The organism is Paenibacillus sp. UMB4589-SE434, assembly GCF_030226685.1.
GTDB lineage: Bacteria > Bacillota > Bacilli > Paenibacillales > Paenibacillaceae > Paenibacillus_B.
The window spans coordinates 1-115343 of the sequence record NZ_JASOYK010000008.1 but is presented as its reverse complement, the minus strand read 5'-3'; the positions used below and the strand labels follow the sequence as shown (position 1 = coordinate 115343).

106 protein-coding genes and 3 pseudogenes (1 of these 109 running past the window's edge) are annotated in these 115343 nt (G+C 45.2%); 54 read left to right on the top strand and 55 right to left on the bottom strand.

The genetic code is table 11. From position 1 onward, the window contains the following. The 3 genes from QP775_RS21895 to QP775_RS21885 all read left to right on the top strand — a co-directional run. A protein-coding gene (locus tag QP775_RS21895) for a macrolide family glycosyltransferase (protein WP_239329637.1) crosses the window boundary here: on the top strand, window positions 1-165 show its end. Its footprint begins 1077 nt before the window's first position; 165 of the gene's 1242 nt are visible here — the last part of the coding sequence; the start codon falls outside the window, past its left edge; the stop codon is at window positions 163-165. Between the two features lie 115 nt (window positions 166-280). Next, window positions 281-706, top strand: coding sequence for a MarR family winged helix-turn-helix transcriptional regulator (locus QP775_RS21890; protein ID WP_239329634.1), 426 nt, complete (start codon window positions 281-283; stop codon window positions 704-706). Between the two features lie 352 nt (window positions 707-1058). Next, on the top strand, window positions 1059-1916 hold the full coding sequence (locus tag QP775_RS21885; RefSeq protein ID WP_285108970.1) for an alpha/beta hydrolase: 858 nt from the start codon (window positions 1059-1061) through the stop codon (window positions 1914-1916). A 180-nt stretch (window positions 1917-2096) separates the two neighbouring features. Here the strand turns inward: QP775_RS21885 and QP775_RS21880 are convergent, their stop codons facing one another. The 3 genes from QP775_RS21880 to QP775_RS21870 form a co-directional block, all read right to left on the bottom strand. Next, window positions 2097-3161, bottom strand: coding sequence for a hypothetical protein (locus QP775_RS21880; RefSeq protein ID WP_285108969.1), 1065 nt, complete (start codon window positions 3159-3161; stop codon window positions 2097-2099). Window positions 3162-4152: 991 nt separating this feature from the next. Continuing rightward, complete coding sequence (locus QP775_RS21875; protein WP_239329628.1) at window positions 4153-4311, bottom strand: hypothetical protein; 159 nt, start codon at window positions 4309-4311, stop codon at window positions 4153-4155. A gap of 36 nt (window positions 4312-4347) precedes the next feature. Further along, window positions 4348-4524, bottom strand: a complete 177-nt coding sequence (locus QP775_RS21870) for a hypothetical protein (RefSeq protein ID WP_285108968.1) — start codon at window positions 4522-4524, stop codon at window positions 4348-4350. A gap of 254 nt (window positions 4525-4778) precedes the next feature. On the opposite strand from QP775_RS21870, the gene QP775_RS21865 reads away from it, so the two are divergent. The 4 genes from QP775_RS21865 (at window position 4779) to QP775_RS21850 (ending at window position 7641) form a co-directional block, all read left to right on the top strand. Next, entirely contained in the window at window positions 4779-5261 is a 483-nt protein-coding gene (locus QP775_RS21865; RefSeq protein WP_239329624.1) for a hypothetical protein, read from the top strand. Between the two features lie 103 nt (window positions 5262-5364). Beyond that, on the top strand, window positions 5365-6387 hold the full coding sequence (locus QP775_RS21860; protein WP_285108967.1) for a peptidoglycan DD-metalloendopeptidase family protein: 1023 nt from the start codon (window positions 5365-5367) through the stop codon (window positions 6385-6387). Window positions 6388-6658: 271 nt separating this feature from the next. Next, window positions 6659-7225, top strand: coding sequence for a TetR/AcrR family transcriptional regulator (locus tag QP775_RS21855; protein ID WP_285108966.1), 567 nt, complete (start codon window positions 6659-6661; stop codon window positions 7223-7225). Then, a complete protein-coding gene (locus QP775_RS21850; protein ID WP_285108965.1) occupies window positions 7222-7641 on the top strand; it encodes a DUF3995 domain-containing protein in 420 nt (139 codons plus the stop codon). The genes QP775_RS21855 and QP775_RS21850 overlap by 4 nt, the downstream gene beginning before the upstream one ends. 131 nt (window positions 7642-7772) lie before the next feature. On the opposite strand, the gene QP775_RS21845 is transcribed toward QP775_RS21850, so the two are convergent. Next, a complete protein-coding gene (locus QP775_RS21845) occupies window positions 7773-8189 on the bottom strand; it encodes an Lrp/AsnC family transcriptional regulator (RefSeq protein ID WP_239329616.1) in 417 nt (138 codons plus the stop codon). Window positions 8190-8310: 121 nt separating this feature from the next. Between QP775_RS21845 and QP775_RS21840 the strand changes: the two genes are divergently transcribed. From QP775_RS21840 to QP775_RS21815, 6 genes are all read left to right on the top strand, one after another. After that, a complete protein-coding gene (locus QP775_RS21840; protein ID WP_285108964.1) occupies window positions 8311-9069 on the top strand; it encodes an MBL fold metallo-hydrolase in 759 nt (252 codons plus the stop codon). Between the two features lie 172 nt (window positions 9070-9241). Then, the gene (locus QP775_RS21835; protein WP_285108963.1) at window positions 9242-9478 is read left to right on the top strand and encodes a DUF6953 family protein; all 237 of its coding nucleotides are present in this window, start codon (window positions 9242-9244) and stop codon (window positions 9476-9478) included. Window positions 9479-9532: 54 nt separating this feature from the next. After that, entirely contained in the window at window positions 9533-10174 is a 642-nt protein-coding gene (rnhA, locus tag QP775_RS21830) for a ribonuclease H (RefSeq protein ID WP_239329610.1), read from the top strand. 230 nt (window positions 10175-10404) lie between these two features. Next, window positions 10405-11403 (top strand): RNA polymerase sigma factor RpoD, encoded by a 999-nt coding sequence (rpoD, locus tag QP775_RS21825; protein WP_481857272.1) that lies wholly within the window; start codon window positions 10405-10407, stop codon window positions 11401-11403. A gap of 27 nt (window positions 11404-11430) precedes the next feature. Further along, window positions 11431-11640: a hypothetical protein gene (locus QP775_RS21820; protein ID WP_239329608.1), complete on the top strand. Its 210-nt coding sequence runs from the start codon at window positions 11431-11433 to the stop codon at window positions 11638-11640. A 291-nt stretch (window positions 11641-11931) separates the two neighbouring features. Continuing rightward, a complete protein-coding gene (locus tag QP775_RS21815) occupies window positions 11932-15414 on the top strand; it encodes a copper amine oxidase N-terminal domain-containing protein (RefSeq protein WP_285108961.1) in 3483 nt (1160 codons plus the stop codon). A 173-nt stretch (window positions 15415-15587) separates the two neighbouring features. Here QP775_RS21815 and QP775_RS21810 read toward each other — a convergent pair whose 3' ends face one another. Further along, the gene (locus QP775_RS21810; RefSeq protein ID WP_285108960.1) at window positions 15588-16547 is read right to left on the bottom strand and encodes a carbohydrate deacetylase; all 960 of its coding nucleotides are present in this window, start codon (window positions 16545-16547) and stop codon (window positions 15588-15590) included. Window positions 16548-16826: 279 nt separating this feature from the next. Between QP775_RS21810 and QP775_RS21805 the strand changes: the two genes are divergently transcribed. Further along, window positions 16827-17039: a cold-shock protein gene (locus QP775_RS21805; protein WP_028547162.1), complete on the top strand. Its 213-nt coding sequence runs from the start codon at window positions 16827-16829 to the stop codon at window positions 17037-17039. A 174-nt stretch (window positions 17040-17213) separates the two neighbouring features. On the opposite strand, the pseudogene QP775_RS25910 reads toward QP775_RS21805, so the two are convergent. The 3 genes and pseudogenes from QP775_RS25910 to dhaS all read right to left on the bottom strand — a co-directional run. After that, a pseudogene (locus QP775_RS25910) lies at window positions 17214-17308 on the bottom strand (oleate hydratase); the annotation flags it as partial. Then, window positions 17299-17424 (bottom strand): hypothetical protein, encoded by a 126-nt coding sequence (locus tag QP775_RS21800; protein WP_275444651.1) that lies wholly within the window; start codon window positions 17422-17424, stop codon window positions 17299-17301. The pseudogene QP775_RS25910 and the gene QP775_RS21800, both read right to left, overlap by 10 nt. Before the next feature lie 262 nt (window positions 17425-17686). Continuing rightward, window positions 17687-18262 (bottom strand): dihydroxyacetone kinase transcriptional activator DhaS, encoded by a 576-nt coding sequence (gene dhaS / locus QP775_RS21795; RefSeq protein WP_285108959.1) that lies wholly within the window; start codon window positions 18260-18262, stop codon window positions 17687-17689. Here dhaS and QP775_RS21790 point away from each other — a divergent pair. After that, complete coding sequence (locus tag QP775_RS21790; RefSeq protein ID WP_285108958.1) at window positions 18244-18387, top strand: hypothetical protein; 144 nt, start codon at window positions 18244-18246, stop codon at window positions 18385-18387. The genes dhaS and QP775_RS21790 overlap by 19 nt on opposite strands. 38 nt (window positions 18388-18425) lie before the next feature. Here QP775_RS21790 and QP775_RS21785 read toward each other — a convergent pair whose 3' ends face one another. Then, the gene (locus QP775_RS21785) at window positions 18426-18689 is read right to left on the bottom strand and encodes a hypothetical protein (RefSeq protein WP_239329600.1); all 264 of its coding nucleotides are present in this window, start codon (window positions 18687-18689) and stop codon (window positions 18426-18428) included. A 271-nt stretch (window positions 18690-18960) separates the two neighbouring features. On the opposite strand from QP775_RS21785, the gene QP775_RS21780 reads away from it, so the two are divergent. Then, on the top strand, window positions 18961-20202 hold the full coding sequence (locus QP775_RS21780) for a DUF445 domain-containing protein (protein WP_285108957.1): 1242 nt from the start codon (window positions 18961-18963) through the stop codon (window positions 20200-20202). A gap of 177 nt (window positions 20203-20379) precedes the next feature. Here the strand turns inward: QP775_RS21780 and QP775_RS21775 are convergent, their stop codons facing one another. Next, complete coding sequence (locus QP775_RS21775; RefSeq protein WP_239329597.1) at window positions 20380-20925, bottom strand: cupin domain-containing protein; 546 nt, start codon at window positions 20923-20925, stop codon at window positions 20380-20382. Between the two features lie 241 nt (window positions 20926-21166). On the opposite strand from QP775_RS21775, the gene QP775_RS21770 reads away from it, so the two are divergent. Beyond that, on the top strand, window positions 21167-21571 hold the full coding sequence (locus tag QP775_RS21770) for a DoxX family protein (RefSeq protein WP_285108956.1): 405 nt from the start codon (window positions 21167-21169) through the stop codon (window positions 21569-21571). An 87-nt stretch (window positions 21572-21658) separates the two neighbouring features. Next, window positions 21659-22429, top strand: a complete 771-nt coding sequence (locus tag QP775_RS21765) for a DODA-type extradiol aromatic ring-opening family dioxygenase (protein ID WP_239329593.1) — start codon at window positions 21659-21661, stop codon at window positions 22427-22429. A 206-nt stretch (window positions 22430-22635) separates the two neighbouring features. Here the strand turns inward: QP775_RS21765 and QP775_RS21760 are convergent, their stop codons facing one another. Together QP775_RS21760 and QP775_RS21755 are read right to left on the bottom strand one after the other, a co-directional pair. Next, window positions 22636-23415 carry an alpha/beta fold hydrolase gene (locus QP775_RS21760; RefSeq protein WP_239329591.1) on the bottom strand — a complete coding sequence of 260 codons (780 nt, stop codon included), beginning with the start codon at window positions 23413-23415 and terminating at the stop codon, window positions 22636-22638. 160 nt (window positions 23416-23575) lie between these two features. After that, complete coding sequence (locus QP775_RS21755; RefSeq protein WP_285108955.1) at window positions 23576-24397, bottom strand: hypothetical protein; 822 nt, start codon at window positions 24395-24397, stop codon at window positions 23576-23578. 375 nt (window positions 24398-24772) lie between these two features. Here QP775_RS21755 and QP775_RS21750 point away from each other — a divergent pair, with 375 nt between their 5' ends. The 3 genes from QP775_RS21750 to QP775_RS21740 all read left to right on the top strand — a co-directional run bounded on the left by QP775_RS21750 (window position 24773) and on the right by QP775_RS21740 (window position 26297). Next, window positions 24773-24949, top strand: coding sequence for a hypothetical protein (locus QP775_RS21750; protein WP_239329587.1), 177 nt, complete (start codon window positions 24773-24775; stop codon window positions 24947-24949). Further along, window positions 24949-25815: a metallophosphoesterase gene (locus QP775_RS21745; RefSeq protein WP_285108954.1), complete on the top strand. Its 867-nt coding sequence runs from the start codon at window positions 24949-24951 to the stop codon at window positions 25813-25815. The genes QP775_RS21750 and QP775_RS21745 overlap by 1 nt, the downstream gene beginning before the upstream one ends. A gap of 80 nt (window positions 25816-25895) precedes the next feature. Continuing rightward, window positions 25896-26297: a YflT domain-containing protein gene (locus QP775_RS21740; RefSeq protein ID WP_285108953.1), complete on the top strand. Its 402-nt coding sequence runs from the start codon at window positions 25896-25898 to the stop codon at window positions 26295-26297. A 91-nt stretch (window positions 26298-26388) separates the two neighbouring features. Here the strand turns inward: QP775_RS21740 and QP775_RS21735 are convergent, their stop codons facing one another. After that, complete coding sequence (locus QP775_RS21735) at window positions 26389-27468, bottom strand: S8/S53 family peptidase (protein ID WP_285108952.1); 1080 nt, start codon at window positions 27466-27468, stop codon at window positions 26389-26391. Between the two features lie 461 nt (window positions 27469-27929). After that, a pseudogene (locus QP775_RS25805) lies at window positions 27930-28289 on the bottom strand (radical SAM protein); the annotation flags it as partial. 26 nt (window positions 28290-28315) lie between these two features. Here QP775_RS25805 and QP775_RS21730 point away from each other — a divergent pair. Beyond that, window positions 28316-28594, top strand: coding sequence for a hypothetical protein (locus QP775_RS21730; protein ID WP_285108951.1), 279 nt, complete (start codon window positions 28316-28318; stop codon window positions 28592-28594). A 348-nt stretch (window positions 28595-28942) separates the two neighbouring features. On the opposite strand, the gene QP775_RS21725 is transcribed toward QP775_RS21730, so the two are convergent. From QP775_RS21725 to QP775_RS21715, 3 genes are all read right to left on the bottom strand, one after another. Then, window positions 28943-29380 (bottom strand): carboxymuconolactone decarboxylase family protein, encoded by a 438-nt coding sequence (locus tag QP775_RS21725; RefSeq protein WP_285108950.1) that lies wholly within the window; start codon window positions 29378-29380, stop codon window positions 28943-28945. Window positions 29381-29507: 127 nt separating this feature from the next. Continuing rightward, window positions 29508-30398 (bottom strand): RNA polymerase sigma-70 factor, encoded by an 891-nt coding sequence (locus tag QP775_RS21720; RefSeq protein ID WP_285108949.1) that lies wholly within the window; start codon window positions 30396-30398, stop codon window positions 29508-29510. Window positions 30399-30629: 231 nt separating this feature from the next. After that, window positions 30630-33887: a DEAD/DEAH box helicase gene (locus QP775_RS21715; RefSeq protein WP_239329573.1), complete on the bottom strand. Its 3258-nt coding sequence runs from the start codon at window positions 33885-33887 to the stop codon at window positions 30630-30632. A gap of 320 nt (window positions 33888-34207) precedes the next feature. Here QP775_RS21715 and QP775_RS21710 point away from each other — a divergent pair, with 320 nt between their 5' ends. Continuing rightward, on the top strand, window positions 34208-34648 hold the full coding sequence (locus QP775_RS21710; protein WP_285108948.1) for a MarR family winged helix-turn-helix transcriptional regulator: 441 nt from the start codon (window positions 34208-34210) through the stop codon (window positions 34646-34648). A 6-nt stretch (window positions 34649-34654) separates the two neighbouring features. Beyond that, entirely contained in the window at window positions 34655-36292 is a 1638-nt protein-coding gene (locus QP775_RS21705) for an MDR family MFS transporter (RefSeq protein WP_285108947.1), read from the top strand. A gap of 208 nt (window positions 36293-36500) precedes the next feature. On the opposite strand, the pseudogene QP775_RS25800 reads toward QP775_RS21705, so the two are convergent. Then, window positions 36501-36633: pseudogene (locus QP775_RS25800) on the bottom strand (IS256 family transposase); the annotation flags it as partial. A gap of 45 nt (window positions 36634-36678) precedes the next feature. Between QP775_RS25800 and QP775_RS21700 the strand changes: the two are divergent. After that, window positions 36679-37182, top strand: coding sequence for a DUF4830 domain-containing protein (locus tag QP775_RS21700; protein ID WP_285108946.1), 504 nt, complete (start codon window positions 36679-36681; stop codon window positions 37180-37182). Window positions 37183-37599: 417 nt separating this feature from the next. Beyond that, a complete protein-coding gene (locus tag QP775_RS21695) occupies window positions 37600-38424 on the top strand; it encodes a GNAT family N-acetyltransferase (protein WP_239329566.1) in 825 nt (274 codons plus the stop codon). Between the two features lie 123 nt (window positions 38425-38547). Here QP775_RS21695 and QP775_RS21690 read toward each other — a convergent pair whose 3' ends face one another. The 6 genes from QP775_RS21690 to QP775_RS21665 all read right to left on the bottom strand — a co-directional run bounded on the left by QP775_RS21690 (window position 38548) and on the right by QP775_RS21665 (window position 45737). Beyond that, on the bottom strand, window positions 38548-38991 hold the full coding sequence (locus QP775_RS21690; RefSeq protein WP_239329564.1) for a DUF6376 family protein: 444 nt from the start codon (window positions 38989-38991) through the stop codon (window positions 38548-38550). Between the two features lie 67 nt (window positions 38992-39058). Then, window positions 39059-39946, bottom strand: a complete 888-nt coding sequence (locus QP775_RS21685; protein WP_285108945.1) for an accessory gene regulator B family protein — start codon at window positions 39944-39946, stop codon at window positions 39059-39061. Between the two features lie 144 nt (window positions 39947-40090). Then, on the bottom strand, window positions 40091-40951 hold the full coding sequence (locus QP775_RS21680) for an amidohydrolase family protein (protein ID WP_285108944.1): 861 nt from the start codon (window positions 40949-40951) through the stop codon (window positions 40091-40093). Continuing rightward, window positions 40951-44073, bottom strand: a complete 3123-nt coding sequence (locus QP775_RS21675; protein ID WP_285108943.1) for a GNAT family N-acetyltransferase — start codon at window positions 44071-44073, stop codon at window positions 40951-40953. The genes QP775_RS21680 and QP775_RS21675 overlap by 1 nt, the downstream gene beginning before the upstream one ends. A 194-nt stretch (window positions 44074-44267) precedes the next feature. Then, the gene (locus QP775_RS21670) at window positions 44268-44864 is read right to left on the bottom strand and encodes a hypothetical protein (RefSeq protein ID WP_285108942.1); all 597 of its coding nucleotides are present in this window, start codon (window positions 44862-44864) and stop codon (window positions 44268-44270) included. An 18-nt stretch (window positions 44865-44882) separates the two neighbouring features. Further along, window positions 44883-45737, bottom strand: a complete 855-nt coding sequence (locus tag QP775_RS21665) for a C39 family peptidase (protein ID WP_285108941.1) — start codon at window positions 45735-45737, stop codon at window positions 44883-44885. Between the two features lie 280 nt (window positions 45738-46017). Between QP775_RS21665 and QP775_RS21660 the strand changes: the two genes are divergently transcribed. From QP775_RS21660 to QP775_RS21640, 5 genes are all read left to right on the top strand, one after another. Next, window positions 46018-46731 (top strand): response regulator transcription factor, encoded by a 714-nt coding sequence (locus QP775_RS21660; protein ID WP_285108940.1) that lies wholly within the window; start codon window positions 46018-46020, stop codon window positions 46729-46731. A gap of 4 nt (window positions 46732-46735) precedes the next feature. Further along, window positions 46736-47671, top strand: a complete 936-nt coding sequence (locus tag QP775_RS21655; RefSeq protein WP_285108939.1) for a sensor histidine kinase — start codon at window positions 46736-46738, stop codon at window positions 47669-47671. A 105-nt stretch (window positions 47672-47776) separates the two neighbouring features. Next, window positions 47777-48700 (top strand): ABC transporter ATP-binding protein, encoded by a 924-nt coding sequence (locus tag QP775_RS21650; RefSeq protein WP_285108938.1) that lies wholly within the window; start codon window positions 47777-47779, stop codon window positions 48698-48700. Then, window positions 48693-49385 (top strand): ABC transporter permease, encoded by a 693-nt coding sequence (locus QP775_RS21645; RefSeq protein ID WP_285108937.1) that lies wholly within the window; start codon window positions 48693-48695, stop codon window positions 49383-49385. The genes QP775_RS21650 and QP775_RS21645 overlap by 8 nt, the downstream gene beginning before the upstream one ends. A gap of 244 nt (window positions 49386-49629) precedes the next feature. Next, window positions 49630-50412 (top strand): ABC transporter ATP-binding protein, encoded by a 783-nt coding sequence (locus QP775_RS21640; RefSeq protein ID WP_239329544.1) that lies wholly within the window; start codon window positions 49630-49632, stop codon window positions 50410-50412. A gap of 91 nt (window positions 50413-50503) precedes the next feature. Here QP775_RS21640 and QP775_RS21635 read toward each other — a convergent pair whose 3' ends face one another. Beyond that, the gene (locus tag QP775_RS21635; RefSeq protein WP_285108936.1) at window positions 50504-51226 is read right to left on the bottom strand and encodes a GntR family transcriptional regulator; all 723 of its coding nucleotides are present in this window, start codon (window positions 51224-51226) and stop codon (window positions 50504-50506) included. 217 nt (window positions 51227-51443) lie between these two features. Continuing rightward, complete coding sequence (locus QP775_RS21630) at window positions 51444-52898, bottom strand: catalase (protein WP_285108935.1); 1455 nt, start codon at window positions 52896-52898, stop codon at window positions 51444-51446. 217 nt (window positions 52899-53115) lie between these two features. Here QP775_RS21630 and QP775_RS21625 point away from each other — a divergent pair, with 217 nt between their 5' ends. After that, window positions 53116-53691 carry a double zinc ribbon domain-containing protein gene (locus QP775_RS21625; RefSeq protein ID WP_285108934.1) on the top strand — a complete coding sequence of 192 codons (576 nt, stop codon included), beginning with the start codon at window positions 53116-53118 and terminating at the stop codon, window positions 53689-53691. 202 nt (window positions 53692-53893) lie between these two features. Here QP775_RS21625 and QP775_RS21620 read toward each other — a convergent pair whose 3' ends face one another. Next, window positions 53894-54484 carry a TetR/AcrR family transcriptional regulator gene (locus QP775_RS21620; RefSeq protein WP_239329537.1) on the bottom strand — a complete coding sequence of 197 codons (591 nt, stop codon included), beginning with the start codon at window positions 54482-54484 and terminating at the stop codon, window positions 53894-53896. A gap of 235 nt (window positions 54485-54719) precedes the next feature. On the opposite strand from QP775_RS21620, the gene QP775_RS21615 reads away from it, so the two are divergent. The 3 genes from QP775_RS21615 to QP775_RS21605 all read left to right on the top strand — a co-directional run bounded on the left by QP775_RS21615 (window position 54720) and on the right by QP775_RS21605 (window position 57805). Next, window positions 54720-55025 carry an MTH1187 family thiamine-binding protein gene (locus QP775_RS21615; protein WP_239329535.1) on the top strand — a complete coding sequence of 102 codons (306 nt, stop codon included), beginning with the start codon at window positions 54720-54722 and terminating at the stop codon, window positions 55023-55025. A 128-nt stretch (window positions 55026-55153) separates the two neighbouring features. After that, complete coding sequence (locus tag QP775_RS21610) at window positions 55154-56791, top strand: formate--tetrahydrofolate ligase (RefSeq protein ID WP_285108933.1); 1638 nt, start codon at window positions 55154-55156, stop codon at window positions 56789-56791. 399 nt (window positions 56792-57190) lie between these two features. After that, window positions 57191-57805, top strand: a complete 615-nt coding sequence (locus QP775_RS21605) for an acetate uptake transporter (RefSeq protein ID WP_028547189.1) — start codon at window positions 57191-57193, stop codon at window positions 57803-57805. A gap of 183 nt (window positions 57806-57988) precedes the next feature. Here QP775_RS21605 and QP775_RS21600 read toward each other — a convergent pair whose 3' ends face one another. The 6 genes from QP775_RS21600 to QP775_RS21575 form a co-directional block, all read right to left on the bottom strand. Then, window positions 57989-58654, bottom strand: a complete 666-nt coding sequence (locus tag QP775_RS21600; RefSeq protein WP_285108932.1) for an ABC transporter ATP-binding protein — start codon at window positions 58652-58654, stop codon at window positions 57989-57991. A 7-nt stretch (window positions 58655-58661) separates the two neighbouring features. After that, complete coding sequence (locus tag QP775_RS21595; protein ID WP_285108931.1) at window positions 58662-59855, bottom strand: ABC transporter permease family protein; 1194 nt, start codon at window positions 59853-59855, stop codon at window positions 58662-58664. An 83-nt stretch (window positions 59856-59938) separates the two neighbouring features. Continuing rightward, on the bottom strand, window positions 59939-60778 hold the full coding sequence (locus tag QP775_RS21590; protein WP_285108930.1) for an FtsX-like permease family protein: 840 nt from the start codon (window positions 60776-60778) through the stop codon (window positions 59939-59941). Between the two features lie 204 nt (window positions 60779-60982). Next, window positions 60983-61414 (bottom strand): hypothetical protein, encoded by a 432-nt coding sequence (locus QP775_RS21585; protein WP_285108929.1) that lies wholly within the window; start codon window positions 61412-61414, stop codon window positions 60983-60985. 720 nt (window positions 61415-62134) lie between these two features. After that, window positions 62135-63124, bottom strand: a complete 990-nt coding sequence (locus QP775_RS21580) for a glycoside hydrolase family 130 protein (protein WP_239329532.1) — start codon at window positions 63122-63124, stop codon at window positions 62135-62137. A gap of 344 nt (window positions 63125-63468) precedes the next feature. Continuing rightward, window positions 63469-64530 carry a LacI family DNA-binding transcriptional regulator gene (locus QP775_RS21575; protein ID WP_285108928.1) on the bottom strand — a complete coding sequence of 354 codons (1062 nt, stop codon included), beginning with the start codon at window positions 64528-64530 and terminating at the stop codon, window positions 63469-63471. 333 nt (window positions 64531-64863) lie between these two features. Here QP775_RS21575 and QP775_RS21570 point away from each other — a divergent pair, with 333 nt between their 5' ends. The 5 genes from QP775_RS21570 (at window position 64864) to QP775_RS21550 (ending at window position 70060) form a co-directional block, all read left to right on the top strand. Next, a complete protein-coding gene (locus tag QP775_RS21570; protein WP_285108927.1) occupies window positions 64864-65568 on the top strand; it encodes a response regulator transcription factor in 705 nt (234 codons plus the stop codon). Next, the gene (locus QP775_RS21565; RefSeq protein ID WP_285108926.1) at window positions 65565-66641 is read left to right on the top strand and encodes a sensor histidine kinase; all 1077 of its coding nucleotides are present in this window, start codon (window positions 65565-65567) and stop codon (window positions 66639-66641) included. Before QP775_RS21570 ends, QP775_RS21565 begins: the two co-directional genes overlap by 4 nt. Before the next feature lie 81 nt (window positions 66642-66722). Then, window positions 66723-67691: a D-alanyl-D-alanine carboxypeptidase family protein gene (locus QP775_RS21560; protein ID WP_285108925.1), complete on the top strand. Its 969-nt coding sequence runs from the start codon at window positions 66723-66725 to the stop codon at window positions 67689-67691. Between the two features lie 279 nt (window positions 67692-67970). Beyond that, window positions 67971-68534 carry a hypothetical protein gene (locus tag QP775_RS21555; protein ID WP_239329527.1) on the top strand — a complete coding sequence of 188 codons (564 nt, stop codon included), beginning with the start codon at window positions 67971-67973 and terminating at the stop codon, window positions 68532-68534. A gap of 38 nt (window positions 68535-68572) precedes the next feature. Beyond that, window positions 68573-70060, top strand: coding sequence for a methyl-accepting chemotaxis protein (locus tag QP775_RS21550; RefSeq protein ID WP_285108924.1), 1488 nt, complete (start codon window positions 68573-68575; stop codon window positions 70058-70060). 127 nt (window positions 70061-70187) lie between these two features. Here QP775_RS21550 and QP775_RS21545 read toward each other — a convergent pair whose 3' ends face one another. The 3 genes from QP775_RS21545 to QP775_RS21535 form a co-directional block, all read right to left on the bottom strand. After that, window positions 70188-72065, bottom strand: coding sequence for a bifunctional metallophosphatase/5'-nucleotidase (locus QP775_RS21545; protein ID WP_285108923.1), 1878 nt, complete (start codon window positions 72063-72065; stop codon window positions 70188-70190). Window positions 72066-72221: 156 nt separating this feature from the next. Further along, complete coding sequence (locus tag QP775_RS21540; RefSeq protein ID WP_285108922.1) at window positions 72222-73274, bottom strand: ribonucleotide-diphosphate reductase subunit beta; 1053 nt, start codon at window positions 73272-73274, stop codon at window positions 72222-72224. A gap of 126 nt (window positions 73275-73400) precedes the next feature. Further along, window positions 73401-75755 (bottom strand): ribonucleoside-diphosphate reductase subunit alpha, encoded by a 2355-nt coding sequence (locus tag QP775_RS21535; RefSeq protein ID WP_285108921.1) that lies wholly within the window; start codon window positions 75753-75755, stop codon window positions 73401-73403. Window positions 75756-75886: 131 nt separating this feature from the next. On the opposite strand from QP775_RS21535, the gene QP775_RS21530 reads away from it, so the two are divergent. The 3 genes from QP775_RS21530 to QP775_RS21520 all read left to right on the top strand — a co-directional run bounded on the left by QP775_RS21530 (window position 75887) and on the right by QP775_RS21520 (window position 78696). Further along, on the top strand, window positions 75887-76048 hold the full coding sequence (locus QP775_RS21530; RefSeq protein WP_285108920.1) for a hypothetical protein: 162 nt from the start codon (window positions 75887-75889) through the stop codon (window positions 76046-76048). 970 nt (window positions 76049-77018) lie between these two features. After that, window positions 77019-77348 carry a hypothetical protein gene (locus tag QP775_RS21525; RefSeq protein WP_285108919.1) on the top strand — a complete coding sequence of 110 codons (330 nt, stop codon included), beginning with the start codon at window positions 77019-77021 and terminating at the stop codon, window positions 77346-77348. Window positions 77349-77493: 145 nt separating this feature from the next. Continuing rightward, on the top strand, window positions 77494-78696 hold the full coding sequence (locus QP775_RS21520) for a hypothetical protein (protein ID WP_285108918.1): 1203 nt from the start codon (window positions 77494-77496) through the stop codon (window positions 78694-78696). A gap of 227 nt (window positions 78697-78923) precedes the next feature. Here QP775_RS21520 and QP775_RS21515 read toward each other — a convergent pair whose 3' ends face one another. Both QP775_RS21515 and QP775_RS21510 read right to left on the bottom strand, forming a co-directional pair. Continuing rightward, entirely contained in the window at window positions 78924-79421 is a 498-nt protein-coding gene (locus QP775_RS21515) for a VanZ family protein (protein ID WP_285108917.1), read from the bottom strand. A gap of 70 nt (window positions 79422-79491) precedes the next feature. Next, window positions 79492-79677 (bottom strand): hypothetical protein, encoded by a 186-nt coding sequence (locus tag QP775_RS21510; protein ID WP_239329518.1) that lies wholly within the window; start codon window positions 79675-79677, stop codon window positions 79492-79494. A 183-nt stretch (window positions 79678-79860) separates the two neighbouring features. Here QP775_RS21510 and QP775_RS21505 point away from each other — a divergent pair, with 183 nt between their 5' ends. Beyond that, entirely contained in the window at window positions 79861-80445 is a 585-nt protein-coding gene (locus QP775_RS21505; RefSeq protein ID WP_285108916.1) for a putative ABC transporter permease, read from the top strand. Window positions 80446-80634: 189 nt separating this feature from the next. Here QP775_RS21505 and QP775_RS21500 read toward each other — a convergent pair whose 3' ends face one another. After that, window positions 80635-81534 (bottom strand): manganese catalase family protein, encoded by a 900-nt coding sequence (locus QP775_RS21500; protein WP_239329516.1) that lies wholly within the window; start codon window positions 81532-81534, stop codon window positions 80635-80637. Between the two features lie 383 nt (window positions 81535-81917). Between QP775_RS21500 and QP775_RS21495 the strand changes: the two genes are divergently transcribed. After that, a complete protein-coding gene (locus tag QP775_RS21495) occupies window positions 81918-85925 on the top strand; it encodes an S-layer homology domain-containing protein (RefSeq protein ID WP_285108915.1) in 4008 nt (1335 codons plus the stop codon). Window positions 85926-86187: 262 nt separating this feature from the next. Here the strand turns inward: QP775_RS21495 and namA are convergent, their stop codons facing one another. After that, on the bottom strand, window positions 86188-87198 hold the full coding sequence (gene namA, locus QP775_RS21490) for an NADPH dehydrogenase NamA (protein ID WP_285108914.1): 1011 nt from the start codon (window positions 87196-87198) through the stop codon (window positions 86188-86190). Between the two features lie 115 nt (window positions 87199-87313). Next, window positions 87314-88252: an alpha/beta hydrolase gene (locus tag QP775_RS21485; RefSeq protein ID WP_285108913.1), complete on the bottom strand. Its 939-nt coding sequence runs from the start codon at window positions 88250-88252 to the stop codon at window positions 87314-87316. Between the two features lie 243 nt (window positions 88253-88495). Between QP775_RS21485 and QP775_RS21480 the strand changes: the two genes are divergently transcribed. Further along, the gene (locus tag QP775_RS21480) at window positions 88496-88981 is read left to right on the top strand and encodes a GAF domain-containing protein (protein ID WP_285108912.1); all 486 of its coding nucleotides are present in this window, start codon (window positions 88496-88498) and stop codon (window positions 88979-88981) included. Window positions 88982-89090: 109 nt separating this feature from the next. Here the strand turns inward: QP775_RS21480 and QP775_RS21475 are convergent, their stop codons facing one another. Continuing rightward, window positions 89091-89702, bottom strand: a complete 612-nt coding sequence (locus QP775_RS21475) for a hypothetical protein (protein ID WP_285108911.1) — start codon at window positions 89700-89702, stop codon at window positions 89091-89093. Window positions 89703-90026: 324 nt separating this feature from the next. Continuing rightward, window positions 90027-90323 carry a phosphatidylinositol kinase gene (locus QP775_RS21470; protein WP_285108910.1) on the bottom strand — a complete coding sequence of 99 codons (297 nt, stop codon included), beginning with the start codon at window positions 90321-90323 and terminating at the stop codon, window positions 90027-90029. Between the two features lie 256 nt (window positions 90324-90579). On the opposite strand from QP775_RS21470, the gene QP775_RS21465 reads away from it, so the two are divergent. From QP775_RS21465 to QP775_RS21445, 5 genes are all read left to right on the top strand, one after another. Next, window positions 90580-91311 carry an N-acetylmuramoyl-L-alanine amidase gene (locus QP775_RS21465; protein ID WP_285108909.1) on the top strand — a complete coding sequence of 244 codons (732 nt, stop codon included), beginning with the start codon at window positions 90580-90582 and terminating at the stop codon, window positions 91309-91311. 252 nt (window positions 91312-91563) lie between these two features. Further along, a complete protein-coding gene (locus QP775_RS21460) occupies window positions 91564-92550 on the top strand; it encodes a LacI family DNA-binding transcriptional regulator (protein WP_285108908.1) in 987 nt (328 codons plus the stop codon). Window positions 92551-92625: 75 nt separating this feature from the next. After that, window positions 92626-93921, top strand: coding sequence for a hydroxylamine reductase (hcp, locus tag QP775_RS21455; RefSeq protein WP_285108907.1), 1296 nt, complete (start codon window positions 92626-92628; stop codon window positions 93919-93921). A gap of 235 nt (window positions 93922-94156) precedes the next feature. Next, window positions 94157-94408, top strand: coding sequence for a sensor histidine kinase family protein (locus QP775_RS21450; protein ID WP_285108906.1), 252 nt, complete (start codon window positions 94157-94159; stop codon window positions 94406-94408). A gap of 206 nt (window positions 94409-94614) precedes the next feature. Beyond that, window positions 94615-95592: a diaminopimelate dehydrogenase gene (locus QP775_RS21445; RefSeq protein WP_285108905.1), complete on the top strand. Its 978-nt coding sequence runs from the start codon at window positions 94615-94617 to the stop codon at window positions 95590-95592. Window positions 95593-95853: 261 nt separating this feature from the next. On the opposite strand, the gene QP775_RS21440 is transcribed toward QP775_RS21445, so the two are convergent. The 3 genes from QP775_RS21440 to msrA all read right to left on the bottom strand — a co-directional run bounded on the left by QP775_RS21440 (window position 95854) and on the right by msrA (window position 98395). Next, window positions 95854-96288 carry a MarR family winged helix-turn-helix transcriptional regulator gene (locus QP775_RS21440; protein WP_285108904.1) on the bottom strand — a complete coding sequence of 145 codons (435 nt, stop codon included), beginning with the start codon at window positions 96286-96288 and terminating at the stop codon, window positions 95854-95856. 188 nt (window positions 96289-96476) lie between these two features. Continuing rightward, window positions 96477-97532 (bottom strand): NADH:flavin oxidoreductase/NADH oxidase, encoded by a 1056-nt coding sequence (locus tag QP775_RS21435; protein ID WP_285108903.1) that lies wholly within the window; start codon window positions 97530-97532, stop codon window positions 96477-96479. A 305-nt stretch (window positions 97533-97837) separates the two neighbouring features. After that, window positions 97838-98395, bottom strand: coding sequence for a peptide-methionine (S)-S-oxide reductase MsrA (msrA, locus tag QP775_RS21430; protein WP_285108902.1), 558 nt, complete (start codon window positions 98393-98395; stop codon window positions 97838-97840). A gap of 158 nt (window positions 98396-98553) precedes the next feature. Between msrA and QP775_RS21425 the strand changes: the two genes are divergently transcribed. The 3 genes from QP775_RS21425 (at window position 98554) to QP775_RS21415 (ending at window position 102448) form a co-directional block, all read left to right on the top strand. Continuing rightward, window positions 98554-99339: an AAA family ATPase gene (locus tag QP775_RS21425; protein ID WP_285108901.1), complete on the top strand. Its 786-nt coding sequence runs from the start codon at window positions 98554-98556 to the stop codon at window positions 99337-99339. A gap of 450 nt (window positions 99340-99789) precedes the next feature. Further along, entirely contained in the window at window positions 99790-100431 is a 642-nt protein-coding gene (locus QP775_RS21420; protein WP_285108900.1) for an NAD(P)-dependent oxidoreductase, read from the top strand. Between the two features lie 826 nt (window positions 100432-101257). Then, window positions 101258-102448 carry an MFS transporter gene (locus QP775_RS21415; RefSeq protein WP_285108899.1) on the top strand — a complete coding sequence of 397 codons (1191 nt, stop codon included), beginning with the start codon at window positions 101258-101260 and terminating at the stop codon, window positions 102446-102448. A 246-nt stretch (window positions 102449-102694) separates the two neighbouring features. Here the strand turns inward: QP775_RS21415 and QP775_RS21410 are convergent, their stop codons facing one another. The 9 genes from QP775_RS21410 to QP775_RS21370 all read right to left on the bottom strand — a co-directional run. Next, complete coding sequence (locus QP775_RS21410; protein WP_285108898.1) at window positions 102695-103774, bottom strand: M42 family metallopeptidase; 1080 nt, start codon at window positions 103772-103774, stop codon at window positions 102695-102697. 425 nt (window positions 103775-104199) lie between these two features. Next, the gene (locus QP775_RS21405) at window positions 104200-105894 is read right to left on the bottom strand and encodes a phospho-sugar mutase (RefSeq protein ID WP_285109032.1); all 1695 of its coding nucleotides are present in this window, start codon (window positions 105892-105894) and stop codon (window positions 104200-104202) included. Window positions 105895-106272: 378 nt separating this feature from the next. Continuing rightward, on the bottom strand, window positions 106273-106989 hold the full coding sequence (locus tag QP775_RS21400) for a pirin family protein (RefSeq protein ID WP_285108897.1): 717 nt from the start codon (window positions 106987-106989) through the stop codon (window positions 106273-106275). Window positions 106990-107119: 130 nt separating this feature from the next. Beyond that, window positions 107120-107518: a DoxX family protein gene (locus QP775_RS21395; protein WP_239329495.1), complete on the bottom strand. Its 399-nt coding sequence runs from the start codon at window positions 107516-107518 to the stop codon at window positions 107120-107122. 123 nt (window positions 107519-107641) lie between these two features. Continuing rightward, window positions 107642-108109: a MarR family winged helix-turn-helix transcriptional regulator gene (locus tag QP775_RS21390; protein WP_239329494.1), complete on the bottom strand. Its 468-nt coding sequence runs from the start codon at window positions 108107-108109 to the stop codon at window positions 107642-107644. Window positions 108110-108379: 270 nt separating this feature from the next. Then, window positions 108380-109951 (bottom strand): glycosyltransferase, encoded by a 1572-nt coding sequence (locus tag QP775_RS21385; protein ID WP_285108896.1) that lies wholly within the window; start codon window positions 109949-109951, stop codon window positions 108380-108382. After that, on the bottom strand, window positions 109944-111458 hold the full coding sequence (locus tag QP775_RS21380) for a glycosyltransferase family 2 protein (protein ID WP_285108895.1): 1515 nt from the start codon (window positions 111456-111458) through the stop codon (window positions 109944-109946). Before QP775_RS21380 ends, QP775_RS21385 begins: the two co-directional genes overlap by 8 nt. Beyond that, complete coding sequence (locus QP775_RS21375; protein ID WP_285108894.1) at window positions 111412-113622, bottom strand: glycosyltransferase; 2211 nt, start codon at window positions 113620-113622, stop codon at window positions 111412-111414. The genes QP775_RS21380 and QP775_RS21375 overlap by 47 nt, the downstream gene beginning before the upstream one ends. A gap of 101 nt (window positions 113623-113723) precedes the next feature. Next, window positions 113724-115343, bottom strand: a 1620-nt coding sequence (locus tag QP775_RS21370) for a DUF6385 domain-containing protein (protein ID WP_285108893.1), incomplete at its 5' end; no start/stop codon positions are given.

Sequence of the window (115343 nt, the reverse complement as noted above, 5' to 3'; positions counted from 1 at the left end):
AAAGCCGCATTGTTAGAGGTTCTGCACGATCCATCTTACAGGCAGCAGGCTCACGTGATAGGTGAGACATTACGTCAAGCTGGCGGGTATAAGCAGGCTGCGATCGAAGTCATGAATCGTATGGGCGGATCACGACTTCGCACGGTCTCTTCCACTCAAGAATAGCTGTAGTACCACTGCCATAAGCAATTTGGGCCATCTCCCTTCATTGACACGATACAGGTTGATACCTATAATGGTCGTAGCAACTATTATTAGTTTATGAATTCGGGGGCTCACATTGGAATTAGAAAAGTATATCGGTGTTATTGTCCATCGGGCAGATTTAAAGCTTAACAATTATTATCAGAAGGTAGTTAATCCCTTTGACATTACCGTTGATCAATGGGAAATACTAGTTGTGTTATGGGAAAATGAAGGGATTACCCAGAAGGAACTTGCGGAACGATTGTGCAAAGATCAGACTAATATTGCACGTATGCTGTTTAAACTAGAGAAAAAGAGTTTTATTTATCGGGTCACGCATGAGACGGATCGTAGATCTTTACGCGTGTATTTGACCGATAAAGGAAGAGACGTCAAAGAAGAGATTCTTGCTCCTTCTATAGAAGCATATCAGAAAACGATTGAAGGACTGTCGGAAGAAGAGGTGGAGACTTTTAGACGAATCCTTTCCGTCATGTATAACAATGTCAAAGATTTATAAGCTGAACAAGAATGTAGACGAGAATGACGGGTGACCATGCCGCTCATAAGGTTATTTCGCTCGTTACTATCATGTGCTCCCCTTGTGGCAGGCCATGTAAAGTCATCGCTTGTGGATGGACTTTCAGGTATTGCCCAAGGGGATTATTTGTTGTGATAGAAATTGTGGATACAATGAAATGTCGGGTCCATAACAGGAGAACTCGTATAGAAAGAGAGGATGTGCTAAAGGAAACTGATCACGGAAATTTGTCCATGCGTAGAACAGAATAACGTCCATGGTGACCGCACTGCACATTATCATATAATCATTTAATAGTGAGAACTATTTTCAATGGGGAGGAAATGAAGATATGCCTTACGAGACAAGCATAGAAGGCGCACAGGCTGTTGAAGGCAATAAGCGAGTCCCTGTGCAGATTCCAGGCTCTGAGCAGTGGTTTGTTCGCTCGCGAGCGGAGAATCGTAAGTATCATATTCAAGTGGCAGTGCCCGCCGAGGGGCCTCCTGCTGCCGGTTATCCTGTCATTTATATGCTTGACGGCAATTCTGTATTTTGCACGATGGTGGAGACGGCAAGATTACAAGGCCGTAATCCGGATAAGAGCGGCGTGATCCCTGCAATTGTAGTCGGCATCGGATATGAAACGGAAGGACCTTTCTCTCCAGAACGCTACTGTGATTATACGATTGCCGGTACGAGTCCTTACAACCTTAAAGCGGATGGAACGAAGCCGTATAAAGAGGGAGGGGCCGCAGCCTTTCTGCAGTTTATTGCAGAGGAGCTTATGCCCGATATTCAAGAGCGATACCAAGTAGATGCCTCGAGACAATCGATATTTGGGCATTCTCTAGGTGGATTGTTTGTTCTTTATGCGATGTTTGCGAAGCCAGGATTGTTCGAAAATTATTTGTCGGTCAGTCCGTCCGTTCACTGGAATGAGGCAGAGTTTCTCGCGCATGAGCAGCAATTTACGGCTGATCTGGCACAAAGCGAACATCACATTAGGTTATTGATTGGAGCAGGTGAGAATGAGAAAGGGCATTTTACGGGTCATATTGAAAAGGTAAATGCTTTTGCCCAACGTTTATCTGGTCTGTCGTATCCACACTTTCAAGTGGAGTTCAAAGAGTTTGAGGGAGAGGGGCATATTTCGGTGCTGCCTGTATTTATTAATCGCTCCTTACGGTTTGCCCTTAGACCTGAATAAAAAAGGGATAGTTAGTTGTGGTTAGAAGGACGTCTACAATGGACGTCCTCTAACTATTCTTCGGCTGCATCAAGGATGTTGCAGATTGCAACATCCACTCCATCGGTATGCTCGAACCAGCCAACCCATGAGAAACTTTAAATGATAGCGCTTATCATTTGTCATATGGGAAACAAGTTGTTAATGATGAGGAGTGCTCGCTGGACTTGTATTAGCTGCATGTGGAATGGAGTGATTTGTAATTACCGAATGATTTTGTACGACAAATCCATTGGCAGGCTGCCCCATCCAGACGTATACGAGCATCATGCCGAACAACATCACGCAGAAGTTTACGGCAACGAAGGTGTAACGCAGCTTTGATGCTTGCTTAAACTCGAACAGAATCTTCCTATCCTCTCGTCCAACGATCAAGAAAATAATCAACAATGTATGGACGACAGTGTGTCCAACGATCTCCGTGAAGCCAAACACGGTGGTTGTGGCCAGAAAGACTCCCGTTAACAGCAATGCTGTAAATCGATTCATAAGTCCGACGATAAACGCCCACGCAAGACCCATCTCGATAAAAGCACTAATTAGCACGAAGTCTTCCACGGTAAAACCGAGCGTTGGCAAACCATACTCATGCATTAAAGAACAAGCAAGCTTAGCTAGTGTCATCTTCTCCATAGCCAGCCAAGCGAGAGAGAGTCCTGTACAAATATAGAGTACAGGAATTGCCGTTCGATACCATCTGGTTTCAGCTACAAACAAATAATACATAATGCCGAGATAGAACATATAATCCAGTGCATGGAACAGACCATAAGTAGTAAGCGCTTTAATATATAGGGTAGTCAGTGCTGCTCCACTAACGAAGAGGCTCTTCCGATGCAGGAGTCCAAGGATCGCCACTACAAGTACCGCATATACCCACCAATCGTTGGATACGAGCGTAGGAGCAAGATAAGTCCCGGTAAATAGTTGCAAGATAAGTCCAAGTCCCAGACCGACACGAAGGACAAGTTGTTGAAAGCGCTTTAAACTATTGAGTGAAGAATGTACCTTGCGAACGATACCAATACGATCAATAGACTCATTAAAGATTGCAGTCAGGAGAAGCACTGCTACAGTAAAGCAAAGCCAGAACAAAAATGTAGGGGTTATCACTTTGTTGATTGCTTGAGGCGTCCACTCTTGGTCAGTAGTAAACCATTTGACATGCATGTACAGCTTTTGCCACATTGGCAATCCTTGATACATTATCCTTACCTCCTTTGCATGCGCGATAAGTCGATATGCCCTCAATACCTCTGTTCAGGTTGCAAGAAATGGCTGCGTTTGCGTAATCTTGGGAGATGCAGGACTGTTCTCAACATGGTGGATGTGCAAAAATTTCAGGTAGGCAGTTCTGATGAGGATACACATTAGACTTGAGAGTAAATGAGATGTTCCTTAACTTAGGTAAGTAGTCCGCAGAAAGAAGCAAGTTCTTGTATGTACGGAGAAGTTGGTGGTCATTCGAAAATTTACGCAGGTTGTTCGTTCATAATCTTTAGCAATTTTTTAGTTTTCATTTATATTACCACAATTTTGCCAACATGCCAGTGAAAAATGTGTCGAATAATGTCGAATGTTAAATATTTTTAACTATTTTTAAAAAACAGGTAAAAAAGACTACTCGCCGTTCTTATCGGTGCAGTGATGCATAAAAACGAAAAATGGACGGAATACCGATCGTTTAAAGAGGCACAGTTTCATGATTTTATATGTATGAGATAGGAAGCCCATTCGAAGAAGCTGGCGTAGAAGATGGAAGATGAGGCAAAGGGAGCGGACAGCAGGTACCTTCTTGTGGGCGTTAACAATCGGCGCATGCTTTATGGGGGAATAAGCTTCTACCGTTGAAATCTTTACCGGGTCTATAGCCTAATACCTAGATGAGTTATGGTTATCGATCACCAAGCTGCTGATTGGATTGATATTAGTAGTACTTATTACACTGCTGCTGTCCTATTTACCTTGATGTTAAGGGGGTTAGTTCCATAGTGTTCTGCCATGCAATAACTGGAGGCTTTACCTCTGTTTTCGGCAGTGCCGATCACCTTATTGTTATGCCTAATTGGCAATATCGTTTAGTGACTTTGAGCTCGCAGTGTAGGAAGAGGCAAATAAGCACATTAGTAAGCTAAAAATATCGATGAAGACATCCGGATGAAGGATGTCTTCTTTTCAATTTAATACCTTACGACATTTACTTTTTAGGTCTAATATCGGTTCTTACTACACCTACATCTGATGCATTTATCGCAAATGCATTTCCACCTTGACCTGTGCTTGCGCTAGCCGACTGTTTGACATTTACACGGTTAGAACCTTCCCTGGTACGCGTTTTTCTTTGGACTTTGGACATCTTTCTTCACTCCTTACTACAATATTAACCTTGCAATTACCGCTTCTTTCTCCTTTTCTGAATAGCTTTAAAAATTTTTAAATTAATGGCATTACTAGCCAATGCATTCCCGTGAACGGCTTTTGCAGTTGCTGACTGGTATATTTTAATGACAAGGTACTTGTTTTTGCCAACACGGTATTTAAATGTTTTTACTTTTGATTGCTGGAGCATCACGTATTGTCTCCTTTTGTACTGACTGTACAGTTATGATATTCATAAAAAAGGGACAGGGGGCGGCGAATGCTCGAGGGTTTTAGCTGAAATTCAAGGACAGCAATGTATATATGTGGGGCGAGTCCTTGTGGAAGAGCGATGCCTCATCAATCAGGTTACTGACAGCCAAGAAGCAGTTCTACAGAATGTAGGTGAGCTTTGAGGCTATGGTATAATACACGGTATTAATCTAGTTACATGGAGGAACGTACATGCTCAGCTTTGAACAAAAATCGGCGATAGCGGATTCATTCCCTGAATTGCAGCGGAAGTCAGTATCACTTGGACGTATGAATTATCATTATGAGCAAAGTGTTTACGATAAGAAGACAGTGGTGTACCATCTGCATCCAAATGGCAATGGATTTGTTTATGCCGGCCATATCAAAGGCTATGCTACAGACGACAAAGGCATGGTAAATATTCGTGACTTAAGCGCAGATGAATTGAGGACGCTGATCACAAATTCGATCCGCTCGCTGGCTGGCACGCCATCAACACCAGCAGAACCGGTTGTACAAACTACAGAAGAACGGTGGCTGGATGCTGATAAGCATATGCTTACCCTATGTTTTGAAGATGAAGACCAGATGTGGTATGTCTATGCAGGTTTAAATCTAGACACGGTATTTGAAACATATGAGGAAGCGGTTGACTATTTGCAGGAGGAAGGCTTTACACGAGTGAACAGTTAAGTTGTTTCAGATCGAATTAAGGTTCCGTTAAACTTCCGTTTCATACCCGATAAACTACGTCGTCTACACTCCTTATATAGACATAAAAGGAGTGATGGATTGTATGAATAATCGAACAATGAAACGGAATATCGTTCTCTTAAGTTTGATTTGTGCCTTATCTGCCGGCTCAATGACAGTTTTTGCAGGAGCGTCCAACACTACGAATTCCGGCTCACCAGCAAAAGCGTCTACACAACAAAATAAAGCCGTACCAAGCAAACCAGCTTTATTTACACCCGACCAACTGCCAAAGCTGCTGCTGCAAGAGAAATACGAGCGTATTTATAAACAACTTAGCGCGGCATTAAAAAAACAGATTCCGTTAAATGAGTTTAAGAAAGTTGGTATCCCGTTCCATAAAGGCGCTGGATCTTACAAACTGTCTTCTAAGTTGCCAGTGAACGGTCTCCAAAGATATGCGTGGGTGAGCAGCAAAGGTGATAAAGGTGTAGAGGCTATCTTTGACAGCAAGCACACCATTCACAGTATTTTGTTTAAGCCGTTACAAAAATATCCGCAGACTGATGCTAAGCGTACAAAAACGAAGTTCCAACTGCCCTTCCATGGCAATTGGTTCACCTTTTGGGGCGGAACGAATGCTTTGGTTAACTATCATTACGAACATGAAACGCAGCGCTATGCCTATGACATTGTGATGGAGAAGAATGGGTACAGCTATAAGGGCGATGTTTCGAAAAATGAAAGTTATTATGCTTTTGGCCAACCGATTTTAGCTGCTGCTGGAGGTAAAGTTGTGGCGGTTGTAAATGATATAGCGGACAATGTGCCTGTAGGTGTAATGAACAGTGCACAGCCTGCTGGCAATCATGTGATCATTGATCATGGCAACGGAGAATTCAGCTTCTACGCACATCTACAAAAAGGTTCAGCGCTTGTGCAGGTGGGGGACGTCGTGAAGGCCGGTGATGATCTTGGAAAATGCGGGAACTCAGGCAATTCCAGCGAAGCGCACCTTCATTTCCAAGTGTCGGACGGAGCTGATCTGTTTACCTCCAAATCAATCCGTGTCCAGTGGAAAGACGCAGATGATTACGTGCAAGGAACAACGATAAAAGCACCTTAAGCGACATGTAATTCGCAGGGATTTTCTATAATTTAATACATCTGATGAGATTCAGAGCGCTCTATAGAAGAGCAGAAGAACCTTCTGACCCACAAATTTTGTGGAATAGGAGGTTCTTTTTTATGAGCATAAAGTGTTTGCACAGCTTAATCGTGATTGCCATCCATCATCAAGTCGTATTCGTACACATGTCTTGAAAATGACATCCCGCAGAGATATAATGGAAATAAATGATATGTACGGTGACGTACAGAAAAGGAATGGCTCAGATATGCCTAAGATAGTTGTGACAAAAGAGGAATGGATTGAGAAAGGAATTGGTAATTTCGCGGTAGGGGGAGCCGATGCTTTGTTGATTGAGAAGATGGCCAGAGAGTTGGGATGCAGCAAAAGCAGCTTCTACTGGTACTTTGGTGATCGAGAGCAGTTTATCAGGTGTCTCGTTGATGAGTGGGTACGTCGAGCCACCTATGAGGTCATGCAGTGTAGTCTAATGGAGCAGAGTGTGGATGCTCGAATTAAAGTACTGTTGACGTCGATGTTTTCAACCCATACAGGGAAGGATTTTGTCTACTATTTGCGGAGAATGGGACAAGAGAATTTTCAATATCGTGACTTGTTGGAAAAGGTTGAGAACGATCGAATAGACTTTATGACTTCTCTGTTAGTGGAACATGGCTTTCCACAGGAAAAGGCATTTTCGCTGGCGACGGTGATCTACCATTTTTACTTGGGGTGGTATGAGCGTAATAAGTATCTTGGGCCTACTGCGAATGCGGATCAGCTAACTGCATTATTGTGGGAGTACGTGATTCAGGCAGAAGGAGGGATTGAATGATTGCGGTACTATCATTAACTGTTAGTTGTGTGCTGCTGGGATTGAGTGTCCTGCACGTATATTGGATGTTGGGCGGGCGATGGGGGATCGAGGCAGTGATCCCGGTTCGAGGAAATAAACGATTATTTACGCCAGGTAAGATAGGTACGTTAGGGGTAGCAGCCATGCTTGCTTTTGCTGCTGCTATTATAATGGGTATCGGTGGATTAACGGAGCCTCTGCTGCCTGGCTGGGTGTATCAGTGGGGCGGTTGGGTAATATTTGGGGTGTTCCTGCTGCGAGCGATCGGAGAGTTCCGTTGGGTAGGATTTTTCAAGACAGAGAAAGGAACGCTGTTTGCCAGGTGGGATACCAGGGTCTTCTCGCCGTTATGCTTCCTGCTGGCTGCTGCGGTGCTTACTGTGTTAATTATCTGATAAGGTGCTCTATGAAATGTGCGCTAGTGCTATCATCTCACCATAGAAATAGGTATCAAAGCAGCAGAGCCCGCAGATCCTTTCTAACGGGCTTCCGTCATCAAGATGTATCAAGAGGGGGGACCCTGCTCCTATATACTTTGATTGATCACGATCGACAGCTTATAATTGACGAATCGATTTAACGCAACTAAGAAATGATCCAAATCTTCGTTGGAGGCGAACCTGCACTCCAGCATGTAGCAGCCTTCGCCGCTAATTTTATAGTTGGCAATCACATGGGGTGACTGCGCGGCAATAAAGGATAAGTAGGGACGATGATCAAACTCTTTTGTATAGATATTAATAAAGGTGTGGACCGGATAACCGGTTTTAATTTCATCAAGCTGCACGGTATATTGTTTAATAATGCCTTCTTCCTCTAGCTTTGATACTCGATTTGCGGTCGCCTGCCCAGTCATATGAATCTTCTGCCCCAGCTCTTTCATGGAAATGCGGCTATTCAGTTTAAGCTCCTTCAAGATTTGTTTGTCTGTATGATCCAGCATTCATCACAACCTCTTTCATTAATCAAGTGCTGCATATCGTATTCTTGATCCTATCTATGTCCAAATAGGCTGCTTACATTTTATCCTATAGAAGGAGACAGATAAAGGAGGAGATCAGATTATGAACATTACCCAAATTCGCAATGCGACGCTGCGGGTCCAATTTGGAGGCGTTGAATTTCTTATAGATCCTTTTCTAGCGGAAAAAGGAGCCTATCCTTCATTTCCGAACACGCCAAATGCAGATAAACACAATCCTCTCGTTGAACTGCCAGTGGCAGCGGAGGAGATCGTGAAAGCTGACGTGACGATAGTTACGTACCTACATCTAGATCATTTTGACGATGCTGCTAAAAGACTTTTGCCAAAGCAAATGCGTATTCTTGCGCAATCTGAGCAGGATGCAGCATCAATCAGAGCCGATGGCTTCCAGCAAGTAGAGGCAGTAGGTGAGAGTACTTATGTGGGTGACGTCCGGATTCAACTTACGAATGGACAGCATGGTACCGGTGAGATTGGACAGCTTATGGGGAAAGTATCAGGCTTGGTGCTGACACATCCTAATGAGCATACGTTATATATAGCGGGGGATACGATCTGGTGCAATGACGTAGAGACGGCGATACAGGAGCATCAGCCGGGAGTTATCGTGGTAAACGGCGGAGCCGCGCAGTTTCTGCAAGGTGATCCAATACTGATGACCAAGGAAGATATTCATCGCACGCATCAGGCGGCTCCTGAAGCTCTGATGGTCGTATCTCATATGGAATCGGTCAATCATTGTCTGCTAGCTAGAACAGAATTAAGAAGCTTTCTCCAAGAGAAAGGGCTGACATCATACATTCGCGTACCGGAAGATGGAGAGAGCTTATCATTTTAAGACGTAATTTGTTGGCCATAATGCCTACTCGTATATGGAAGCTGTCGAGAATTTCTCGACAGCTATTTGTATGTTAAAGAGTTATCCTCAATTCAAGAATATGAATTATGGCGCTGCTCCATTATAATGGATGGATACATGCTAGCAAGTGAAGGACAAGGAGTGGAGCCTGATGGAGATTACAGCGCAGCAGGTAGCAGAGTGGATGGTAGCCGAAATTGAATTCAAAGGTATTGCTCATCAAGCTGATGTCATAGATTACGTGAGAACCCACTTCGGTGAATCATTTGTATTTGTAAATGAAAATGGAAATGCTTCGCTTGAAAAGGAAGTTAAGAAGGCATTCCGCAAATTGCATCGCGGACGAGTCGCCTGGGATAGGGATGGCTTCTTCTGGGCATGGACGTGACAACAGCCATTGAAGTGCCAGCATCGTCTGAATAAGCAAGGAGGTGGCAATGAGATGACAGCTCAAAAGTACTATGTCGTCTGGGCTGGCAATCAACCGGGGATCTACACGAGTTGGCCAGAATGCAAATCGCAGGTAGACAATTACAAAGATGCGAAGTACAAGTCTTACCCGTCGAAAGCGGAGGCAGAGAAGGCATATCGTGAAGGCTGGACCAAGCATTGGGGAAAGAAAGCGGCTGGCGGATCGAAGCAGGTACAGACAAAGACTGCAGCAGCAGTTCAGACGGAAATTGATTATGACAGTATTTCGGTTGATGTGGGAACCAAGGGCAACCCGGGACCGATAGAATACAGAGGTGTCCATACGCAGACAGGTGAAGTCTTGTTTGCTCGAGGTCCGATTCCGAATGGCACTAACAATTTGGGCGAATTTCTGGCTATTGTACATTCTCTAGCTTATCTGAAGCAGAAGGGAAGCACTCAGACTGTATATAGCGACTCTCGAACAGCACTAAAGTGGGTCAGGGAAAAGAAGGTCGCTACCACGCTTGAACGGAACGAATCGACGAGGGAAGTGTGGGATCTAGTAGACCGGGCGGTGCAGTGGCTGCAGAAGAATACTTATGACAATAAGCTGCTTAAATGGGAGACGCAGGTTTGGGGTGAAATTAAGGCCGACTACGGGCGGAAATAACCTAAATCTTGCAAGCACGCAATAAACCCCCGGCAAGAGTTGTCGGGGGTTATAATCTGTAAAATCGGGCCATGCTATTAAGTGAAAATGGAAATCATTTATGGTGTTCAAGTGTTGAATTGATATAAGGTTTATGTTATTATAATGTGTACTCAAATTTTATTTATTTTAATTAACTTTTAATATAACATGAATTATTGACTATGTCAATAATCAAAGCCTAGTCGTGAATAAGCAGCAACTTAAGAATACATGTAAATGCAGATGCAGATGTGGATGTTCAGGGGGGCGAAGGATTGGCTAACGATGAGCGTAATGAATTAGAGAGAAGTCTGGCCAGTGCAAAGGAAGAGGTGCATACTCAATCCGATGTAGAAATGGACCTGCTGCCGCCAGGCATGAAGATTGATGACTCCGTACGTATGTATCTGAAGGAGATCGGTCGAGTCGGCCTGTTGAGTGCGGAAGAGGAAGTGAACTTGGCCAAGCGAATTGCAGATGGGGATGAAGAAGCCAAGCGTATATTGGCGGAAGCGAACTTGCGATTGGTTGTTAGTATTGCCAGACGCTATGCAGGACGTGGCATGCAGCTCCTGGATCTCATTCAGGAGGGAAACATGGGTCTGATCAAGGCAGTAGATAAGTTTGACTACACGAAGGGGTTTAAGTTTAGTACCTATGCTACTTGGTGGATCAGACAAGCTATTACGCGTGCTATTGCAGACCAGGCTAGAACGATCCGTATTCCTGTTCATATGATTGAGACCATCAATAAGTTGGCGCGTGTCTCAAGACAGATGGTACAGGAGCTGGGACGTGAGCCAGAGGTGGAGGAAATTGCCAAGGAAATGGAGTTGAGTGTAGAGAAGGTTCGGGAAATTATGAAGATTTCCCAAGATCCAATCTCGCTTGAGACCCCGATCGGGGAAGAAAATGACTCCAAGCTTGGTGACTTTATTGAGGATCAAGATGCGCTTGCTCCTGTAGATTCCGCGGCATATGAGTTCCTGAAGGAGCAGTTAGGCGACGTGTTGGATACACTTACAGAGCGGGAAGAGAATGTACTGCGTCTCCGCTTTGGGCTGGAAGATGGCCGTACACGCACACTAGAAGAGGTGGGCAAAGTATTTGGGGTAACTCGTGAGCGTATTCGTCAGATAGAAGCGAAGGCACTGCGGAAGCTAAGGCACCCAAGCCGCAGTAAACGTCTAAAGGACTATATGGAATAAGGAGTCGATCATACGGAAGGTGGATTCATGATTCGCTGTTTGAAGTGTGGAGCAGAGCTTGAGGTGGTCCCTGGTCGACGCAACTATCGTAGTGAGGGTATCGTTTTTGGAACCGATAATTATGGTTCGGATCAAATGTCGTGTGAATGCGGGAACGCTATGGAAGAGCACAGTCGATTCGAGCATGATAGCGGTGAAGGGGAATTTATCGTCGAATGGCGAGACATTACCAAATAGGTTACAAAATATAAGAAGAGCTGCCGCAAGGTCATTTTGGCTTTGCAGGCAGTTTTTTTGCGTTAGAGAAGCAAGGTTTTAATTGTGATAATGGTTAAATATATATTTAAAGTAATTATATAGTTATAAATTAAGCATAAAAGATGGTCTTATTTCATTAATTATCCATATTGTCACGAAAAGTTCAAAAAAATTTGTAAAAAGATAAAACTATTTCCTCTAAACAGGAGTCAATATTATACAGGTATTTTTCATGCCGCCCTGCAGAGGGTATTTTGAGGAGGTAGAATAGTGAAGAAGATCGTTACGATGCTTGTTGCATTTGGGATGTTATTCTCTGTGGTAAATCTGCCAGCAGTGCAAGCCGCGCCCACGATAAAGATTTATTTAAACGGTTCTAGACTTGCGACTGATGTTGCCCCCATTATGGTGAAGAATCGAACGCTTCTGCCGTTAAAAACCGTATTTGAGGCCTTAAATGCTTCGATTTCCTGGAATCAGTCTACGAAGACCGTCACAGCTTCCAGAAACGGAAATGAAATGGTTCTCAAGATAGGCTCCAAAACAGCGAAGTTGAACAATCGTAATATTACGTTGGATGTTCCGGCACAAGTCGTTAAAGGGAGAACGTTAGTTCCTGTACGCTTTGCCAGTGAAGCGATGGGAGAGAAGATTGACTGGAATGAGAGAACGTCCAGCGTTTACATTACCACTTCATCCTCCAACGAAGGCAACAACGGTAACGAACCAACGGATAATGGCAATTATAACGAATTCACACCTGTAACGAATGTGACTGCTGAGTTAACTGGCAATAGGGGTGACGCCAGTGATATTACGGTCAGCTTTAAGAAAGCTTCGAATGAATCGAGTGTCAGCCAATATCGTGTTATGGCTGTAAAGTCAGATCGAGCAAATAGCTTTGATCTGTCTAAAGCAAGAACGGTCTCGTCGAGTAATTATATGACCATTTATAAAGATGGGAAGGATCAGCGTGTATCCATTACTACCGGTAAACGGGACGTTGATGGGGATGTAATCAAGGATAACCAAGCGTACGTAATGTATATCCTTACGGTCGGCAAAAATAATGAGTATGGGTTGTCCTATCAGATCCCAGCCATAACGATTGGTTCTAATTCTTCCGTGCTGCCAGTTAGCAGCTTGCAAGTGGCAGATGTGAACGAGTATGGGGATGGAAGAGACTTATCGGTTACATTCACCAGACCGCAGTATGATGACAATATTAACAGTTACCGCATTATGGTAGTGAAGTCATCTGAGGTATATCGCTTCGATCTTAATACGGCGAATGCCGTAAGCAGTCAGAATTATACGACCGTATATAAGAATAGCGGTACGTTAACTACAACGTTAAATAGTTCATCTAGAGACACTTCGGGTGAGCTGATCCGTAATGGCGTATCGTATACGATCTATGCGCTATCCATAAGCAATAACACAAGCACTTGGGCGAATAAGCTAAGTACGGGATCATCCATTACGTTGGGTAGCTCGATTGGTGCACCAGTTATTACTAAGGTTGAGGATATAAATAATTATGGTGACGGTCGCGACGTACAAGTTAGTTTCAACCGTTCAGCTGATGAGTCCAAAATTAGTGGATATCGGGTATTCGCGGTGAAGTATAGAGACGCAGCTAGCTTTAACCTTGCAGAAGCAAATAAAGTATCATATGGCAGATACCATGATGTGTCGAAGACGGGATATTCCAGCATTACCGCAGCATTGTCTTCATCCGCACGTGATATATATGGTTCTTCCATTCAAAATAATGAAAGCTACCAACTGTTTGTCATGAGTTTGTCTAAAGATAATAGTTCATATAACATGTTGTCTGCGCCTTCACAAGTACTGACCTTAACGAACAATTCGAATACGAACGCGCCAAGTTACGTAACAGCTCGTGATGTGAGTGATTATAATGATGGTCGCGACATGCAAGTGAGCTTTAACCGTTCTGCAGATGAATCCAACATCAGCCATTACCGTGTGATGGTTGCGAAGTCTGGATATGCAGATCGATTCAACTTAGCCGAAGCAAATAGTGTAAAAAGCGCCAATTATACGACTGTTAACAAGACTGGAAGTGGGCTAAGTATAAACCTGTCTGCAAGTGCGCGAGACGTGGACGGCTCCCTCATCCAGAATGGTGTAAGCTACCGTGTATTTGTGCTCGCTATAGGCAATAACAGCAACAATGCTGCATTGTCTACATCTTCTGAAGTAATTACATTATCAGGAAACTCAACATTATATGCGCCAACAAACGTCACAGCATTGGATATTGCTGATTACAATGATGGCCGGGATATGATGGTGTTGTTTAATCGGGCGTCTGATGAATCAAATGTGAATCATTACCGCATCATGGTGGTGAAGTCGGGAAATGCAAGCCGATTTAATTTAAGTGATGCTAATGATGTAAGAAGCTCTAACTATACTGTCGTAAATAAAACGGGCAGTAACCTGAGCGTTAACCTGACTGCCAGTACTCGAGATGTAGACGGTACAACCATTAAAAACGGTGTGAGCTATCGAATATTTGCGCTTGCTGTAGGCAACAGCAGCTACTCTAATGCATTATCTTACGGCTCGGATATGATTACGCTTGGCGGAGGTTCGGCTGGATATGGTTCTGCTGCGACCAATGTATCTGCCATTGATGTAGCCGATTATAATGATGGCCGCGATATGACGGTGTTGTTTAACCGTGCGACGGATGAGTCCCTGATTAGCCATTATCGTATTATGGTTGTGAAATCATCAAATGCCAGCTGGTTTAATGTGGCTGAAGCAGCCAAGGTCAACGGTTCCAACTATGTTCCAGTGGGCAAGACGGGCAGCAATCTTAATATGAACTTGCCAGCCAGTGCCAGAGATGTAGACGGTGCGCCAATTAAGAGTGGTGTTTCCTATCGCATATTTGTATTCTCGGCTGGATTTGACAATTACTCTGGTAATGCGCTGTCTGCAGCTTCGCCGGATATGATGTTGTCCAATCATTCAAGTGTGACTGCAGTTACAAATGTGGTTGCAAGACCGATCAGTGCCAACGGTACAGCTAGAGATATTGAGGTTAATTTCTTGACCCCTGCTAGTGAAGCTAACGTGGCTGAGTATCGAATTTTTATCGTTCGTTCGGATCAAGCGAATTCCTTTACTTTAAACACAGCAAATCAAATTTACGAGTGGGGATACACTCGTGTAGCTAAACAAGGCAATTATGCGTTTGCCAGACAGCAGTTGTCGGATAATACGCGAGATATTACAGGAAACGTGATTACAGCAGGTGTGGCGTACAAAGCATTTGTACTTACGATATCGGACAATCGATCGAATCCAGTCAACGCGCTTTCTGCGGCTTCGGCTGAGATTGCCTTGTTGAATCAGAATGGGCCTGCTGCTGTGTCGAATGTGTTAGCTGTGAATGATTGGAACGGCGCAAGCTTTAAGGCTTACTTTGACAGAACGTCCAGCAACAACAATGTTTCCTATTACAAGGTTATGGTCGTGCCTACTTACATGACAGCGAGCTTTAACCTGGATGCTGCCAACAGAGCCCCTTACGGCTTTAAAATTGTAGGTACTACTGGCGATACGTTTGTAACGTTCTCCACATCGGATCTGGATGTAACAGGTAACGCCATCCGAAACGGCATCGCATACAAAGTATATGTATTATCGGTTGGCGATGGCCGCGGTTCTAACGTTAGTGGTTTGTCCGCCCCATCCAACGAAATTGTACTCTAATGCCAGCAGTGTGTCCTGTGTAAGGTGAGATCCTATATAAGTGCGGGGCACAAATCAATGAAAGACCGGTATCTCATCTGGGGGAGATACCGGTCTTTTGGTTTTCAGGCAGAGCTGAGTTGACCCGAAACCCTAAGTTGTTGTGTGAAGTAAGTTTTGCTGCTTTTGCAGTGCTATTTTTGTTTCCTAGGGTATATATATTTATAGAACGGATAAAGGAACGATCTCGGCCTGCGCTTCTTTTGGGTTGATTGGGTAGAGCGGACTGTTCGCCCATATTTGCGGGTATGTTTTTTCTTCTTTTTTTTGAAAACAAGCTTCTTTGAAATAGGTTTTCGTCTTTTATTTGTTAGAAACTTTTGTTCAAAGAGCACAGGGGGGGATAATTGGTGAGGTTGCGGAAGTTGGTTAAAATGAATGCGGTGGACAGGATGTTGTTTGAGCGCAATAAGCAACTGCGGATCCGTGAATACTCTTAGCTCTGCTTCTCGCGTATCAAGACGATCAGCTTCTGAGATTGCTGGTCTGTAGGCATATCCCGGATGACACATAATCTCTGTCGTGCCATCTGGCAGTGCTTCTATGTGAGCAAGCAAACGCTGGAGACCCCCTGGGTCATCATACGTATCCATAATGAGATAATCAGTACCCTTTGGGCGCGGGACAAGATGGAGTGCTAATGGATTCAAACGTATTGGGATATCGCTACGCTGTGAACAGGTGGACAGAACGCTGTAGACTGCGGGAGCTTCCAGATGTGTATGATGGTGGGTGTCGATGTGAGAAGGGTGAATACCGCTTGAAACCAGCTTGTCGAGTTGATATTGCAATTCCGTCTCTAGTTCAGACTGTATCCATGAATGCAGCTGGCCGTTAAACAGACCATCAGAACCTATCAGAGATGGGATAAGGTGAGGCGGTGACAATGGCTTTCCTGATACAATGTTAAAATGTAAACCAACACCTAACCTTGGACACTGGCGGGCAAGCCGAACAGCATGCTGAAAAGCAGGCATATTGACCATAATAGAGGTGCTTGATACAGTTCCGAAGCGATGACAGTGTATGATGCCTTCATTGATTCGTTCTGACATTCCGAAGTCATCTGCGTTCAGAATAACATATTTAGCCAATGAAATCTCTCCTCTGCATGTCTTGGATATTGTATGCAGGATAGGAGATCAGGATAGGTACATCTGACTAAGAACGGTTATCAATTATTGTGCAATTCCACCGATTACAAAACAAAAGCAAAACAAGAAAATTTTTCATTCAGATTTAGATAAAATAGTGCTATAATGGTTATATTGAGATTAGCAGAAGGCCAACGCATAGTCACAGTGCCCCGAACGAGCGTTTGGGGTATTTATTTTTTACCGTTTACAATTCTATGAGAGAAAGAGGGACGGTTCATGTACAATTCACGGAAGAAGCCACAGGACGATATTCCTGAAGAAATAACACCTATTTGGTCTTGCACAAGCGAGAGCTGTAATGGCTGGATGAGGGATAACTTTTCTTTTTCAACTGAACCAAGCTGCCCGCAGTGTCAGTCTCCGATGGTTAAGGGCGAGAAGAAGCTAGCCGTGCTTGTTAACACAAGTCCCCGTCAGACCAAAAAATAATTTGTAACGTATGAAGGAACAGGGAGCACCTAACAGTCTGAGAAGACTTATAGGTTGCTCCCTGCTTTTATATGTTCTGGTTTACATTATCGGAAAGAGGCTAGAAAGCCGCTTAATAAGGTTCTGATATCCTATTGATATTAATTAATTGGTGTGATGGCCATTGTTAAAGCCAAGAAGTGTATACACCGCTATGCGTGCAGCTCTCACTGAATATTCCTCGGCAAATACAACGTCGTCGGTATTTCACAAAATTGTTCTACAAACGCGAGATACCAGCAATTGACGCAATTCCGCCACCTACAAAATATACCTGTTTGTTACCGTATTTATCGCTCATAACAGTCGCTGCCAATGGTGTGTTCTCACTGTGTTGCTTAGACATCTCAAATATAATCCAATTGGCTGGTTTGAGATATCATCAATGAACGGGGATTGTATGATTTCTAGTCAACTTGTGGATATTGTATAGAAGATATACATAATGATTGCCTATGTAGGATGTGGTTTTAACCGGTACAGCGGAGAGATCAACATTGTCCTACTGGGAGACTAGCAAGGTATTTATACCAGCATTAATACAAATGATAAACAATAAAGAGTGCCTGAATAGGCCGGTAAAAGAGTCGGAGGAGGCCTAGCAGCTGCTAATGGCGTCTATTCTCATATCGATGGAGGGCGGTAACGAAATTGCCTTCCACTAGCTCACTTAATTTGGCGATGATGACTGCCGGATCTTCCTTCATGCCCTGCTCTAACCATTGAATGACTAGGCCAGTAAAGGCGAGTGTATAAAAGTTGGATATAAAATGTTTGTCGTCGTCCTTGACGGACATATTGGAGGATACTTCATTGATAACGTCCATCATTAATTCTGAAGTCACGCTGTATAGATAAGTATCGAGATGGGGACGGGCTAAGGAGTCGAGCGTACTGGAGCAGAAGGCTTTGTTGCGTGTAATGTAGTCAAATATTTTCTGGAGTCCACTGGTCCATGTTGTATAACTACGGTACTGGGCGATACTTTCTACGGCTTCCGTCTTGTAGATCCAACCTAGCAGCTCGTAAACGTCCTGAAAATGATAATAAAAAGTTTGCCGATTTAAGCCGCAATTATTCGTGATATGCTGAACGGTAATTTTGCTGAGAGGGGCATGGATCATCATATCTTTTAATGAAGAAGCAAGCGCTTTCTTGGTTAGCAATGAGCTTGAACTTGACATGGAATCACCCGCTTATGGAAGATGTACAGCCAGATCTTGTCTTTTATTATAACCGAGAAGCCGTAAGCTTCTCAAATCACAGCTATGGTGTAATGGGGGCTGTTCACCATCTGGACATCCGGTGATGAACAGCCTTAAATTAGTCTGCATTTACAGCTCGCTGTTATAGGTCGATAGCGATATGAGGCTTGCTGTAATGACTGGTTCCCCCGCCTCCAACGAGTACTTTCCCCCCTTTGTTAAAGAGGAGCAGCTTTTGTAAACCACCCTGAAGAGTAACCGTGATGCTGGCATCGTCATCGATTGCGGTGTAGATCACATATCCACTATCCGCTATAGTCGTTCTCCATTTATGATCAAATTCCGACCTGAGGACTCGATTGGAATAGACTTGATTCTCCAACTTTCCTTTCTGTTTGTTGTTCATTGCTCATTCCCCCTATCTTGTCCACTTTTGTGGTTTCTACATTTTATGAGGGAGAGAGTAATTTGGCGTAGATGATTATCGAATGGGGAGTCTATTTTTGACACTATCTTGCTTTTCGACTGGACAGATGTACAGCTCAAGCAGGAAGTTGTTCACTCATATGTCTGTTCTTTGATGTCTCCTTTGCTTTTGTATGCGGATAGGGTTAAACTTCATAGTGAAATAAATGAAGGCATATGTGGATATATGTACATAAGCAAAAGGAGGAGCTATGAACTCCAAATATTTAGCCGTTATATCGCTAGTTGTGATGGCTGCTGGCTTCGTAATAACGCTGTTGCTGCCACAGCATGTAGCAGTAGTGCTCCTGCAAGGTGGATTTGAAGCGGGGCTCGTTGGCGGCATTGCCGATTGGTTTGCTGTGACGGCGTTATTTCGGCACCCGATGGGTATTCCGATTCCCCATACGTCTTTGTTGCTTAAGAACAAAGCACGCATCGTACAGTCGCTCGTTGCGGCGATGGAGACAGAGCTGTTAAACAAGGAAAGCATTGAAAAGAAACTGCGAGGCATGAATCTAATTCAACGAGGCGCTTCCGCGTTGACTAAAGTGCTGGGCAAGAGAAGAGTGCGCAGAAAGGTGTTGGAGTGGCTTATCCAGCTGGTTCACCGAATACCGTTGGAGAAGCTTGTCCCAAGTATTCAATCTGGTCTGATCGCATACGTTAAGAAGATAGACCTGAAGGATTCTGCCGAGAAGTTAGCCGCTAAAATTATGGAGGCAGGATACGACGAGAAGGCGCTCGATTATGTGCTGCTTGAAGCAACGACATGGGTCAATCGTCGTGAGACCAAGCTCATGTTAAGCAAGCTGGCTGGTGAAAAGCTGTCCGAGGTAAAGATGGGGGGCTTTATGGGGTTTGCCTTTCAGGCAGTTGCCGGCTTTATGGATGACGACAAGCTTGGGGGGATGCTGCAAAATATGATCGTATCCAGCCTGCAAGATTTGCAGCGTCCTGATAATGCGTATCGGGAGACGATTGTACGGGAAATCAGAGTACAGATGTTCCAGTTAGCGAGTAATGAGGCTTACATGGAGCAGGCGAAGACATGGCTTGTAACCCAATTGCAGCAGGAACAGTTCGAGGAAGCTCTGTTAGCACGGCTGCAGGAGGTTCGTGATATGCTTGTGAATCGCTTGGAGCAGGAACAGGAAGCTGCGGGGCGTCTTGTATTGGTAACATACCGCAAGGTAGTTCGCAATCTGGAGCGTGATCCAGATTGGATTGCTGCATTAGAGGCTAAAGTTACGTCGGCTATTGTGAGTGCGGTCGGAGCTAATCATTATCGGCTCGGTCAACTCGTTAAAGAAAATATTGATCAAATGGATGACGCATCATTAGTTGCGATGCTGGAAGAGAAAATCGGCAAAGACCTGCAATGGATTCGAGTAAACGGGGCTTTATGCGGATTTATAATTGGTATTGTGCTTGCGCTTATTCATTTATTGTAATATCCATAGTAAAAGACAGAGAAACCAATGAAGCCGTCTAAGCTTTAAAGCCGCAAAAGTCGCTATAAGAGCGGCCTTTGCGGCATCCATTTTTCCTAGATTATGCAAACTTGATTATCATTACTGATGTTTAGATACGCTGTCTCATGTGCGCACACGGTTCCTGGTACGGGACAATTATTTAACATCATCCAGATGGATCTCTTTATATACCGAGATAAGTACAACCGCAGGAACATCACCGATATTTGTTACCGTATGCGGTACGCTTGCATTCCAACTGAAGGAGTCTCCCTGCTCAAGTATTTCGCGGTCCTCTGCCTGCTCGATCAATATTTTGCCGCTGACAACGACGTGGCATTCTTCCCCTATATGTGTATTGGCTCCTGTAGTTCCGCCAGGGGGCATTTCACAAATCATCATCCGCATGTCTCGTCTATCGCAAAGCAGTTCTACTTTAAGGTTATCTATGCCTGGCATTGTTGTTTGCACGCGATCTGCTTTACGTACCACCTGCATCCGCTGTGTTTGATGGAGCAGAAGGTAAGGAAGCGGTACCTTCAAGCTATTAGCAATGCTCTCCAGTGTTGCAATTGAAGGGGAGGTGCGGTTATTTTCAACATTGCTGATGAATCCTTTAGATAATCCCGTACACTCGCAGAGTTGGGGTATTGTCATTTTTCTTTGCTTGCGTATAGCTCGAATTGTAGCTCCGATGTTCATTGTATGGCCCCCATAGAAGTATAGTTCCAAGAATATTAGTTTCATAATAACAAAAAAATAAGCTTGACGGAATATGAATCTTCATGATAACTTATAGTTCATAAATAACAAAAAGTTATTTCTATTAGAATACTTTTGAATAGGAGGAGGGTTGAGAGTGATGTTGTAGCTTGTTAGTATCCAAGAGTATTTTAATATGAATAAAGTATTACAATATAACAACTAATGAGGAGAAGTGAACATGAAAATAAATGAGATTATGGTTACATTGATGCGTGTGGTGTTGGGGATTATTATGATGGCTCATGGTATTACAAAGTTCCAGATGGGGCTGGACAATGTATCTGGCTGGTTCGCAAGTATTGGCATCCCTGGGTTCCTCGGCTATTTTGTAGCAGCGTTAGAACTCGTAGGCGGTATATTGTTAATTGTCGGCCTGTTTACCCGTTATGTGTCGGTGTTGTTTGCCTTTATGTTAATCGGTGCCACAATTTCGGTTAAGCTGCCAGGTGGATTGTTGGGAGATGGTCAGGGAGCCGGTTACGAATTAGATTTGGCACTGTTGGTCATTTCGTTGTATTTTGCAGGAGCGACTGTACGTGGGTTCGGCCTTGATCAATTGTTGTTCCGCAAGAAAGAACAATAAGGAAATAGCGGATTCGATGTACTAACAACAAGTGGGCCCCGTAGGGCCTCTTGTTGTATAAAGGCAGTTTCGATAGGAGGGTTAAATATGATTCCATCTTTGTTTATCGCACACGGCGCTCCTTCGTTAGCTTTGGAGAAGCACGATTACACTACTTTCTTGAACGACCTTGGTTTAAGTATGCCTAAGCCACGGGCCGTCGTCTTATTTACAGCTCACTGGGAAAGTTCGGAGCAGTTGGTGTCCGGTGCTTCGACTTATGAAACTATTTATGATTTTGGTGGTTTCCAGCGAGAATTGTACGAGGTCAAGTACCCAGCTCCTGGTCATCCATCATTAGCTGATGAGATTAGAGGAGTATTCGAAGCTGCGGGTATCCCTGCAAGTATTGATTCTACACGTGGTCTTGATCATGGTGCCTGGGTAGTGCTGCATCTGATGTATCCGGCGGCTGATATTCCTGTTATTGCTCTATCCGTTAACAGACACCTTGCTAATGAGGAGCAGTACCGGATAGGGAAGACACTGGCAGCACTGCGCGAACAGCAGATATTGGTTATTGGCAGCGGCGGCACAGTGCATAATCTGAGACGTGTAAACTGGGAAGCTGCAGCACACGATGAGTGGGCGCTTGAATTCGATCAATGGCTTGAAGATAAGCTGACAAGCTGGGATACTGAAGCATTATTTCAATATGAGAAGTTAGCACCATATGCTGAGGCAGCAGTGCCGACCCCCGAACACTTTATTCCACTGCTGTTAGCCATGGGCGCTGGAGATACCAAGAGACAAGCAACAAAATTGTTCCGCAATTATCAATATGGTAATTTGAGCTTGTCTTGTTGGAAGTTTGATTGAGGCGGTAATCGATTATATGTACTATAAGGTAGTTACAATAAGTGTCGGGATATATATCCCGACACTTATTGTATGAATTGAACCGCTTACTAATAGGTATTGTCCTTCTATACATCTATTGGCCGTCATACTTCGCCAATTAGGCGTGTATGACGGTTTTCGGTTGTTACTAGTATGGCAAGGACCTATACGATATTACTAGTTAACTATTGATGAATAACTTGGTCAATCCATCTACGTATGGTCTTATTTACTTCACCAGCAGCTTTGGTTGGCAGTTGATGCTGTTCCTCCTGAAAGATCACGAGCTTGGTATCAGGTAAGCCTTGTTGAAGTTTGCTGCGATATTTATTAAAATTCGTATCCTTTGCTCCATAGAGCAGCAATACAGGGGCCGTGATATGACGGAGTTGCTCTGTACAATTGTAGTTCAAGCTGCATTGATAATATTGATGAATGTTGTCTCGGTGTCCCTGCTTGGCATCTTGAAGCAATTGTCTGAATGTTAGCTTGTTGTCCGCGTTGCCCCATGAAATGGCCCACCGTAATAAATGCAGCAACGGCCGCCAACGAGAAAGGCTGATGGCCAGTCGAATTCGACTACGCAGCTTCATATCAGTAGCCTCAGACATGGCGCTGATCAGAATGCCGCCATAGAATCGGCTCGGATGTGTAAGCATTGCTTCTAATGCAATAGATCCTCCAGTAGAGTATCCGCATACAAATGCTCTTTCAATGCCCAACTTGTCCATAAGTTGATGAATATCTTCTACGATCAATGGATAGGTAATCGATGCATCAGAATGAGCGCTTTTGCCATGACCACGGATGTCAAACGTAATGATCCAGTAATCGTCAGACAGATCGATCTGCTGATATCGGAAATTAGCATTGGTCAGCAGCGGAGGGTGAATAAAAATAATCGGTATGCCTTCGCCAAATGTCTGGACATGAAGCATCGTTCCGTTAATAGATTGAATAGGCAACAGATATCCCTCCGGTAGTCCATGTTATGTGGCTATGATGACCTGAAAGCTGCATCCCCATGCATAACAATCACTCAACTTAAACGGAAAGACGACTAATAAGCATTGTATCCAGTAGAATGGATTCAGAAAAGCTTGCTTTAATCATGCTGCTATGATGTTAGGCACTTGGCTTTAATTGTGAATGAGCTTTTAAAATGACGTTTGCAATATCTTTCTGCAACGACATGATGTGCTGCTTCTGTTCCACGATCTGACGAGAGTGCGAGACGATTGGTGTTAAGGCATCGATGCAGGCTTTGGCATCGGCTGCTTTGACCGCTTGCCTGAACGGCTTGAGAACTGAAGGAGCCAACTTGTTAAGGGAGACGACAGTCTGTCGTGAGGATGTAATCTTGGCTCGCAGAGCAACTGCATCGGATAATGTGGTGCGTACTCGCTTCATCGCTTGAGCTGCACTTTGCTTGGCCTTCGTATAAGCTAGCTCACACATGCGAATATCCTCTCTAGCAAGTTGAACAGTTACCTTAACGATATCCGCCTGAACCCGCAATGCAGCTGCGAACTCCGTCTGCTTTAGCTTGCGAGCCACAGTAATCTGCTGCTGGAGAGAAGTGTAGTAGGCTTGCAGCGGCTTGTGACGGCTGCGAGCATCTTGAACACGCTTCTCTAGCTGATGTAATTGATTCGTGTCTATGCTCTTAATTTGCTTACGCACAGCTGCTTCGTTCTGGCTGTTGCGAGCATGTTGGGCCGCAATGTCTGTGTCCAGCTGACGTTCTTGTCCCTGTTGGGTGACAAGTGAATTGTGAGCTGATTGCAGCCGCGAAGCATACGCAGGAGGTGCTGCCGAAAGGATCTTATTAAATGCAGCTTGTGTGGTGTCTGACCATACGACGGAAATCGCCGCAGCTGACAAAGGGAAGCTCATACTAATAAGCAAAAGCAACAACATAAATATCAATCTTTTCATAATCTTCATAGTCTCCCTCCTAAGATACATACGTTAATCTCATCCAAGCCTCAACAAAGGAAACCCGGTTGCAGTAATGCAAAAAAGCACCTGCAAGAAAGGTCTGCATAGACCTGTCTTACGGGTGCTTCCATCGTAAGGGTTATAAGTGTTTGGATTTATACCACCAATATACTTGATGCTTAATTCCCAGTCAAGTACTGTTCCAGCCATATTTTTTCGTCCTAGGATAAGTAATGGGATAACAAAAGAACATCCATTGTCTATAAGACAATTTGCAAGCAAGAACTGCCGCTTGTCATATTGGCGTAACATGAATCTCTTATAATCAGGGATGAGACGGTGCAGTTGGCCGTTAACTAGATCAGACAGGATGAGATTTTCATGAACGCCAAAATGCCAAAACTGCTGTTTATTGTTCTGCTGGCCCTTGTCGCAAGTTTGCTTGTGGCTGGCTACCATCAAAAACGCAGTGTATCTTTCCCTTCCGCTAAAATCAGCCACGCTTTTTTATCTATAGACAAATTAACTGTTATAAATGCACAGGGACGAAGTAAATGATGAAGCAGTTAAAACAGGCAGTGAGATGGGGAACAACTGCAATCGGAGTCTTAGTGATGTTAGGAATAAGTGCTTATATATACAGTTCGATGGTAGAACCGAATATGCTGATCGTAACCGAGCATGTTGTTGAGTCTGAGCAGCTGCCGACCAGCTTTGACGGGACGACTATTGTGCAATTCAGTGATACACATGTGGGAGTAGATTATTCATTAGATCAGCTGCAGGATCTGGTAAGCACTATAAATCAACACCGCCCTGATATTGTCGTGTTTAATGGTGATTTGTTTGATAATTACAACCTTTATGGAGCTGGCGCAAACAGAGTATTTGAAGTATTGGCCGGAATCCAATCAACTATTGGCAAGTATGCTGTATATGGCAATCATGATCGAGGTGGTGGAGCCAACAAGATGTATAAAGAAGGGATGGAGAACGCAGGATTTACCGTTTTGGTTAATGAGGTTCGGCAGCTCGCGCTTCCTAATGGGCAATCGATTGCGATTGCAGGACTCGATGATTTTATGCTGGGTGATCCTGACGTAACGGGTACGCTGTCTCAAATCAAAGCTGATCAGTTTAACTTAGTAATTGTACACGAGCCTGATGTGGCAGACCGCTTTACTGCTTATCCCATCAATATGCAGTTGTCTGGACATAGTCATGGTGGTCAAGTGCGTTTCCCATTGTTAGGGTCATTTATTACGACACCGCTCGGAGAAAAGTATGTTCAAGGCATGTATCGGATTCAGGGGCATCTCCGCGAATCTGCTCTATATGTCAATAGGGGCATTGGCACAACAAGGGCTAAGTTTCGTTTGTGGTGTGCACCTGAGCTGTCTGTATTTACTCTTAAGAAATCTTAATGTTTATATGATGAGAGGTGCGGTTAAATAAAAATAACCAATTGGATAGCAATTGGAAAATGCCGAAGGAGGAATTAGAGATGGTTAATCACACAATGACAAATACAAAAGTATTTACGGTTGAAAATGCTATTCAGGCAGAACGTCGGATACAAGAACTGGTCAGAGAAGGATATAACAAAGATAATCTCTATGTTCTGGCACACGACAACGATCGAACAGAGCGAGTAGCTGAGCAGACGAATGCGTCTAAGATCGGCGTTGCTGAGGAAGGCATACTAACTACCATCGGAAATCTGTTTCGCTCTCATGGAGATACGCTGCGTGCGAAAATGCGATCCATGGGTGTATCGAAACAGTACGCTGATATATTGGAAAGTGAGTTGGACAAGGGCAAAATCGTGATTTTGGCTTGGAATGGAGTTAGCTATGAAGGAGACCGCTACGACTCAGAGGTCACTTATTTCCCGCCCTATTTATAAGAAATAGAGCCCTTATCTGAATAGAATAAAAGGACGTCGCAGCGTTTAAGCAGCGGCGTCCTTTTACTGCGAATTGCCAGGGAGTGAAATATTATTCTTCATGCGAATAGCATGGACTAGCTCCGTCAATCAGATCAAGCAATGTGTATATGGAATAAAAGTGATGTAGTGAGATAGCGTTAAAATTAAGTTTAATGCTGAATTTCTGTTCAATAGCCTTTAAAATACGGACACACATGTCCGGTTTAAGTCCAATTTGAGGATGCAGTAAGGAATGATCGCATAGGTTCGGCAGCAATTCTCGAGATAGTTGTAAATGATCGGAGAGTAATTGAATCATTTCACTAAGCAAATAATCGTTATAACAACAACCGCATGGAGGAGCTATGTTTTCATTATGAGGGATGCACGTGACATGCTGGCTCTCGACCCATTCTGTACGTGCTGCTAGATCCTGAAGTAGTTTCATCAGTGTCCGGTTTGATACATGCGGATCTGTTTTAACAATCTTAGTGACGATACCGCAAAATAAAGCTGCAGCTTTGCGGTGTCCGCCGAACATAACATAATGTCCTTCTGCATTTGGAACAAGTGTTGGAGTTGCGTCAGCTACAACTTTAAAGGGAGAACACGGGTTATACCAATATTCATAAGTCCTTTTCATAGAGCTGCCACAGACGCCGATCACCGAGCTGGAAATTGCGGGAGAAAAGCTGACTGTACAGTCATCGAAAGGATAGATCAATATTTTTCCTTGCCTTGCAAGCGTTTCGCACACCTCTTTTAAGTCCCGTTCATAGCATCGATCGGTTGTCATGCAGTTTGTATATATAATACGGACATCAGTATGACTCATTTCTTCTAAAGCTTTCAGCAGCAAGCTTGAGCTGCTATCCGTTGGCATATGTGCTAGCTTAGCGATATGCATATTCAGATTGGGTACGACTTGGCGAATAATTTGCGCGGAGTGTATTCCAGATTCGCGGTTTTCTGGATTGCCACTGCTCAACGGATGTTCTGGTTCATTTTTGTTAGCACAGACATCGTATGTGGTGCATGTCGACAATTTGGCATTTATGGGACTGGCCTCGTTGTCAATTAAAGTGATTAACGAATCATCGCGCTTCCATCTGACGTTCAAGCTATCACCCAATTCCTGATATGGATTCACACAGATATGGAAATGCCGTTATGAATGAAGTCAGTTACAGTCGATACACTCTATTTATATTTGTGTTTAAAAGCAGCTGGAAGATGAAGGCCTCACTGTCAATGCAGATCGCTGAGAGGGGTTGGGTCACAGTCGGGATTGATCGGTAGACAGCAAGAGGATGTGGTCCCATCGTGGTTAATGACAATCATGTTGCGGGCGCAGTGGCACTTGTAGGGCTCGGTTATGTCAGCAAAGTGTTCGGATTCTGTAATTTGCATTTGAGTGCAAGGTTGTAGAGGGTACGGAGAGTATGATCTGAGAAAGGCCCTACCCCTGCCTGTTGGAATAAAATATTTAACTATGGGACATGTTCCTAGACGGTGGTTCAGGTCATAAAACGCGTCTTCCAGATGACGGTTATGTTCCATAAGTACCATTGAAAGGGAGATGTGACAGCTGCCGCAGCTTTGGAGAAGTGTTACACTTTCCATCACTTTCTCGAATACGCCAGGTCCGCGAATTTGTTGGCAGGATTCATTATCTACTCCATCTAGACTGATGTGAACGCTTTCAATATAGGAGCATAGACGATTCACATTTTCTTTCGTAATCAGTGTAGCATTTGTGGATAAATGGATACCCCCTTCAAAATGGCTGTGCATGTAATGCAAAATAGTAAAAAAATCGGGTCTCAACATGGGCTCTCCGCCCGTAAAGGTGACGGTATCGGGTGCTAAAGCTATGATCTTGTCCAATAGTTGAAGTACTTCTAGGGTGGATAGCGTATGGGATGTTGGGTGGGTGGATGGAGTAAATTTGGCATTGCAGCAGCAATGGATACAATGCAGATTACACTTGTTAGTGAGTGCGAAGTGGACATGCTGTAGTGGATGGGGCAGTTCAGGCAGGGGGCGTAGGCACGTTATGCATGGTATATGCGGAATTCCGTCATGCAGCCGTGTGCAGAGCTTACGGTTTGCTTCATTATGCAGATGATGGGGAGGCTGACGCGGGCTCTTCATATGCACTGTACCTGTCCCCAACATATACAAGGATGGAGGCGTTAGCTTCATTCCTTCTCCAGCCAGCAGCTTGCAGGGGACATCTGGTACTTCTTGATTCGGGATGCTGCAATTCGATATAAACATATAGGACTCGTCATAGGACATGTCGACACCTCCATGTTTCATAGTTAGTTACAATGGCATTATATACCTTTTAAATTTGAAGCAATGTGATATTTGTTACATTTTTTTCTTGCCGGCGTGCCCTTTATGTATTAATTGTAAATCTACATCTGGAAGCAGCCTATAGAACCCACTCTAATGGATGGAGACAGGAAAGTGTAACTATACCATTAATACGGAACAGAACCTCCAACACCGGGGTAGCGGAGTTGAAGGTTCTGTTGTTGTGTGGAGACTCGAGTTAATAAAGAAATGGTTTGGAAAAGTCCATCATATATTTTCCGTTCCTGCATGTAGAAGTTCGGTTATTCCGGCATCATCCCTGTTGTAATAGCGATGCGGTTCCACCCGTTAATGGTGATTGCTGCCATAATTAGAGCGGCTAGCTGATCGGTTGTGAAGTATTTGGCGGCTTCGTTGTACACATCATCTTGTACATGGTGTTCACTGATCCGTGTAATCGACTCAACCAATGCTAATAGGCTCTGTTCTTGCGGAGTGAAGTAGGGTGTATCGCGCCAAGCAGACAGCGTGTACAACCGCTGCTCTGTTTCGCCAAGACGACGCGCATCTTTTGTATGCATATCAAGGCAGAAGGCGCAGCCATTAATTTGGGAGCTGCGTATCTTCACCAGCTCTAACAATTTCTTGTCGATACCGGATGCTTGGACCGCCTGCTCTAAACCTAACATGGCTTGATATCCCGCAGGGAATACTTCATTTAGCTTCATTCTTCTTGTCATTGTGATGACCTCCATTAGTGAGTGTGATCCAGCCTAAAAATAGGCGCTCACTAATGAAGACAAAATGGAACTTAAAAATGTGACATCCGGGAGCAAATAAAAAGTTTCGAAACCTCATTCAGCAGTTCTATCCATTATTCCATTTCACGTGACAGAGCTTTTCTGGATTCTTCACGACATAGATGCGCTCTGCTTTCCGAAGCTCAAGGTCGAATTGGAACGTCACAACTGCCGCCAGTCCTTGATTTTTTATAATAACCGTTCCTGTTCGGCCGTTAATGCTTGCACTCAAATGGGCCGAACCGAAGAAACCCTTAGGCCATACCCCTTCCATGAAAGCCAAAATACGCTGTCTGCCGAGAATGGGGAAGATCGCAGAGCGTACGATGCCGCCTCCGTCTGTATAAAGCACTGCATCATCTGTTAGCAGCTCGATAAACTCGTGGAAATCGCCACTTGCGGATGCTGCGATAAAGCTAGCCGATAATTGGGCTGCCAGCTCAGAACCAACAGGTGTAACCCCTATGTCAGCATGCAGCTTTTGCTGCACACGGCTGTATATTTTACGGCAGTTAACGGGTGTCTTGTGAACTAGGTTTGCCACCTCTTGATAGTCGTAGCCGAGGGTATCGCGTAATATAAAGACGGCTCTCTCCAGCGGAGTGAGCTGCTCCATCAGTACAAGCAGCGCATAAGATACTTCTTCGTGCAATACGGCTGATTCCTCAGGCTGCTGGTCAATATTTGTCACTTCTGGCTCAGGCAGCCAAGGACCAACGTACTGTTCCCGCCGCTTGCGGGCAGAAGTGAGCAGATTGATGCAGCGGTTTGTAACCGATTGAATAAGGTAAGCTTTCTCGTTTCGAATGTACTCTTGATCTGCTTGTGACTGCTGTCGGTAGTAGTCCAGGAAAGTATCCTGAACGATATCTTCCGCCTCCGTAATGGAACCAAGCATCCGGTAGGCAACGGATAATAACAAGGCTCGATATTGTAAGTAAAGGGCATCTAAATTCATAGGTCACCTGCAGTCGTTAGAAAATTTGGCTGTTATTTTACAAGATAAGGAAACAGTGATCTGCCTTAGATTCAGGGACAAGCTATATTTCTTCCCATTAGCGTAAATAGACCGCCAATCTTACCTTATAGGTTGGAGTGGCGGTCTTGCTGGAACGCACATGTAGGATCAAAGTGCAAAATATAAAGACTTACAGCGGCTATGCTTTGCGGCTCATATGGGCAAGGCCCATTAGTCCATCATAAGTAGCTCCATAATCTCATCTTCAGTCAATGAGGATACGGATGTCTCCCCAGGTTGGATAACCTCGTCAATTAGGTTTTTCTTCCGCTGCTGCAACTCAACCATCTTCTCCTCAATAGTGCCCTGCGTGACAAGCCGGATTACCTGCACGACATTTTGCTGGCCCATCCGGTGCGCCCGATCCGCAGCCTGCTGCTCAACCGCAGGATTCCACCAAAGATCATATAGAATTACGGTATCTGCTCCAGTTAAATTAAGTCCAGTGCCTCCGGCTTTTAATGAGATCAAAAATACGGTCTGCTCCCCTTCGTTAAATCGCTGGCACAACTCTACTCGCTCGCGTGAAGGCGTGCTTCCATCCAGATAGAAGCAGGTTAATCCGAGCTGTACATCCAGCTCTTCCTTAATAATCTTCAGCATCTCCGTGAACTGGGAGAAAATGAGCATCCGCTTGCCGCTTGCGACACATTCCTGAATGACTTCCATCAGCAGCTCTAGCTTGCCAGAGCCATCTCCGTAATTCTCGATAAATAAAGAAGGATGGCAGCACAACTGCCGCAGTCGGGTCAGGCCCGCTAATATTTTGATCCGACTCTTCTGGAATCCCTCTGCCTGCAACTGCTGCTTCGTATCTCGCTGCAGCTGCATGAGATAGGCCATATAGAGCTTCTTCTGCTCCGGAAGTAGTTCGGTCTGCTGCAGCGTCTCGATCTTCTCTGGCAGCTCCTGCAGCACATCTGATTTCATCCGACGGAGGATGAAAGGCCGTACTTTACGAGCAATTTGTTCTCGGGACAATTCCATAAATGATTTTTTGCTCGTAAAGAGATCAGGGAACACCGCGTCAAAGATTGACCACAGCTCTTCAAGACGGTTCTCTACCGGCGTTCCGGTTAACGCAAATCGCTGCGCAGCTTGCAACTGCTTCACTACTTGCGCCGTCTGCGAGGAGTGATTCTTGATCGCCTGGGCTTCATCCAGAATCAAGGTGCGGAAGCGCTGTTCCGCGTATTGATCGATATCGCGGCGCAAGAGGGGATACGATGTAATGTAGACATCTGTATCTCCCGGTTGGTCGAGCATCTCAGACCGTACCTGCTTATCGCCGGAGACGACCACAGCGGTTAGCTGCGGTGCAAATTTCGTAAGCTCATTCTTCCAGTTGTACAGGAGTGACGCCGGCGCCACAATTAGCGCGGGCAGCTTGGCTTCTTCCTCTTTAGGCTCAGCTAGAAGGAAGGCAATGCCTTGCAGCGTCTTGCCAAGTCCCATGTCGTCCGCGAGAATGCCACCAAAGCGGTAATGGGCAATCGTCTTCATCCACTGGTACCCGACTTTTTGGTAATCTCGCAGTATCGCATCGAGCGACTCTGGTACCGGAAATTCAAGCTGTCCCGGATTGCGAATATGTTCAAGCAATTCGTTAAATGCCCTTCCCAGCTTGACTGAAGCGGGAATAATGGGCTCTTCAAGCAAAGAGAAGCCGCGTGTCACGGATAGTTCAAAACGGTTACCCCGAATGTCGGACTTGCGAATTCCCAGCTCTTCCAGCATATTTCGAATCTGCTGGAAGTCAGGTTGATCCAGCATGACATAGGCGCCATCGGACATTCGGTAGTATTTCTTCTTCTCTACCAGATGGTGAAGCATTAGGCTAAGCTCTTTCTCGTCTACACCATCTAATTCGAATTGAACATCCAGCCAATTCATACGGGAATCGATGTCCATGTTTAGCTTGGGCTCCGTATGCAGGGTACGCATTTCTGCTTGCAGCTCAGGCTTCGTATAGACATTGACTAGACGTTGGAGCTGAGGAAGAAGGACAAACCAGAAGTAGACGATATCTTCCTCATGATCCATGTACAAAGCATTACCGTTATATTTAAAAGCTGACTGCTCAAACAACCTCATAATCCGATCTTCTCGCCGTGTATCTCGCAGTAAAATCCGCTCTGATGATGCCTCATGCTCCAAATCTGCCCCCATCGGCTCAATCACCACGTCATCGTAGACATAAGTCAGCTTTGCCAGCAATCTGCTGCCTTCACGGTCCAAATACAACTGAGCCTGCAGCGGAATCCGAACGAGCCTAGCTTCAATGGTCGGGGCTACCTTCATAAGTCCGATTCTTTGAAGCTCTGGCACAACACGATCCATGAAAGGTTCAATCTGCGATGGAGCAATAAGCATCTGCTGGCGCTGGGTGTTGAGCAATTGCTTCATTTCCTCAATAGAGGTTAACTGAGCAGTTCGAAGGCGATACAAGCAACCGTTAGCAACAGCCATTTGATAACTATCGAGGGGATACACTTGCTCCAAACCGTTTATATCCAACTGGTAGTGGCCTTGCTCTGCTTCTACTAATGAAAAGGAGATAGGGAGCGGCTCATTTATAACTTTAAGCTCGTCATACACAATGGACAGATGCTCAAATTTGGCTTGTGCCTGTTCTAGCAATGGCAGCAGTCGATCTAGCGCGTTTGGCGGAATAAACAGCATTCTTCCTTGATTAAAGTAAGAACTGACCGAATAGCCGCTCCAATTGCTTTGAATTGCCTCGCGATAAGCCATTTCACTTAAGCTCAGCTCCATAAGCAGCTGCATGACGGCAAGATCTTCCGCACCAAACTTATACAGCGTGGGGTCCCATGTAAACGACTTGGAAAAAGCATACTCCGTTTCTTCAAGAACTTTAGCCAAAAATTCTTTCAAATTAGGAATAACGTACAAGCGGGTCAGGCCAAGCTTAAGTTCGACAGCGAGCAATGGTTTATTGGATTGAGGTATTACGGTCTTGCAGGTGAACTCCACACGAACGGTCATCCGATCGTCCTGTAGTGGTTCTTCTTCCTCCGCGACGACTAAACGGTCAAACAACGAAATAAGTTGAGTGGTCACTTGAGTATCTTGATTCATGGCAGCTTGAACCTCGCGATCCCCTATGCTGGCTTGCTCACCTCGCTCAACAGAACGGATATCAAGCAGAACAGCGGCAATGTGTTTGCAAAAAGAAGGATAAGTAGAGTAGGCAGGGCAAGAGCATACGGCATTGGTTTTGCCAGTTGATTGGATCACAATCTGTACCTGATAAGGCTCACTTCCCCTGACGACCGCCTCATATACACCGTCCTCCGCATTATATTGCACTTTGCGAACACGATGTTCCTTAAAATAGGTTTCGCCACGCCGATAGGAGGTTGTGCCGCACAGCGATTTAATATCCGATATTGAAAGCGTATAACTCATAATGACAATGTCCTCACTTTAACCAATTCAGCGTCCCCGCATGATTTCCGAATGATTGAAACAGGTTGTAAACCTTGTTTGATCACGTTCAAATCAATTGTATGCACACGTACTATTATATGTATTCATTATGGGCAAATGATGATGAAATCACAACTTCTTTCCACGCATTATTTCGTGAATGTAGGTTTGAAATGAGGGCTCGCAAGCTATAAATCAACATTTTTAGTAAAAAAGGTTGCAAATAGATATTATATTTATTATTATTTAGTGATAAAAGATTTAGTTCTAAATAGTTAAGAGTTAAGGGGAATTGTCTCATGTCGGAGCAAGCGCAACTATTGGAGCTGCCCGCTTTGTTTAAGCGGCTGGTTAAAAGATTGACACAAGAATGGAAGCGGCAAATGCATGAGGAGATGTCCATGAACCAGTTTCGTCTATTATTTGTTCTTCATTCGACTGGCCCTAAAAAAGCGAACGAACTGGCGGATATCGTATGTGTTACGGCAGGAGCCATAACAGGGATGACCGACAAACTGGTTGAACGGGGGTATGTGGAGCGCAGAAGAAACAAAGAAGACCGCAGAGTTGTATCCATGCAATTGACAGAGGCTGGACAGCGGTTCGTTGATGACGTTCTGAACCGACAGAACGAAGTAATAAGCGCGTTGTTTGGCATGCTCCCGCACGAGGATGTAAAGCACTTGAAGCGTATTTTTACAGTAATGTTAAACCGATTGGAACCGAGCAAGGAGGAATAGAGAGACTTGGAGCACTTATCTCATAAACGAAAAGTTACGATTATGATGGCCATTGTTGCAGCGATGTTTTTTGCCGCAATTAACCAGACCATCGTCAGTACCGCGATGCCGCGGATTATTGCCATTTTGGGCGGTATGGATTATTACACTTGGGTGATTACGATTTATATGTTAACATCGACAATTTCGACGGTGCTTGTCGGCAAACTGTCTGATATTTATGGGCGTAAGCCATTTATTCTAGGTGGGATCGTCTTCTTTATCATCGGTGCCTTTTTAACGGGATTCTCGAGCGATATTTTTCAATTGATTACGTATCGAGGTATTCAAGGTGTTGGCGCTGGCATTATTATGGCATCGGCCTTTACTGCAGTAGGAGACTTGTTTGCACCGCGTGAACGCGGGAAGTGGACAGGTGTGATGATGGCTGTGTTTGGCTTCTCCAGCATTCTAGGGCCTACATTGGGCGGATTTATTGTGGATCATATGGACTGGCAATGGGTGTTCTGGATCTTTCTACCTCTTGGTGTGGTGGCTTTCATCATGATTTTATTGATGTTTCCCAAGGTGGAGCGCAAGCAGGCCGAGTCGATTGACTATTGGGGCTCCTTATTTTTAACCTTAACGATAGTACCGTTATTGCTTGGATTCTCTTGGGCAGGTAAGGAGTATGCATGGGGTTCGACCCAGATTATCGGTCTATTTGCAGCAGCGGCTGTATCCTTGCTGCTGTTTATTATAGTTGAGGCACGTGTGAAAAGCCCTGTACTACCGCTATCCTTGTTTAAGAATAGTATTGTGGTTATCTCAAACATGTCTGGTTTCTTGATGAATGCCGGCATGATGGGGGCTTTGATCTACTTGCCGTTCTTTGTCCAGGGAGTGGAGGGGATCTCGCCAACCTATTCTGGATATGTGACTATGCCGATGTCGATTAGTATGGTCATTATCAGTGCAATGACAGGGCGATGGATTACAGTATCGGGCAAATACAAACGGTATGCCTTGCTAGGGCTGCCTATTATGATTGCTGGTATGCTTATTATGGCGTACATGAACAGCGTGACAATGGCTGTCATAGCTATGATTGTATTTGGTCTGGGTCTCGGATTTGGTATGCCGGTATTTTCGCTTACTGTGCAAAATGCCGTTATTCCGGCAGAGCTTGGTGTAGCGACAGCGTCGTCACAATTGTTCCGCAACTTGGGCGGGACGATAGGAATTGCTGTGATGGGGACCATTATGAGTACCAGTTTAAAAAGCAATCTTGAATCTGCAGCAGTTTCAGGCCACGCGATTGACATGACGAAGCTGGACCCGGCTGTAGCAGGGCAGCTTAAAGAGTTTGCTAACCCTGAGATGCTGTTAAATCAGCCGAAGCTGCAAGAACTGCAGCAGACGCTGCCTGAACAGATGCAGCCGCTCCTGACGAAGATGATCGATATGATGCGTGACGCGCTCAGCTCCTCGTTAACGACGGTATTCTTGGCAGGTACTGCGCTCCTTGTTGTGGCACTTGTGCTTGTATTCTTCCTGCGTGAGATTCCACTGCGGAGCTCGAATAGCGTGCTTGAACCAAAGCTGGAGGAAAAGGATAGAAACAATATGAAGAGTGGGAATTTAAGCTCAGGAGAAGTAATTTAGAATAATGCTATAATTTAGTTACTTGATAAAGGTAGCAAAACAGTCATCTTTTATTAGTTGCTCATGATTAATTTCTAAGTGGTGGGGAAAGCCCCCTGTAGAATTGGTCATGGGCTTTTTTTATGGTTGAGAGGAGGGTAGAGTTTAGGGTCTGTCAAACCATTTGTGTAAACTCATTTAAAAAACTTCTCCCTGAGGGGAGAAAAAATCACCCCAGATGCTGGTCAATGTGATCTGGATAAAAGACAGATAGTTGGAGCAGCATTTGCCCCCAGTTTTGGACACGCCCATCCATTTCGAGTAACGTCAATCGTGGCTCAATAAAGCATTTTTAAGAGAGCCCAGTATTGACCTGAAGCGTCAATAATAACTAGGGAGTGATGGATATGATGATACGCATTACAAAAGTAAGTGTTTTTCTAGGTCTTTTATTTTTGGTTCTTTCTGGATGTGGTAAGGAGGGGAGTGATGATGAAAAAACAGCTGAGCAATATCTAGAACAACATGGTTATCAAGTAACATCTCGGCAGGGTAAAGTTCAAAAGTATGTCCTAGAAAAAAACAAACTTACTGGAAGCACCGAAAACATACTGTATCAGCAAAGTTGGGGTGTTCAATCCGTTGAGCCTGATAAGTACTTTGGAAAAGAAATAACGGTCTATCAATTTACAGTGAAGAACCATCCTCTAGAAAAAATATATAATATTAAAACTACCGTCAACGTCATGCTTTGTGAAGGCCAAGTAATCGGTGGAACATCCATGCCTGCTCAAGGAAACGAGGCTCAAATGGGAGCTCCTTATTCACTTGAAGGTCAAACATTGGAGGAAGTAACCAAAATGAGTTATAAAGAATGGTTTGAAAAATGGAAAATGAAATACGATAGCTAATTGAACTAACGCAATATGTTTAAGAACACAGCGACAGTCTAGGAATTTGTTATATGGGTTACTTTACGAAGTTGAAGATGGCAGCTTTCAATGATGTTAGTCGTGTAAATGAGTTTAACGGATTTAAGGTGGTCCCTTAAAGAAAGTACCCATCAGTTTAATGCCGCTACCTCTTAGAATATTTGGTTATCTGATAGGTATGGCTTTCCTTGTCGCTGTGATAGCCCTTTTCATATCTGATTACTTATCTTAGTGGTGAAATTATCGAGATCATTATACAAAAACTCTGGATAGTTCCAACTAGTTGTACTAGAATACATAGAAAAACAAAACGTAACTTAACTATGATCGTCATTGCAGCCTCCATCCCGTTAAGGGACGGGGGTTTTTTGCAAACGTAAAGGGAGGAATCGACTTATGTTTACTTCTTTATTTCCACATGATCCAGTCTTTCATCATCAGCCTTTTATGAGGAATGAGGTGCAGTACAGTTTGTTTCATCGTATTGCAGATGGCGGTACCGCTATTATGTATAAAAACGAGGCAGGCAATATATTGTATGCCCAGACTCCAGGATATAACGCTTGGCTATGGGTAGACGAGGAAGTATCCGTGGTGGAACGTGAGAGGCAGCTTAGGGAGCTGATTTGTACGATTAAGAACGACGAGCTGCCTGGTATAACGAGTGATCCCGAAAATGCACGCGCTTTTGCGGAGATTTATGCAGAGGTGACAGGAAAGGTGTTCAGACAGAAAATGGAGATGTCGGCTTATTATTGTGACAAGATCGTACGGCCAAAGGGCGTTATTGGTGAGTGTCGACTTGTCAATTCCGAGCATCAGTCTGTTGTTGCCGCATATATGGTTGGCTTCTTAAAGGAGGCAATGGGTGAGGCAGCAGACACACTTGAGCAGATGCCTTTGGCTGCACGGCTCGTTAGCTCTGGTAATTTGTTTGGTTGGATCCATGGCGGGGAATTGGTATCCATCGCTAATATTACGTTTCGTTCCCCACGTCATGGTGCTATTAACAGCGTATATACTCCGGCTGAGTTTCGAAAGAAGGGATATGCGAGCGCGCTCGTGGCATCATTGTGTGATTTGCTGCTGCATAAGGAGAAATTGACGCCGATTCTGTACGCAGATACGGCGAACCCCAATTCGAATAAGGTGTATCAGAGCATTGGATTTACAGCGAGTGGTTTAGTGCACGAATTAAAGTTCGAGGAGAAGGAAGAGTGAGCAAGGGTGAGAAGCATGGGAGTATTCGAAAACGTAAACGAGCTGACTTAAATCAGGATGGCCGCTGCCAGAGTAGAGAATAGATGCCTGTAGCGGCCGCGCAGAATTTGTTATTGTTGTATGTTAAGGGGCTAGCGCTTGGATTTGTCCCATGGTATCCGTAATGTTGCGAATAGTCTGGAACAATGGGGAGTCTTGGATTGCGTTTATGTCGGTAATACCAGAATTGACTTGCTCCAAAAGGCCGTTAATTTCTTGTGTAAAAGCTGTGTTGTAGTCTGTTAATTGCTGATGAATGTCTTTAGCGAATGCAGGTGCTTCCAAGCCGTTAAATGAAGTAATCTGATTCTTCATCTCCTCGAGGGCTTGAGTCAGGGAGGCTTTGGCATCAACATCGGTAATAGCCTGCTCTACAAGCTGTGGAACGCGCTCAGCAAAGCTGGATACCTGATTGACGTAGGAAGTAGCCTCTGTCACATAATTTAATGAGCTATTCACGCTTTCGAACATTGAGCAGCCTGAAAAGATGATGCAGCATAGCAAGGCACAAAGTAATCTTATTTTCATCGTACCCCTCCAATTTATTTTATTTCTAAGTAGTACTTTCAGGTGAAGGTTTCGGTTTCATAAAATGCTACAGTTCGCGCAAATGAGTGCCATCCGAGATGGTCATGCGAGAAAAGGAAGTCTGTACTGGGCCCGATACTTCCTCCGAGTAATTCGGTGCTGTAGGCAATACAAGATTAGATACTTTCACGGTGCTATGCTCATCCAGATGTGGTGCAAAAGTGACAGAACCCAAGTCTATTTCTGAATAATCATAGGGAAAGTCCGTATCTTCTCTTTTGAGTAAGATATGAGCAGTAACTTCCTGTCGGCTGTAATTGCGAACTGAAACCGTACATTCCCCTACCCAACGACTCTGAATCTGCTCCACTCGACAGCTAGCTAGGGTGGACTTATTTGATTGTATGGCATAAATACCTGTGCCTAGATAGCGCTGATATACATCAACAGCTTGGTTCGGCAGTGTAGTGACGGTTAAGAAAGCTGCAAAGCCAATCAAGAAGCGTTGACGGTTCAAGGATCGTACAAGCATTCTGATCAAGATAACGAGACCAATTAATAAGGGCAGACCCGTGAGAATAAGCTTGCCGTTTCCAAATGGAAAGACAGTTGGGACGCCAAGCCACTGTAAGCCCGATTCAAACCATGAGTAATGATGAGGATATCGAATGGTTAGTAAGCTTAGGAGCAGCAAGCCGATCAAAGCCCATTGAAGCTTCTTTTTGTCACGAATGAGATGCGGGCTAGAAGGGGGCTCGTTCTTGTTGCGGAGTGGATCTGTATGCCATGCAAATATGATGCCACACAGGATACTTATGACTGCCCAGACGAGAAGTTGATATAGAAAATAGTAAGGGCTGCTGAAGATGACAACGATCAAGGACATTGTAATAAAAAGAATGCCGCCACTGAGTAAAGCACGCTGCCAAAACGGGTGCATACGCGGGCGCTGCATATACATCTCTCCTCTAGATTTTATAGTTGATTCTCCTTACGTCCTGTAGGGGATGAATTTATCGCAGGCAAATTGGAAATAAACCCTTCAATTAGAAGGCCCCCGTCGATCATTTGGGACGGGAGCCTTGTTGGATAGAGTGATTTAATTCTCTACGAGTGGTACAATTTTCGGAAATACGCGTAGCGCCGTCTTATAGAATACATCTTCGTGATAGCTTGCTGGAATCAGCTCTTTGACAAATTGCAGGTACGGTTCTATCGGTGCAAGTGGCCAATCTGTTCCAAACAGCAGCTTCTCATAGTTATCACAATAAGTGAGCGCGTGCCGCAAATGAGCGAAGAACAGCGGCGATTGGCCGAGCCGCGCGCATTCTGCAGCATCACCTACCATCAAGCCGGATAGGTCAGCGAATACGTTGCGGTTTTTGTAAACAACTTCAGCTCCATCCAGTACCCAGGGGTCCCCGAAGTGCGCCATCATAAAGTTGACGTCACGATGCTGTACGGCAACCTCATCGATCGTAAGCGGATGAGAGTATTTTAAAAGTCCGCGTTCAGAGTAAGTGTCACCAGTGTGATAGACGATTGGAACCCGATGAGTCTTAGCCATCTCGTACACAGGCTGATAAACGTCATCATAAGCATAAAACGGATAATAACCGAGATAGATCTTGATGCCAACCGCTTCGGGACGTTGTATGGCTTGTTCCAGTGCATCCAGTCCGGATTTATCCAGCTTATACGGATTAATGCCTGGGCAATAAACGATCTGGCGCGGATACTCCTCCAGCATATCAAGTCCCATTGGGGTTGAGGCCCCCCGATCAGGGAAGCCCTCCTCGTCTGTTTCCGTCAGTCCCATGCCTATGCCAAGTACAACACCAGCTTGCTCATATTCCTGCAGGAGCCCTCGGACAGAATACTCTACAAATGATCGCTCACTCGCCGTTTTTTTGAAAGAATCGATATGGGATAAGTGCATATGCGCATCAATAATCTTCATTAAGCATCCTCCCCTTTTGCTGCTTGGGGGAAGGTAATACCTCGCAGCTCTCGCAGGGACTCACGCGGCAGAACATCGTCTGCAAATACCATAAAGGTCGGTGTTGAGCGAGTAACGCTGCCATGAGGCAGTAACAAGTCCCTGTTCAACGTCAGACAGTTAACGTCCTTATTGGTATAGAGCTGAGGTTGAATCAAGGATTCATCTGTGACCAACTGCAGCACACCACTGTTGTCTTTACTGCCAAATACATAATCACGGTGTTCGCGAACCGATAGTTCTCCTTCGCCAAGCAGATAGTGGAGAGGTTGACCTTCAGCATCCGACGTAAGGAGCCATCCCTGCGGCAGATCAAGAAAAATATCGGTTGCAGCCTGATTGCAAGCCAGGTACGTCCCTGTGTTTTGATAAATATCGGTCACATAGGCAAGTACGGGAACGCCTGGCAGCATGAGATAATAGCTGTCCCATATTAAACCCCGGTACTTACTATGCTTAGACACGGATAAACGTACTCTTAGGCCAGACCATGTATTTCCAACAGAGTCTGTTAAACGCGCAAAGGTGACTGAACGATCCTCTTTCAAGACAGATAATGGGCCCAGTTCATCCAAAGCTTCGGTCATGCCCCCAATCCAAGGGTTCCACCATGATTTGACTCCATAAGTGGGATAGCTGGAGTCAAACCATTCTCGGTCATTAACCATTAAGGAATGAAGCCCTGGGAAATAGTCGGCGTTAACCTTAATGCTTATAGGGCCATTGCTTGCTTCATACATGGCCCCAACGTCCGTGTGAGTTGACGTAGAAGTGACGTCATTAGCCGCAAGGGTGAACAGGGTGCGCTGATGTAATTCAGAAAATGATCCCAAAACCGCTTTGACACACATTGTGTCAATTGGTGTGGCTGGCATAGCCATTTCTAACTGGACTTCGGCTGCATCGCCACCTAAAGATACGGTTGTTACGGCTGCATTATCTTTCCCATTAGCGGCATATGAGGCTGATACTGTTCCTTCCCATGCATTCTGCTTGGTGTCTCTAAGTATGGCCTGCACCATGTGCGTATCAGGCTGCACAAATGGATTGCCGCCATTAGCTGTCAACGTAACGTGCCGTACAGTTTGCGATGTTACATCTGCTTTGACACGCTTCAAGGCGTAGCTGCGGAAGTCCTGCCAGTTGTCAAAGCTGCCTACTGTCAAGATGAGATCATCGCTTCTCCGCTTGGCTCCTGGCAGCAGAATGCCCATATTAGTTTCCAGATCAATGAAATAGCTTTGGAGACTCATTTGGTGCGTATCTGACCAGCAAATACCGCATGCCAGTCCATCTCCACGAGCAAATAACCAAGGCTCGGTTATCTTATCGCCGTCCCAATAATCAAAGTCATCACCGTGGGAATCCCCCATCTCGACAATTCGTCCTTCATAAGGGAGTACGCTGCGGTACAGATCCTTGCGGATTCGCTGCGTGATCCACATCTGCTCAGACGTCGCAGTAAGCGAGTCGTTCTCCAACTCCTGCCACAGCTTGATTGTTCCGTCAGCATACAGCAAAGCATGCGTATGAAGCAGCAGCTGCGCAAATTCCCCAGACCGATACGTATGCTGGAAGCCAACTGCACCACGTTCTTGCTTCCATTTCACCGATTCCGCCTGCTTTTTGGAGAACTCGGCGGAATAAGGTTTGCCTACCTTCGGATGGGACAATGCGATCAGGGACGAATCACGGCCAAGACAGTGGACACGCAGCTGATTGCTGTCTTTTTCGTACTCTAGCCCATACTTGCCGTTCATCGCCAGATGTGCGGTATCCGTTTCGCCATAACACATCCCGCCGGGACCACTGAAACCGCCGCCGATTCGTCTGTTAAAGGTAACTTCATCACCGCTTGTTGTGGCAGCAACAACTTTGAGCTGCTGACTATAGAAGCCGTAATCCAGCAATCGGAAAGAGAAGGGCAGCGAAGCGCGTTCTTTGGGCTTCAGGTTCACGGTATACGAATGCTGCTCTAGCTCCAGCCATGGTGTCGGCGTCAGTTCAAATGTAAACGAAGCACATTCAGGAAAATGATTCTCAATATCCAAGTACATGTCATATTGACCGCCCAGGGCGTATATTTCATTCGGAATCTTTAACGCTACAGCCGCGGGGAACTTGGGAACGATGCCAACCTGAATAACGGCTTCTAAACCGTTAATGAGAACATTGGCGCGAACCGTCGGACAAGTTCGCCATTCGCTCTGTTCTTTATCAATAACGTCAACAAAGAAACGTGCAGTCAATCGTTGTTCACTTGATACTTCAACGGATTGCTCCCAGTTGAACGTAACATTGCGATCAGATTCGCCTTTGAAGTCAATTCGAAGCGGCTTGCCCGATTTGTTGACGATGCGGTATTGTACGGTATATTCCTTCCCGAATACAGGCTCTGCTTGCTCTGCCGTTGCGGATAAAAGGTAGTCTTCCGTTTCAATCAGGCAGATGCCTCTTCCTCTTCGTTCAATGTCGACACGCAGCTCTTTCTCTTTATTTTTCCAGGCGTATGTATAGGTATGAAACCCATTATCCACTTGCCCGTCCCGAATCACTTCAATTGTGCGTGTTGAATCGGCGTACCAATCAATTCCCTTCATATAAGGCGCGATGGCTTCACAATTAACGATCTGAGGTACAAAGTTCATAAAATGCGTGGTATCCTCGCGGTCTTCCCAGAAGTAGCCGCAGCGCTTGTACAGTGGAACTGCTTTCAAGTTAGCATCCCATGTATACAAGTCAATGCGCGGCCAGCCGCGGCGAATCGTCTCTTCGACGGCTCGCAGCACAAGCATCTTGCCAACCTTCATGCCATGATAGTCGGGCCGAACATTTAGAAGCTGAATGTGCAGGGCACCGGTATCTTCCTTGTATTCAGTTAGGCTGCAGTATCCGACAACCTCATCGCCGGCCACAGCAAGGAATAACGCAAGCCAATCGGATACCGCCTCGTTCTGGCGCACCTGAGCGCCTGTCATCACGGTGGTTCCTCCGCCCCATTCACTCTGGCTGCGGTTCCACATCTCTGCAATGCTGTCTCCATAATCTGGATGATAATTAACAATATCAATGTGTAAAGACAAATTTCTCACCTCATGAATGCCAGTATATTACATATGGTGCAATACGTTCACTACAGCATTTAGTTGCTTAATTTTCAAATTAAAAAGACCGGGTTGCCCCGGTTAAAAGAAATTCGTCGATTTGTTCCCGTATTTCACCCATGCTTTAAAATGACAAGGTTGTGCGGAATTAAGCAAATACGTCAACACTATTATTAACGCTGGTTTATCCATTCTTTCATCTTTTCAATGACTTGCTCTGCGGGGATTTTCTGACCTGCCGGAAGATCCAGCAACATAGCTGCGCTTGCCGTCAAGTAGATATCTTCTCTATCAGGCAGACAAGCTGCAAGCATACTCTGCCCTTCGAACTCAAAATAACGAATCTGTTCATCCGTCTCTACGGTCGCTCTTACTTTGTTGTAGAGGTGAAAGAGATCAAGGCTGCGATACTTTCCGCCCATTCTCACCGGCTCCTTCACATTGGCAATGATGATGCCTTCTGGTGCTTGCTCATTCATGGCAAACCAAAGCCGTTCACCAGTAGGACGCAGCAGTTCACTTATCCTATTGCCTTTATACGAGTAGATACGATCTGCCGTCAACGTGTCATCAATGGCCAAGGAAAACCGCGATAAGGTTAACTTGCTGGCTGCTGTAGACAAATTCTCCTTATCAGACTGCATATTCCATACATAGTCCATCAATGCGGTTTGCTCAGGGCGTTCTGACGTAGCATCTTTAACCGTTATATATACGATGGCTCCAAATAATAAAAACAGCCCCAATAGCAAAAAAATATAGGATCTCATCCATTCAACCCTCCTTCATTACTTGCTTGTGCTAATCGTGCCTTCCCATGTAAAGCGATTGTTGCTTTTAAAAGCATCGAAAGTATGTGAATAGTGGTCACCATACCAGGGGTCCATATAACTTACATAGTTCGTCCCGTTTACGCCGGAATTGTATCCATCCAATACGAGAAAATGACCAATGTTCGACCCGTTGGTCCAGCTAATAAACGTAATCATTGGCTGGCCTTTGTCCAATTGACCTTTGACCCATTGTAGTGAGGGTATGGAATTGAATAGATTGCTTTTGACACTGTAATATTGCAGCCCCTGCTTAATCTCGTAAGATGTTGCCGGATAGTTATAAGAGCCTCCCTTTACATAACTGACAAACTGCTGCTGTGTGACATCAATTCCATAGTGCTCCAACACAGCAACGGATACGCCGGCCCAGCACCAATTGCTCATCAATTGCTGGATGTCGGGTACAGCTGCGCTGCTGCCTGGTTCGCTGGGGTTGCCATTAATGAATCCTGAAGCGACATAATACTTGTTCTGATCTTTAAAGAAATAAAACCAGCGATCATCATCGATCCCTGTCCAATAATCTTTTACGATATCGCCTCGCTCCCAGCCATCAAAGTTGACGCTGGTGTTGCCGGCAATCGTATAAGCAATCGTGGCCCGCAAGCTGGGGGCTGATCGGACATTGACCCCGATAGGTGCGGTGACACCGGAAAAGGACCCTTCAATGTTGGCTGAGGGGAGAGAGTGCACTTCCGATATCGCTGACTGACCAGACGAAGGTGATGCACTGCTCCCCAACACTGACGACATAAACAGCAGGATGCTGCCTAATATAGACACAATCACTTTGAATCTTCTATTGTTCATCGCTATCCTCCTTTACAGCTAGCTTTAATAGGGGACAGTAAGCTTGTCCAGTAACTAAAATAAAGAATTGCAGCAAAAGAGAGGTGATAGAAGCGCTCACTATCCCTTCATTAACAAGGTATGTAAATATTGACGAGTTGTGATTGGATTTACTATTTTGTGCTGTTGACGTCGCGACATTCATATGGCTTATTAGGAGAAGTAGGAGGATTAGCAGTCAGTAGTATATAATACGGGGTATAATATAGAGTTGGCATAATTGGAAGAGGAGAGAAGAATAATGTCTCATCGTATCTTAATCATGGAAGACGATCATGAGATTGTCGACATGCTAAAGCAGTATCTCTTAAAAGAAGGATACCTGATAGATACCGCTTATGACGGCCGAGCGGGCATGGCGCAGTTTGCTAGCGCCAACTACGAGCTCGTTGTTGTAGATATTATGATGCCTAAGCTGGATGGCATTGAAGTTATTAAGCTGATTCGCGAGCGCAGTGCAGTGCCTATCCTAATTATGTCTGCAAAGGACAGTGACGTAGACAAGGCGCTCGGGCTTGGATTCGGAGCGGATGATTATATCGCGAAGCCGTTCTCGATGATAGAGATTGCAGCACGGATCAAGGCTGCCATCCGGCGGTCCACCGTATATGCCAATCGGGAACCGGTCGAACAAGAAACCGAAATAGGAATTCCGCAGGAACTCCGTTTTGGAGCTTTGCGAGTAGACGTGGACAATTTTGCAGCATTTAAGTATGATCAGCAGCTTCGGTTAACATCCAAGGAGTTTGACATATTGAAGTTATTTATCATGAACCCGAATCGTGTATTTACAAAGGCGCAAATCTATGGATTTGTATGGCAGGATGACTATTATGGCGATGAGAATGTGATTAATGTTCATATTCGGCGGCTGCGCGAGAAAATAGAAGATAATCCTTCCGAACCTCTTTATATTAAAACGTTGTGGGGGATTGGGTACAAATGGGAAGGGTGAGAAGGTGACGTACATATTAATAGCTGTAATTGTCATACTGATAATCGTCATTGCCTGGCAATACCAGTTCATCCGACGTCGAGGTCATGCTCTCGAACATATTCAACGCAAGCTGCACGTCATTATGTCAGAGCCCACGAGCGAGAAAGTACTGGTCTTTACCGATGACGATTCACTGATCGGTGTGCTGAACGAGATCAATGAGCTGTTGGACTTCCATCAGAAGTCTCTGGCAGCACATGCGCGGATTGAGATTTCAACCAAGAAGATGCTTTCTAACATATCCCATGATCTCAAGACACCGCTTACTGTCGTGCTTGGTTACTTGGAGACGATCACATTGGATCCGGGCATGGAGCCCAGCGAACGGGAAAGACTGCTTGGCAACGTGCACCGCAAGACACTTGAGGTGCTGGATCTGATCCATCAGTTTTTTGACTTGGCGAAGCTGGAGTCGGGCGACAAAGATATTCCGATTACAAAGATTTATTTAAATGAAATTTGTAGAATGAGCATGCTGCAATATTATGATATTTTGACAACACGAGGTTTTAAGGTGTCAATCGATATACCCGATGAGCCTTTGTATGTATGGGGAAATGAGGAGGCACTTAACCGAATTCTGAATAATTTGATCTCTAATGCGATTCAGCATGGAGGTGACGGCAAAGAGCTCGGGCTTACCGTAACGGGTAAGGGGCAAGAGGCATTCTTGTCCGTTTGGGATAAGGGGAAAGGGATTCACGAGCTGCACGTGGATCAGGTGTTTGAGCGTATGTATACGTTGGAAGATTCCCGCAACAAGGCTTTTCAAGGCAGCGGACTTGGCCTGACAATTACGAAGCGGCTTGTTGAAGCGATAGGTGGATCGATTGAACTGCGAAGCAAGCCGTATGAGCGGACAACGTTTAAGATTCGACTACGAAAGATTAATTATTAGGATTGAACAGGAGTTGCTTAAGAAACTTGTAAGAATCGGGTAAGAAAAAAGAGAATTTCGCTCTATATACTTAAGTTATTGAAAGAGAGCGAAGGGAGTATGCACATGTCTTATTTATTAAGAACGACTCAGTTAACGAAGACTTATCAAGGCAAAGAAGTCGTATCTAATGTAAACATGAGTATAAAGAAGGGTGAGATATACGGATTTTTAGGACCGAATGGAGCGGGCAAGACGACGCTCATGCGAATGATCACCAATTTGATTAAGCCGTCATCTGGAGAAATTGAGCTTTTTGGCGAGAAACTGACGGATACGTCTTATCACGTGCTCGGCCGAATGGGCACTATTATTGAATACCCGATATTTTACGACAAGCTAACAGCACGCGAGAATTTAGAAATTCATTGCGAGTATATGGGTTATCATAACAAGCAGGCTGTCAATGAAGCGCTGGAGCTAGTTAATCTGGGCAATATCGAAGGCAAAGCGGTTAAAGACTTCTCCTTGGGCATGAAGCAGCGACTTGGTATCGCAAGAGCACTATCAACTAAGCCGGAGCTGCTGATCCTGGATGAGCCTATTAATGGATTGGACCCGCTTGGCATTAAGGAAATTCGTGATCTATTTAAAATGCTAAGTAGAGAGTACGGGATGACATTGTTTATCTCCAGTCACATTTTGGGCGAGATGGAGCAAATGGCAGATACGATAGGCGTAATCAACCACGGGCGCTTACTTGAAGAAGTTTCTATGGAGCAGATTCGGGAGAAGAATACGGAGTACTTGGAAATTACAACAAAAGAGATATCCCAGGCTAGCTATGTGCTTGAGCATAAGCTGCAGCTGTTTAACTTCAAAGTAGTGGATAACCAATACATTCGCGTCTATGATATGAGCGTACCGCAGAATGAAGTTGCCAAGACATTAATTATGAATGATATATCTGTCGAAGCGATTACGAAGAAGAATAGCTCTCTAGAAGATTACTTCTTATCGCTGCTTAACGGGGGTGGCGTTCATGCTTAAGCTAATGAGACTCGAAATGAAGAAGTTCCGCATGGCTGGTTATGTGCGGGGAGCCCTGATTTCTAGTTTAATCATATTGGCATTCACCTGTATGGTCAGCTATGGACAAAAATTAGATGATGATATTGCGTTTGAGAGCTTTAAAATGATGATGGGACTTACAGAGACTTTGGTCAGATCGACCTTTATTGTGTTTGCCGCTGTTCTGCTGGCCCAATTTGTTATCAATGAATTCAGGACAAAGTCGATCACGGTGTTATTTATGTATCCGATCAACCGCAAGAAGCTAATGGCTGCAAAGCTGCTGATTGTGATGATCTTTACGTTTGTGGCGATTATTTGCTCAGATGTCATTGTTACGGGTGGATTTATATTGTTTAATCACTTTACCCATGTTATTGAGGAGACCTTGACATCGCAGATTCTGTGGGCAATGGGCGGAAAAATGCTGATGAACGCGGTGATGGCATCTGGCATTTGTTTAATTCCGCTGTTCTTCGGTATGCGCAAGTATTCAACATCAACGACTATTGTGTCTGCTGTTCTCCTGTTATTTATAGTTGGCAGCAACAACGGCGGCATATCACTTAATGATATTATTGTGATCCCTATTGGACTAGCGCTTATCGGGATTTATATCGCATATTTGGGAATTCGTAATATTGAACGCAAAGATGTGATCTAGCTGTAAATAAAAATATACACTTGGGATTTATCAAGAACGGCCTCTTTCCGGAATGCATACGGAGAGAGGCTAATTTGTTTTATATAAAAAGATTTTTAGTTGAGCTGCTAACAAAATAGTCGACAAGCAGGTTCGAATCCGGTATTCTAGGACGAATAATAGATGAATAGTTCCAAATGTTAGCAAGAATCGGATTGTCCGCGTTGTAAGCAGAAAAAAGCAGGTGGGAGAGGAGATAACAGACATGAGTGAGGTCATAGATATCCAAGGGGTAAGCTGGAGAAGAGAGGAACGAGAACTGCTGAAAAATGTGACCTGGCAAGTAAAAAAACAGGAGCATTGGGCTTTGCTTGGTTTAAATGGATCAGGAAAAACAACGTTGCTAAACATTGTGAATGGTTATATCTGGCCGTCATCAGGCACAGTGTCCGTACTTGGCAAGCCGTATGGTTCCGTCGATCTGCGTGATCTGCGAAAGTCTATTGGCTGGGTCAGTTCATCGTTGCAAGAGAAATTATACATGACGGATAAGGCGCAGCATGTGGTCATTAGCGGTAAATATGCCACGATCGGCTTATACGAGCAGCTGCTAGAGGAAGATGAAGGACAGGCGGCCGATCTTATGCAGACGCTTGGTTGTGCTCACTTGTGGGATCGAGAATATCGCACCTGCTCGCAAGGAGAGAAGCAGAAACTGCTAATTGCCCGTGCTCTAATGGCTAATCCAAGCATTTTGATTCTGGACGAACCGTGCAATGGGCTGGATTTATTTTCGAGGGAACGATTGCTGGACAGCATTTATACCCTGACTTTGCAGGATCATACGCCTACGCTAATATACGTTACGCATCATACGGAAGAAATATTGCCTGTGTTCACTCGCACGCTGCTATTACGTCGAGGTGAGGTAGTTGGAAGTGGGGCTACTGACGAAGTGATGACTTCACAAACGTTAAGCAGTTTCTTCGAAGCCCCGGTACAGGTAGAGCGTCATCAAGAGAGAGTGTACGTAAGGGCAGTAAAATAAGAGAGATACAGCAGGTTAGGCAAGAAGCACTGGGCTTCCGATTGGGACAGTGCTCCTTGCGCTGCAATTTTTTAGGCTTGCCTCTCAGTTGTTACCTAGTAAGCAGGATGTCATGGGAATACACTTCAGGGTTGCAATATGAAATGGAATATTGAAGCGGCATATCACGATTATTAAAGAGTACGGTGTGTACAACAAGGGCAGGGGATCCGGGAGGCAGGTCAAAGTAAGAGGCGTAAGTGGAATCGAGGGCAACGGCCGTAAAGCTCTGAGAGCCGCGTTTGACCTGTATTCCGTTCTTCTCCAATAATTCGTAGACAGTGGGGTTCACCACATTTTCCTCGGTCAAGTAGGATGCCAGGTTCATGTTAAAATAGTTGTCGTCTACAATAGCACATTGTTCTTGAACTCTGATTTGCCGCTGTACTTTAATCATGTCGGCGCCTTCAAAGATACGCATAGCTTTGGACACTTTCGGTGGTGCGGGAATAATGCCGTACTCGTGCAGCTGAATACGGGGCTCCAACTGCTGCAGCTGCAATTGCTCGACTAGACCAACCAAAGTGGTTGTCGTACGTGTGATGCTGCGCTCAGCCACAAAAGTCCCTTTGCCGTGCTTCTTCTCCAGTACGCCCTCCACGACTAGCTCGCCAATTGCCTGGCGAATCGTAGTGCGGCTTAGGTGAAACATTTTGCCTAATTCGCGCTCGCTGGGAATAGCAGTGCCAGAACCCCACTCCTCATTAACGATACGTTGTTTAATACTGTGCTTCAGTTGATAGTACAAAGGTATAGGGCTTTGTAATAGTTCCATCCATATGTACCTCCTATGTTCGATTTGGAATCTGGTCATATGGTCACGACCAGATGAACAAAAAAAGACACGATTCAGTCGTTGAATTCGTGTCTCCAGTGGTCTGGTCAACAGTAACAGGTTCCCGTTTAACAATACTCGATTAAACTAACCTGATTACTAGGAATTATAAGGAACGTTACGCCTAATGTCAACGGTTAATTTAGTGGACAAGACTCTATTTTTGCGTAAATCCGCTAATATCGGTGCCAAGCTCTTGGGACAGACGAAGGCCGAGTTTTGCGTCAGCCCGAAAGAAGTTGCAGATGGCACGGAGCTGAACATCATGCCTGGTCTGTTTTAGGTCAGTGGTCAGGTTGAGCACGAGCCGCTCCTGCTCTTCTGAAGATAAGCTCAAGTAACGTTCGCCAGCTTGCGTAAAGTCGTCTGTCTTCGCAATCGTGCGGCGCATCGTTGTGCCGGACAGGGGCGCTTCACTGTCCGCATATTCTGGTGCTTCCGTGTAAGCAGGTTGGTGACTATTCGGTTCATAATTAATCGGTGACGGGTCTTGACTCACATTCATATAGCCGTCACGTTGATGATTGCGAACCGATGCAAATGGACAGTTTACAGGGATTTGAGCATAGTTAGGTCCAAGACGATGCCGCTGCGTATCCGGATAAGAGAATAGTCTTCCTTGGAGCAGCTTATCTTCTGAGGGTTCAATGCCTGGTACAAGGGCGCTAGGCGAGAACGCAGATTGTTCCACTTCGGCGAAGAAATTGGCGGGGTTCTCGTTTAACGTCATACGTCCTACTTTGATTAACGGGAATTGCTCTTCAGGCCATACCTTGGTAGCGTCCAGCGGATCGAAATGGAGGTCATCGCCGTCCGGCTCCATAAGCTGAACGTACAAGTCCCATTCAGGAAATTGGCCTGCGGCAATTGATGTATGCAAATCACGTGTCGCATGATTAAAGTCTTTGCCTCCGAGGACTTCTGCCTGAGCAGCGGTCAGGCTTCTTATGCCTTGCAGCGATTTCCACGTATATTTCACATAAGTTACTTTACCGGCTGTATTTACCCATTTAAAGGCGTGTACGCTAAAGCCGTCCATTTCCCGGTAGTTAGCAGGAATACCCAGATCGGAGAACAACCAGGTCAGCATATGAGTGGTCTCCGGCGAGAGGGACATGAAGTCCCAATAATGATCAGGAGTTTGGATATTGGTGTGCGGCGCTGGTTTGAGCGAATGGACCATATCCGGGAATTTTAAGGCGTCCCGTATAAAAAACACGGGCAGGTTGTTACCAACCAGATCGTAATTGCCTTCGCTTGTGTAGAACTTAACGGCAAAGCCGCGCAGATCACGCAGCGTCTCGGGCGAGGTGCTGCCATGTATAACAGTTGAGAACCGGACAAATACTCTAGTCTCGATATCTGGGCTTTGCAAGAAGGTCGCCTTTGTGTAGGGCGCCATACTTTGATAGGGCTTGAATAAGCCAAAAGCTCCGGCTCCGCGAGCATGAACAACTCGTTCGGGAATTCGTTCACGGTCAAAGTGAGCAAGCTTTTCAAGCAAATGATAGTCCTCCAGCAGCACGGGACCTCGCTGGCCCGCAGTTTTCGAGCTTTGATTGTTAGCCACCGGCGCACCTTGATTTGTCGTCAAAAATCGTGGGTCTGTCATTTGGACAACCTCCTGTATGTGATAGTCATAATAGCTGATGTATAAGAATAGGCATCAGTAAAGCCAGTTGGGCATACTTGAAATCAAGTTATAATTATTATAAATAAATAAAAATTATAACTTGATTTTTATTTATTCTGTGATGCTAGTTTCGATTAAGATTGGAAGTCGTATATAATGAGTGAAGGACAAAACTGTATGTAAGCGAGGGAATATGATGAGCTTTTTTGACAAAATGAAATCGGGCCTTTCCTCTGGTCTTTCTCAAGTGAAGGATAAGGCACAGCAAACGGTTGAAGTTACACGGCTATACTCGACAATCTCCACTAAACGTAAGGATATTCAACAACGCTACGGGGAATTGGGAGAGCTGGTATATCGCGCCTCAGGGGCAGGAAAAGGGCCTCGAGCATTCGAGAGTGAAGCAGAGGCACAGATGGCACGTATATGTGAGGAAATTGCCAAATTAGAAATAGAAGTGGAACAGTTGGAAGAAGATATGCATCGGGTTAAGGGAGAGAAGGTGTGTTCATGTGGAACTGCAGCTCCCTTGCAGTCCAAGTTCTGCAGCCGCTGTGGTAAATCGTTTCCAACTCCTGTCTTAAGTGACCCAATTGACGTCGAGCCAGTTGATCCTGCCCGCTCATCAGCGCAGCAGTATTTGAAGCCTTATGAAGAGGTCCGAGATCAGGTCGGCATGGAGAAAGAATCTATTACGTCGTGCGCCCAATGCGGACAATCACTTACGGTGAATGATCGCTTCTGCATTACGTGTGGCAAGCCGCAAGGGTAAGCTTTATAGATATCGCTATCTGACTAACTGGATCATATTAACGGCGTAATTTAGAATGGAACGGCAAATAGACCACACATCTACTATCAAAGTGAATGCGTGGTCTATTTGGTATGTATATGGATTGGAATCAGCTCATTCTGCCTGTATGTTAGAAGTGTGGTCAATAGACAACCGTTCGATCTTATATCGTAAGTCCGTGTCAGTGAGTGCGAAGAAGCCATTCTAAGGATACGAACACTTTCTGTAAATAAGCATCTTCACGATGAACACGTGATAAGAACATGCCTCCCTCACATAAGGAGAGGATAAGGCTTGCTGTCTCAGCCACAGGAAGCTGTGCATGTAATTGGCCTGTACGTACGCCTTCTTGCAGGAGGTTCTCGCAAGCGGTTTGGAGCGATTGAAAAAACAAGCGCATACGTTCCTGAACCGCAGGAGTTTCATTAGATGTCTGCGCAAACAACGTCAGGAACGGACAGCCGGCTTGGCAATCCTGCTGATAAGCATCATAAGTCAACATACGAAGTACAAATTCGATACGCGCGCGCACATCGACGTGGTACAAGGAAAGGATCGATTGAACACGGCCTGAATAATGCTCGATTACTTTTTCAATAATGTGAAGAAGAATGTCCTCCTTGCTTTTGAAGTGATAATAAATATTAGTCTTTGATACTTTACTTGTCGCTACAATATCATCCATGCTCGTTAACTGGTATCCTTTGGTCAGAAACAGGTGGGATGCGACCTCAAGGACAACATCTCGATTTGAACGTTTACGTATTCTCATATTGGTAATTTACGCAACATGTCAGGTTCTGTCAATGTATATTTTCATGCTCATGTGTGTGGATGCACCAAAAAATTGTACGTTGTGAATATAGTAAATAAATGTGTAATGGACATGAAAATAGTATGAAATGATTACGTGTCAATATAAGAAAGGCTTGCTGAAAAATCAGTTCAGTCACAGATGGCTACCCCTCATTGATAATGGTATGCTAGGGACAGGAGGTGGGATTATTATGGCAATTGCAGAAGTAACGATTATTCCCATTGGAACGGCAACAACAAGTCTTAGCGGATACGTTGCAGGCATGCAGCAGGTCTTGGCTCAAGAAGAAGGAATTACTTATGAACTAACATCCATGAGTACTATTATTGAAGGACCGACAGACCGGTTGTTTGAAGTGATACGCACGCTGCATGAATCGTTGTTCGAGACCGGAGCAGGTCGTGTATCAACGAGTATTAAAATAGATGACAGGCGAGATCAGCCTTCTTCTTCCGTGCAGAAGCTGCGTTCTGTTCGAGAGAAGCTGCAAAGCTAGAAAGCGAACAATTTTGTGAATTAATCATTTAATGATAAGTTTCTTGGTGCGGATACAGCTTATTTTACGTTAAAATAAGTTCTGATGTATAAGAAAAGCAAATATATGAACAGCAGGTGAGTCTATTCATGGAAGCGATTGTTAACATTGCAGCTCAACTGGGTATTCAACCAGATCATCTGGAACCTTACGGCAAGTATACCGCTAAGTTAAGTGAAGAACTATGGGACACCGTGGCAGGGCGGGATAATGGTAAGTTGATCTTAGTCACAGCAATGAACCCTACGCCTGCAGGTGAGGGCAAGACATTGACGACGATCGGACTCACGCAGGGTCTGAATCGAATAGGGCGGAAGGCGATAGCTGCCCTGCGTGAACCGTCGCTTGGCCCATGTATGGGCATGAAGGGTGGCGCGACAGGCAGCGGTGCGGCTCAGATCGTGCCGGCGGAAGATATTAATTTGCATTTTACTGGAGATATCCATGCGGTTACGTCGGCTCATAATCTCGTGGCTGCAATGTTGGACAACCACGTATTCCAAGGCAATGAGCTGCAGATCGACACGAATCGTATTTTATGGAAACGAGCGGTTGACATGAATGATCGCGCGCTTCGTCGAACGGTCATTGGCCTTGGAGACGGTAACGGGACTGTACGTGAAGACGGATATATGATTACGACAGCTTCAGAAGTGATGGCTGTGTTGGGGCTTGCCGAAAATAGAGCGGATCTTAAGCTGCGTTTGGGCCGTATGATTGTAGCTTATAGTACAGCAGACTGCATGATCACGGTAGATGATTTGCAGGCGACGGATGCGATGTGCGTTCTGCTTCGTCATGCCATCAAGCCTAATATGGTGCAGACTATTGAAGGCAATCCTGTGCTGGTTCATGGGGGGCCGTTTGCAAATATCGCTCATGGGTGTTCTAGTGTGAGAGCAACACGCTATGGCCTGAAGCTGGCTGATTACGTCGTAACCGAAGCTGGCTTCGGTGCGGATCTTGGCGCGGAGAAATTTATGAACATCAAATGCAGACAAACTGGATTGTTCCCCTCCGTTGTTGTTATCGTAGCTACCGTTAAAGCGTTAAAATATAACGGCGGGGTTGCCAAAGACAAGCTGACGGAGGAGAATCGCACTGCGCTGCGTGCAGGATTCGGCAATCTCCGTCGACATATTGAGAATGTGCAGAAATTTGGCGTGCAAGCTGTCGTGGCTATTAATCGCTTTGCTTCCGATACGGAACATGAACTGGAGGACGTGTTGGAGTACTGTCGCGTAATCGGATGTGATGCTGCCTTATCTGAAGCGTGGGCTCAAGGCGGAGCAGGGACGGAAGCGCTGGCGAAGCAGGTGGCGGCAGCCGCGGATATATCGGATGCGGCAGAGCAATTCCACTATCTGTATGCAGATGACGTTCCGTTGATCGATAAGATAAAGACGGTTGTGCAGGAGATTTATCGTGGAGGGGACGTTCGCTTTACACCGCGTGCTGCTCGCGCATTACAGCGTATAGAGGCTGAGGCAGGAAGTCGCGTGCCTGTATGTATGGCCAAGACACCATATTCATTCTCTGATCAGCCGAAGCTGCTTGGTGCTCCGGAAGGATTTACAATGGAAGTCCATGATGTCCGTTTATCTCGTGGAGCAGGCTTTGTCGTTGTAGAAACAGGAGCTATTATGACGATGCCAGGCTTGCCTAAGCAGCCTGCGGCATTGCGGATGCGATTGGAAGAAGACGGGACAGTTACCGGCTTGATGTAGAAGTGTGCGTTGGAACACGGGCAGATGATCGGATCGTACTATCGTACCAATCGAATAGAACATATAAGGAAAGGCTGTTGGGCAGCGTGAATTGCCCGCAGTCTTTTTTTGTACATTTTATAGCTAATTGGCAGGTGCAGCTGACGTATTTACATGATGGAAAATGCTTATTTACGGGAATAGGAGAGAGGCATTTGGATGGGGTTAACAAATATAAATTTACTGGGGGTTAAACACAAATACGATACGCGTATAAATAAGAAACAATTTCCACAAATTACAATTGAATTAAGCATATCAAACCTGTGCAGCACTGTGTTAGAATAAGGCCTGTTGTGCTATTTTTCAGAAAATAATAAAAATTTCAAACGTTATCTTTAAAGGAGAGCATTGTCACACATGAAAACGGAACAACAGCAAGTTAAAATTGCTACGGCCGACCCAAGTGCCATTGGTTTGTTCGGTCTTGCGATGGTTACGCTGGTCGCTTCGTCGCAGAAGCTGGGCTGGACAGAGGGTACTTCGTTTATTATCCCTTGGGCTATTTTTCTCGGCGCGTTTGCACAGTTGTTTGCCTGCATTCACGATGCCAAGAAAGGGAATACATTTGGGACGACAGCGTTTGGCGGCTATGCTTTTTTCTGGTTTGCAGTAGCCTCCTCCTGGTTGATCCAGCATGGTGTCTTTGGTGAATCACTGGCGGCAGGGGCGGATAAGCATCAATTGGGCATGGCGTTTTTAGGATATCTTATTTTTACGCTATTTATGACGATCGGTGCAATGGAGACACATAAGGTATTGTTCTCTATTTTTGTATTTATTGATTTCCTGTTCCTGGGTCTCACATTTGATGCATTTGGAATTGCGGCGCATACGATGCATACGGTTGCGGCTGTGGCTGAGTTGTGCATTGCAATCTTGAGCTTCTACGGTTCTGCGGCTGCGGTACTCAATACGCACTTCGGACGTGAATTTTTGCCGGTAGGGAAGCCATTTGGTATTTTTAAAAAGTAAGTTTGCATGGATAAAAATATTACTTTAAGGCACAAAGGCCGTTAATGTCCTAGTATGGACGTTAACGGCCTTTGTGTTTGAATTGACGTTCCCAGCATGTAATAAAGTGCATTTAAGTGTACATTGTGGATATCGAGTGAGCGTATATGCTTTGTTATGTAAATCTGGCTCAATTATCTGAAATTATTCTGCATATACCAATCCCTCTTTTAATAATAGGTATGTTTCGTCACAATGATTGGAAACGGAGTCATTGTGGGTTGCTATAATAGTTGTTGTCCCGTTTACTTTAAGGGAAGTAAAGTGATTTAAGATAAGTGTAGCTGTTTCATCATCCAATGATCCAGTAGGTTCATCGGCTATGATCAGAGGTGGATTTTTGACTAGTGCGCGAATAATTCCTGCACGCTGTAATTGGCCGCCGGACAAAGATTTCACATTTTGATGAAGCAGATGCTCAATCTCAAAAAGGTAACTTAAAGCTTCAATTTGTTTCATGTATAGTTGTTTTTGATCTTCCTCTTTTTCAAACCATAAGGGAACTGATATATTTTCCAAAACCGTTAATTCAGGAATCATAGGACTAAATTGTGAGATGTATCCGATCGTAGAACTGCGAAATTTAGTCAGGAAGTTATAGCTTCTATGCTCCATTTGTTTATTTTGATAAATATATTGTCCAGAAGTAGGACGTTCTAAGCCTGCTAATATATTCAGCATTGTGCTTTTTCCGACCCCACTTTTACCTTTAATAGCAATCACCTTTCCTGTATCACAACTAAAATCAATATGACTGAAGACGACATGATTGTTGTATTGCTTTGAAATATTTTTCAGGGCTAGCAACAAGATTAAATCATCCTTTCAGCTCGCGTACGATATCCAGCTTTGAGAAAATCTTTTTTACAAATAGATAAGTCATTATGGTCATAAATAACGACAAAAGAAGAACAAGCAATAAATAGGTTAAAAATATAGGAATTGAGAAACTTGTTAGGAGCATCGTAATAAGACATGGAATGATACTTCCGATGACATAAGTGATAAGTGACTGTAAGCTGATCATTAGACACACATGATTTAATGTTGCTCCACTTATCAACAACACTTTGTAAGTAGATACATTTTTTTTCGTTTTAATGAATAAGGTGAGCAAGAGAATGCTCATGGTAATAACAAACATGAGGGAAGACACAAGCAGAAGCGTGAATCGGTTTGCTTCCGTCATTTGTACTAGCGTATTTATACGCAGACCGTCTGCACCAATAATTGAAAATTGGTCAAAGCCTGTTTTTTGAGCGATGCTGCCTACGACCTTACGAATAGACAACGGATCTAATTCAGAAATAATCATGCCATTTGCACGGGTAAGTAATAACGCCTTAAAAAAGACAGGATATTTCGCAGCATTGTTATTTAAGCGTGATGGTGAATCCGAAAGTGACATTAACGGCAGGAGGACATAGCGGTCCAACAGGAGCTCAGGTCTGTTATTGGTTACAATTTTCTGTAAAGGTTGTACGATACCAACGACCGTTCCTTTGAATGTTTGAAAGTAATAGTCGATGTCAATCTGATCGCCAAGCTGGTAGATACCCGTATACTCTGCACCTAAAATAACAGGAATGTTGTCACCTGTTAGAATGTACTCGTCTGCATCAAATATCCGGCCTTGTTGCAGTTGGATGTTGTTTAAGTCAAACACATTGTGATTAACCTGGACCGACTTGATAGAGGTATAATCTTTTCCATCTCTGTTCCTGGTCTTTTCCCTGTTGCCTGATTCATAATAAGCCCCGAAAATAGCGCTGCCTTTAAAATTGGATATGCCAATTGGCTGCCAATTGGCAATATAATATTGAAAATCGGTTGATAACTGCATCAGATTAGAAAAATCATGTAATTTATCATAATTGTTAGGTTTGGAAAAAAAGTTAATTTCCACTTCGTTCACCAATTTATCCGATATTTTATATAGCTGCTTATTTTTAAAATGGCTCATCGTATCCACTTCAAGTTCTGCTTGCTGCATATTAATAGATAGTGCCATTAAAAATAGAAACATGATGATAGCGATGAAAAGATTAAGAAAATTGAGAAGTTTTCCTTGCTTAAAGAGTATGTGAATAATTCTCAATATTTTTGGCCGCCTTTCCGGATGGTGTAAGTAAGAACTGTTATGAAGCATTGGGCTGCTAAAAAAATCAGCATCCCTGTTATGGTAAGGAGTGCATATGCAATCCAATTATGGTCCCAAGTTGAATAGAGATAAGGCTGCGCAAGTAGGGCCAGCACAAACAGGAGCACAGAACTACCGATACAAGGTAGTACCTTATAGCGGAGCAATATACTATATATATGACGTATTGTATATCCAGTTATATATAGGATATGGATAACGTGTTTTTCCCTATTAATAGAGATTACACCAATCAAGACAAACATAATTAAGCCTAGGCTGAGGGATAGATACAGGCTGTTCATCAGCAAGCGGTTGGAATGAAAGTTGTATGTGCCGTAGTCCTCTGGATGAATGATATCGATTTCATTGGTATTAATTATACGGTTTAGTAGTTTCATTTTATGAGCAGAAGGCGTATTGAATATAAAATAGCTTCCCTGTTTCAAATCAACCTGAAATGAATTAGGCAGAAGCCATATTGCCGAATTTAACAGGTAAGAGTTAGTTGCAACAAAGGTTCCAGCCAATTGAAACTCCGTTGGAATAATGCGATAGTTTGCATCTTTTCCTGATATTGCAATATTTTTTTTGTTACCATTGAGGAGGTCTGGATTGTTTGATTTAATTGGCGGAAGGGTTATATCTCCATTTATCCGTACTACTCTAGTGGGAGCAGTTAAAGAATTAGACTGAAATAGAATGTATTGATCTTGTATTTGAAGAAACGGTTTGTTTAGCTTATTAAGCTTAAACGTAATAGCATTCTGATGCACATACCCGTTGTTAACCATGTTGATATAATCCAAACGAGCTTGGGAATAGTAGATCGACAGAAGGATTAAGCCAAAGAGTGAGAATAGAATATAAAACGTGACATTTTTCCTTACTAGTGAATGGATCATTGTAGTTATAAGAGTGAGATTATCCTGGAAGTGTGAGGTTGCTTTATGTACGTTTTGAATTCCAGGATAATCTCTTACTATCTCCTTCGTAATTTATTCATTTCCCCAATAAGTGCGTGCCTGTGCATATAGTGCATCTACATATCCTGTTTCTGCTTTAGTATAATCATAGTCCCAAACACGGCCAGTATCACCAATATATCCACTGAGTGGCCACACATTTTCAAATCTAGCCCGTGAGTAATGATAAACACCGCTCCACCAGGTTTCAGCAATTAAATTGGAATGCAGGTTACTACCTACTTCTTTATTTAATCTTGTTGCTTTATGATCTTTAGGCTCAGATGAGGCAAATATAGAAAAAGAGTCAGCATTGGCCACATTTGTATAATACCCTCGTTCTTCGCTCCAACCTCCAGATGCACTTCCTGTTTTAGAAAGCGACATCTCATCTCCTGATGCCGTAGCGGACGAAGCAGCTAATACAATTGCAGCAAATAAAATGGTAGTGACAAGCTTTTTCATGCTCTATCGCTCCTTGTTCCAAATATTGGTTGATCAACCGCCATGAATATAGCATATATGTAATATCATGTAAACCATTATTTTGGAATAAATAGGATTATGGCCATGTGGATTGAGCTTATATATTAAAGATCATAAGTCGTCGTGATTAAGTGGCTTATATTTTCTGCGCATTTTGTTCTTATGCAAATATACAATTTTGTACAGAGAAATGCGCACAGATCGCTCATTTAGAGACGGTCCAAAAACCGAGGGTATAGTATATTATTCTTATAGCAGTCAACATGTGAACTAAATATGATAAATTTTACTTTGCTGAAGTGGTGTATAACAATCTATATTAAATATTTCCTTTTTAGGAAATTAATTAAGATTGTTTGTCGAAGGGGCAATAAAATTGAATAGAACTGATCTTGCTTAACCTTAGCACTATTTTTGAAAAAGACAGGAATCAAGAGTTATTTGATTTTAAAGAGCAAACTTCATTTTATTATATACCTTTAGGTTATATAAATAAAATCCCCCTGCTCCGCGGGCAACGGAACAGAGGGTGTGGGGTTACAAAGAAAGCATGTATCATGGGTACGAACCATGCAACTTTGTTACTGATAACATTATTATAACCCGTATCGTCACAAATCGCGAATGTTACTGTAACATTGTGTTGAAATGTGTCATGATACGATCCATTACATGGAATGAACAGCGTAATTTCGCTGCTTATTCGACGCGAGAGTTGTTTTTCACGAACTCAATAATTTCGTCAACATAACCATATGCGATTGCTGTTACTGTATCAGCAGCGCCATAGTAAATCGCGATGCGTCCTGTTTCTGCGTCTACCAATGATGCACATGGGAATGCAACGTTAGGTACGTCTCCGACACACTCATACAGAGTGGAAGGTTGGAGCAGGTAAGGCTCACTGCGATATTTTACTTTCCATGGTTGATCCAGATCAAGCAAAGCAGCGCCGAATGCGTACACGAATCCATTACAGGAGTTCAATACGCCATGGTAAATCATCAACCAGCCCTCGCTAGTCTCGATCGGGATCGGACCTGCGCCGACTTTCTTGCTCTGCCAACCGCCAAGCGTTCCCATTACATGACGATGACGTCCCCAGAATTCCAAGTCAGGGCTCTCGCTGTAGAAGATGTCGCCGAACGGAGTATGCCCCGTATCGGACGGACGGCTTACCATAGCGTAGTTGCCGTTGATTTTGCGTGGGAACATAACGCCATTACGGTTGTAAGGCAGGAATGCATTCTCCAATTGATGGAATGTCTTGAAGTCATAAGTGTATGCTATGCCGATTGTCGGTCCGTGGTAAATGTTACACCAAGTCACGATAAAGCGGTCTTCAATCCAGCATACGCGTGGATCGTAACCTTCAATAAAGTTGCCGATCTCTGGATCGTCGCATTCAAACTTAAGCGGCTCGTGGTTGATATCCCAGTTCAAGCCGTCTTTACTGAAGCCGACGTGCAGACGCATATAGCGGTTGCGGTCATCGCAGCGGAATACACCAGCGAATCCATCTTCGAAAGGTACAACTGCACTGTTGAATATGCTGTTGGAATTCGGCAGTAAGTCACGCGGAATAACCGGATTCTGGCTGTAACGCCACAATACGTCGCGATGACCTTCAGGGCGTTCTTCCCAAGGCATGTTAGGGATGTTAGGACCGATAATATTTACTTTACTCATGATCTAACCTCGCTTTGCTTCTAGAAGTATAAAATCCATAGGTGCAGCATACAGGCAATATTGCTCACCATGTAATATGCATACTTTACATATGACAACCGACCTGAGAGAGAGAACCAATGGCAGCTTGAGTAGAGAGAACTAGAGAGAGCACCTTATTATATAAAAGTATGAGTAATCTCAAGTCCATTTATGTGCCGAGTTATTCATCATGTAAAGCGTACATGGCCCACCGGCATGTTAGCGTTTTCTTTACAATATAAATGTAAAATAAAATGCACACTATGTCAATACATAAGTGTGCATTTTATAAATAAATATTGATTTAATATTACATTTCGGTGCTACTTTGTATATTTGGGATCTTTTAAATGCACACTTAATCGGATTAACTCCTTAGGACGTTCCGGGTGAGCGATCCTCCAGATCAACTGCTCGCCTGCGCGCAAACCGAGCTCTTCCTTCGGAACATCTACTGTAGGAATACTCGAATGTAAATAAGCAAGCTCACCGATATTGTCAAAGCCTGTGAGAATAATATCTTCGGGTACGCGTTTTCCTTCCTCACGCATAATGTTCATAAGTTCAACGGCAATGGCGTCATTGGCGCATACAAAGGCTTGCGGGTATTGCTTCATCGCAGCCAGCGCTTCTCGCAGTTCCGCTTCATAATAGTAATGGCGTGGCAGCGTATTTACGATATTACGTCCCGGGTCCAGCTCAACGCCGAATTCACGGAGAGCCATCTGGAATCCGCTCCAACGTTCCCAGTAACTTAAGCAGGAACCGATATCCCCAACGAAACCGATGTCGGTGCAGCCTTGTTCAAGCAGGCTCTTGGTCAGCCTGTACACACTCTCTTGATTGTTTACAAGCAGTGTATCGGTTTTAAGCAGATTCATCGTAAAGTCTGCGTACGTATCGATAAATAGCGCCGGTATTCCGGTATGTTCAATACGCTCATAATAAGCTCGCAAGAAAGAGCCGATCGTTATAATGCCGGCAGGGGTCTGTTGTGAAAATAAGGGCGGGAGACGGAGCTCGTTTTCTTCCTCCATGTCAACGATGGACATCGCTACGGTGTAGCCTGCTTCTTTAAGTGATGTGTTGAGACCACGCAAAAAGGGTGACCAATAATGATTGCCTACATAATCGGAGTGTGTTAATAACGCAATAAGCCGATTTCCCATATTGGCGGCGTGCTCTGGCCGACTGTGCTTTAATTGGGTAATGGACTCTAACATGCCAGGAGGGAATTTCGTATAGCCCATGTCAATTGCATGCTGGATAATGCGCAGACGTGTATCTTCTTTTAAACCAGGTTCATTATTAAGCGCTTTCGAAACAGTATTGCGTGATAGCTGAAGCGCGTCTGCTATGTGCTGCTGCGTAATTTTCTTTGTCATACGGGATTCGCTCCAATTTATAAAGTTAGTCCGGACTCGGTTCCGCTAGGTTATATGTCAAGTATAAAGTAGCTTTACAATTTTGACAAATGTAAAGTTAGATGACAGCTATTGAAGAAGTACAGATATGTGGCCGAATTTCTCGGCCGAATGAGAATAATAAACTGTGCTACACTAAACACATTCATACATATAATCATCATGTTTTCTTCATACTTTCCCAATGAAATGATAACTCTCGCTCTTTACAATAAGTTGTAGGAGCGTGAAATTTATGATTACTGTGAAATATACAATGTTAAGTATACGGTCAAGACGAGGGAGTGTACACGAATGACGGCAATTCTGGTTGTAGATGATGATCGAGAGATCGCGAATTTAATCCGTATATATATAATCAATGAGGGTTATGAATGTGTGCTTGCCCATGACGGGCTTGAAGCGCTGCAACGGATAGAGGAGAAGCCTATTGATCTTGTTATTTTGGATGTCATGATGCCTAAGCTGGATGGATTAGGCGTAACAAGAGTGATACGTGAGCGTCACGCAACTCCGATTCTTATGCTCAGCGCCAAAACGGAGGATATGGACAAGATTATGGGCCTTATGACAGGAGCGGACGATTATATGGCGAAGCCATTTAATCCTTTGGAGCTTATGGCGCGTGTAAAGTCGCTGCTGCGGCGTACCTATCAGCTTAATCCGCGGCTTGCTGAAGGGGATGTCGGAAACATAAATAAGGTCATCAGTCTTGGGAAGTTGGAAGTAAACAGGGATTTGCATACAGTAAAAGTAGACCATCAAGCAATCCACTTAACCTCCATTGAATTTGAAATCTTATATACGATGGTACGATATCCAGGTAGGGTGTTTCGGGCAGAAGATTTGTATGAGCTTGTATGGAAGGAAACTTTTCAAGGCGCGCATAATACGATAGCGGCGCATATAAGCAAGCTCCGGGACAAGCTGCACAAACAAGGGTACATGTTTATCCATACGGTGTGGGGTGTTGGTTACAAAGTGGAGGCAGTAGAATGAAACTGAATTGGAAGCTGTTACTGTCATTACCGTTATGTATTACATTAGCGGGTGCGACCACTGGATTGAGTTTTTTGGCTATATCGGCTGTGTACAAGAGTTTCTACTTTCCGACCTTTACCGTCTTCATTCGATATTTGGACGACGTAATTGGAGTTATGTTGTTATCGGTTATGTATACATTATTATGGTTTGCGGTGTATTTTATTCTGTTTACGAGTTTGTTAATTCGCCGTATTCTTCGTGTGACAAAAGCGGTGCAGCATATTGCGGAAGGGGATCTGACGCAAAGGATTAAAATATCCGCCAAAGACGAGATTGGTCAGCTCGAACACAATATTAATATCATGGCGGAACAGCTTAGCAAATCGATAGAAGAGGAGCGCCGGGCGGAACAGACCAAGACAGAGCTTGTCACGAATGTATCTCATGATCTAAGAACGCCGTTAACGTCAATTATCGGTTACTTGGGGCTGGTTGAACAAGACAAGTACCGGGATGAGTTAGAGCTTCGCCACTATATTAGCATCGCTTACGAGAAGTCTAAACGACTACATCTCATGATTGAGGATTTATTCGAATATACGAGAATGAGCGGTGGCATGCCTTTGCATCTAGGACGTGTGAATTTGTCGGAGTTGGTGGGCCAATTGTACGTTCATTATCGCTATCCAATGGAACAAGTGGGGCTGCAGCTGCGGATGAACAATGCAGATCAGTCATTATTTATGATGGCAGACTCCTTAAAGCTTGTGCGTGTATTCGAAAATTTATTGTCCAATGCTATGAAGTACGGTACGGGTGGTGATGCGGTCGACTTAAACGTATCCGTTATCGCTGATGAAGCTCAGATTGAGATCGTTAACTATGGAACAGCGATTCCACAGCAGGATCTCCCGTACGTATTTGACCGGTTCTATCGAGTTGACAAGTCAAGGGGCGAAGAGCAAGAAGGTTCAGGGCTAGGCTTGGCTATCTCGCGTGCAATCGTGGAGCTGCATAACGGCAGCATCTGGGCGGAAAGTAATTCATTTCAAACCCGATTTGTGATAAGACTGCCGTTAACATCATAATTTCATCATAAATTCGCAAACATTCATTCACTTCTGTTGTCTAAACTAAGTCTTAATCAATAAACGAACAGGGTGGATGAGATGAAGAACAAAACAAAGCCGAGTTTCAAGTGGAAAAGGTTGATTGGAGCTCTATTCATATTAGGTGGATTGTTGTTTGTATTAGAAGAAATTGGGGTACCTTTGCGTGGCGTATATGCTAGAATTCAAGATCAAGTATTTGTCTCTAGCAACAATAAGGAGTTGGCATTTGGCTCATTAGAGGCTAGTGCCGCATTTGTCATGGATGCGGATAACGGTGATGTGCTGTTCTATAAGAACGAGAACAAGCCGCTGCCTCCTGCCAGCACCACGAAGATTATGACGGCATTATTGGCAGTTGAGCAGGCGGATCCCGTGGAAGGGGTTATTGTAGGCAGCGAAGTAAACTGGACAGCTCCAGATGAGAGCAAGGCTGGGCTTGCTCCAGGACAGTTGTTAACTTGGCGGGAGCTGATCTCAGCTATGATGCTGCCGTCTGGCAATGACGCAGCAAGAACGATTGCCGTGCAGATTGGCATGAAGCATGCTCCGGCCGGATCAACTCGCCAGCAAGCCTATGATTTATTTGTTAACCAGATGAACAAAAAAGCCGCCGAGCTGGGGATGACGAATACGCAATTTACCAACCCCCATGGCATGCCTAGTCAAGATCATTATTCGACAGCCAAGGATCTAGCCGTGCTGGCCCGCGCTGCAATGGGGAACGAGATCTTCCGTCAAATTGTAATGGAACCTGAGGCAAGCTTGAGCCTAACGTCAGACGACAATCAGGTAGAAAAGATGGTATATAACCGGAACCTACTGTTGCAATTGGATAGTGGTCATTTCTATGAAGGTGCGAACGGCATCAAGACGGGTTATACGGATCAAGCTGGTTATTGCCTTGTCTCATCAGCCAACCGGAATGGTCATAAAGTAATTGCGGTTGCACTGCATTCAACTAAAGATCAAATATGGAGTGACTCGCACACGTTGTTAAATTATGGATTTGCGCATGTGAGTTCTTGAACATAAAAGCCCCGGTTGTTCTGCTAACATAGTAGAAATGACCGGGGCTGATTTTTTGTTAAGGTGGTGCCAAAGAACGCCATTATATACGACTAATTGACAAGATAGGTGTCCATATAACCGCTACTTATGAGCTATTTAAATAGAAGTTGTTTTTAAACCTAGTACTATAGTAGGAATTTTATAGAAACGTCTTGGCAGGGCTAAAGGCTCTTATTAAAATAAGTACAAATGAACATGTACTTATAAATAGAAAATGAGAGTGGAGAGGTGCTTCCGATGTATATCTATGTCCGCAACTCTGTAGAAGCCTCTAAGTTTCAATCGATCTGGAGAACCGTATGGAAAGAGAAAGGGTTCGAATTGGAATCGGGGCGAGAAGTACTGCACCAGATGCTCATTACGAATGAACAAGGCCATTGTGTGGGAACTATCGAATATAAACCGTACCATATAACAAATAATCCAATTCACAGCGTCGCTGCGTTCCAAGACCAACCGGAGATGGCATTGCCAGATCGTGTCGTGGAAATCGATAAAGTAGCGCTTCTTAGAGAACATCGGGGACCGAATATAGCCCGCTTGATCTCTTCGATGCTGCATTATGCGGACAAGCATGACAAGGATTATTTTGTATGCCTGTTGGAGCCAGTATTTGCACGCGCGCTGAGGGTATCTTTTCAAGTCCCCATGCGGCAAGTATCTGGTCGTGTCGCCTATAAAGGAGATGATGTAATACCGACGATTATAGATGTAGGCAAGGTCAGAAGGAACAAGCACCGCTATTCTTGGATAATCCCCGACACAGCACCTTCTGCAAGCAATAAAACAGTTGTAGTCTAGTCTTACTATTTTATACTTTAGAAAGTAGGTCGTCTCTTTTGAACGAACTTTCCATATTGGATCTGAGAAATAGACTGCTCGTTAAAATTATTTGGGGGATGCTTGGGCTTGGCATCGCAGCGAATCTCGCGGCTAACGTTACAGGAAGCATGCTTTATATGTTAGCTGTTATTGGTACGGTAGCTTGCGGGACTGCTACATTTATGACGTACAAGCGCATAGCACCGGGTGCCATTATGTATCTAATTCCTGTTATTATGACAGGACTGACGGTGTTTCTAATTAAATCAGACCCTAACCCGATATTCAGTACGTATGTGCTGTTTTATGTAAATATGGGTGTAATGGCGCTGTACTCCAATTATCGCCCTGTTCTTACAGCTGGTGTGCTGAGTGCTGTTGCCACGATATATGTATTTTACGATCCAGTCATCCATGAGGTGCTGTATAAGAAGGAACCGCTGCTTTACCTGCTGCTGTATCTAGCCTTCGCTACGATTGCTTTATGTGCGGCTGCTATTTTCAGCGAACGCCTGCAGAAGCAAGTACTAGAGCATAGCACTGAAGCTTTGAAAGCTAAGCTGCGGGCAGAGGACATGTTGTCTGAGATTCATAGCTCGGTATCTATGCTCAACAACTTTAGTCAGGAGCAGAAAGAGCGAGTGGTGACGACTAGTAATATATCCCGAGAAGTGACAGTGACTTTTGCTGAAATCTCATCAACGATTGAACAGCAGACCGTCAATATCCATCATATAAATGACTCCGTGCAACTGGTGGAGCAGTCGCTTGGTCATGTAGTTAGTGGAACAGAGCAGTTAGACGGTGTATCGTCGGAGACGCTTAAGCTTGCAGGGCAAGGGAACACCGAGATCGGGACTTTGGTACAGGAAATGCGACGTGTGCAAGCAATGGTTCGTGAGACGGTTCAAATAATGAACGCTTTAAGTTCGCAGACAGAAAAAGTCGGCAGCATCGTAAGTACGATTAGTGAAATATCTGCACAGACTAACCTGCTGTCATTGAATGCGGCGATTGAAGCGGCTCGTGCGGGTGAGCACGGTAGAGGCTTTGCCGTCGTGTCTGGTGAAGTACGCAAGCTGGCGGATCATACTCAACAGGCGACAGAAGAGATTGCTGCCATATTGGAAGCGATACGTCAGCAGATCAATGCTGCCGCGGGCCATGTCAATCGTGGTGAAGGATCAGTTCTATCCAGCGCTCAGGCTACGCAAGCCGTAGAGAAGATTGTGAGGGACATATCAGGTAACACGGAACAGGTCAACAAGCAAGCGGAACTTATGCGTTCAGCGGTTGCTGAGTTGAAGGAGCAATATGGCTTGATGTCGGAAAGTATGGTGTCCATTGCAAGCAGTACGGAGCAGCATATGGGCTCTGTTGAAGAAGTGCTGGCAAGTATGGAGCATCAGGATAGTCAGATCAATGCATTAGTTCAAGGCTACGGTCGACTTGATGAGCGGGTTACAGCCTTGAAAAAGTTAGCAGAAGAGGATACGCGTTCTTAAATAGAGTCAAATAAAGAACCTTCAAGCTCATAAAAATAGGGCCTGAAGGTTCTTTGCATAATTGGATAGGCTAGGGAGCCAAAGAGGCTGCCTTATTATATATGGCGGCAGCCTCATTACTAATCATTTATTTTAGTTTGTTGATCCGTCCGTCGTCTGCAGGAGAAAGATCCCCTTTTTTGATAATATAATCTTCCACTACCTCGTATAATGTTACGCCTGTATTTAGCGCATCCTTCTTGAGCATGGAATATCCATCTCCACCTGCGATAATGAAATCATTTGTAGCAACACGATAGGTCTTGTTATCATCAAGTGCTTTGCCGCCTACTTTAACGTCGCTCACGCGGCTGCCCGCCTTCAATTTCATATCAAAAGTGAAGGTCATCCCCGCGATCTGAGGGAAACGTCCTGCGCCAGACTCGATCTCGCTGACACCACTTTCAAGAGCAGCTCGCAGTTCGCTGCCTTTCGCCTCTACCACAGCAAGTGTGTTCGGAAACGGCAGTACATCATACAAGTTGCGTTTCGTAATATCGCCGGCTTGGATAGTTGTACGGATGCCTCCGCCATTGGTAAGAGCAACATCTGCCTCGAAGCCTGGCATTGAACGGGTACGCTCCAGCATCGCGTCCGCAATTAGATTACCGAGATTCGTTCCTTCGGCACGAATCTTCGTGCGGTCGCCTTCCAGTTTCACAGCAGTCTTAGCGATCTTTTCACTTAACAGCGTATCCGTATGCTTTTGCAATTCGGCAACACGCGCTGCTGTTTCTTCATCCGGCTTAGTATCTTTGTTATATTCAATCAGTCCCCCGGAGAAATGCACAACTTCCCCATTATGGTAGTACATATCTACACGGCCAAGGGACTTGCTGTATTCCCAGTCTTGTACGATATAGACACCATTCACGACTTCTGGTGTGCTCAACTTGGTATGGGAGTGACCACCGATAATTAGGTCCACTCCTTTTACCTGCTTGGCAATCTCACGATCTTCAGTCAAACCAGAGTGGGAGACGATGATCACTTGATCTGCCATCTGCTGCAGTTTAGGAACCCATTCCTTGGCAACTGTCACCGGATTAAGGAACTTTAATCCCTTTACATTGTCAGGATGCGTCACGATTGGAGTCTCTTCGGTAATCAAGCCGAGGAATGCAAATTTCTTGCCTTCGATCTCTTTGATCACGTATGGCTTCAACAAAAGTTCCCCTTTAGCATCAAAGACGTTAGCGCCTAATACAGGGAATTGGAACATTTTAGATACTTTGACGAGCTGTTCATGACCGAAGTCAAATTCATGATTGCCTGCCACCATAAAATCATATCCAAGCGGGTTTACTAGCTTTGTAGCTGCTTCGCCTTTGGATAAGTTAACATATATAGTGCCTTGAATCATATCGCCTGCATCAACAAGCATTGTGTTCGGATTCTCGGCTTTAAGAGATTTCATAAGGGTAGCTAATTTGGCATAACCCATTTCTTTATTTTTCTCATCATCCATGATATGTCCATGTACATCATTGGTATGTCCAATCGTGAGGTGGAGAGTGATGGCTTCGCCAAGTGCGTCAATAAAAGCTTGTCTAGTGACCGTGCTGCCATCCAACTTCAGATCGATGCCGGCTTGCTTGGCAATTGCACTTAGCGTAGCAGCATCCGTAGTTTTATGTAGGCGTGTCCACTGTTCCGCGTTCACGATGCTGCCTTGCTTGGCCCATGTTAATGCGCGTGCTGCCCAGCTACCCTTGACGGATGCGTCCACTTCTTTAACTTTAGCTTCTTCCCCTTGTACGCGAGCCAGAACCACGACAGCTTCTACCAACGTGATTGGACGTTCTAATGCAAGCCCGTCATTGGCACCGTTGATGTAAGCTTTCTGCTGCATCCAGTCCGTATGTTGAATTGGCTGCAGTGGGGCAGCTGCCAGTGGTCCTGCGATAACGGAGGCCAGAATGGCGGTTAATGATAATGTGAGTCCTAGTTTGTTGATCCGAATCATATGACACCTCCAATAATTTTGCTCGTACAGATAGATGGTATCATAAGCTGCTTAGTGTATATATGCAGCAATTGTAAGCGCAACCTAAATATATTGTTAAGTTCATATTGTTCACGAGTTGTATATAAATTAATGCTGCCCAGTCCCTAGCAAAACTTACAATTCATCAAAGCCATTATCGTCGCCTACTTTTCCATAATTACGCGATTTAGCTTCGAAGAAATCGGTTTTGGTAGCGTTTAATGCATCGTCGGAGAACGGCTTGATCCAAGGCATACAGTTCACATCAACGCCATCGTATGCTTTATCCATGCCCATCATGGATAAGCGGCGATTCGCGATGTACTTGATATAATCGGACAATTCACGCAAATCAATGCCACCGATGTTACTTAGGGTGTAGTTAGCCCAGTTGGTTTCCAATTCGACAGCACGATTGATTGTCTGATAGACGTAATTCCTATTCTCTTTTGTGTTTAACTCTGGGAAGTCCACTAGAAGCTGCTTGAATACTTCGCCGAAGAAATAACAATGCTGATTCTCGTCGCGTTGAATATATGAGATCATCTGACTTGTCCCCATCATCTTCTGGTCGCGAGCCAGATTATAGAAAAAGGCAAATGTACTGTAGAAGAAAATTCCTTCCAAAATCAAATCTGCTACAAGTGCTTCAAAGAACGTCTGCGGTGTTGAGTTGTCGCGGAAGTTCTGATAAATATCAGCGATAAAACGATTACGTTCCAACAGCACTTTATCATGCTTCCAATACTCAAACACTTCTTTTTGCTCCGCGGAAGATATCAGAGATGAGAGCACGTATGAGTAAGATTGATTGTGGACGACTTCTTGCTGTGCAATTATAGCGGCTACAGCCTCGAGTGAGGAATCAGTAAAGTAACTTTTAACATCACCAACAAACATAGTCTGCATCGAATCAAGTACAGCCAAGAGCGAAATGTTGATCTTGAACGCTTGCTGCTCTTCCGGAGCAAGCAAAGGGAATTGCTGCGCGTCCTTTGACATCGGAATCTCGTCTGCAATCCAGTGATTTAAGAGCAGCACTTTATATAATTTATACATGTGGGGCATGCGAATATCATCCCAATTCACGATGCCGGAGCATTCTCCGTTAATAATACGTGTGGATTTGTTTGGTGCTTCTGTATTAAAGATTAGCTGGCGGCCTAATTGTTCATGAAGCAATGTCATAAGAGCACTTCCTTTCTAGTGTTGGCCGCGCCTCATGATGCGGAGTATAAACAATGCAGATTGGGCGACCATAAGCTGCTGTTCAGCTATGTCCTTGAGAAAAGCCGAACAGATAGATCAACAATATTAGGAGCTGCAGGCTTCACATTCTTCCACCGTGAGTGCTTGGCTACGAACGTAATAGGTTGATTTCAGTCCAGCCTTCCATGCGTGAATGTGCAGCGACAAGAAATGAACTGCTCGAATATCAGGGCGCACATACAGGTTAAAGCTTTGCCCTTGATCCAGGTGGCGTTGACGTGCTCCTGCCATCTTGATGGACCAATTCTGATCAATGTGAAAAGCCGTCTTATAGTACCAAATTGTCTTCTCGGACAAATCCGGAGCCGGATTGGCAATTTTATATGTGGTCTTCTCTTCATAGCTCAGAAGTTCGTACACAGGATCAACACTCGCCGTGGAACCTGCAATAATAGACGTCGAGCCGTTAGGGGCTACTGCCATCAGCCATGCGTTACGCATACCGTTCTCTTTTACAGCTGCAGCAAGCGTTCGCCATTGCTCAGTTGATACGAATGGTCCTGGACGGTTAGCTGTTGTGTAGTCGCGCTGTTCGAAGTAACGTCCAGACTCCCAATCCGATCCTTGGAAGAGTGGATATGCTCCTTTCTCTTGAGCCAACTGCATGCTGGATTGAATCGCAAGGTAATGTATCTTTTCATATAAATGATCATTATAAGTCACTGCCGCCTCGGATTCCCAAGCGATACCTTCCAGCGCCAAGAGATGGTGAAGGCCAAATGTGCCAAGCCCAATTGCCCGATAGCGATGATTCGTATATTGTGCTTGCAGTACTTCAATGTTATTAATATCAATGACATTATCCAGCATGCGAACTTGAATCGGTATAAGTCTCTCCAGTACATCCGCACGCACAGCACGAGCCAAATGGATCGAGTTCAAGTTGCAGACTACGAAATCGCCTGGAACCTTGCTGATCACAATCCGAGTCTGTCCATCGCGTACGACAAGCTCTTCTTTCTCCATGACAGTAGGCGATTGATTTTGCATAATCTCGGTACATAGATTAGAACTATATATTACGCCATGTGCTTGATTAGGGTTACCGCGGTTTGCAGAATCCTTATAGAACATGTAAGGCGTACCCGTCTCCAATTGAGATTTGAGGACACGCTTCATAATATCGATGGCTGGCAGCGTGATACGGGACAAGTGGGGGTTCGCCACCGCCTCGGCGTATCGCTCGCGGAAGGAGCCTTCGCCGCATTTCTCATCAAAGAAATCTTCCAGACCAGCTGGGCGGCCGTTATTGTCAATCCATCCCATCACTTTCTTCACTTCATGAGGGCAGAACAGATGCCAATCCTCACGCTGCTCAACAGCTTCCATAAATAAATCCGGAATGCTGATCCCGTGGAAAATGTCATGAGCGCGCATTCGTTCGTCTCCGTTATTTAACTTCAAGTCGAGAAATGAAAGGATGTCCTTGTGAAACACGTCTAAGTATACGGCAATTGCGCCTTTGCGCGTGCCGAGCTGGTCAACGCTGACCGCTGTATTGTTCAGTTGGCGAATCCACGGGATGACGCCAGAGCTAGTATTCTTATGCCCGCGTATATCGGAGCCGCGTGCCCGGATCTTGCCAAGATAGACACCGATTCCGCCGCCCATCTTGCTCAAGCGTGCGACCGCTGTATTAGAATCAAAAATGCCTTCCAAAGAATCATCAACGGTGTCAATAAAGCAGCTCGACAACTGGCCGGCTACTTTTTTGCCTGCGTTGGCCATTGTAGGCGTAGCGGCAGTCATATACAAGTTGCTCATGGCCCAGTAAGCTTCTTTCGCCAATTGAACGCGGCGTTCTTCTGGTTCCTTGTGCATCAGGTACATGGCGATCACCATATACCGCTCTTGCGGCAGCTCCATTGTGCGCCCTTCAAAGTCGACAGCCAGATAACGCTCACGTAGTGTCAATAAGCCAATGTAGTCAAACAGCTCGTCGCACTGAGGTTCGATTGCCGTACCTAATTCACGAATCTGTTCAGGTGTGTAACAGGCCAACAATTCCTCCCGGTACACCCCGATCGTAACCAATGATCGAACAAGCTTCAGAAAATCACCGTAGGGTTTATCTGGATAAGCTTTGTAACTGCGGTTAAGTGCTGCTTCTTTGTACAGCTTTGTTTGCAGGGAGCGGGCAGCGACAAACTTCCAGTCAGGCTCTTCGCGTGTGACAAGTTCTAGTGCGGTCATGATGCAGGCTTGTGTAACATCAGATGCCTGTACAGACGGTTGACGGAGCTTGGCCAGTACGCTGCGATGCCAGCGGGAACGGTCCAAATGCGGATAGTCTTCCATAATACGTTCGCCATACCGTTTCATGCGGTCCGTATCAAATGCAAGTGAACGATTGTTAGGTTTTAATACCGTATGCACGGTGTGGATAGGGGGCGTAAACATCTCAGTTCCTCCTCATATCGCGTCTTATTTGCTCTATTTGGGCATAACGGGTTGGCACGCAAATAGATTACCTCTATGTACAACTGCTCTGTACAGCGGAATCTTTAAGCATGCGTATGAACAACTCCCTTATGCTAAGACAAGTCGAATTGGTATTAAATACATATACTGGTCCAGCGACCTTGGTGGCCGTGGAAAAAGAGATTGCTCATCAGTTGGATTGTAAATCGCTAGAACATGCAACGTACGATAAGATAGAGGTGTATTCATTGCTCGCAGTGGGAGGCGATTAATGAAGGTATAGCTGCGGATTATTCTCAGGTTTGTTGACCGTGCCATACTGCTCTGAATGAAAGGATAGAAAGTCCAATTTGGATGTCAAACGCTGCACGAGAATATATGTGTATGTATAGATAAATTAAGGGTGTAACCCGCGAAAAAATTCAATATATTGTTGAGCTTCAGTAAATATACTACAACATATAGGGTGTGTAAATAGGCGTGAGGTGATGCATATCACATGTGGACAAGTGTGGATAAGATCAAAGACAGGCTGATAGAGAACGTTTTTTGTTGTTGATAATAGGACAAAACTGTGGGGAAAAATATTTTTTAAAATGAAAATAATGGAGAGGGGTGACGTAACAAGGAAGGCAGTAAATAGATGGTGCTCGAACTTATTTCAAAAGAGAACAGGTCTGCTTAAAGAGGAAGCATGTGAAGCAATGCATGACGTATACAATTGAGTTTCATCTGAGGTATACATGAGTTGGTCTAAGCAGGTAATCAACCGATTGCGCTAAATGAAGCAAATGGAATGATTGATCATATGTCCTTATTCTTTGAATAGTTTTCATGGCTATTTAACATAATATTTACATATATTTAATAATAAATAGGGAAATAATATTCGGAAATAAGTTATCCAATAGTTATGAACAAGTGTGGATAATTTAAGAATATAGTCGATTTACGAATTATACACAGTGTGGATAACTTCAAGCGTGAACTTTTCTTGAAACTAATAGATAATAGCGCATGTTTTTCATAAATAGTGGTGTTGTGAAAGGGAGTAGTTTGAGGCACTTGTTTATGCAAGCATCGGAACAGGGTAATTAGGGTCAGAGGTCATGTTTTATCCTAAATAAAATTATCATATAGTATATGGATTAAAATCAAGAAGTGGTGTTCTTGGATAACAAGATGACCTATGACTGCATGTATTGTGAAAACAAGAAACTGAGTCGAAGGGAGAGAAATAACATGAAGAATCAAAAGCGAGTAATGCCAGCAAGGCCCCCAATTCGAGCAAGAGGGGTGATGGTCATCGCAGCTGTACTTTCTATGGTGATGCTGTCTGGCTGTGTACCGGGAGATGGCAGCTACAGCGTTGCTGATCCAGCAGGGTTTTTTTGGGGAATATGGCATGGTTGGGTTGCGCCAATTAGTTTGATTATTGGGTTGTTTAAATCAGATATTCGTGTGTATGAAATATTTAATACGGGATGGGCTTATGATCTTGGTTTTTATATTGCGATTATTAGCGGCTTTGGCGGACTATCATTACGTCGTCGCAAAACACGGGATGAGTAGGAGATTACATATGATTTTTCGTAGGAAACTCTGCAACCTTTGACTCAACAAGGCGTCTAACTAGATAGATTCTAAAGGGAACAAGCAGGGAGTGAATGCTATAAATACTCATAATACTCAAGCTAGAGGTTTGTGTTGGGTGACGTTGGCAGCGTTATGTCTTATGCTGTTTGTCACGGCTGCCCCGGAAAAGGCACATGCTGATCAAGATCAACAACGTATTTTGCAGGCTGTATCGGATTCGACCGTGCGATCGAAGATTCAATATCAATCGGTAGGATATCGAAATGAAATAGATGGTACACTCCTTTACAACGTGAGTCTATATGATAGTGAAGCTGCGAGTAATTTGGTTATTGAACGTGCGCCAGACGGAACATTAATGCGCTGGGACGATAAAATCGGAGGGATTTATGACAGTGGGCAAGTAGCCCCAGGCATTATCCTTAATCCCAAAGCGAGGAATGGCATGAGTCCGTTTGTCCATTTATATTATGAGGTGAAGGATGGTACGATTCATAAGGGGCAAGCGTACGCAGACTCACCGAGTGGCAGATGGGCTCTAACTGACCATGACTTCTGGAGATCAACAGAAACCGCTGATGGCAGTGGCTATAGCCGTATAAAGAGCTATTGGTTAAAAGATAAGATTTCCGGTGAAGTGGCCGAATGGTACGCGGCTGCTTGGCACACGAAGGCTGTGTGGATGCCTGATGATCGATTGTTAGTAAATCGTTATAGCCAGAGCCGGAAGCAGAATGAGGTATCCATTTACAACCCTGCTACTAGTCAGTGGCACTATGTTTTGAATGGTACGTTAAGAGGCTACAGTGCTGCTGATGGTAAGATGCTGTATGTACAAAATGAACCTCAGCGAATGGAATGGGTGTACGACTTCCAGTCGCAGATGTCTCATCTTTTGACGGATGAGGCTGAACGGGCTTTGTTTACAGACCTAAAGTGGGAGCAGCTTGAGCAAGCTCCAGAGCTGGATAAGGATTTGGATATCGCTGCACTGCCCTTAAAAACAGTCGCCATTACCAAAGATATGGAGCATGTAGTACACATCGGAGGAAGTGATATTGAGGTTCCTTTTACTTTTAAACGGGGTGGAACGTTATGGATTCCAGTGAAGCCACTGGCCGATGCGATGGGTTGGAAAGTGGAGGCTGAGAATGTGCTGGCGTCACAATACCGTTATGGTATACGTACAGACACGCACCGAATCGAGTTAAGACCTGAGAATAGCCAAGTGTTAGACGAGCGGTTGTATATGACACGTGGACAATTGATGTCACTCGGCTATCCAGGTGTGACCGTATCGTCGAAGCAGCAGATGAAACGATAAAGTACTGGTAGTAACACAGCAAGATTATACAAAGATTGCGGGAATCTGGCTGCGCCCCGCTGTGGGCAGCCGAATTACTAATGGATAATGAAATGCTCCAATTCAAAGAACGGGAATGACGCGAGGATAATGTCAACGAATTTTGGGGCGATTTGTATAGGATGCGGAAATGTACAAATAACAAGAAGGAGTCGCAACGTGAAGTTGCGGCTCCTTCATTATGTTTCCTACTCGTTTTTTCTTCTTCGTTTTCTCGCCAATAAGAACCCTGCCATCACCAAGACAATCCCGATTGAGTCGACCAGCACATCTTGAAAATGCCCTGTCCGTCCGGGTACAAAGGACTGATGCCATTCATCAGAGCAGGCATACAAAAACGTAGCGATGCCACCAATCGCTACAGCGCTTATGGCTGAGAGCGAAGTCGCATACAGCGTCTTTAAGATCAGGAAGCAGAGCAGCGCAAATTCAGCGACGTGAGCTCCCTTCCTTATAAAATACTCTACGAAATCGTAAGGCTGCTTCCAAGTTACGTGCTGGCCATCATAGTCAAACTCAATATGAGGAATATACTTCTGGAGTGTCTCCTCCGTTATAAAAGCTGCAAATGAGGGACGCAAATCCTGATCTGCATAAGTCTGTGAGGATTTGTAGAACACAAAGCCCATCCACACAACGGCTAATATCAGCCAGATAAGAAAGCAGCGTTTATGCAAAACGTTCATATGATAACTCCTTTATAACACAAGCAGCCGAACTCCGTAAGATGCGGAATTCGGCTACGCTAGTGCTGGATTAGGACCCGCCTGTGCGGCGTCGTTGGTTGTTCGGCTTTTTCGTATTCTGACTTTTTAAAGCTTTGGTACCAGCATTGCCCTGAAAGTTGCCTTTCTGATCCTGCTGCTGTTGTTTCTTCTTTGCGAGCATTTCCTTCATGGCATCAGCCAAATTTACCTTTTTGGGTTGATTTTCTTCTGTCATCGTTTCCACCTACTTTGCATCAAATGCAGTTATCATTTTTAGACTATCATTTGTGAGCACTTAGAGCAATACGCTCCTTATACAAACCTGGAAAATGAAGAGATGGATACGAATATTTCCCTGCTAACGAACCATAATACAAACATGAATAAATGGGCACATGAGTAGGTAGGAGTTGAGGGTATGAATATGGAGTTGCAACAGCAGCCTGTATTGTCGGTGCTTCAGGGTGCTCACGTAAGTAGTGGGAGTGTCCATGTGATACTTTTTTTCTTTATGGTGTATGCCTTTGGTGGTTGGCTGTTGGAAAATGTCTATAGCAAGGCCACGACAGGTGTGTTTTTAAAAGAGGGTTTTTTATTCGGGCCCTTTAAGCCGATGTATGGTTTTGCACCTGTCTTCATTCTTCTGTATGCGGAACGGGGGGCATCATGGGGAATAGTGCTATTATTGTGCTTAATTGTACCGACATGTGTTGAGTATATAAGTGGAATGCTCCTTCAGAAGGGGATACATCGTCAGTACTGGGATTACTCCGGCTTTCGTTTACAGCTGCACGGGCACATTTGTTTATCGTTTTCTTTATGCTGGATGCTATTATCTCTTGCTGTGATATGGATATTGCATCCGTATGTGGCGGCACTGTACATCAAGGTGGAGCCAATTTGGCGCATCTTTGGCCCATTATGGCTGTTGTATGTATTATCTGATGCTGGATGGTCCGTATGGGTCCGTCGTCAAGAGGCTCATCTGTTAGCAGGCGACTAATTGCGCTTCTTATATAAAAAGCGCAGACACTTTATACAGTCAAAGGGTCTGCGCGCGCTTGAATAGTTACCAAGCAATATAAGCATTGTGGTGGAGGGGGAAAATGGAACAAAGTCCTCAGGAAGTATGAGGAACGCTGGACTTGCTGCTCCATACATGTGCTGCCGTTCATGACATGCAGGAGGGAGTTTAAGGGATGCCAGCGTTTTTTTTCAGCCGCTTGACGATTTCGTTAAAGTCTTCTTGCGAGATGCCAGGTGCGAATTGTTCTGGCAGGTCGTCAAAGTCTGGAATGGGTGCGCCTTCGGGTGCACCCTCCTTGACTTCAAGCGGACCGCCGTCTAGCGGATGCTTGCCGCTCCAGATCAATCCAATATCTTTGTAGTCATTGTCGCTCCACGTATATAAGATACGCCCAAGCCCCATGTCTTCAAATTTCCGTGTTGTCTCAAACTTGCGATTATCCAGATCGGGAATGGGCAGCATTTTGGTTACATCCACACCTGTGGCAATTTCCAATGCTTTGGCGTAGGCCACGATATGCGCGCCCCCACGCACAAGCAGATAGCCAATCATTTCCCTTGCAGTGGGATGATCCGTCATCTCGTACACCCGCATCTTATGGGTGCGTGCGCCGCATTCCAGAAAGAAATTGTGAAGCAGGTCCAACACTAGATTGCCGCTATTAAAGACGTAGTCCCCTGCCCAAGGTCTGCCCATGGAGTCTCCCGCAAGCGCGGTTTGAGCTGTCGCGATAAATTGATACGTATTGCGTGCATCTTTGCCTACGGCCAGCGGCGTAGAATTTGGGTTGCCTGGCTTGGTTGAGCCAGCCAACACGAGGTTAATCGTATTCGTAACCAATTCGACATGCCCGAATTCTTCAGCGGTAATACTCGCTACAATGTCATAGAAAGGCTTGAGCTTCTTTTTTTGCCGAAAATTAAAGGATTGGAACATGTAGTTATTCAAAGTCGACATTTCTCCGAATCGCCCGCCTAGCAGTTCCTGCACAGCCGCTGCTGCATTGGGGTCCCCATTCTTTGGCATTGGCAATTCAATGGCCAGTCGATTGATGCGCTTAAACACGTCATGACCTCCTTTAGGGTATCGGTCTAGGTGGTATATGTGCAAGTGAATAGCCGACTTAATCGACTTGAGTTCATTAATTCACGTCAACATCACTCATCATTTTACACCTATGCGCGGGAGTATTCGTCCTATGACAGAAAGTAGATCCGTGCAGCCGACCTGTGAATTGAAATTTTTGAGCAGAAACCAAGCACTGGGAAATAAGGGGGCTAGATATAAGGGTAGATTTAAAAATAAATCGTAAAATGTGCTTTTTTTTCTATGAAATTTTATATTTTTCTGGATCAAAAGACCTTATGTTCAGTATTTTTTTAGAGGTTTTCATGTAACATGTCGGATTATGACGTTTAATTACATGAGATAGAACAGGAGATAAGTTCATGTCTAAAAAAATGCTTATTATATGGTTGTCCTGCAGCCTAGCTTTTTTGCAACTGCTAGTTCCGGAAAAAGGCTATGCACAGTCGTTACAATTCAGTCCTAGTGACGCAGCAATCGCGAGTACCAATATGGGATCTTTAGCGAGGTCGTTGGGAGATATCACAAATTCGGGGAGATTGGACCTTGTCGGAGGTGCTTTCACCCAAAAGGTTGGCGTAGTGCATGATCTTGCTCGCACTCCACAGCGAGTAGATGCAGATGCCTCTGTTCCTGCAGAGACAAGTCCCTTTTACGCTACAGCTTTGGCCGATTTGGATGGCGATGGGGATCTTGATTTCATAACGGCAGGGCCTAATGGAGTTGTTACTAGTCCTAACAATGTATACGCATGGGACGAGACGTCGAGTTCCCAGATGAAATATACCAAAATGGGATCAACGTATACGATGAATCAAGCGGTCTTTTATGGTATGAGCATTGTGACGGGAGATTTTAATAACGATTCTAAGACGGACGTGATGTGGTTCGCTGGAAATAAAGCATACTTGGGTATCAATAACACAACAGTTGCTAATCAAATTTCGTTCTCCCAAATCCGTGATATTGGATTCAATTTGGGATATATCAATATAGGCAATTCTACAACAAGAACCGGGGACTTTAACGGGGACGGCAACCTGGATTTTATTGGGGGGAACTCGTCTAAGGGTGGCGGCTATGTTATCGGCTATGGTGACGGTACGGGCCAGTTCAGACTAGAGAAGTCTGACTTTGGTGATCTTTTTTCTGCGGTCGCTATAGATGTCAGTGATGTGAATAAGGATGGCAAGACAGACTTTATACTTATTCGTTCGAGTGCCTATAATGAGCCTGTAGATAACGAAATTATCCTCTTTACAAGCACAGGAGCATCTTTTGATAAACAAGTTATGAATAGATCAACTGTTAACAGATACAGTCAAATCGTGCTGTCGGATATGAATAATGACACATGGGCGGATATCATTGCTTATAGTAATAATACGACATCTATTTATGTGAATTCGGGCCAAGGTTCATTCCAAGGGATGCCTGATTCTAGTATTAGTACATCTAGCAATGCCTCACAATTATTTATTGCCGACTTTAACGCGGATGGACTCAACGATCTCGGGTTTATAATTGGGAGCAATCTCGTCGTTCGCTATCAGGGGATTGTAGGAACATCAACTGCAGAAGCGAGTGTAACTCCGGCCCAACCTTTAACCAAATCGGCGACTAATGTTCAATTGCGTACAAAGGATGTATTCGGCCAAGTAGATACGAGTTATAACGGTACAAAGAACGTGACGATATCTGGCGTATCCGCTGCTCCGGATGGCAGCTACGGCAGCTTTAACGGCACGGCACTTGACGCGAACGCAGCAGGTAACGGGCAGGTGGTGCCCGTGAATTTTGCAAATGGGCAAGCTACGGTTCCTTTGCAACTGCACCATGCTGCGACGCAGCAAATTCAGTTCAGCATCGAAGGGGTAAAGACACCGCTTACGAATACGGTAAATATTACGCCGCTTGCTTCAAAGGAGAAGCTTCTCCTTCAGCAGGACATTGCAGCTCCTGCAGAATATGGCAAGCCTTTTGACCAACAGCCAGTACTTCACCTTACAGATGGATATGGCAACGTGGTGACAAGTGACAACTCTACACGTGTAACTGTGTCGAAGCAGGATAGTGGAGACTGGAAGCTCGTGGGCACTGTAACAGCCACAGCGAGAGCTGGAATTGTTTCCTTCAGTGGATTGCTGCCAGACTACGTTAATGACGTAACAGGGGCTCAATTAGTTTTCCAATCACAAGGCCTTACTCCGGTTGTTAGTTCCGCTCTGAGCCTAACTGGAGCGATTATTCCATCAGTTCCGACTGCACTAACTGCAATTGCAGGTGACCACAAAGCGGCGCTAACCTGGAGAGGTGTTCCAGAGGCGACAGCGTATAAGATTTATGCCAGTACGATATCAGGTTCCTATGGGACAGAGATCGCTAAGGTGACAGGCTCCGTATACAACTACGAGCTGAACAATCTAATTAACGGCACAACCTACTACTTCGTTGTAAAGGCAATTGCGGGTAAGATAGAAAGTGCAGCTTCCAATGAAGCGATGTCAACACCGCAAGTACCTGCACCTAACGCTCCTGCTTACTTGACTGCCCTTGCAGGGAACGGCAAGGTAACATTGAACTGGGGCGGTGTAGAACAGGCAGCTGCCTATAAGATTTACCACAGCACGGTGCAAGGAGCCTATGGAACGGAAGCTGCTACTGTGACTGGCAATGTGTACAGCTACGATGTCGCTCCACTTATAAATGGCACAACCTATTACTTTGTTGTTCGCGCTGCTACAGCAGGTGGAGATGGTCCTGCATCGTTTGAAGCAAGTGCCGTACCTAGTACGATCCCTGCCGCACCAACAGACGTTACCGCGGTTGCAGGTGATGGTCAAGCAACGGTCCGTTGGAAGGCTCCTATTGATGACGGAGGAAGTCCAATCGTCTCCTATGTACTGACTGCTCAACCAGGCAATGTGGTTGTAAATGTGAAGACAACAACCGCTGCAGTCACGAATTTAACCAATGGAACAGCTTATACGTTCAGGGTACGTGCAATCAATGCGAATGGAAATGGGATCGCTTCTCTGCCATCGCCAACTGTAACGCCGTCGACCCCAACATCGTCGGGCGGAAATTGGCAGGGTGGCATTAGCCCAACACCAGCCGACAAAAATGCAAACATAGAAGTTAACGGAAAGAAAGAACTGGGTGGAACCGTTGAAATCACTGAGAAGGATGGGCAGAAGACAACTGCATTTACACTTGATCCAATTAAATTGGCAGATCTGTTAAGCAAATCGGGACTCAATACATTGATTACTGTACCATTTGCTGATGCTGCTCATGGAACCACGATCCTTAGTGGAAACATCGTTAGCCAGATGAAGCAACAGCAAACGATATTGGAAATGAAGACAACGCAAGGCGTATTCAAGCTCCCGCTGTCACAATTGGATGTAAATGCAATTGCTGCTGCATTTGGTGACAAAGTGAATCCGAACGGAATTCAGTATAAAATTCAGATTCAGAAAGCAACAAGTGAAGGCGCTCATGCGGTTGAGCTTGCGGCAAAAAATCAGAAATACAAACGGATTGGCGATCCAACTCGATTCGAGGTAACGGCTTCTTATGGGAGTCAAACAATATCCGTCAACAAACATAACGGCTACGTGGAGCGGATGCTAGCTCTGCCTAAGGAAACCGATCCAGCTCAAGTGACAACGGCTGTATTTTTGAATAAGGACGGCACATTATCTCATATTCCAACCATGTTAACGAAGGTTGACGGTACCGTTTTTGTAAAAATGAATAATCGTATTAACGGTACGTTTGCGGTAGTGTGGAATCCGATGTCATTTGCCGACATGAATCAACATTGGGCACAGGCAGAAGTGAATGATTTGGGTTCACGCTTGGTTGTAACGGGAACAGCTGATAACCGTTTTGAACCAAAACGAGATATTACACGTGCAGAATTTGCAGCTATAGTGGTAAAGGGATTAGGCCTGATGAATGGTGGAACAGGTCAAGATAGCTTTAAGGATGTTGCTTCTACTGCTTGGTATTATGATGCAGTATCAATAGCTTCAGAATACCAGTTAATCCAAGGTTATGCGGATGGCACATTCCGCTCTAATGACAAGATCAGCCGTGAGGAAGCTATTGTTATTCTCATGAGAGCTATGAAATTGATGAAGCCTGATATGAAGATGACAGATAATGAGCAGCCTCAGCTGCATCTGAAGGCTTTCAAAGATGGTGCCGTAGTGAGCAAATGGGCGCAAGAATCCGTTGCCGCCAGCATTCAGAATGGTGTGGTAAAGGGGAACGGTGAACGTATTGGAGCTAAGGAGAATATGACGCGAGCTGAAGTGGCGGCCGTCGTTCGCCGGATGCTGCAACAATTGAACTTTATTTAAATAAGGTTTACGAATCATCTGCTTAGAACTAAAAGCAATCACATGCAAGTAAACTTATGCAAAGAACCTTCACTCTGCTTGTAAGCGGTGAAGGTTCTTTTTTGATCCCTAATTGTGAAGCTGCATCTATTTCAGACCACTTCAAGATGGGCTATAATCGTTTCATTTCATAAAATTCAGAACAACAGTTTGATTTGCATTGTATATCTGTAGCTGCCTGACCTGCTGCTGGGATGGTAGAGATCATCGCAGCGCGTGGCTGCTACCAGCTGCGCATGTACGACTTCGGCACGGGAATGTCTGTGCGAAGTTCCTTGGAAGCGCGGAGAGGCCAATAGGGATCACGCAGCAGCTCACGTCCGAGCAGTACCAAATCGGCACGGTGATTGCGCACGATATCCTCAGCATGCGAAGGCTTTGTAATCAAGCCTACAGCTCCGGTTGCGATTCCCGTAGATTGACGTATCGCTTCTGCATAGGGGACTTGGTACCCGGGATATACGTTAATATCCGCGGGTACGACTGCGCCTGAACTGCAGTCGATCAGATCGACACCTTGTGATTTCATGCGACGAGCGTAATCAATGAAGGTTTCCAGCGTGTTGCCATCCTTATGGTATTCATTCGCGGAAATGCGTACAAAGAGCGGCTTCAACCATACAGGACGCACGGCATCAATAATCTCCTCCAGAAAACGATAGCGCCCAATGATATTTTCACCGTAACCGTCCAGCCGTTTGTTCGTTAATGGAGACAAAAATTCATTAATCAGATAGCCATGAGCGGCATGAATCTCTACTACATCAAAGCCTGCTAATTCAGCTCGGCGTGCAGCGTCTGCAAAAGCCTTAATGGTCTTGCGGATGTCTTCCTGCGTCATCTCCGCAGGTACGGCATACTCTTCACTAAACGGGACAGCAGAAGGTGCGATGGCTCCAGGGACCGTCGCTTTACGCCCTGCATGTGCTAGCTGGATGCCTATGCGAGCACCCTGGGCATGCACCATCTCCACGAGACGGCGCATGCCTTCTATATGCTCGTCGCTCCATATGCCCAAGTCTTGCGCGCTAATGCGCCCGTTTGATTGTACAGCGGATGCTTCAACGATAATGAGGCCTACTTGGCCAACTGCACGGGAAGTATAGTGTACCAAGTGCCAATCATTTACTTTCCCATCTTCCTCATTGCACGCGTACATACACATCGGTGACATCACAATCCGATTTGGGAAGGTGACGTCGCGAATCGTCAATGGATCTAACAAACTTGGCATAACCTTAATACCTCCATCCTTATCCAATCTATATGAAACGTTTGTATGAAGTCCAACTACTTTATTATACCTTTGTCTGCGGGGGCGAAACAAACTCACCTAGTTGAAGGCAGCGTTATGATTGCGGCAGCAGGCGATCCAGCCATTCCATACAGTCGCGAGTCACCTCATCGCGGTTAGTCTCATTCAGCAGTTCGTGACGGGCTCCAGGATACAGAATAAGCGAAACGTCTTGAACACCGAGATGCTTATACAAATGTTCGAGCTTATGGAGTCCTTTGCCGAAGTTGCCTACAGGATCTTGGCTGCCGGATACGATTAGAACCGGAAGCTTTAAAGGCACTTTGGCCAAGGTAGAAGGATGATGTACCTCTTTTAGGAAACAGAAAAACTCATAATAGAATCCGACTGTACACACATAGCCACACATGGGATCATCGATATATTTCTGGACTTCCTGTTCATCCCGACTAAGCCAGTCAAATGGCGTAAGGCTTGGTTTGAAGCTGCGGTTAAATCCACCGAATGCCAAATTATTAATGAACTCACTGCGGTGTGCTGCTCCCTTCAAAGCGCGAATGACTTGGGATACACGGACACCTGCGGATAGATCAAGCCCGCGAGGTCCATTACTGCCGGATAAAATCAGACCATGCAGTAAATGACCATATTTGGTAATGTACATTTGAGATAAGAAGGAGCCCATGCTATGTCCAAACAAAACAAGGGGCACATTCGGATGGCGTTCTTGGACATATTGGCTTAGTTGGCCCATATCATGTACCATCCCCATGAAGTCGCCTTTCTCCATGTGCCCAAGCTGCTCTGGGCGGGAGGCTGTTTTCCCATGACCGCGGTGATCGTTTGCATACACTATGTATCCCTGTTGTATTAATTCTGCTGCAAAGCGCTCGTATCGCAGTGCGGTTTCTGTCATACCATGCGCAATCTGGATAATGCCCCGTGTAGGGATATCTGGATGGGCAGATTCCCATTTATAGACGTGAACTCGGCTGCCATTGGCACCTTCGAGGTTAAACGTTGTTCTATTCATCTTATATTCCTCCAATATGTATGTGCTTAACCTTATACGCCTGCACTACACTATATTTCAATTCATCTGATCTACATACATAGATTAAGGTATGTAGATCAATGTTAGGATTAGATGCAGCTGCTCCAAGCTAGGGAGCAGTTGCCGCTCCTTATTTATGCTATGATAGGAGCATTGCCAGGCGATAGATAAAAGATTGCTGATTATCAAAACTGTCAAATGAACGAGAAAGAGGTCATGCCCATGTTTGAACCTACTTTGTACAGCGGTATTCCAGAACAAGATTATCCTTTGCTGCGCGCCCAACTTGCCGCACTTGTCGAGGATGAGCCGAATCTGATCGCTAATTTGGCTAATGCAGCCGCGCTGCTCTGGCACGGGCTTCAAGATATTAACTGGGCGGGCTTCTATTTATATGAAGAAGCAACGAACCAGTTGGTGCTGGGCCCCTTTCAAGGCATGCCAGCTTGCGTCCGTATTCCACTTGGCAGAGGGGTATGCGGGACTTCGGCACAGGATCAGCAGACATTGGTCGTAGCTGACGTGCATGAGTTCCCTGGTCATATCGCTTGTGATGCACGTTCACGATCTGAGATCGTGGTCCCGCTTGTACAAGGCGGTCGATTGATCGGTGTACTGGATATTGACAGTCCGAGTAAGGAACGCTTTCACGAAGTCGACCAGAAATGGCTGGAGCAAATTGCGCAGTTATTAATGGGAGAAGTCTAGCTTATACCGAGCAGCAGTCCACGCCCAGCGATGCTGGGAAATAAGCAGAAGACGCTTTAAGCATAAGGGGATCGACCCTAGCTGAAGCGTCTTTTCAGATTGCGTATCGTCATGAAAGGGAACCTCGCGCTTTAAGCTGATCTTCGATGATAAAACGGTGCTGATTTATAATTTTTTTACGGGAATTGATTATTTCCGACTTGGTATAAGCTGCGACTAGCAAGGCTGCCAGCAATACGATCAGCGATGGAAATAAATCAATGGCTTGCGTAAGGTATCCTGTAAACGAAGTCATCCACTGCTGGAGCTCGCTAGGAGGATCTTTCATCAGACTGGAAGCGTTAAACCCAATCGTGATGAATATCCCGAGTAAAAGGATGATCACCGGCATAAAAATCTTAGTTAGCAGGTCCGTAAACTGATGGGGCACATTATGCTCGTCTTCAAAGCCTTTTAAATAGTAGTGAATGACGATCAGCTTGTCCGTGTCTAATTGACCGTATGCATATAAATGCCCCTCAGTTGTCAGGTCAATCGCTTTATTGCGCGGCGAGAGTGTCGTTCGCCATTCCGTTATCAGCTTGTTAATCGGGCGACACAGCCTCTTCTTGAATATAAAATAGTTGCAAGTGTCCACCACCGCGAACAGGATCATAAGCGCGGACATGCCGTAAATGATAGACGTGATGATCAAGTTCAAATTAGCTGTATCTATGTTCAACCCTCCTTTAGGGTGAGTAATCGGCGTTCAGCCGAATGAATGTCCATTTATATCCTTCTATTGTAGCATAACACGAATATATACGGGATCATATGTCCAAAGGGGAAATGTACGTCTTTTGCAGGAGGAATACGGTGAAGAGAACAAGAGATGTGATGATCTATGGGTAGGGTTTGTCCTCATCATGTGCAGGTTGGGAATCGGCGCTCACCATCAGCGTCAATGCCAAACAGAGGGTTGACATAAAGCGGTTTCTCAAGACTTCGAGAACCGCCTTTTTGTCTCCAGATAAGGGGAGTGGGGCAAACCCTCTCCTCTATTTGCTCATATAAAGAATGGTAGTAAAAATAATCCTGTAATAAACGGAAATGGAATGCGGCGATGAAAAAATCGGCGTCTAGGGAAAAAACCAGGATGGAAGCCGAATTGCCTGTAAGTTGACGGACGTGCTGGCATTCCATTCATTTGATCCATCATTTGATCGGTGGGGATAGCGAGCGTAACATAGTCTTGATCAATGTGAGCGATAAACCCATCATGCGAATGACCATCGCTTGTAGTAATCCCTACATACTTATTCATGCATTGCCAACAGACTTGCTGATAATAATTAGGGTCCATGACAACCTCCTTGGGTAAATGCAGTATCTACACCAGTCTATTGCCGAATAGCCAAGATGCTCACGGCAAATACCTATGAAGCAGTCAGAATAATTACAAACTGTGACAATGTTGTTGGCATGGGTTTTAACCCGAATATAACGGGCTGCAGGAGAGGGCTGCCGCACTGTTAATGCGCTACCATTATACATAATCTATCAATAGAAAGAGAAATAGTTGAGGGGAACCGAGGATTCCTTACAGGGTGGTGTATAATATGGCGGCTAACAAAATAGTTGTATGGGACCCGGGACATGGTGGTACTGATTCAGGTGCAGTGGGCAACGGACTATCTGAAAAGGACATAACACTCCGCATTGCAACAGAGGCTGCAAAGCGCTTAATGGCTCAATACATTGGTGTAACAAGCTATCTGACTCGGTCGACTGATGTGTTTGTAGAGTTAAGTGCGCGGACTGATATGGCCAATGCAGCTAAAGCAGCTCTTATGGTTTCTATCCATTGCAATTCAGGTGGGGGAGCAGGTGGATTCGAATCCTATACGTATACAGGTACATCGGATAATATGACAGCGTATCTGCAAAATGTGCTGCATGGTGAAACTATGACTCAACTAAAATCATTTTCGGTCATCGATAGAGGTCAGAAAAAAGCTGATTTTCATATGCTGCGTGAGAGTAAAATGCCAGCAGTGCTTACGGAAAATTTATTTGTTGATGTGGCTTCGGATGCTGCCAAGCTAAAAAATCCTGCTGTTATAGATGCGCTTGTTAACGGTCATGTATTGGGCGTGGCCAAAGTTCTTGGATTGATTCAGAGGCCCACCGATCCTAATGCAGTAACCATCGCGGTGGATGGGCAAGTGATTACTCCGGGCATTAATATTAATGGGACCACTTATGCGCCGGTTAGAGCAGTGGCGGAATCGCTTGGTGCGACGGTAAGTTGGAACCAAGCAGAGAGACGGGTGGACATTAAGACGACGTAAGTTATAGGTTATAGGGTTCTCTCCTATAAGCGAGATTATCATCCCTTTTGAATATACAGTTGGTGCTAGTCATGAACTGTATATTCAAAAGGGATTTTTGACTGCACCTTCTGGGGATATTAGTCATATATTATCCATTCATAGAGACGAAGATATGCAAACGTTTAAAAATGGCAGTCACACACGCTTCCGGGGGCGCAAATATATTGGTATAGTAAGGGAAAAGGTGGATTAACGATAGGAGCGAATGTTGTGGTCAGTATTAAAGATATCGCTAAGAAAGCGGGGGTTTCCATCTCCACGGTATCCTATGCGTTAAACGGGAACCCCAAAGTAACAGAGGAAACAAGCAATCGAATATTAGCAGTTGCAAAAGAGTTAAATTATGTGCCTAATGCGGCTGCGCGGAATTTAAAGAAGCGGGAAACAAAAATTATTGGGGCGTTTCTGACTGATTTTAACGGTGCATTTTACGGAGAACTTCTGCAAGGAATTAAAGAAGTGGCGAACAAAAAGGGATATGACTTGATCGTGTGCAGCGGAGCTCAATCGCATCGGCTGCTGCCGGAACGGATGATTGATGGCGCCATTGTGCTGGATGCTTCGTTTCCAAGTGATGAACTGCTCCAATATGCAAACCGCGGACATAAGCTTGTGGTGTTGGATCGTGAACTAAATCATCCCAATATTAATCAGGTTCTGCTTGATAATAAAGCAGGAGCTACATTGGCAATGGAATACTTAATTGAAGCAGGGCACCGTAAAATTTACGTGATCACGGGACCGAATGCCTCGTTTGATTCCATGCAGCGTCTGCAGGCTGTACGTCAAGCTGTTGAGCGTCATCAGCCTCTTGAATACATACCGATTCAAGGCGACTTTAACAAGTCGGCAGGGCAGGCAGCCGCTGGGCAAATTTTGAGCGAGTATACGGGACCTGTCGCTGTCTTTTGTCTGAATGATGAGATGGCCATAGGTTTATATGATGCTGTAAAAGAAACGGACCATGTCGTTGGACAGCATATTCATATCATCGGTTTTGACAACATTGAATTGACACATTACACAACACCTCGCTTGTCGACAATAGATTATTCTAAGCGAAAGTGGGGCTCCCTAGCTGCTGAGCAATTGATCAAGCTTATTTCAGAAGAAGAGGTGGAGTACGAGCGTATTTATGTGAGCTTGGTACAAGGTGATTCCGTTCATCCTGTCATAAAGGATTCAAATTCAAAGTGATCGTACGCACAATTTGCAATCGCTTCCCTTGGTAAACTGGATATAACAACCAATCCAAGGTGAGGGGGAACGGATATGTTTTGTTATCAATGTGAACAGACACCAAGCGGGGGATGTAAAGTAATTGGTGTCTGCGGGAAGAACGAGACAGTAGCCAGTTTGCAGGATACGATTATATTTGCCTTAAAAGGAATCGCCGCTTATGCAACGCATGCGCGTCAGCTCGGGTACGAAGATTCGGAAGTGAACCGCATCACGCATGAAGCCTTATATATGACACTTACCAATTCAAACTTTAACGTGCAGGAGCATATTGAGATGGCGTTGAAGGTGGGTAACGCAGCAGTTCGCATTATGGATGTGTTGGATCATGCCCATACGGATCGTTTCGGTATTCCGGAGCCGGTCACCGTATCACAGAATGCGGTAGAGGGTCATGCTATTGTGGTGACGGGGCACAACCTGTACGCGCTTGAGGAACTTTTGAAGCAGACGGAAGGAAAGGGCATCAATATATATACTCACTCGGAAATGCTTCCCGCCCATGGATACCCGGCCTTGAAGAAATACGATCATCTTCGTGGAAATATCGGGAAGGCTTGGTACGATCAACGTCGATTATTTGAACAATTCCCGGGTGCAATATTGGCTACTACCAACTGTGTTATGCCGATCAAGGGAACGTATGCGGACCGCTTCTTCTCTTATGAGGTAGCAGGCTTAGAAGATGTCGCCAAGATTGAGAACGATGACTTTACGCCATTAATAGAAAGAGCCTTAGCTCTGCCGTCTGTTACGATATCCTCTGATCAGGTGTTGACGACGGGCTATCATCACGAGACGGTTATTGGCTTGGCTCCGGAGATTATTGAAGCGGTGAAGGCGGGTCAGATCAAGCGCTTCTTCGTTATTGCAGGCTGTGACGCTCCTGGCAAAGGCGGGGAATATTACCGCGAGCTGGCGACATCACTGCCACCGGAAACGGTAATCCTGACAACATCTTGCGGTAAATTCCGCTTTAATGATGTGGACTATGGAACTGTGCCTGGCACGGAAATTCCACGTTATATTGATCTTGGTCAATGCAACAACTCGGGTTCAACCGTGAAGATAGCGCTGGCGCTGGCAGATGCATTTGGCTGTACAGTTAATGAGCTGCCTGTGTCGATCGTCCTCTCTTGGTTCGAACAGAAGGCAGTGGCCATCTTGCTGGGGCTGTTCAGCTTAGGCATCCAGGATATCCGAATTGGGCCGAAGCCGCCAGAATTTATTTCGGAGGGTGTAATGGATGTGCTTGTTGAGACATTTGGCCTGAAGTTAATTGGTGATGCACAAGAGGATATTCAAACGATGATGCAGTTGGCGCATTAAGCTGTGATCACGGCAACACTTGCAAGCTTAACTAGTGCACGCCTGCTCGTATAATTGGATATTGTATAAGAGAACGGTGTAACGATCATATATACACCTATCATAGAGTCCTCCAGAACGTGACTGTGCCTAACGGCAGTTACGTTCTGGAGGACTTCTTTGTGCGGCATAGGTCATTTGCGTTCAGATAATCTATGCTTGATGCTCTAAGGGGAGCGAAAATACCGTTGCTGCGTTGGCCCATGATCTACGGACACCGCTTGAGATCGTTCAGGGCCATACAGAAGGGGTGTTGGACGGAGGAATACAACATGCGGACCGACCTGAATTTCAACTATTAATCCGAAATATCAATGTGTCACAATATATGGGTGAAAAGTGTGCAGAATATAGACAGCTTTGCGAACAGCATAACGTTCAATTTGAAGGTGAAATATCGATAGATCCTGATCGCTTAATTGCACTAGATCCCGACCGGATATCTTAGCTTCTCGATAATGTTACTACAAATGCGATCCGATACACTCCTGCAGGAGGCAGAGTTCGGCTTGAGGTGGGACAAACAGAGCGGGAGATGATTTTAAGTATGATAAACCGACATTTCTTGTAAGATTATGCTGTAAAAAGCAAGCAGTCTGCCTTATACTAGATGGAAGTAAAAGATGATAAGTAGAACAAAGGAGTGGAGCTTAGATGCAAGCACCGATTCGTATAGGTATTGTGGGTTATGGCAATTTAGGAAGAGGGGTCGAACAATCGATTCGACAAAACCCTGACATGGAGCTTGTGGCCGTCTTTACACGACGCCAACCGGAAATGGTACAAGCTAGTGTACCGGTAGTGGCTTTAAGCGAAGCTCATTCTTATAAGGATCGTATCGACGTTATGATATTGTGCGGGGGTTCGGCAACAGATCTTCCAGAGCAAGGCCCTCAATTGGCTGAGCTTTTCCATACGGTAGACAGCTTTGATACACACGCTCGTATCCCTGAATATTTTGACAGCGTGAACCATGTAGCTGTAGCAAGTGGACATGTTTCTGTCATCTCTACAGGCTGGGACCCAGGCTTGTTCTCCTTGAACCGTCTTCTCTTCGAAGCCGTGCTTCCTGAAGGCAATGAATACACATTCTGGGGCCGTGGCGTAAGCCAAGGACACTCAGATGCGATCCGTCGTATCGCAGGCGTGCAAGCAGGCGTGCAATACACAATTCCTTCCGACGAGGCGGTAGCTCAAGTGCGTCGTGGGGATAACCCAACATTGTCTACACGTGACAAACATTTGCGAGAGTGTTTTGTTGTAGCTGAAGCCGGTGCAGATCAAGCACGTATTGAGCAGGAAATTAAGACGATGCCGAACTACTTTGCGGATTATGACACGATTGTACATTTCATCACTGAAGAAGAGCTGCGTGCTAATCACAGCGATATACCTCACGGTGGCCTAGTATTCCGCAGTGGTATTACAGGAGAAGGTACAAAGCAAATTATGGAGTTTGGCTTGAATCTGGGCAGCAATCCAGAGTTTACATCCAGCGTGCTGGTGGCATATGCTCGTGCAGCTTATCGTTTGGCACAACGTGGCGAGAACGGAGCTCGTACAGTGTTCGATATTCCATTTGGTCTATTGTCACCGAAGTCGGCTGCAGAGCTGCGACAAGGACTGCTGTAAGCTGATCCGTTAGTGCAGTATATTGGAACTATCAGTTTCTAATGTAGAAGCTAGTTAGCATATCCTGACACCTCCTTAAATCGTTCTAACGATGATAGGGAGGTGTTTCTTTTTAGGCTCATGCACATGAAGCGGTGACCATACAGCACAATGTAGCGAATGAACTCCATAAAAACAGATAAACCACTTCGTATAAAGTGGTTTGGGTTTTGGTTATGGTGGGCCTAGGGGTCAAGGCCGCTGAGTGCAGCCATACTTAGACTAGGTCTGTTTGGCATGAAGCATATGCTCCAGCAGCTGCTTTATTTCTTTCTCAGGAAAGGCCGTTAATAATACTTCTTCAAAAGTCACTTGTGCCTTGTCGAGCTTGTCTTGGCCTATTGATGTCAACGAAGTATAAATACTTCGGCGATCGTCACTGCAGGCAATTCTTTTTAAGGCACCGCAGCCCTTTGCCTCAAAGCGGCTAACAAGTCGGGATACCGCACTCTGACTTAAACCAACCATAGACTCCAATTGTTGTAGTTTCAATTTTTTCTCTGAAGCTTCTGACAAAAACAAAAGCAAATAAAATTCTTTTAATGACAACTGATACTTCTCTTGCAAATTCGCTTCCAATTCATTGGCTACGTTCATTTGTATTTGAGTTAAGGTCAACCAATTTGTTATAAGGTCATTGTTAAGAGCATTCTTCATCCCACAATTCCACTCCTGAGTGTAAGTTACTGATCATAATGAATCTTAATTATCCTTTCAGCATTATAGCATTAATAAGTTTGATTGTCTGAAATCAAACTGGTACCAACACAACACCAGTTTGGTGTAAAAAGAGACCAGCTTGAGCTAACCCTGCTGGTCTTTAAACGGAATCATCCACATGTAGTTTATTTTATTGTTCTTGGAAATCCAAACTTATATGGTTTAGGAATATCCGCCTCTTTATGAAGCTGAACAGCAGCCTCCAATGCCCAGTAAGGATTTCTCAACATCCCTCGCCCAATCGCAACTAGGTCCGCCTCTTCATTGCCTATTACCGCATCGGCAAGAGCTGGTTCATCCAATCTTCCAACCGCTATAACTGGAACATGCAGACTCTCCTTGATTGCTCTGGCTAACGGCACTTGATAAGCTGCGTGGGACCCTGGTTTTTCACTAGTGGTGGCGATAGGCCCAACTCCAATAGGTCCTTCACCGCCTGTACTAACGTGAAAAATATCCGCTCCGGCTTCTTTATAGGCCTTGCTGAACTCCAGACTGCCGCTAATTCCATATCCGCCTTCTACATACTCCTTAGCAGAAATACGCACAATTAGAGGCATCCCTGCCGGCATTTCGCTTTTGGCAGCTAGAATGACTTCCCGACCAAACAGAGTTAAATCTTGTCCATACTCGTCCGTTCTGTGATTGGTTAGAGGGGAATGAAATTGGTGAATGAGATACCCATGTGCACCATGAAGCTCAATAACATCAACGCCCGCTTTGACAGCTCGTGCTACGCCTTGACGGAATTTCTCGATCATTGCTTTCACTTCTGCAGTCGTTAATTCTCTTGGAGTGTTAGAATTAGCGTCAAACGGAATTGCCGATGGTGCTACAGGAACCGCCGCATCTTCGGCTTTGCGTCCTGCGTGCGCGATTTGAATGCCCACCTTGGCGCCATAAGCATGACAACCCTCAACAATTCTAGCTAACGCAGGAATTTGCTCATCGGACCAGATCCCAAGATCAAAATCAGAAATACGGCCATCAGGCTCAACATCCGTCATTTCGATAATAATTAATCCGGCTCCACCGATAGCCCGGCTCACATAATGCATATAATGCCAATCCGTAGCAATCCCATCTTTGTTATTGACGGAGTATTGACACATTGGAGGCATAACTACACGGTTTTTCAGTTTCAAATCCATAAGTTCATAGGGGGTAAATAAATCCTTCATGACTTATCTCCTCTTTATATGCTATCTATATTTGGCATGTTTATTTGTGCTGAACAAAATGTTCAATCGAATAGTAAATGCATGCTCATGCATATAATTTAATGAATAACACCTTGTCTGTCAACACATTTTTGAGAGATACAGGCTTTGTTGCTGCAAATGATACAATTTGTCCAGAAACCTGGAATCAAATCATACAATTCCATTCAATAAAATGGGGGTGTCCCGTCCATTGTTAGCAAAGAATGCAATCCCTCCCTCTTACTAAGCGCGGAGGGAGAGGCATTTTACACCTAGAGGGTAGACTATGGTTTTGACTGCCAATGCACATCCAGAAATTCATCTCTTCTCGATGCTGCACGGTCCTGCTTGTAATGGTCAGGTTCTTTCCGGTAATAATCCTGATGATACGCTTCAGCCGGATAAAATGGAACTGCATCACGAATCGGAGTTACGATCGGCTTGTCAAAGCGTCCGCTCTCAGCTAAATCCCGTTTGGAGCGCTCTGCTTGTTGGCGCTGTTCTTCATCATGGACAAATATAGCCGTTGTGTAAGACTCGCCCCGGTCCTGAAACTGGCCGTGTGCATCGGTTGGGTCGATTTGAGCCCAGAATAGCTCCAGAATCTTCTCATAAGAGATGAGGCTTGGATCAAATGTGATCTGCACAGCCTCAATGTGTCCAGTTGTCTGGGTTTTTACTTGCTCGTAGCTGGGATTAGGCACATGACCTCCGGTATAACCGGATATGACAGCATGTACTCCCTCCCATTGGTCAAATGGCTTCACCATACACCAGAAGCAGCCCCCCGCAAAGGTAGCAAGCTGCAGAGGGATAGAAGATAGATGGGCTTGATTCGTCATAGTCAGCCTCCTTCGTTACTTTATGGCTAATGCCATCGTATATAAATAACAATAGTGTACAGCGGACGAGCTTTTCTGTGAAGCATCGTATCATCTATTTTGAAGGTAAATTGTATAGTTGCTATTCCCATTGATGAAATGTATGAGGTGATTATGTAATGGAGAAAACACGTATAGAGTCTGCCTTTTCCAGTGTGGCATATATTAAGCATGTCGAATTAAGGCGCGAAGCAGTGCCTCGATTTGACTTGTACCCATTTTGTCTGGATGCAGTCCGTACTTTAGATAAGCTGTCGTTTACAAAGCCAGTTACGTTTCTAGTCGGGGAAAATGGATCAGGGAAATCTACTTTGCTTGAAGGGATCGCTGTAGCATACGGATTTAATCCAGAGGGCGGCTCTAGGAACATGAATTTTGAAACCAGATCTTCGCACTCTGGTCTTCATCATTATTTGAGAATTGCGAGAGGGATCAAGAAAGCGAACGACGGTTATTTCTTCCGTGCGGAAAGCTACTACAATGTGGCTTCCCAGATAGATATATTGGACGAGGATAAAGAGGCAACAGGGCCTCCGATAAAAATGTCATATGGAGGGAAATCGCTGCATGAACAATCTCACGGCGAAGCCTTCTTTTCAACCTTTATGCACCGTTTTGGCGGACATGGCATTTACTTGATGGATGAGCCAGAAGCCGCTTTATCACCAATCCGCCAAATGTCGCTCCTTGTTCGTATGCATGAGTTGGTGCAGAAACAATCCCAATTTATTATCGCTACACATTCACCTATCCTGATGTCTTATCCTGGGGCAGATATTTATATGCTCGATCAAGAAGGTATTCGGGAGACGGCGCTTGAAGACACAGACCATTATGTGGTTACACGCAGCTTTATGAATGATCGTGAAGCCATGCTGCGTCAATTACTGCAAGAGGAGGAGTGAAGCCATACGGAGTTGTTTGTGAGACTAGACGCCAAGGTGTGCACCTCATATTGTAGCTTTACAGGAATGAGTTCAGGGATCACCTTTGCAGACTGTCTCGCAGTGGATATGACAGCTCGATGGATTACAGAAAGAGTCTATGAATTGAACCTTTATTTAAAAAGGACTTGACTCTTTTTTGTGTTGTAACTATAATGATTACATCGGGTGAGGAACATACAGGAGAAAAATCGTATATTCTTTATTATACGAATACCGTCCTCTCACTTGGATAACTTGTAGACTCATATGTATTTTTTTGTTTTGGTTGTAACAATGATAGTTACAGATTGTGAGCACGTCAGCATGGTGTTGCAGCGTTTAATTTAATTCAGTTAATGGGGCAGTGTTATTGACATATTCAGCCCTATACAGGGAATACTTAAATAATAATTTTTGGAGGGAATCATGATGAAAATAGCTATTATCGGAGCAACAGGAAAAGCGGGAGATTTTATTTTGAAAGAAGCTGCCAATAGACAGCACAACGTTACGGCCATTGTTAGAAATGCTGCAAAATTGACTGACAATGCAGTTGGGGTATTGGAAAAAGACGTATTTCAACTCACTTCTGAAGATCTTAAGGGATTTGATGTTGTGGTGAATGCATTTGGTGCAGCTCCAGGCAACGAGCATCTTCATGTAGAGGCTGGTCGTGTATTGATCGAAGCGCTTAAAGGTGCTCCTGCTACCCGTTTAATCGTAGTTGGCGGTGCAGGCAGCTTATTCGTAGATGAAGCGAAGACATTACGTGTGATGGATACGCCTGAGTTCCCGAATGAGTACTTGGCTACTGCACAAAATCAAGGCAAAAACTTAGCAGATCTGCAGCAATCTACAGGTATTCAATGGACGTTTATTAGCCCTTCCGCATTCTTTGATCCGCAAGGCAAGAGAACGGGCGCCTATCAGAAAGGTGCAGACAATTTGCTGATTAACGCTGGTGGACAAAGTTATGTAAGCTACGCTGATTATGCGATTGCGGTATTGGATGAGATCGAGAATCCGCAGCATCTAAACCAACGTTTCACGGTATCTTCCGAAGCTGAGTAATATAGAAAATGAAAGAGCTAAGAGCATTTTAATAATTAAAAACAGACATACGCGACTAACCATCACGTATGTCTGTTTTTGCGTTATAGGCATATTGTAACCTGAATGGGGATCATCATAGCCTCATTACAGGTCCTGGAGCCAATGACTTTGTCGCCAAGAAAGGCCACTGGAGCGGAGACGCTGTTCACTAAGGTGAGTGGTGGTCGCTTGTGGATGGGTTCAACGTCATCAATAACAGGAGCAACCACCTCTCCTAATGTGCTGTGAAGAGCAACTTCTGACAGAGCGGAAACCGCACAGTTTCAAATAAAAGTGCGCCTGCTGAAATGGGATGCAGATTAAATGCGGACGCCTCACTTAATAGGACAGTCACGGTAAACACATCATCTATGGATATTGCGATCGGTTATAAAATTGATTTGACCAATCCCATAACACCAACTATGATTTGTCCTAAAGAGTAAATATTTTCAAATCCCGATAATGGTTTTGGGATACAACCGCAATCTTAATTGAAAGGAGTAGTCTGAATTGTGCGCCGAATCATAAGCGTTAGTGCAGGTAGATGTCTGGATGACGTTCATAGATAATGTTGCAGTATCACGAGTATGTTAGACTATTGCAACTATTGGGAGGGACGGAATGGAGCGTAGATTCACGCTGACAACTTGCCGCAGCTTTGAGATTGGAGCGATTGAGCTTCGTTACACACAGTTGTGATGCGAAGTTATTGTGAATTGAAGTCGTAAGCTGCAGCCGTACCAGAAGGTGCATGCAGCAGTGAATGAGGACTTCATATTCCGATTAAAGGAGTATGGTAAACATGAATGTGATGTCGGATATGAGGAAGTTCTTACACGTACAAGGCGCGAGCCTCTTGCTGCTCGCTCTGTTTTGTTATGGTATTGGTCTAGGTATTCTGGCACCGATGAATTCGGTTTATCTAAGTGACAGCCTTGGCTTGTCAAAAGGGCAGATCGTATCCATATTCTCGATCTCGCTGGTACTTAATATGATCATGACGATAATGGTCGGACTAGTCAGCGACAGGATTAAGAGTAAGAAGCGATTGGCGATTATGGCCGCTGCGCTGTGTCTGGTTGGGCTTATCGTATACATGCGCGCCACCACCTACGGCACAGCCCTAGCAGGAATGTGTATTGCGTCTGCTCCCTCGGGGCTCATTATGGGGCAGCTTTTTGCGATGTCACGTAATCATTTTCAGCGAATAGCACCTGAGATCGTAGAGATCGGGCAGATATGGCTGCGTGCAGGGCTTAGCGTCGGTTTTTTTATAGGGCTGCTGTTAGGGGCTAATCTTTATTTACTTGCAGACTTTAAGGGCGTGCTCTGGGGAAATATGGCCGGATATGGTATGCTGCTGCTCTTACTGCTCTGGTACAAGGAGCATGAGGCAGTTGTAGATGCGGAGAGTGGTGCGGGTGGTGAAGCATTTTCGCTCATTATGCTGTTTGCTCTACTTCTGCTTTCTTGTGCGGATGCGATTCGTGGGTTATATTTGCCGCTTGTGGTCAAAGATTTGTTTGGCAAACCAGAGCTGATGTCATACATCTGGAGTGTCCAAGCGGTGTTTGAACTGCTGTTTATGACATTGGCAGGGTATTGGTCTGCTCGTTACGGGAGTCGAAACGTGATATGGCTTGGCGGTATTGGAGCACTTCTTACATACACCGCATATGCGTTCTCCTCGTCCCTCATCTTGTTCTTCCTTGTTCAGCCCCTCTATTCCTTTTTTGTGTCTGTATTGTATGGGGTTGCAATGGGCTACGTGCAGCGGATGTTTAAGCATCGAACTGGATTCGGCTCCAGTCTGTACGTGTTTATTTCACAGTCAGCTACGTTTATTGGTTACATGTGTCCGTTATTTATAGCAGGGTATAGCCCGACTATCTTTGTTATTCCACTTCTATTAGTGACGGTGTCGCTTGGAGTGATCGGAGGTGTAATCGGACGGGAAAAGTGGAAAGGGCGTCGTCAGGCGCTACATGTCTAATCTCAAGCAGAGGCCGATCCATTAGCTGCACGAAGAGACCTGTCAGCAACAATATATCTTTGTATAACAAAATCCCCTCCTGCGCAATGAATTAAAGTGCGTACGCAGATAGGGGATTTTTTGGTTTCAGGGGGCTTTGTCGTTAATTTAGGTTCCCCTAAGACGGGCAATGAAAATCCAACGGCTACCCGAATGAGAGGGACACTTGAGCTTGCTATTCGTGTTATCTACTTCAAAAAAGCATGCTTATGAACGCTCGATAATTGTATTGTAAGTTGTGCGATCTGTGTGCTTCACGAGCTGTACGAGCAATTCTTTGGCAGCATCAATATCGTCTGTGTGAACGATCGAGGCAGGCGTATGGATATAACGGCCTACGACACCGATAATGGTCGAAGGTACTCCATTGCCGCTCACGTGAATTTGGCCTGCATCTGTTCCGCCAGGAGAGACAAAGTACTGGTACGGGATCTTGTGCGTATCGGCGATATCCTGTACAAATTCCACCAATCCACGGTGTGTGATCATGGTCGGATCAAAGATGCGCAGCAGAGCGCCTTTGCCCAAATGGCCAAACGAATTGCGATCGCCTGTCATATCATTTGCTGCGCTGCAATCCAGACCGTAGAAGATGTCAGGCTGGATCAGGTTAGCTGCAGTACGTGCCCCGCGCAAACCAACTTCTTCTTGTACAGTCGCACCCGCGAACAGGATATTCGGCAGTTCGATCTTCTGACGGTGAACTTCTTTTAGCAGCTCTAGGGCAAGGCCGACACCATAACGGTTGTCCCAGGCTTTGGCCATAATTTTCTTAGGATTGATCATCGGTGTGAACGGGCATACCGGTACGATCTGCTGTCCTGGGCGAATGCCTGCTGCTTCAGCCTCTTCACGGTTGTCTGCACCTACATCTATGTACATGACCTTCGGATCGACAGGTTTGTTTGCTGTAGCTTCATCAAGCAGATGCTTAGGGATGGAGCCGACAACACCACGAATAGGACCGTTTGGTGTAATAACGTCCACTTGTTGAGCCAAGATGACTTGTCCCCACCAACCGCCTAACGTTGTAAATTTCAGCATCCCTGTATCTGTAATCTGGGTAGTCATGAAGCCGACTTCATCCAGATGACCAGTTACCATGACACGTGGACCTTCTTCGTTGCCGCGAACGACACCAAATACGCCGCCAAGATTATCATGGATGATCTCATTTGTGTACTTGGAGATTTCTTCTTTTACCAGACTGCGTAGTTCTCGTTCAAAGCCGGATGCAGCGGGAAATTCAGTTAGCTTGCGGAATAAATCTAAAGTCTCTTGTTGCATGACAGTTGCTCCTTTGCAGACACGTTTTGAGTTGGATCTGACTCTAATTAGGTATAACTTTATACAACTAGTATGAACTTATTAGGATAAGGAAGCAAGCGAGAAGATGGGGTCAAGCAGCTTGTCTTGTTTTATGGAGAATGTCTGTTTAAATAAGAAGTAGGAGAGTCGGTTACGAGTGAACCACGGCGCTGACTCCACAATTAGAGAACACGATCATTAGCTGTAAAGAAATAAGATAAGCTGACATCAGTTGATTACTGATGTCAGCTTATTGTTAAGGAACTTATTCTTTAATTACAAAATAGCACATCGAGCAGCAGCCAGTTCAGCTTTATTTAAACAGCCTTATAAGGTTGCTAGATCCTTGCAAGGGCAGTAACAACGCCCTGCATTTAATATAAAGACAGAGCTCTGCCCTCGTATTAAGCTTGATGAGCTGCCACGTAAGCATCGATACGGGCCATTACATCTGCTGTTACGCGCTCAAGTCTATTCATTGCATCCGTACCATCTGTACCTTTTACCGCAAAATACATCTTGATCTTCGGTTCTGTGCCGGAAGGACGCAAGCAGAACCAGCTTCCGTCTTCGAGGTGGAACTTCAACACATTTTCTTTAGGCAAGTCGTAGAGTCCAAGCGAGAAGTCCTCTGTCTTCGTAAAACGAATACCGCCTGCTTCTGCAGGCGCATTTGCGCGCCAATCCTCCATAATGCCACGTATAATCGCGACGCCTTCCATGCCTTTGAGCGTGCGGGTCTGCAAGCCCTCTAGGTAATATCCATGTTCTGCATACAACTGCTGCAGCACATCATATAGGGTTAATCCTTTGGATTTATAGTAAGCACCGGCTTCACAGATCAGCATCGCTGCAATTACCGCATCCTTATCGCGAGCATAGTTGCCTGCAAGGTATCCATAACTTTCTTCGTACCCGAAAATGAAAGTATGCTCGCCAGTAGCGTCAAACTGTGTCATTTTCTCACCGATATATTTAAAGCCAGTTAGTGTGTTCATAACGGTCATGCCGTATGATGCTGCGATAGATGCGCCCAATTCGCTAGTAACGATAGTTTTAATTACCGCACCATTAACAGGTAGTGTGCCTGCTTGTTTCATGCTGTCCAGCATATAGTGAACCATGATCGCACCAGATTGGTTTCCTGTAAGCACCACATATTCACCATTGGCATCTTTCACAACAGCGCCCATGCGGTCTGCATCTGGGTCTGTGCCCATGATGATATCGGCATTCCAAGCTTTTGCTTGTTCAATTGCAATACGGAACGCATCTCGTTCTTCCGGATTGGGAGACTTCACAGTTGGGAAGCTGCCGTCTGGCAGCTCTTGTTCAGCTACGACGTTCACCTGTTGGAAGCCAACACGTTCTAGTACGCGGCGAACAGGTATGTTGCCAGTACCGTGCAGTGGTGTATAGAGTACACGGAAAGAGTCGCTTGTGGCACGGATGACGTTCGGATTAAGACTGACAGCTGCCACGGCGGAAACATAAGCCTCGTCCATTTGTTCACCGAGCCATACAAGCAGGCCTTGGGCCTCTGCTTCAACACGTGATAGCTTCTTCACTTCAGCGAGGGAAGAGATGCCGCGAATCTCGCCAATGACACGCTTGGCTGTATCGGACGTAATCTGTCCGCCATCAGCGCCATATACTTTGTAGCCGTTGTATTCTGGCGGATTATGACTTGCCGTAACAACGATACCGGCACTCGCTTGCAGGCGACGCACCGCAAAAGACAGTTCTGGCGTTGGGCGCAGGCTCTCAAACACGTATGCCTTCACGCCATTGCCTGCCAGTACAAGCGCGGACTCCAATGCGAACTCTGGTGAGAAATGACGGGAGTCATAAGCGATTGCCACAGAAGGAGTGTCGCTTTGTTCTTTTAAGTACTGAGCCAAACCTTGAGTGGCTTTACCAACGGTATACACATTTATGCGATTGGTTCCTGCACCGATAACACCACGCAGGCCACCTGTGCCGAACTCTAAGTCTGTATAGAAACGATCGATGATCTCCCGTTCCTGATCTGCGATCGCACGTAATTCTTCTTTTGCGGTTGTGTCCACGAGTGGATCGTTCAGCCACATCTCGTACATTTGTTGAGCATGACGTTCTGTTGCCAATGTAATATCCTCCTTAGACGGCAATATCGAATGCCGAAACTTTACATAAATCTTATTGTAAGCGATTTTGTAGCCAGATGCATGTGACAAAATGGAACCCTCTTTAGGCTAGAGGCCTCTAAATCCAGCGTATGAGCGAATTATATGCGCTATTCGTCCATATTTGTTTGATCAGGCTGCTTTCCATCGTTTTTAATTTACTTGCGTAGCACGCTGTTTCAATCGAGGGGGAATTCCTCTCCTTTTTGAGAAGTGAAGCAGTATGGATAGTGACGCACGGAAATCGTGCTCATACTAAATAGCTAGCCCTAGGCCTGATTAGGAGACCTAGGGCTAGCTATCTGTCGTGTTTTACGGCAAATCAATTAACATAAAGTGTGAATCCTCATTTGCTGTTATCCTAATCTCATTGGTGTTAATGATCCGAGCATCGTCACGTGAATATAATAGTGTTCCATCGTGCAATTTTAAATGGCCTTCAATGACAAAGATATAAGTGGATCGTGCGGCTTGCTGACGAAAGCATATTGTTTGCCCTGCTCCCGGCTTGCTTAAGTACAGCGTCATATCTTGATGAATATGAGCAGTATTCAACTCGCCAGACTTGTTCGATACAACAGGCAGCAGTTGGCCACGCAAGTGATCAAGCCCATACGTAAATGTCTCATAAGAAGGAACTGCATCTTTCAGCTCCGGGAAAAACCAAAGCTGCAGCAGGTGAAGCTTTTTCTCTTCAGAAGCGTTGTGCTCGCTATGATAAATTCCGGTTCCTGCGCTCATGCGTTGTACTTGTCCTGGAAGTATGAATTCCTTATTGCCACTGCTGTCTTGATGCTCTAATTGTCCTTCCAGCACAATGGTGACAATCTCCATGTTATGATGGGGATGGAGATCGAAGCCAGTACCAGGTGAGATGTAATCGTCATTTAACACGCGCAACGAACTAAAGTGCCAATTGTCAGCATCAGCATAATCAGCAAAAGAGAAGCTAAAGTTTGACCTCAACCAGCCGTGGTCAGCAGTGTACCGATCCTCTGCTCGGTGAATGTCCATGTTGATAGCAGACATCTATATCCCTCCTCATAAAGGTGAAAACATTACGTTATATAACTCTCGATTACCTAGGGTGGTACAGCTCCTATTCATGCAATTACTTCCAATTAAGAGAGGAATGATGTTTATCGAACAAATTGTAGAATTAGAGAATGGCGTCCAGTGAGATACTCCCTGCTCCGATCATTGCAACCGCAATCGCGATGACGATTAGAATCAGGTTGTATTCGTACCCATTCTGCGTGACCCAATATCCGTTTTTGCCATGCACTGATCCGATAGCTACAACCATTGTGCCCACAATAAGAATAGCCCCAATCCAAGTGAACAAGCCGAGGCCAAATAACAATCCACCTACTAGTTCGCCCGCTCCGGCTATAAAGGCCATCAGTACACCAGGGCGAATGCCGATTGATTCTAGCCAACCACCGGTGCCTTTAAGACCGTAGCCTCCGAACCAACCAAATAACTTTTGAGCCCCATGGCCCATCATGGTTAATCCCAATATGACGCGAATAAGTAACAACCCGTAATCTGCTAGCATCGATATCTTCTCCTTTAATCGTCCCAATAGTAGGGATTAGTGTGTAATCGAAATAACTAGAATTTATTAATCTCGAATTCAAGATATAAGAGGTGGATAATCCGAATCCCACTCCTAGACTAGCTAGGAAGGGGACACGGAACCTTTGCCAACTTTCTTGAGTAACTCGACTAGCTTCTCTTGTTCTTCCGTTGATAATGTACCGATCGCGTCGTGCAGCACTTGAGCATGTTCTGGGAAGATACGTTCCATCAGGGTCTCACCATCAGGTGTCAATTGCACGTAGATAACCCGTCGATCACTCTCACAGGACTGTCTTACAATCAGTCCCTTGGCCGCAAGTTTATCGATGACATACGTCATCGTACCACTGGCCAGTAGAATTCGACTGCCAATCTGCTGAATCGGAGTAGGCCCCTTGTGGAATAACAGTTCCAACACAGCAAATTCAGAAGGATTCAAGCCATATCGTTTAATGTCAAGCTGCGCAAGGTCCATCAGCGAACGTGAAGCGCGCGACAGCACAACAAACAACTTTAATGAACGTTGAATCTCGGGTGCATATACATCAAACCGCGTATTATTACTCATCGTTATTCACCACCTTGATGATTAATGATATTACAGCAGATGATACTAACATGGAGAGTCAGCACAAGAATGCCGACAACGTTACGTTTCATTCTGCAATATAAGACGGATTCATATTCTTGAAAATAATTATCTTGAAGTTGAGATAAATATATCATAACAAAATGAGGATGTCAACACTTTGCCAAGGTGTGAATCCTCACTTTTATTTCCTTAAGGACAGCATAGATTTATCTGTCATCGTCATAGAGGGTAAAGAATGTGAACTGTTTATTTTATTAAAGGTCGAATGTAAGGTGCCATTTCAAGTCCGATTTCCAGCTTACGTTGAGTATCTGTGTGCGGCTCACTAACTAACTGTTGCTGCAGCATATAGTAGAGCGTAGAGAGTGCAGCATGCACATGAGCGACAGAAGCAGCAATGGGTGAGGCAGCGATTGAGTCGAGCACAAGAAGCATGTTGTTTATTGCAGTATGGAAATCGTTTCGGTGTGCGGCCGTTGCTGCCGTTAACATCATGCGTATAGCAGGTTGCTTGAAGCCTTTTGCCGCCTCCTCGTAGTGCCTAGCGGCCACCTCTGAGCGGTGAAGACGTTCAGCCATACAAGCTGCGGCCCAATGAGAGCGCCACCCTCCAGCACCCTCTGTAGTTGTATATAAATGTTCTATATTGCCGCAACAAGTGGCTTTGTGGGCACAGTTGTAGGCTTCCTCGAATCTGTTTAAGGTTCCTAGCAAATAAGCGTGAAGTTCCAGTAAATCAGGGAAGTTCGGATAGAGCTCATTGCCGAGCTGCGCCAATTCAAGTGCTTTTTGAATTTGGCCTGTCATTTGCAGAGCGTAGACAGATTTAAGCCAGACATCAGACATGTAACCGGGTATATCCGCTTTTTCTGTCATTATAGATAATGTGCGCATAAGCCAAGGGAGACATTCCTCATATTGCTCGTCCTGAAATAATTCCGTGCCATAGGCATACCACCATAAAGGGTCGTTAGGGTATTCTTGCAGTTGTTTTAAAAGCAGCTGACGATTGCGGTCGCTTTTGTGCTTGATTCGAAGTACTTCTGGCGCATATCCATCATGCCACAATGTTAACGGGGCCCACTGTAGTCCGTCAGGATAAGCCGTCTGTACAGAAGCAGCGATCTCCTCGTGAATGCATCCTTGGAAGCGGAAGCGCGGATCATTCCGGAATAGACGACAAGCCATGTCGACGGCTAATGAATCCGGGCAGGGCTGGCCGATGTGCCAGCGTTCAGCAAGATGAACGCAGCGGACGTAATAAGCGTGGACTCTGTCTTGGAGCAGAAGCGGCAATACGTTTCCAGCCTGCCATGATTCAGGCTCCATGATCTCATCGGCATCCAGCACGAGTATCCATGGTTCATGCGCAAGGACGATGCTGGCATTGCGGGCGGCGGCAAAATCATCCGCCCATGTAAAGTAGTGTACCGCAGCGCCGTAAGCTGCGGCGATGTGGGGAGTATCGTCGATCGAGCCGGTGTCGACAACGATAATCTCCCGTACTAACGGCACAGCTGAAGCCAGACAACGGCCGATGACGTCGGCTTCGTCACGGACAATCAGGCATAGTGTAATGGGGAGCAGGGATGTGTATGGTATACACTTCTCAGCATTCATCGCCTGTGAAATATGTGTTGCAGCGTAATGGCACGGGGGAGGACGGTCACCATGAGTCCCAATGGATGTTGTATGTGTGCTGGCGAGGACATCATTGATGGATATTGTTTTGTGCGAATCATGTAAGGAGTGGTGCCGACCTGCTTGTAACGAACGTGCAGCGTGGCTATGCACTTGATTATGCACCTCGTTATTCATGTGGCCGTGCCTCCTGTTCGGCAATAGTTAGTGCCAGTGTCCCAATCGGTATGACTAAGCGGTTCAATTTTGCTGCTGCAGATCCGCAGGGCTGCTGTTGAATGCGGGCTAATGCAATGTCTGCCTGATGCATGAGGCGAAGCGCTCCTTCTGCATTAGTTAGGGCAGAATGGTCTGTTAGGGGAGGCGTGAGCGGCGTGTCCTGTTGGCCTCCCAGCGGCATTGTTGTGTGTGATGCAGCAGGCTCGGAAGGCATGGGATGTTTAGCAGCATCAATTTGTTCATTACATGCCAGCGTCCGCATATGCGCCTTCTGCAGCGTAAGCTGTCGCGCTTCTGTCTGGGTCGTGAGCCATGCGACGGACGAAGTGTCAACAGCGGGTGCGATACCGGAGATCACCCGCATCCGCTGCCAGGCAAGCCATACCGATGCGGGACACCGCGCATCGTCCAAAGAAGCGCGATACGCGGCGTCTGCGTCATGCCAAGCCCGCGACTCCAGTGCCCATGCTGCAAGCTGCGCATAGGCACGATACGTGCCAACTCCGCCTTCGGTATGATAATGCGAAGGCGGAACGCCTAGACGTGCCGCTTCACGCATAGCACGAAGGGCTGCCCCGCGGTCGCCGGCGGCATCGTGATATATCGCCTTCGCGAAGTGGAGATCTGTATAGTCTGGATAATGTGAAATGCCTGCCGCACAAAGCTGTACGGCTTCTTCATATCGACCTAGGGCTGCGCAGGTCAGAGCTTCATACTTCACCATTAGATGGGCAAAGGTCGCGGAAATGGGAGTGGTCGCCCGGGCTTCGCGAAGCAAAATGAGCGCTTGATCCATCTTGCCCTGCCTGATGCGTTCTACTGCCAAGTTAAACAGATGAAATGGCTCTCGTCCTTCACGAGCTAATGTTAGCTCGAGCAGTTCGGCGTTACGCTCAATCTTGCGTTTATCGCGGACAATATCCGGCTGATAACCGATATGCCGCAATCTTATAGTACTAAAGCCCAACTCTGCTTGCGGACGTTCACGTAAAATAACAGGAGCGATCTGCTCATGAATGGCACCTTCGAATCGATATTCAGGACGGTTGCGAAACACCCGCAGCAGTGGATTTACACTGGCTGGAGTTGCCTGTGGGTCTTCCGACAAGGTGTGCTCTACTTGCAGAAACCAGCCTTCGCTGGTGCAATTGGCTTGCTGCAGCAGCTCCTTGAAGGCGAATTGGTCTTCTGGGACGAGCCGTTCATCTGCATCAAGCGACAAAATCCATTCACCGGTAGCTTGTTGCAGTGCAGCATTGCGGGCATCGGCAAAATGGTTGGACCAAGGATGCAGCGCAACCTTGGCATGATACTGTTCAGCGATTGAAATAGTGCCATCTGTTGAGCCAGTATCAATTATGATTACCTCATCGGCTACATCTGCTATGCTCAGTAGGCAATCGGGCAGCAAGCGCTCCTCATTCTTGACGATCATGCACACCGATAACAGAGGTCTTGGTGACAAGGCGCATATTCCTCCTTTGCAGCGTAGTTCGCTCCGTTTGCCAAGGAATGCGTTGAACGGCAGCAATAGAGCCTTGTAGCGCCTGCAACTGCTCCTTCCAAGAAGCGGAATCTGGCTCAAGCGATACAACTTGCATTAGATGGTTCTCGCTTAACTTTAAATAAGCTAGCGCGAGCATGCGGTCACGTCGGATCGTATTCGCACTAGATTGTTCGCTCTGCTCTTGCAGCCGACGTGCACCTTCTAGCAAATCAACGGCTTCTCGCCATTGACCGGCATTCATTAACATTTCGCCGACGATTACAGCTCCTTCCGCGTCCAACCGCTGTTCGCTCATCGCTTCCAATAGATAGTGCACGGCTGTGTAAGGATCGCCAGCTTGGAACAGTGCTTTAGCGCAGAATACGTCCCAAGGTGCCTGATACTGAATCCATTGGCGCAGCGGGCCGATCAAGCCTTCGCCTCCCAAGAGATTTACCCATTCGGATAATAATTGTTCTGCTGCTAACGAACAACCCTGGTTTGTATCCAATTCGTATAAAGCTTCGTCGGAATGAGAGTGTTGAGATTCTATTTCCGGTCGATCTGCGACTGCAACGGCTGACGATTGAAGGATAGAACTGGAGCTCGCAGCAGTACGGACGACCGAGTAAGCATTGGTTAGACTAACCAACCAATCGTAAGCTTCCGAGGTTGTGTTGTCCCATTTGTCGCGAGAGGGTACTTGAATGGTTCCTTGAATATACGCCTGCCAGGCACATATCGCTTGTAGGGAGACCAGTCTATGTTCATCTTCTGGATGAACACGCGCGGCCTGAAGCAGATGACGTAGAAGTTCATGAGCTTCCGCATATCTACCCATGTGAAGCCATGCTGTGGCAAGTCCTCGCATGGCCTCCGGTGCAAAGAGATGAGCCGAACAGAGCTTTGAGAGTGCACTGACATATCCAGCTTCTGCATACACGTGTGCCAGTGCGGAGGCTTCTGGGAATTGGATTGCCCCCCATTCTTGCTCGAGATGGGCTACGATCTCTTCTTCATTAACCTCCATGTCAGATAATGCTGCGCTTAGTCCAAGTAAAGCAGGTTCATAATGTGGGAGTACACGCAGTGCGGCGTTGAACCGCTGAGCAGCCTCTTGATAGCGACCGAGGACGTGTAAAGCATTTCCCATCGCTGTTAGTGCAAGATACGTATTTGCCCCTGCTTCCAACACATATTGATCGGATATGGCTTCACTTGCATTTGTATAAGCCTGTAGAGCCTCATCCCACAATCCCTGTTTTTCTAATGATTGACCATGAACAAGTTGAAGATCCGCATAATCATGAAAAGAATCTAATCCGTCACGTGTCCATTCTTCAGCCAAGTGGGGGAGGTTGCGAGCTAACAGGACTTTAGCGGCATCCCGGATCAATGTTGGTCGATAAGCTGCCATTGGGGGAACGGTTCGCCTAGCCAGCTCGAACCATTGTGAGGCTTCAACCAGTTCACCTCGTTGAGTAGAATTTACACCTAGACCATAAAGGACAAATGGGTCAGAAGATTCATGTGGACTTTCTAACGAACTGACCAAAATATCGTAATTGCGTTTCAATTTCTGTTTGGCGTGGACATGAGACGCTATCGTACCTAGATGATGAATTTGAATTGTGCTGTTGCCAATGGAAGTTGGACCTGAATGATGCAAAATGGCTGGACCGACATCTTCATGAATTTTGCCCTCGTATTGATATTCCTGCCGTCTGCGGAAGAGGCGGATAGTACGGTGCTGTAACGTGTGCCAGTCATGATGCTCACTTAATCGGTTATGGATGATCACTGTATATCCTTCTATGTTCGAGTGCTTGATCCATTCCTTTACTTCATTAACTGGAGTGGTCAATCTCTCATCTGCGTCTATGACGAGTACCCAATCAGAAGTCATATGCGCGAGTGCTTCATTTCTCGCACGGGCAAAGTCGCCATGCCATTCAACGCCAAGGACATACGCCCCGTGATCTTGTGCAATTTGTGGGGTGCCATCTGTTGATCCAGTATCGGCCACTAGTAATTCGTCTACTCCGATCGTGCTTGCGATACACGCACCGATGTATGGAGCTTCATCTTTAGCCAGTATGAGCACGCCTAGGCGATTAGCGCTCTTAGGACGACGAAGAAACATTGAATCACCTCGTCTTTATGAATTGTAAAATGGCAAATAAGCACATGATGGTCATGTGCTTATGCCAATGGTATTGATATAGCGTATGCCCAGAATGAATATTACGTGCCTTGTGCGTTAAAAAAGACGTCAATTGTAGCAGGTGCGGCTAACAAGGTTGAGCGATAGGACAGACGCGTGTATTTGAGGAACCTTGCAGGTACAATAACATCTGTTGCTCCCGCTGCAATGGTAGCCCCGTTGGTATCGCTGTAATAGTGTGTTCCATCTGCACTGACTTCCACAACAGTTGTAATTGAGCCGCCCTGACGATTGTATACAAAGAAGGAGTACACGCCAAGATTACTTGTAGTGATGGCTGGGAGTGGAGTGAATGATGTGGCCCCCACTTGAACGTTTGATGTGGATTGTTCTACAAAGCTCTTTTGAGAAATGGAAGTAACACTCGACAAAGTACCAGCGGTGATAGTAGCGCCGAGTATGTTGGAAATGGTGCCGTTCAGGATATTGGTGATAGTCCCTGCAGAGGTCAGGGTACCAGCGGTGATAGTAGCGCCGAGTACGCTGGAGATGGTGCCGTTCAGGATGTTGGTGATAGTTCCAGCAGAGGTCAGGTTACCGGCGGTAATAGTAGCGCCAAGTACACTGGAGATGGTGCCGTCAAGGATGTTGGTGATGGTCCCGGCCGAAGTCAGGTTACCGGCGGTGATGGTAGCGCCGAGTACGCTTGAAATGGTGCCGTCAAGGATGTTGGTGATGGTCCCGGCCGAAGTCAGGTTACCAGCGGTGATAGTAGCGCCGAGTACGCTTGAAATGGTACCGTTCAGGATGTTGGTGATAGTTCCAGCAGAGGTCAGGTTACCGGCGGTGATAGTAGCGCCGAGTACGCTGGAGATGGTGCCGTTCAGGATATTGGTGATAGTCCCTGCAGAGGTCAGGTTACCGGCGGTGATGGTAGCGCCGAGTACGCTGGAAATGGTGCCGTCAAGGATGTTGGTGATAGTTCCAGCAGAGGTCAGGTTACCAGCGGTGATGGTAGCGCCAAGCACGCTGGAGATGGTGCCGTCAAGGATATTGGTAATGGTCCCGGCTGAAGTCAGGTTACCGGCGGTGATAGTAGCGCCAAGTACGCTGGAGATGGTGCCGTCAAGAATGTTGGTAATCGTCCCGGCTGAAGTTAGGTTACCGGCGGTGATAGTAGCACCGAGTACGCTTGAAATGGTGCCGTCAAGGATGTTGGTGATGGTCCCTGCCGAAGTCAAGTTACCGGCGGTGATAGTAGCGCCAAGTACGCTGGAGATGGTGCCGTTCAGGATATTGGTGATAGTTCCAGCAGAGGTCAGGTTACCAGCGGTGATAGTAGCACCGAGTACGCTGGAAATGGTACCGTCAAGGATGTTCGTGATGGTCCCTGCCGAAGTCAGGTTACCGGCGGTGATAGTAGCACCGAGTACGCTGGAGATGGTGCCGTTCAGGATGTTGGTGATAGTTCCAGCAGAGGTCAGGTTACCAGCGGTGATAGTAGCACCGAGTACGCTTGAAATGGTGCCGTCAAGGATGTTGGTGATGGTTCCGGCCGAAGTCAGGTTACCAGCGGTGATAGTAGCGCCGAGTACGCTTGAAATGGTGCCGTTCAGGATATTGGTGATGGTCCCGGCCGAAGTCAGGTTACCAGCGGTGATAGTAGCGCCGAGTACACTGGAAATGGTACCGTCAAGGAT

Excerpts from the sequence above, each read along its gene's own strand:
- namA (WP_285108914.1), bottom strand. The coding sequence starts at position 87,198 with ATGCCAAGTTTGTTAGATCCATTGACGATTCGCGACGTCACCTTCCCA.
- QP775_RS21610 (WP_285108933.1), top strand. The coding sequence starts at position 55,154 with ATGGAAGCGATTGTTAACATTGCAGCTCAACTGGGTATTCAACCAGAT.
- QP775_RS21590 (WP_285108930.1), bottom strand. The coding sequence starts at position 60,778 with ATGGTTAACAACGGGTATGTGCATCAGAATGCTATTACGTTTAAGCTT.
- QP775_RS21690 (WP_239329564.1), bottom strand. The coding sequence starts at position 38,991 with ATGAAAATAAGATTACTTTGTGCCTTGCTATGCTGCATCATCTTTTCA.
- QP775_RS21640 (WP_239329544.1), top strand. The coding sequence starts at position 49,630 with ATGAGTGAGGTCATAGATATCCAAGGGGTAAGCTGGAGAAGAGAGGAA.
- QP775_RS21645 (WP_285108937.1), top strand. The coding sequence starts at position 48,693 with ATGCTTAAGCTAATGAGACTCGAAATGAAGAAGTTCCGCATGGCTGGT.
- QP775_RS21845 (WP_239329616.1), bottom strand. The coding sequence starts at position 8,189 with ATGCTGGATCATACAGACAAACAAATCTTGAAGGAGCTTAAACTGAAT.
- QP775_RS21390 (WP_239329494.1), bottom strand. The coding sequence starts at position 108,109 with ATGAGTAATAATACGCGGTTTGATGTATATGCACCCGAGATTCAACGT.
- QP775_RS21425 (WP_285108901.1), top strand. The coding sequence starts at position 98,554 with ATGGAGAAAACACGTATAGAGTCTGCCTTTTCCAGTGTGGCATATATT.
- QP775_RS21410 (WP_285108898.1), bottom strand. The coding sequence starts at position 103,774 with ATGCAACAAGAGACTTTAGATTTATTCCGCAAGCTAACTGAATTTCCC.
- QP775_RS21445 (WP_285108905.1), top strand. The coding sequence starts at position 94,615 with ATGCAAGCACCGATTCGTATAGGTATTGTGGGTTATGGCAATTTAGGA.
- QP775_RS21595 (WP_285108931.1), bottom strand. The coding sequence starts at position 59,855 with ATGGCACTATCTATTAATATGCAGCAAGCAGAACTTGAAGTGGATACG.
- QP775_RS21585 (WP_285108929.1), bottom strand. The coding sequence starts at position 61,414 with ATGAAAAAGCTTGTCACTACCATTTTATTTGCTGCAATTGTATTAGCT.
- QP775_RS21685 (WP_285108945.1), bottom strand. The coding sequence starts at position 39,946 with ATGCAGCGCCCGCGTATGCACCCGTTTTGGCAGCGTGCTTTACTCAGT.
- QP775_RS21870 (WP_285108968.1), bottom strand. The coding sequence starts at position 4,524 with ATGCTCCAGCAATCAAAAGTAAAAACATTTAAATACCGTGTTGGCAAA.
- QP775_RS21745 (WP_285108954.1), top strand. The coding sequence starts at position 24,949 with ATGAAGCAGTTAAAACAGGCAGTGAGATGGGGAACAACTGCAATCGGA.
- QP775_RS21440 (WP_285108904.1), bottom strand. The coding sequence starts at position 96,288 with ATGAAGAATGCTCTTAACAATGACCTTATAACAAATTGGTTGACCTTA.
- QP775_RS21545 (WP_285108923.1), bottom strand. The coding sequence starts at position 72,065 with ATGATTCGGATCAACAAACTAGGACTCACATTATCATTAACCGCCATT.
- hcp (WP_285108907.1), top strand. The coding sequence starts at position 92,626 with ATGTTTTGTTATCAATGTGAACAGACACCAAGCGGGGGATGTAAAGTA.
- QP775_RS21630 (WP_285108935.1), bottom strand. The coding sequence starts at position 52,898 with ATGACAGACCCACGATTTTTGACGACAAATCAAGGTGCGCCGGTGGCT.
- QP775_RS21855 (WP_285108966.1), top strand. The coding sequence starts at position 6,659 with ATGCCTAAGATAGTTGTGACAAAAGAGGAATGGATTGAGAAAGGAATT.
- QP775_RS21415 (WP_285108899.1), top strand. The coding sequence starts at position 101,258 with ATGAATGTGATGTCGGATATGAGGAAGTTCTTACACGTACAAGGCGCG.
- QP775_RS21625 (WP_285108934.1), top strand. The coding sequence starts at position 53,116 with ATGAGCTTTTTTGACAAAATGAAATCGGGCCTTTCCTCTGGTCTTTCT.
- QP775_RS21530 (WP_285108920.1), top strand. The coding sequence starts at position 75,887 with ATGCTAAGACAAGTCGAATTGGTATTAAATACATATACTGGTCCAGCG.
- QP775_RS21605 (WP_028547189.1), top strand. The coding sequence starts at position 57,191 with ATGAAAACGGAACAACAGCAAGTTAAAATTGCTACGGCCGACCCAAGT.
- QP775_RS21470 (WP_285108910.1), bottom strand. The coding sequence starts at position 90,323 with ATGGACCCTAATTATTATCAGCAAGTCTGTTGGCAATGCATGAATAAG.
- QP775_RS21800 (WP_275444651.1), bottom strand. The coding sequence starts at position 17,424 with ATGTCTAAGCAACACAGTGAGAACACACCATTGGCAGCGACTGTTATG.
- QP775_RS21780 (WP_285108957.1), top strand. The coding sequence starts at position 18,961 with ATGAACTCCAAATATTTAGCCGTTATATCGCTAGTTGTGATGGCTGCT.
- QP775_RS21710 (WP_285108948.1), top strand. The coding sequence starts at position 34,208 with ATGTCGGAGCAAGCGCAACTATTGGAGCTGCCCGCTTTGTTTAAGCGG.
- QP775_RS21665 (WP_285108941.1), bottom strand. The coding sequence starts at position 45,737 with ATGAACAATAGAAGATTCAAAGTGATTGTGTCTATATTAGGCAGCATC.
- QP775_RS21670 (WP_285108942.1), bottom strand. The coding sequence starts at position 44,864 with ATGAGATCCTATATTTTTTTGCTATTGGGGCTGTTTTTATTATTTGGA.
- QP775_RS21560 (WP_285108925.1), top strand. The coding sequence starts at position 66,723 with ATGAAGAACAAAACAAAGCCGAGTTTCAAGTGGAAAAGGTTGATTGGA.
- QP775_RS21695 (WP_239329566.1), top strand. The coding sequence starts at position 37,600 with ATGTTTACTTCTTTATTTCCACATGATCCAGTCTTTCATCATCAGCCT.
- QP775_RS21615 (WP_239329535.1), top strand. The coding sequence starts at position 54,720 with ATGGCAATTGCAGAAGTAACGATTATTCCCATTGGAACGGCAACAACA.
- dhaS (WP_285108959.1), bottom strand. The coding sequence starts at position 18,262 with ATGTCAAGTTCAAGCTCATTGCTAACCAAGAAAGCGCTTGCTTCTTCA.
- QP775_RS21770 (WP_285108956.1), top strand. The coding sequence starts at position 21,167 with ATGAAAATAAATGAGATTATGGTTACATTGATGCGTGTGGTGTTGGGG.
- QP775_RS21580 (WP_239329532.1), bottom strand. The coding sequence starts at position 63,124 with ATGAGTAAAGTAAATATTATCGGTCCTAACATCCCTAACATGCCTTGG.
- QP775_RS21485 (WP_285108913.1), bottom strand. The coding sequence starts at position 88,252 with ATGAATAGAACAACGTTTAACCTCGAAGGTGCCAATGGCAGCCGAGTT.
- QP775_RS21790 (WP_285108958.1), top strand. The coding sequence starts at position 18,244 with ATGAGCTTGAACTTGACATGGAATCACCCGCTTATGGAAGATGTACAG.
- QP775_RS21880 (WP_285108969.1), bottom strand. The coding sequence starts at position 3,161 with ATGTATCAAGGATTGCCAATGTGGCAAAAGCTGTACATGCATGTCAAA.
- QP775_RS21570 (WP_285108927.1), top strand. The coding sequence starts at position 64,864 with ATGACGGCAATTCTGGTTGTAGATGATGATCGAGAGATCGCGAATTTA.
- QP775_RS21575 (WP_285108928.1), bottom strand. The coding sequence starts at position 64,530 with ATGACAAAGAAAATTACGCAGCAGCACATAGCAGACGCGCTTCAGCTA.
- QP775_RS21620 (WP_239329537.1), bottom strand. The coding sequence starts at position 54,484 with ATGAGAATACGTAAACGTTCAAATCGAGATGTTGTCCTTGAGGTCGCA.
- QP775_RS21495 (WP_285108915.1), top strand. The coding sequence starts at position 81,918 with ATGTCTAAAAAAATGCTTATTATATGGTTGTCCTGCAGCCTAGCTTTT.
- QP775_RS21405 (WP_285109032.1), bottom strand. The coding sequence starts at position 105,894 with ATGTACGAGATGTGGCTGAACGATCCACTCGTGGACACAACCGCAAAA.
- QP775_RS21465 (WP_285108909.1), top strand. The coding sequence starts at position 90,580 with ATGGCGGCTAACAAAATAGTTGTATGGGACCCGGGACATGGTGGTACT.
- QP775_RS21720 (WP_285108949.1), bottom strand. The coding sequence starts at position 30,398 with ATGAATTTAGATGCCCTTTACTTACAATATCGAGCCTTGTTATTATCC.
- QP775_RS21650 (WP_285108938.1), top strand. The coding sequence starts at position 47,777 with ATGTCTTATTTATTAAGAACGACTCAGTTAACGAAGACTTATCAAGGC.
- QP775_RS21540 (WP_285108922.1), bottom strand. The coding sequence starts at position 73,274 with ATGACATTGCTTCATGAACAATTAGGCCGCCAGCTAATCTTTAATACA.
- QP775_RS21480 (WP_285108912.1), top strand. The coding sequence starts at position 88,496 with ATGTTTGAACCTACTTTGTACAGCGGTATTCCAGAACAAGATTATCCT.
- QP775_RS21505 (WP_285108916.1), top strand. The coding sequence starts at position 79,861 with ATGAATATGGAGTTGCAACAGCAGCCTGTATTGTCGGTGCTTCAGGGT.
- QP775_RS21385 (WP_285108896.1), bottom strand. The coding sequence starts at position 109,951 with ATGAATAACGAGGTGCATAATCAAGTGCATAGCCACGCTGCACGTTCG.
- QP775_RS21750 (WP_239329587.1), top strand. The coding sequence starts at position 24,773 with ATGAACGCCAAAATGCCAAAACTGCTGTTTATTGTTCTGCTGGCCCTT.
- QP775_RS21515 (WP_285108917.1), bottom strand. The coding sequence starts at position 79,421 with ATGAACGTTTTGCATAAACGCTGCTTTCTTATCTGGCTGATATTAGCC.
- QP775_RS21565 (WP_285108926.1), top strand. The coding sequence starts at position 65,565 with ATGAAACTGAATTGGAAGCTGTTACTGTCATTACCGTTATGTATTACA.
- QP775_RS21850 (WP_285108965.1), top strand. The coding sequence starts at position 7,222 with ATGATTGCGGTACTATCATTAACTGTTAGTTGTGTGCTGCTGGGATTG.
- QP775_RS21510 (WP_239329518.1), bottom strand. The coding sequence starts at position 79,677 with ATGACAGAAGAAAATCAACCCAAAAAGGTAAATTTGGCTGATGCCATG.
- QP775_RS21860 (WP_285108967.1), top strand. The coding sequence starts at position 5,365 with ATGAATAATCGAACAATGAAACGGAATATCGTTCTCTTAAGTTTGATT.
- QP775_RS21435 (WP_285108903.1), bottom strand. The coding sequence starts at position 97,532 with ATGAAGGATTTATTTACCCCCTATGAACTTATGGATTTGAAACTGAAA.
- QP775_RS21765 (WP_239329593.1), top strand. The coding sequence starts at position 21,659 with ATGATTCCATCTTTGTTTATCGCACACGGCGCTCCTTCGTTAGCTTTG.
- QP775_RS21660 (WP_285108940.1), top strand. The coding sequence starts at position 46,018 with ATGTCTCATCGTATCTTAATCATGGAAGACGATCATGAGATTGTCGAC.
- QP775_RS21420 (WP_285108900.1), top strand. The coding sequence starts at position 99,790 with ATGAAAATAGCTATTATCGGAGCAACAGGAAAAGCGGGAGATTTTATT.
- QP775_RS21740 (WP_285108953.1), top strand. The coding sequence starts at position 25,896 with ATGGTTAATCACACAATGACAAATACAAAAGTATTTACGGTTGAAAAT.
- msrA (WP_285108902.1), bottom strand. The coding sequence starts at position 98,395 with ATGACGAATCAAGCCCATCTATCTTCTATCCCTCTGCAGCTTGCTACC.
- QP775_RS21375 (WP_285108894.1), bottom strand. The coding sequence starts at position 113,622 with ATGTTTCTTCGTCGTCCTAAGAGCGCTAATCGCCTAGGCGTGCTCATA.
- QP775_RS21755 (WP_285108955.1), bottom strand. The coding sequence starts at position 24,397 with ATGAAGATTATGAAAAGATTGATATTTATGTTGTTGCTTTTGCTTATT.
- QP775_RS21555 (WP_239329527.1), top strand. The coding sequence starts at position 67,971 with ATGTATATCTATGTCCGCAACTCTGTAGAAGCCTCTAAGTTTCAATCG.
- QP775_RS21785 (WP_239329600.1), bottom strand. The coding sequence starts at position 18,689 with ATGAACAACAAACAGAAAGGAAAGTTGGAGAATCAAGTCTATTCCAAT.
- QP775_RS21835 (WP_285108963.1), top strand. The coding sequence starts at position 9,242 with ATGGAGATTACAGCGCAGCAGGTAGCAGAGTGGATGGTAGCCGAAATT.
- QP775_RS21525 (WP_285108919.1), top strand. The coding sequence starts at position 77,019 with ATGAAGAATCAAAAGCGAGTAATGCCAGCAAGGCCCCCAATTCGAGCA.
- rnhA (WP_239329610.1), top strand. The coding sequence starts at position 9,533 with ATGACAGCTCAAAAGTACTATGTCGTCTGGGCTGGCAATCAACCGGGG.
- QP775_RS21840 (WP_285108964.1), top strand. The coding sequence starts at position 8,311 with ATGAACATTACCCAAATTCGCAATGCGACGCTGCGGGTCCAATTTGGA.
- QP775_RS21885 (WP_285108970.1), top strand. The coding sequence starts at position 1,059 with ATGCCTTACGAGACAAGCATAGAAGGCGCACAGGCTGTTGAAGGCAAT.
- QP775_RS21725 (WP_285108950.1), bottom strand. The coding sequence starts at position 29,380 with ATGACAAGAAGAATGAAGCTAAATGAAGTATTCCCTGCGGGATATCAA.
- QP775_RS21400 (WP_285108897.1), bottom strand. The coding sequence starts at position 106,989 with ATGTCTGCTATCAACATGGACATTCACCGAGCAGAGGATCGGTACACT.
- QP775_RS21700 (WP_285108946.1), top strand. The coding sequence starts at position 36,679 with ATGATGATACGCATTACAAAAGTAAGTGTTTTTCTAGGTCTTTTATTT.
- QP775_RS21805 (WP_028547162.1), top strand. The coding sequence starts at position 16,827 with ATGTACAATTCACGGAAGAAGCCACAGGACGATATTCCTGAAGAAATA.
- QP775_RS21535 (WP_285108921.1), bottom strand. The coding sequence starts at position 75,755 with ATGTTTACGCCCCCTATCCACACCGTGCATACGGTATTAAAACCTAAC.
- QP775_RS21865 (WP_239329624.1), top strand. The coding sequence starts at position 4,779 with ATGCTCAGCTTTGAACAAAAATCGGCGATAGCGGATTCATTCCCTGAA.
- QP775_RS21395 (WP_239329495.1), bottom strand. The coding sequence starts at position 107,518 with ATGCTAGCAGATTACGGGTTGTTACTTATTCGCGTCATATTGGGATTA.
- QP775_RS21635 (WP_285108936.1), bottom strand. The coding sequence starts at position 51,226 with ATGGAACTATTACAAAGCCCTATACCTTTGTACTATCAACTGAAGCAC.
- QP775_RS21820 (WP_239329608.1), top strand. The coding sequence starts at position 11,431 with ATGATTCGCTGTTTGAAGTGTGGAGCAGAGCTTGAGGTGGTCCCTGGT.
- QP775_RS21875 (WP_239329628.1), bottom strand. The coding sequence starts at position 4,311 with ATGTCCAAAGTCCAAAGAAAAACGCGTACCAGGGAAGGTTCTAACCGT.
- QP775_RS21715 (WP_239329573.1), bottom strand. The coding sequence starts at position 33,887 with ATGAGTTATACGCTTTCAATATCGGATATTAAATCGCTGTGCGGCACA.
- QP775_RS21775 (WP_239329597.1), bottom strand. The coding sequence starts at position 20,925 with ATGAACATCGGAGCTACAATTCGAGCTATACGCAAGCAAAGAAAAATG.
- QP775_RS21680 (WP_285108944.1), bottom strand. The coding sequence starts at position 40,951 with ATGAAGATTATTGATGCGCATATGCACTTATCCCATATCGATTCTTTC.